Annotated in this window: 107 protein-coding genes, 3 tRNA genes and 2 pseudogenes (1 of these 112 cut by a window edge); 64 read left to right on the top strand and 48 right to left on the bottom strand. The window is 69.9% G+C overall.

Annotated elements, in window-relative coordinates:
* Both AAME72_RS01925 and AAME72_RS01920 read left to right on the top strand, forming a co-directional pair.
* Positions 1 to 352, top strand: the end of a protein-coding gene (locus AAME72_RS01925; RefSeq protein WP_348788570.1) for an ABC-F family ATP-binding cassette domain-containing protein. Its footprint begins 1,256 nt before the window's first position; 352 of the gene's 1,608 nt are visible here — the last part of the coding sequence; the start codon falls outside the window, past its left edge; its stop codon occupies positions 350 to 352.
* 118 nt (positions 353 to 470) lie between these two features.
* A complete protein-coding gene (locus tag AAME72_RS01920) occupies positions 471 to 1,736 on the top strand; it encodes a trypsin-like peptidase domain-containing protein (protein ID WP_348788569.1) in 1,266 nt (421 codons plus the stop codon).
* A gap of 65 nt (positions 1,737 to 1,801) precedes the next feature.
* On the opposite strand, the gene AAME72_RS01915 is transcribed toward AAME72_RS01920, so the two are convergent.
* The 3 genes from AAME72_RS01915 to AAME72_RS01905 all read right to left on the bottom strand — a co-directional run bounded on the left by AAME72_RS01915 (position 1,802) and on the right by AAME72_RS01905 (position 4,009).
* Complete coding sequence (locus AAME72_RS01915) at positions 1,802 to 3,151, bottom strand: hypothetical protein (RefSeq protein WP_348788568.1); 1,350 nt, start codon at positions 3,149 to 3,151, stop codon at positions 1,802 to 1,804.
* 350 nt (positions 3,152 to 3,501) lie between these two features.
* Positions 3,502 to 3,768, bottom strand: a complete 267-nt coding sequence (locus AAME72_RS01910; RefSeq protein ID WP_348788567.1) for a Txe/YoeB family addiction module toxin — start codon at positions 3,766 to 3,768, stop codon at positions 3,502 to 3,504.
* Entirely contained in the window at positions 3,761 to 4,009 is a 249-nt protein-coding gene (locus AAME72_RS01905) for a type II toxin-antitoxin system prevent-host-death family antitoxin (protein ID WP_185276610.1), read from the bottom strand. Before AAME72_RS01905 ends, AAME72_RS01910 begins: the two co-directional genes overlap by 8 nt.
* A gap of 828 nt (positions 4,010 to 4,837) precedes the next feature.
* Between AAME72_RS01905 and AAME72_RS01900 the strand changes: the two are divergent.
* Positions 4,838 to 4,985, top strand: a pseudogene (locus tag AAME72_RS01900) (tyrosine-type recombinase/integrase); the annotation flags it as partial.
* A 16-nt stretch (positions 4,986 to 5,001) separates the two neighbouring features.
* Here AAME72_RS01900 and AAME72_RS01895 read toward each other — a convergent pair.
* A tRNA-Lys gene (locus AAME72_RS01895) sits at positions 5,002 to 5,074 on the bottom strand.
* Between the two features lie 57 nt (positions 5,075 to 5,131).
* On the opposite strand from AAME72_RS01895, the gene AAME72_RS01890 reads away from it, so the two are divergent.
* The 3 genes from AAME72_RS01890 (at position 5,132) to AAME72_RS01880 (ending at position 7,249) form a co-directional block, all read left to right on the top strand.
* The gene (locus AAME72_RS01890; protein ID WP_348788566.1) at positions 5,132 to 5,761 is read left to right on the top strand and encodes a DNA-directed RNA polymerase subunit beta; all 630 of its coding nucleotides are present in this window, start codon (positions 5,132 to 5,134) and stop codon (positions 5,759 to 5,761) included.
* A gap of 190 nt (positions 5,762 to 5,951) precedes the next feature.
* Positions 5,952 to 6,512, top strand: a complete 561-nt coding sequence (gene sigK, locus AAME72_RS01885; protein ID WP_348788565.1) for an ECF RNA polymerase sigma factor SigK — start codon at positions 5,952 to 5,954, stop codon at positions 6,510 to 6,512.
* Positions 6,509 to 7,249 carry an anti-sigma factor gene (locus AAME72_RS01880; RefSeq protein WP_348788564.1) on the top strand — a complete coding sequence of 247 codons (741 nt, stop codon included), beginning with the start codon at positions 6,509 to 6,511 and terminating at the stop codon, positions 7,247 to 7,249. The genes sigK and AAME72_RS01880 overlap by 4 nt, the downstream gene beginning before the upstream one ends.
* Positions 7,250 to 7,327: 78 nt before the next feature.
* On the opposite strand, the gene pstB is transcribed toward AAME72_RS01880, so the two are convergent.
* From pstB to AAME72_RS01840, 8 genes are all read right to left on the bottom strand, one after another.
* Entirely contained in the window at positions 7,328 to 8,107 is a 780-nt protein-coding gene (gene pstB / locus AAME72_RS01875) for a phosphate ABC transporter ATP-binding protein PstB (RefSeq protein WP_348788563.1), read from the bottom strand.
* A 46-nt stretch (positions 8,108 to 8,153) separates the two neighbouring features.
* Positions 8,154 to 9,251 (bottom strand): phosphate ABC transporter permease PstA, encoded by a 1,098-nt coding sequence (pstA, locus tag AAME72_RS01870; protein ID WP_348788562.1) that lies wholly within the window; start codon positions 9,249 to 9,251, stop codon positions 8,154 to 8,156.
* Positions 9,251 to 10,198 carry a phosphate ABC transporter permease subunit PstC gene (gene pstC, locus AAME72_RS01865; RefSeq protein ID WP_348788561.1) on the bottom strand — a complete coding sequence of 316 codons (948 nt, stop codon included), beginning with the start codon at positions 10,196 to 10,198 and terminating at the stop codon, positions 9,251 to 9,253. The genes pstA and pstC overlap by 1 nt, the downstream gene beginning before the upstream one ends.
* Before the next feature lie 93 nt (positions 10,199 to 10,291).
* Positions 10,292 to 11,386, bottom strand: a complete 1,095-nt coding sequence (pstS, locus tag AAME72_RS01860; RefSeq protein ID WP_348788560.1) for a phosphate ABC transporter substrate-binding protein PstS — start codon at positions 11,384 to 11,386, stop codon at positions 10,292 to 10,294.
* A gap of 168 nt (positions 11,387 to 11,554) precedes the next feature.
* Positions 11,555 to 12,493 (bottom strand): NUDIX domain-containing protein, encoded by a 939-nt coding sequence (locus tag AAME72_RS01855; protein WP_348788559.1) that lies wholly within the window; start codon positions 12,491 to 12,493, stop codon positions 11,555 to 11,557.
* The gene (locus AAME72_RS01850; protein ID WP_348788558.1) at positions 12,490 to 14,700 is read right to left on the bottom strand and encodes an RNA degradosome polyphosphate kinase; all 2,211 of its coding nucleotides are present in this window, start codon (positions 14,698 to 14,700) and stop codon (positions 12,490 to 12,492) included. The genes AAME72_RS01855 and AAME72_RS01850 overlap by 4 nt, the downstream gene beginning before the upstream one ends.
* 32 nt (positions 14,701 to 14,732) lie before the next feature.
* Positions 14,733 to 15,632 (bottom strand): mycothiol synthase, encoded by a 900-nt coding sequence (gene mshD / locus AAME72_RS01845; RefSeq protein WP_348788557.1) that lies wholly within the window; start codon positions 15,630 to 15,632, stop codon positions 14,733 to 14,735.
* Positions 15,601 to 16,293 (bottom strand): response regulator transcription factor, encoded by a 693-nt coding sequence (locus AAME72_RS01840; RefSeq protein WP_348788556.1) that lies wholly within the window; start codon positions 16,291 to 16,293, stop codon positions 15,601 to 15,603. The genes mshD and AAME72_RS01840 overlap by 32 nt, the downstream gene beginning before the upstream one ends.
* Positions 16,294 to 16,388: 95 nt before the next feature.
* Here AAME72_RS01840 and AAME72_RS01835 point away from each other — a divergent pair, with 95 nt between their 5' ends.
* The 6 genes from AAME72_RS01835 (at position 16,389) to AAME72_RS01810 (ending at position 22,850) form a co-directional block, all read left to right on the top strand.
* A complete protein-coding gene (locus AAME72_RS01835) occupies positions 16,389 to 16,796 on the top strand; it encodes a hypothetical protein (RefSeq protein WP_348788555.1) in 408 nt (135 codons plus the stop codon).
* Between the two features lie 347 nt (positions 16,797 to 17,143).
* Positions 17,144 to 17,740 carry an FABP family protein gene (locus tag AAME72_RS01830; protein WP_348788554.1) on the top strand — a complete coding sequence of 199 codons (597 nt, stop codon included), beginning with the start codon at positions 17,144 to 17,146 and terminating at the stop codon, positions 17,738 to 17,740.
* Positions 17,740 to 18,852 carry a glycine cleavage T C-terminal barrel domain-containing protein gene (locus tag AAME72_RS01825; RefSeq protein WP_348788553.1) on the top strand — a complete coding sequence of 371 codons (1,113 nt, stop codon included), beginning with the start codon at positions 17,740 to 17,742 and terminating at the stop codon, positions 18,850 to 18,852. Before AAME72_RS01830 ends, AAME72_RS01825 begins: the two co-directional genes overlap by 1 nt.
* A gap of 109 nt (positions 18,853 to 18,961) precedes the next feature.
* Entirely contained in the window at positions 18,962 to 19,816 is an 855-nt protein-coding gene (locus AAME72_RS01820) for an ABC transporter ATP-binding protein (protein ID WP_348788552.1), read from the top strand.
* Positions 19,813 to 20,793: an iron-siderophore ABC transporter substrate-binding protein gene (locus AAME72_RS01815; RefSeq protein ID WP_348788551.1), complete on the top strand. Its 981-nt coding sequence runs from the start codon at positions 19,813 to 19,815 to the stop codon at positions 20,791 to 20,793. Before AAME72_RS01820 ends, AAME72_RS01815 begins: the two co-directional genes overlap by 4 nt.
* On the top strand, positions 20,790 to 22,850 hold the full coding sequence (locus AAME72_RS01810) for an iron ABC transporter permease (protein ID WP_348788550.1): 2,061 nt from the start codon (positions 20,790 to 20,792) through the stop codon (positions 22,848 to 22,850). The genes AAME72_RS01815 and AAME72_RS01810 overlap by 4 nt, the downstream gene beginning before the upstream one ends.
* Positions 22,851 to 22,879: 29 nt before the next feature.
* Here AAME72_RS01810 and AAME72_RS01805 read toward each other — a convergent pair whose 3' ends face one another.
* A complete protein-coding gene (locus tag AAME72_RS01805; protein ID WP_348788549.1) occupies positions 22,880 to 23,728 on the bottom strand; it encodes a class I SAM-dependent methyltransferase in 849 nt (282 codons plus the stop codon).
* Positions 23,729 to 23,745: 17 nt separating this feature from the next.
* Here AAME72_RS01805 and AAME72_RS01800 point away from each other — a divergent pair, with 17 nt between their 5' ends.
* Positions 23,746 to 24,495: a phosphoglyceromutase gene (locus tag AAME72_RS01800; protein WP_348788548.1), complete on the top strand. Its 750-nt coding sequence runs from the start codon at positions 23,746 to 23,748 to the stop codon at positions 24,493 to 24,495.
* 56 nt (positions 24,496 to 24,551) lie between these two features.
* On the top strand, positions 24,552 to 24,956 hold the full coding sequence (locus AAME72_RS01795) for a 2'-5' RNA ligase family protein (RefSeq protein WP_348788547.1): 405 nt from the start codon (positions 24,552 to 24,554) through the stop codon (positions 24,954 to 24,956).
* Between the two features lie 89 nt (positions 24,957 to 25,045).
* On the opposite strand, the gene phoU is transcribed toward AAME72_RS01795, so the two are convergent.
* On the bottom strand, positions 25,046 to 25,705 hold the full coding sequence (phoU, locus tag AAME72_RS01790; protein WP_348788546.1) for a phosphate signaling complex protein PhoU: 660 nt from the start codon (positions 25,703 to 25,705) through the stop codon (positions 25,046 to 25,048).
* Positions 25,706 to 25,902: 197 nt separating this feature from the next.
* Between phoU and AAME72_RS01785 the strand changes: the two genes are divergently transcribed.
* Positions 25,903 to 27,054: an ATP-binding protein gene (locus AAME72_RS01785; protein ID WP_348788545.1), complete on the top strand. Its 1,152-nt coding sequence runs from the start codon at positions 25,903 to 25,905 to the stop codon at positions 27,052 to 27,054.
* Positions 27,051 to 27,734, top strand: a complete 684-nt coding sequence (locus tag AAME72_RS01780) for a response regulator transcription factor (RefSeq protein ID WP_348788544.1) — start codon at positions 27,051 to 27,053, stop codon at positions 27,732 to 27,734. The genes AAME72_RS01785 and AAME72_RS01780 overlap by 4 nt, the downstream gene beginning before the upstream one ends.
* Positions 27,735 to 27,797: 63 nt before the next feature.
* Here AAME72_RS01780 and AAME72_RS01775 read toward each other — a convergent pair whose 3' ends face one another.
* Positions 27,798 to 28,301: a hypothetical protein gene (locus tag AAME72_RS01775; protein ID WP_348788543.1), complete on the bottom strand. Its 504-nt coding sequence runs from the start codon at positions 28,299 to 28,301 to the stop codon at positions 27,798 to 27,800.
* Between the two features lie 177 nt (positions 28,302 to 28,478).
* On the opposite strand from AAME72_RS01775, the gene AAME72_RS01770 reads away from it, so the two are divergent.
* The 5 genes from AAME72_RS01770 (at position 28,479) to rlmB (ending at position 33,118) form a co-directional block, all read left to right on the top strand.
* Positions 28,479 to 28,961 carry a CarD family transcriptional regulator gene (locus AAME72_RS01770; protein WP_021763858.1) on the top strand — a complete coding sequence of 161 codons (483 nt, stop codon included), beginning with the start codon at positions 28,479 to 28,481 and terminating at the stop codon, positions 28,959 to 28,961.
* Between the two features lie 97 nt (positions 28,962 to 29,058).
* A complete protein-coding gene (gene ispD / locus AAME72_RS01765) occupies positions 29,059 to 30,213 on the top strand; it encodes a 2-C-methyl-D-erythritol 4-phosphate cytidylyltransferase (protein WP_348788542.1) in 1,155 nt (384 codons plus the stop codon).
* A gap of 58 nt (positions 30,214 to 30,271) precedes the next feature.
* Entirely contained in the window at positions 30,272 to 30,652 is a 381-nt protein-coding gene (locus AAME72_RS01760) for a nuclear transport factor 2 family protein (RefSeq protein WP_348788541.1), read from the top strand.
* Between the two features lie 25 nt (positions 30,653 to 30,677).
* Positions 30,678 to 32,111: a cysteine--tRNA ligase gene (cysS, locus tag AAME72_RS01755; protein ID WP_348788540.1), complete on the top strand. Its 1,434-nt coding sequence runs from the start codon at positions 30,678 to 30,680 to the stop codon at positions 32,109 to 32,111.
* Complete coding sequence (rlmB, locus tag AAME72_RS01750) at positions 32,108 to 33,118, top strand: 23S rRNA (guanosine(2251)-2'-O)-methyltransferase RlmB (RefSeq protein WP_348788539.1); 1,011 nt, start codon at positions 32,108 to 32,110, stop codon at positions 33,116 to 33,118. The genes cysS and rlmB overlap by 4 nt, the downstream gene beginning before the upstream one ends.
* 23 nt (positions 33,119 to 33,141) lie before the next feature.
* Here the strand turns inward: rlmB and AAME72_RS01745 are convergent, their stop codons facing one another.
* The 3 genes from AAME72_RS01745 to ugpC form a co-directional block, all read right to left on the bottom strand.
* Positions 33,142 to 33,546 (bottom strand): DUF4190 domain-containing protein, encoded by a 405-nt coding sequence (locus tag AAME72_RS01745; protein ID WP_348788538.1) that lies wholly within the window; start codon positions 33,544 to 33,546, stop codon positions 33,142 to 33,144.
* An 81-nt stretch (positions 33,547 to 33,627) separates the two neighbouring features.
* Entirely contained in the window at positions 33,628 to 34,932 is a 1,305-nt protein-coding gene (locus tag AAME72_RS01740) for a DUF4032 domain-containing protein (protein ID WP_348788537.1), read from the bottom strand.
* Between the two features lie 89 nt (positions 34,933 to 35,021).
* Positions 35,022 to 36,116 carry a sn-glycerol-3-phosphate ABC transporter ATP-binding protein UgpC gene (gene ugpC, locus AAME72_RS01735; RefSeq protein WP_348788536.1) on the bottom strand — a complete coding sequence of 365 codons (1,095 nt, stop codon included), beginning with the start codon at positions 36,114 to 36,116 and terminating at the stop codon, positions 35,022 to 35,024.
* Between the two features lie 328 nt (positions 36,117 to 36,444).
* Between ugpC and AAME72_RS01730 the strand changes: the two genes are divergently transcribed.
* The 3 genes from AAME72_RS01730 to AAME72_RS01720 all read left to right on the top strand — a co-directional run bounded on the left by AAME72_RS01730 (position 36,445) and on the right by AAME72_RS01720 (position 39,556).
* The gene (locus AAME72_RS01730) at positions 36,445 to 37,347 is read left to right on the top strand and encodes a thioredoxin domain-containing protein (protein ID WP_348788535.1); all 903 of its coding nucleotides are present in this window, start codon (positions 36,445 to 36,447) and stop codon (positions 37,345 to 37,347) included.
* Positions 37,348 to 37,435: 88 nt separating this feature from the next.
* Positions 37,436 to 37,508: transfer RNA gene (locus AAME72_RS01725), tRNA-Thr, on the top strand.
* A 161-nt stretch (positions 37,509 to 37,669) separates the two neighbouring features.
* The gene (locus tag AAME72_RS01720) at positions 37,670 to 39,556 is read left to right on the top strand and encodes an FAD-binding monooxygenase (protein WP_348788534.1); all 1,887 of its coding nucleotides are present in this window, start codon (positions 37,670 to 37,672) and stop codon (positions 39,554 to 39,556) included.
* Between the two features lies 1 nt (position 39,557).
* On the opposite strand, the gene AAME72_RS01715 is transcribed toward AAME72_RS01720, so the two are convergent.
* Complete coding sequence (locus AAME72_RS01715; protein ID WP_348788533.1) at positions 39,558 to 40,271, bottom strand: IclR family transcriptional regulator; 714 nt, start codon at positions 40,269 to 40,271, stop codon at positions 39,558 to 39,560.
* 35 nt (positions 40,272 to 40,306) lie between these two features.
* Entirely contained in the window at positions 40,307 to 40,981 is a 675-nt protein-coding gene (locus AAME72_RS01710; protein ID WP_348788532.1) for a GntR family transcriptional regulator, read from the bottom strand.
* Positions 40,982 to 41,122: 141 nt separating this feature from the next.
* Here AAME72_RS01710 and AAME72_RS01705 point away from each other — a divergent pair, with 141 nt between their 5' ends.
* Positions 41,123 to 42,520 carry an MFS transporter gene (locus tag AAME72_RS01705; RefSeq protein ID WP_348788531.1) on the top strand — a complete coding sequence of 466 codons (1,398 nt, stop codon included), beginning with the start codon at positions 41,123 to 41,125 and terminating at the stop codon, positions 42,518 to 42,520.
* A 103-nt stretch (positions 42,521 to 42,623) separates the two neighbouring features.
* Here AAME72_RS01705 and AAME72_RS01700 read toward each other — a convergent pair whose 3' ends face one another.
* A complete protein-coding gene (locus tag AAME72_RS01700; protein ID WP_348788530.1) occupies positions 42,624 to 44,276 on the bottom strand; it encodes a thiamine pyrophosphate-binding protein in 1,653 nt (550 codons plus the stop codon).
* Positions 44,277 to 44,478: 202 nt separating this feature from the next.
* Here AAME72_RS01700 and AAME72_RS01695 point away from each other — a divergent pair, with 202 nt between their 5' ends.
* From AAME72_RS01695 to AAME72_RS01685, 3 genes are all read left to right on the top strand, one after another.
* The gene (locus AAME72_RS01695) at positions 44,479 to 44,835 is read left to right on the top strand and encodes a YciI family protein (RefSeq protein WP_348788529.1); all 357 of its coding nucleotides are present in this window, start codon (positions 44,479 to 44,481) and stop codon (positions 44,833 to 44,835) included.
* 44 nt (positions 44,836 to 44,879) lie between these two features.
* Complete coding sequence (locus tag AAME72_RS01690; RefSeq protein WP_348788528.1) at positions 44,880 to 45,257, top strand: VOC family protein; 378 nt, start codon at positions 44,880 to 44,882, stop codon at positions 45,255 to 45,257.
* A gap of 246 nt (positions 45,258 to 45,503) precedes the next feature.
* A complete protein-coding gene (locus AAME72_RS01685; RefSeq protein WP_348788527.1) occupies positions 45,504 to 47,768 on the top strand; it encodes a cell wall-binding repeat-containing protein in 2,265 nt (754 codons plus the stop codon).
* A gap of 112 nt (positions 47,769 to 47,880) precedes the next feature.
* Here AAME72_RS01685 and AAME72_RS01680 read toward each other — a convergent pair whose 3' ends face one another.
* Positions 47,881 to 48,930: a LacI family DNA-binding transcriptional regulator gene (locus AAME72_RS01680; protein WP_348788526.1), complete on the bottom strand. Its 1,050-nt coding sequence runs from the start codon at positions 48,928 to 48,930 to the stop codon at positions 47,881 to 47,883.
* Between the two features lie 159 nt (positions 48,931 to 49,089).
* Between AAME72_RS01680 and AAME72_RS01675 the strand changes: the two genes are divergently transcribed.
* The 4 genes from AAME72_RS01675 (at position 49,090) to AAME72_RS01660 (ending at position 54,192) form a co-directional block, all read left to right on the top strand.
* Positions 49,090 to 50,022, top strand: coding sequence for a sugar ABC transporter permease (locus AAME72_RS01675; RefSeq protein ID WP_348788525.1), 933 nt, complete (start codon positions 49,090 to 49,092; stop codon positions 50,020 to 50,022).
* Positions 50,022 to 50,942 carry a carbohydrate ABC transporter permease gene (locus AAME72_RS01670; protein ID WP_348788524.1) on the top strand — a complete coding sequence of 307 codons (921 nt, stop codon included), beginning with the start codon at positions 50,022 to 50,024 and terminating at the stop codon, positions 50,940 to 50,942. Before AAME72_RS01675 ends, AAME72_RS01670 begins: the two co-directional genes overlap by 1 nt.
* Positions 50,943 to 50,998: 56 nt before the next feature.
* A complete protein-coding gene (locus AAME72_RS01665) occupies positions 50,999 to 52,354 on the top strand; it encodes a sugar ABC transporter substrate-binding protein (RefSeq protein ID WP_348788523.1) in 1,356 nt (451 codons plus the stop codon).
* 74 nt (positions 52,355 to 52,428) lie between these two features.
* Positions 52,429 to 54,192: a beta-galactosidase family protein gene (locus tag AAME72_RS01660; protein ID WP_348788522.1), complete on the top strand. Its 1,764-nt coding sequence runs from the start codon at positions 52,429 to 52,431 to the stop codon at positions 54,190 to 54,192.
* A gap of 135 nt (positions 54,193 to 54,327) precedes the next feature.
* On the opposite strand, the gene AAME72_RS01655 is transcribed toward AAME72_RS01660, so the two are convergent.
* From AAME72_RS01655 to AAME72_RS01640, 4 genes are read right to left on the bottom strand one after another with little or no spacing between them, the layout of a single operon-like run.
* Positions 54,328 to 54,693, bottom strand: coding sequence for a PLD nuclease N-terminal domain-containing protein (locus tag AAME72_RS01655; RefSeq protein WP_348788521.1), 366 nt, complete (start codon positions 54,691 to 54,693; stop codon positions 54,328 to 54,330).
* Between the two features lie 33 nt (positions 54,694 to 54,726).
* On the bottom strand, positions 54,727 to 56,250 hold the full coding sequence (locus AAME72_RS01650; protein ID WP_348788520.1) for a carboxylesterase/lipase family protein: 1,524 nt from the start codon (positions 56,248 to 56,250) through the stop codon (positions 54,727 to 54,729).
* Between the two features lie 54 nt (positions 56,251 to 56,304).
* Entirely contained in the window at positions 56,305 to 56,634 is a 330-nt protein-coding gene (locus AAME72_RS01645) for a YciI family protein (protein WP_348788519.1), read from the bottom strand.
* Between the two features lie 29 nt (positions 56,635 to 56,663).
* Positions 56,664 to 57,134, bottom strand: a complete 471-nt coding sequence (locus AAME72_RS01640) for a hypothetical protein (RefSeq protein WP_348788518.1) — start codon at positions 57,132 to 57,134, stop codon at positions 56,664 to 56,666.
* 102 nt (positions 57,135 to 57,236) lie between these two features.
* Between AAME72_RS01640 and AAME72_RS01635 the strand changes: the two genes are divergently transcribed.
* The gene (locus AAME72_RS01635) at positions 57,237 to 58,172 is read left to right on the top strand and encodes a siderophore-interacting protein (RefSeq protein ID WP_348788517.1); all 936 of its coding nucleotides are present in this window, start codon (positions 57,237 to 57,239) and stop codon (positions 58,170 to 58,172) included.
* A gap of 36 nt (positions 58,173 to 58,208) precedes the next feature.
* Here the strand turns inward: AAME72_RS01635 and lepB are convergent, their stop codons facing one another.
* Entirely contained in the window at positions 58,209 to 58,940 is a 732-nt protein-coding gene (gene lepB / locus AAME72_RS01630) for a signal peptidase I (RefSeq protein ID WP_348788516.1), read from the bottom strand.
* A 157-nt stretch (positions 58,941 to 59,097) separates the two neighbouring features.
* On the opposite strand from lepB, the gene AAME72_RS01625 reads away from it, so the two are divergent.
* The 4 genes from AAME72_RS01625 (at position 59,098) to AAME72_RS01610 (ending at position 63,816) form a co-directional block, all read left to right on the top strand.
* A complete protein-coding gene (locus tag AAME72_RS01625) occupies positions 59,098 to 60,489 on the top strand; it encodes a M23 family metallopeptidase (protein WP_348788515.1) in 1,392 nt (463 codons plus the stop codon).
* Positions 60,490 to 60,507: 18 nt separating this feature from the next.
* Positions 60,508 to 61,845 (top strand): hypothetical protein, encoded by a 1,338-nt coding sequence (locus AAME72_RS01620; RefSeq protein ID WP_348788514.1) that lies wholly within the window; start codon positions 60,508 to 60,510, stop codon positions 61,843 to 61,845.
* Positions 61,846 to 61,993: 148 nt separating this feature from the next.
* Complete coding sequence (locus tag AAME72_RS01615; protein ID WP_348788513.1) at positions 61,994 to 62,614, top strand: GntR family transcriptional regulator; 621 nt, start codon at positions 61,994 to 61,996, stop codon at positions 62,612 to 62,614.
* Positions 62,611 to 63,816 carry an MFS transporter gene (locus tag AAME72_RS01610; RefSeq protein ID WP_348788512.1) on the top strand — a complete coding sequence of 402 codons (1,206 nt, stop codon included), beginning with the start codon at positions 62,611 to 62,613 and terminating at the stop codon, positions 63,814 to 63,816. The genes AAME72_RS01615 and AAME72_RS01610 overlap by 4 nt, the downstream gene beginning before the upstream one ends.
* A 261-nt stretch (positions 63,817 to 64,077) precedes the next feature.
* Here AAME72_RS01610 and AAME72_RS01605 read toward each other — a convergent pair whose 3' ends face one another.
* Positions 64,078 to 65,463: an LLM class flavin-dependent oxidoreductase gene (locus AAME72_RS01605; RefSeq protein ID WP_348788511.1), complete on the bottom strand. Its 1,386-nt coding sequence runs from the start codon at positions 65,461 to 65,463 to the stop codon at positions 64,078 to 64,080.
* 155 nt (positions 65,464 to 65,618) lie between these two features.
* Positions 65,619 to 66,212: a TetR/AcrR family transcriptional regulator gene (locus AAME72_RS01600; RefSeq protein WP_348788510.1), complete on the bottom strand. Its 594-nt coding sequence runs from the start codon at positions 66,210 to 66,212 to the stop codon at positions 65,619 to 65,621.
* 86 nt (positions 66,213 to 66,298) lie between these two features.
* Between AAME72_RS01600 and paaA the strand changes: the two genes are divergently transcribed.
* Genes paaA through AAME72_RS01570 form a run of 6 tightly spaced genes read left to right on the top strand, consistent with a single transcriptional unit; the run spans position 66,299 to position 70,813 of the window.
* Complete coding sequence (gene paaA / locus AAME72_RS01595) at positions 66,299 to 67,336, top strand: 1,2-phenylacetyl-CoA epoxidase subunit PaaA (protein WP_348788509.1); 1,038 nt, start codon at positions 66,299 to 66,301, stop codon at positions 67,334 to 67,336.
* A complete protein-coding gene (gene paaB / locus AAME72_RS01590) occupies positions 67,333 to 67,620 on the top strand; it encodes a 1,2-phenylacetyl-CoA epoxidase subunit PaaB (RefSeq protein ID WP_348788508.1) in 288 nt (95 codons plus the stop codon). Before paaA ends, paaB begins: the two co-directional genes overlap by 4 nt.
* Positions 67,617 to 68,456, top strand: a complete 840-nt coding sequence (gene paaC, locus AAME72_RS01585) for a 1,2-phenylacetyl-CoA epoxidase subunit PaaC (RefSeq protein WP_348788507.1) — start codon at positions 67,617 to 67,619, stop codon at positions 68,454 to 68,456. The genes paaB and paaC overlap by 4 nt, the downstream gene beginning before the upstream one ends.
* Positions 68,450 to 68,935 carry a 1,2-phenylacetyl-CoA epoxidase subunit PaaD gene (gene paaD / locus AAME72_RS01580; RefSeq protein ID WP_348790192.1) on the top strand — a complete coding sequence of 162 codons (486 nt, stop codon included), beginning with the start codon at positions 68,450 to 68,452 and terminating at the stop codon, positions 68,933 to 68,935. Before paaC ends, paaD begins: the two co-directional genes overlap by 7 nt.
* Before the next feature lie 10 nt (positions 68,936 to 68,945).
* Positions 68,946 to 70,034 (top strand): 1,2-phenylacetyl-CoA epoxidase subunit PaaE, encoded by a 1,089-nt coding sequence (gene paaE / locus AAME72_RS01575; RefSeq protein ID WP_348788506.1) that lies wholly within the window; start codon positions 68,946 to 68,948, stop codon positions 70,032 to 70,034.
* An 8-nt stretch (positions 70,035 to 70,042) separates the two neighbouring features.
* A complete protein-coding gene (locus AAME72_RS01570) occupies positions 70,043 to 70,813 on the top strand; it encodes an enoyl-CoA hydratase-related protein (protein WP_348788505.1) in 771 nt (256 codons plus the stop codon).
* 94 nt (positions 70,814 to 70,907) lie between these two features.
* Here the strand turns inward: AAME72_RS01570 and paaZ are convergent, their stop codons facing one another.
* Positions 70,908 to 72,989, bottom strand: a complete 2,082-nt coding sequence (gene paaZ, locus AAME72_RS01565) for a phenylacetic acid degradation bifunctional protein PaaZ (protein ID WP_348788504.1) — start codon at positions 72,987 to 72,989, stop codon at positions 70,908 to 70,910.
* Positions 72,990 to 73,037: 48 nt separating this feature from the next.
* Between paaZ and AAME72_RS01560 the strand changes: the two genes are divergently transcribed.
* Entirely contained in the window at positions 73,038 to 73,433 is a 396-nt protein-coding gene (locus AAME72_RS01560; protein ID WP_348788503.1) for a hotdog fold thioesterase, read from the top strand.
* Here AAME72_RS01560 and AAME72_RS01555 read toward each other — a convergent pair.
* From AAME72_RS01555 to AAME72_RS01540, 4 genes are all read right to left on the bottom strand, one after another.
* Positions 73,417 to 74,268: a 3-hydroxyacyl-CoA dehydrogenase family protein gene (locus AAME72_RS01555; RefSeq protein WP_348788502.1), complete on the bottom strand. Its 852-nt coding sequence runs from the start codon at positions 74,266 to 74,268 to the stop codon at positions 73,417 to 73,419. The two genes, AAME72_RS01560 and AAME72_RS01555, sit on opposite strands and share 17 nt — an antisense overlap.
* A complete protein-coding gene (locus AAME72_RS01550; RefSeq protein ID WP_348788501.1) occupies positions 74,265 to 75,008 on the bottom strand; it encodes an enoyl-CoA hydratase/isomerase family protein in 744 nt (247 codons plus the stop codon). The genes AAME72_RS01555 and AAME72_RS01550 overlap by 4 nt, the downstream gene beginning before the upstream one ends.
* Positions 75,005 to 76,192, bottom strand: a complete 1,188-nt coding sequence (locus tag AAME72_RS01545) for a thiolase family protein (RefSeq protein WP_348788500.1) — start codon at positions 76,190 to 76,192, stop codon at positions 75,005 to 75,007. The genes AAME72_RS01550 and AAME72_RS01545 overlap by 4 nt, the downstream gene beginning before the upstream one ends.
* Positions 76,193 to 76,374: 182 nt before the next feature.
* Positions 76,375 to 76,803, bottom strand: coding sequence for an Lrp/AsnC family transcriptional regulator (locus AAME72_RS01540; protein ID WP_348788499.1), 429 nt, complete (start codon positions 76,801 to 76,803; stop codon positions 76,375 to 76,377).
* 128 nt (positions 76,804 to 76,931) lie between these two features.
* Here AAME72_RS01540 and pdhA point away from each other — a divergent pair, with 128 nt between their 5' ends.
* The 5 genes from pdhA to AAME72_RS01515 are packed head-to-tail and all read left to right on the top strand — an operon-like array spanning position 76,932 to position 81,588.
* Positions 76,932 to 78,011 carry a pyruvate dehydrogenase (acetyl-transferring) E1 component subunit alpha gene (pdhA, locus tag AAME72_RS01535; protein WP_348788498.1) on the top strand — a complete coding sequence of 360 codons (1,080 nt, stop codon included), beginning with the start codon at positions 76,932 to 76,934 and terminating at the stop codon, positions 78,009 to 78,011.
* A complete protein-coding gene (locus AAME72_RS01530; RefSeq protein WP_348788497.1) occupies positions 78,008 to 79,057 on the top strand; it encodes an alpha-ketoacid dehydrogenase subunit beta in 1,050 nt (349 codons plus the stop codon). The genes pdhA and AAME72_RS01530 overlap by 4 nt, the downstream gene beginning before the upstream one ends.
* Entirely contained in the window at positions 79,054 to 80,469 is a 1,416-nt protein-coding gene (locus AAME72_RS01525) for a dihydrolipoamide acetyltransferase family protein (RefSeq protein WP_348788496.1), read from the top strand. The genes AAME72_RS01530 and AAME72_RS01525 overlap by 4 nt, the downstream gene beginning before the upstream one ends.
* A gap of 2 nt (positions 80,470 to 80,471) precedes the next feature.
* A complete protein-coding gene (locus AAME72_RS01520; RefSeq protein ID WP_348788495.1) occupies positions 80,472 to 80,597 on the top strand; it encodes a hypothetical protein in 126 nt (41 codons plus the stop codon).
* Between the two features lie 31 nt (positions 80,598 to 80,628).
* Complete coding sequence (locus AAME72_RS01515; RefSeq protein WP_348788494.1) at positions 80,629 to 81,588, top strand: DMT family transporter; 960 nt, start codon at positions 80,629 to 80,631, stop codon at positions 81,586 to 81,588.
* A 6-nt stretch (positions 81,589 to 81,594) separates the two neighbouring features.
* Here AAME72_RS01515 and AAME72_RS01510 read toward each other — a convergent pair whose 3' ends face one another.
* Together AAME72_RS01510 and msrB are read right to left on the bottom strand one after the other, a co-directional pair.
* Positions 81,595 to 82,149, bottom strand: a complete 555-nt coding sequence (locus tag AAME72_RS01510) for a nitroreductase family protein (protein WP_348788493.1) — start codon at positions 82,147 to 82,149, stop codon at positions 81,595 to 81,597.
* Positions 82,150 to 82,162: 13 nt separating this feature from the next.
* Positions 82,163 to 82,579: a peptide-methionine (R)-S-oxide reductase MsrB gene (gene msrB / locus AAME72_RS01505; RefSeq protein WP_348788492.1), complete on the bottom strand. Its 417-nt coding sequence runs from the start codon at positions 82,577 to 82,579 to the stop codon at positions 82,163 to 82,165.
* Between the two features lie 168 nt (positions 82,580 to 82,747).
* Between msrB and AAME72_RS01500 the strand changes: the two genes are divergently transcribed.
* The 4 genes from AAME72_RS01500 (at position 82,748) to groL (ending at position 86,032) form a co-directional block, all read left to right on the top strand.
* Positions 82,748 to 83,047: a DUF3263 domain-containing protein gene (locus tag AAME72_RS01500; RefSeq protein WP_348788491.1), complete on the top strand. Its 300-nt coding sequence runs from the start codon at positions 82,748 to 82,750 to the stop codon at positions 83,045 to 83,047.
* 22 nt (positions 83,048 to 83,069) lie between these two features.
* Positions 83,070 to 83,630 (top strand): LytR C-terminal domain-containing protein, encoded by a 561-nt coding sequence (locus AAME72_RS01495; protein WP_348788490.1) that lies wholly within the window; start codon positions 83,070 to 83,072, stop codon positions 83,628 to 83,630.
* 157 nt (positions 83,631 to 83,787) lie between these two features.
* The gene (locus tag AAME72_RS01490; protein ID WP_314149525.1) at positions 83,788 to 83,991 is read left to right on the top strand and encodes a cold-shock protein; all 204 of its coding nucleotides are present in this window, start codon (positions 83,788 to 83,790) and stop codon (positions 83,989 to 83,991) included.
* A gap of 421 nt (positions 83,992 to 84,412) precedes the next feature.
* Positions 84,413 to 86,032 carry a chaperonin GroEL gene (gene groL, locus AAME72_RS01485; protein WP_348788489.1) on the top strand — a complete coding sequence of 540 codons (1,620 nt, stop codon included), beginning with the start codon at positions 84,413 to 84,415 and terminating at the stop codon, positions 86,030 to 86,032.
* Positions 86,033 to 86,178: 146 nt separating this feature from the next.
* Here groL and AAME72_RS01480 read toward each other — a convergent pair whose 3' ends face one another.
* Positions 86,179 to 87,885 (bottom strand): HAMP domain-containing sensor histidine kinase, encoded by a 1,707-nt coding sequence (locus tag AAME72_RS01480; protein WP_348788488.1) that lies wholly within the window; start codon positions 87,883 to 87,885, stop codon positions 86,179 to 86,181.
* A 51-nt stretch (positions 87,886 to 87,936) separates the two neighbouring features.
* Entirely contained in the window at positions 87,937 to 88,629 is a 693-nt protein-coding gene (locus AAME72_RS01475) for a response regulator transcription factor (RefSeq protein ID WP_018191755.1), read from the bottom strand.
* A gap of 129 nt (positions 88,630 to 88,758) precedes the next feature.
* Between AAME72_RS01475 and AAME72_RS01470 the strand changes: the two genes are divergently transcribed.
* From AAME72_RS01470 to AAME72_RS01455, 4 genes are read left to right on the top strand one after another with little or no spacing between them, the layout of a single operon-like run.
* Positions 88,759 to 89,979, top strand: a complete 1,221-nt coding sequence (locus tag AAME72_RS01470; RefSeq protein WP_348788487.1) for an FAD-dependent oxidoreductase — start codon at positions 88,759 to 88,761, stop codon at positions 89,977 to 89,979.
* Between the two features lies 1 nt (position 89,980).
* Entirely contained in the window at positions 89,981 to 90,877 is an 897-nt protein-coding gene (gene folP, locus AAME72_RS01465; RefSeq protein ID WP_348790191.1) for a dihydropteroate synthase, read from the top strand.
* Positions 90,870 to 91,622, top strand: a complete 753-nt coding sequence (locus AAME72_RS01460; protein ID WP_348788486.1) for a pyrimidine reductase family protein — start codon at positions 90,870 to 90,872, stop codon at positions 91,620 to 91,622. Before folP ends, AAME72_RS01460 begins: the two co-directional genes overlap by 8 nt.
* Entirely contained in the window at positions 91,609 to 92,505 is an 897-nt protein-coding gene (locus tag AAME72_RS01455) for an aminoglycoside phosphotransferase family protein (protein WP_348788485.1), read from the top strand. The genes AAME72_RS01460 and AAME72_RS01455 overlap by 14 nt, the downstream gene beginning before the upstream one ends.
* A 73-nt stretch (positions 92,506 to 92,578) precedes the next feature.
* Here AAME72_RS01455 and AAME72_RS01450 read toward each other — a convergent pair whose 3' ends face one another.
* Genes AAME72_RS01450 through AAME72_RS01440 form a run of 3 tightly spaced genes read right to left on the bottom strand, consistent with a single transcriptional unit; the run spans position 92,579 to position 96,452 of the window.
* On the bottom strand, positions 92,579 to 94,225 hold the full coding sequence (locus tag AAME72_RS01450; RefSeq protein WP_348788484.1) for a DNA repair helicase XPB: 1,647 nt from the start codon (positions 94,223 to 94,225) through the stop codon (positions 92,579 to 92,581).
* Positions 94,226 to 94,231: 6 nt separating this feature from the next.
* A complete protein-coding gene (locus AAME72_RS01445) occupies positions 94,232 to 96,130 on the bottom strand; it encodes a helicase-associated domain-containing protein (RefSeq protein WP_348788483.1) in 1,899 nt (632 codons plus the stop codon).
* A 22-nt stretch (positions 96,131 to 96,152) separates the two neighbouring features.
* Positions 96,153 to 96,452 carry a hypothetical protein gene (locus AAME72_RS01440; protein ID WP_348788482.1) on the bottom strand — a complete coding sequence of 100 codons (300 nt, stop codon included), beginning with the start codon at positions 96,450 to 96,452 and terminating at the stop codon, positions 96,153 to 96,155.
* Between the two features lie 56 nt (positions 96,453 to 96,508).
* On the opposite strand from AAME72_RS01440, the gene AAME72_RS01435 reads away from it, so the two are divergent.
* Together AAME72_RS01435 and AAME72_RS01430 are read left to right on the top strand one after the other, a co-directional pair.
* On the top strand, positions 96,509 to 96,889 hold the full coding sequence (locus AAME72_RS01435; RefSeq protein WP_314147503.1) for a cold shock domain-containing protein: 381 nt from the start codon (positions 96,509 to 96,511) through the stop codon (positions 96,887 to 96,889).
* Positions 96,882 to 97,697, top strand: coding sequence for a DUF3027 domain-containing protein (locus AAME72_RS01430; protein ID WP_348788481.1), 816 nt, complete (start codon positions 96,882 to 96,884; stop codon positions 97,695 to 97,697). The genes AAME72_RS01435 and AAME72_RS01430 overlap by 8 nt, the downstream gene beginning before the upstream one ends.
* Here the strand turns inward: AAME72_RS01430 and AAME72_RS01425 are convergent.
* Both AAME72_RS01425 and serC read right to left on the bottom strand, forming a co-directional pair.
* Positions 97,617 to 97,781, bottom strand: a pseudogene (locus tag AAME72_RS01425) (DUF2530 domain-containing protein); the annotation flags it as partial. The gene AAME72_RS01430 and the pseudogene AAME72_RS01425 overlap by 81 nt on opposite strands.
* Before the next feature lie 5 nt (positions 97,782 to 97,786).
* On the bottom strand, positions 97,787 to 98,902 hold the full coding sequence (serC, locus tag AAME72_RS01420; RefSeq protein ID WP_348788480.1) for a phosphoserine transaminase: 1,116 nt from the start codon (positions 98,900 to 98,902) through the stop codon (positions 97,787 to 97,789).
* A gap of 131 nt (positions 98,903 to 99,033) precedes the next feature.
* On the opposite strand from serC, the gene AAME72_RS01415 reads away from it, so the two are divergent.
* The 4 genes from AAME72_RS01415 (at position 99,034) to AAME72_RS01400 (ending at position 101,882) form a co-directional block, all read left to right on the top strand.
* Positions 99,034 to 99,723, top strand: coding sequence for a metal-dependent transcriptional regulator (locus tag AAME72_RS01415; RefSeq protein ID WP_348788479.1), 690 nt, complete (start codon positions 99,034 to 99,036; stop codon positions 99,721 to 99,723).
* A 223-nt stretch (positions 99,724 to 99,946) separates the two neighbouring features.
* Complete coding sequence (locus AAME72_RS01410) at positions 99,947 to 100,879, top strand: C40 family peptidase (RefSeq protein ID WP_348788478.1); 933 nt, start codon at positions 99,947 to 99,949, stop codon at positions 100,877 to 100,879.
* A 390-nt stretch (positions 100,880 to 101,269) separates the two neighbouring features.
* The gene (locus tag AAME72_RS01405) at positions 101,270 to 101,761 is read left to right on the top strand and encodes an HNH endonuclease (protein WP_348788477.1); all 492 of its coding nucleotides are present in this window, start codon (positions 101,270 to 101,272) and stop codon (positions 101,759 to 101,761) included.
* A 49-nt stretch (positions 101,762 to 101,810) separates the two neighbouring features.
* A tRNA-Arg gene (locus AAME72_RS01400) sits at positions 101,811 to 101,882 on the top strand.
* Positions 101,883 to 103,823: 1,941 nt separating this feature from the next.
* On the opposite strand, the gene AAME72_RS01395 is transcribed toward AAME72_RS01400, so the two are convergent.
* The 4 genes from AAME72_RS01395 to AAME72_RS01380 all read right to left on the bottom strand — a co-directional run bounded on the left by AAME72_RS01395 (position 103,824) and on the right by AAME72_RS01380 (position 107,384).
* Positions 103,824 to 104,390 carry a hypothetical protein gene (locus tag AAME72_RS01395; RefSeq protein WP_348788476.1) on the bottom strand — a complete coding sequence of 189 codons (567 nt, stop codon included), beginning with the start codon at positions 104,388 to 104,390 and terminating at the stop codon, positions 103,824 to 103,826.
* Between the two features lie 179 nt (positions 104,391 to 104,569).
* Entirely contained in the window at positions 104,570 to 105,616 is a 1,047-nt protein-coding gene (locus AAME72_RS01390; RefSeq protein ID WP_348788475.1) for a tyrosine-type recombinase/integrase, read from the bottom strand.
* 531 nt (positions 105,617 to 106,147) lie between these two features.
* Positions 106,148 to 106,756 carry a hypothetical protein gene (locus AAME72_RS01385; protein WP_348788474.1) on the bottom strand — a complete coding sequence of 203 codons (609 nt, stop codon included), beginning with the start codon at positions 106,754 to 106,756 and terminating at the stop codon, positions 106,148 to 106,150.
* A gap of 46 nt (positions 106,757 to 106,802) precedes the next feature.
* Complete coding sequence (locus AAME72_RS01380; protein WP_348788473.1) at positions 106,803 to 107,384, bottom strand: hypothetical protein; 582 nt, start codon at positions 107,382 to 107,384, stop codon at positions 106,803 to 106,805.
* A 29-nt stretch (positions 107,385 to 107,413) separates the two neighbouring features.
* Between AAME72_RS01380 and AAME72_RS01375 the strand changes: the two genes are divergently transcribed.
* Positions 107,414 to 107,845 carry a hypothetical protein gene (locus AAME72_RS01375; RefSeq protein WP_348788472.1) on the top strand — a complete coding sequence of 144 codons (432 nt, stop codon included), beginning with the start codon at positions 107,414 to 107,416 and terminating at the stop codon, positions 107,843 to 107,845.
* Between the two features lie 118 nt (positions 107,846 to 107,963).
* On the opposite strand, the gene AAME72_RS01370 is transcribed toward AAME72_RS01375, so the two are convergent.
* On the bottom strand, positions 107,964 to 108,821 hold the full coding sequence (locus AAME72_RS01370; RefSeq protein WP_348788471.1) for a prepilin-type N-terminal cleavage/methylation domain-containing protein: 858 nt from the start codon (positions 108,819 to 108,821) through the stop codon (positions 107,964 to 107,966).
* Positions 108,822 to 110,155 lie beyond the last annotated feature (1,334 nt).

Here is a 110,155-nt window from a genome sequence, read left to right as displayed (position 1 = left end):
CGCTCCGACGGCCGCGGCGGGTACCGTCCGCAACCAGCTCGCCCGGCTGCTGCTGCGCGGCGACAGCGTCGACCGTCCCGTACGCACGCTCTCGGGCGGCGAGCGGTTCCGGGTGTCGCTGGCCCGGCTGCTGCTCGCGGAGCCGCCCGCGCAATTGCTGGTGCTCGACGAGCCGACCAACAATCTCGACATCGCCAGCGTCGAGCAGCTCGCCGAGGCGCTGGACGCCTACCGCGGGGCCCTCATCGTCGTCAGCCACGACCACGGCTTCCTGGAGCGCATCGGCGTCGACACCGTGATCGAGCTGGACGAGGAGGGCCGGATGCACCAGCGTCCCGGCCTCGCCGCCTGAGCGTCTCATAGGAACCTCTGGGTTTCTTGCAGCGGTGTCATATGCGTGCCATCAGGCCCTCCCATCCGCGTGCGCTGTGCTGTGTCCGTCGAACGAGAGCGTCGAGAGGACGAAAGCCATGAACACCGTGGATGGAGCACCCGCAGCAGGCACCGGGGAGGGCGCGGACGGCGCCGGGGCCGGCGGCGGCCGGGCGGGACGACGGCGCAGCGTCGCGATCCTGTCGGCCGCCGCGGCGGCGACGGTCGTCGCCGGGGCGACGGTCGGGCTCGGCGTGAACAGCGTCGTCGCCGGCGCCGCCACGGCGGGGCCGGCCTCGAGCTCGTCTGCCGACATCCACACCGCGCTCGGGCGGAGCGGCTATGGCGGTTACGGCGGGTACGGATCGTCGTCGGGTTCGACCGGCTCGACGGACAGCAGCGCGCTGGCGAGCGCGACCTCAGCGCAGGAGGTCGGCGTCGTCGACATCACCTCCGAGCTCGGCTACGACCAGGCGGAGAGCGCCGGCACCGGCCTCGTGCTCACCTCGACAGGCGAGATCCTCACGAACAACCACGTCATCGAGGACGCGACGAGCATTCGCGTGACGGTGGTCGCGACGGGCGCGAGCTACGCGGCCACGGTCGTGGGCACGGACGCCACCGACGACGTCGCTGTCCTGCAGCTGAGCAACGCCTCCGGTCTCGGCACCGCGCACCTCGACACCGCGGGGGATGTGGCGCTGGGCGACGCGGTGACCGGTGTCGGCAATGCCGGCGGCGTCGGCGGCACGCCCTCGGCGTCCCCGGGAACGGTCACCGCGCTCGACGCGACCATCACGACGCAGGCCGAGCAGTCGGCCGCGTCGGAGACCCTGAACGGCCTCATCGAGACCGACGCCGACATCCAGGCCGGCGACTCGGGCGGTCCGCTCTTCAACGCCTCCGACGAGGTGATCGGCATCGACACCGCCGCGTCGCAGGGTGGGGAGACCCAGGGCTACGCCATTCCGATCGAGGACGCCCTGGCGATCGCCGGGCGGATCGAGGCGGGCCAGGCCTCGTCCACCATCACTATCGGCTACCCGGCGTTCCTCGGCGTTGAGGTCGCGCCCTCCGCCGCGTCCGGCGCCTCCGACCCGTACGGTTCGTCCGCCGAATCCTCCGGCACGGTCACCGGCGCAGCCGTCTCCGGCGTCATCGAAGGCGGCCCCGCTTCCGCCGCGGGCCTGGCGGCCGGCGACACGATCACCGCCCTGAACGGCACCCCGATCGCCTCCGCCCAGGCTCTCACCCAGGCGCTCGGCACCCTCGCCCCCGGCCGCCGCGTGAGCCTGACCTGGACCGACACCGCCGGCGCCGCGCACACCGCAGAGGTCACCCTGGCACAGGGCCCGGCCGCGTAGGCGGCGTTGGGGCCGCGGGAGCGAGGGCCACTGTCTCGCTCCCGGTGGCCCGCCGCACGGGGTTCTCAAGCGTCGGGCAGGTCGATGACGCCATCCCGCTCGGGCGGATGCGAGCCGGTGGCGATGTCCTCTTCGAGGTACACCGTAAGGTATCGGCTATCTACCGGCCGGCCGTTCGCATCGAAGACGCGATACCGCCGACGGAACAACGTACGTGAGTGCTCCCGGTTGCGGAACTCGACGGTGACCACGATCTCCGGCCAGTCGCCACTGACGCCGACTTTCAGGTCCAGGTACGGGCTCTCGACTAGGTGCACCTGGTCGTCTCGACGCGTCCAAGTCTTGGTCGGCTCGGTCAGCCGCTCGAGCTGTTCGACCACGCGATCGACGGCGATCTGGATGTCGGCGTTACTGAGCTGAGCGGGCGCCCAGGTGATTCCGCCGACTCCCGTGAGGTCCACCCGATCGCTGGCGACGGTCTGCTCGGGCGCATCGTCGACCCGGATCGGATCCCATTCTTCGGAGAGAAGCGCTGTGGCCGCGAAATCCTCTACGGCCAGCGTCGAAGGGACTCCGGCGGAGAAGTCGACCACGATCTGGTTCCGAGGATAGGAGTATCCGAGCGAGCCCGAGGGCTCGACCCTCCCGACGGGATTGGTTGGGAAGAACGTCATGAGTGTGCGACCGCCCACCTGTTCGATCCGCGCTACGGTTCGGTCGACCGTGATCGTGTCGATATGCCCATCGACGCCGAAGCGGACGAGCTCCACCGCGGAGGACGGGCCCGGTGCGGGCGGCGGCTCGAGAGGCACTCGTTGCTGATCGGGGCTCTCGTTTGGCGCAAATGCGAACCAGCCGTGCGAATCCGCGTCGTCGCCTTCGACACGTTCGCGTGCGTTGACCGTGCGCGGCTTCAGTAACTCGCGTTCTTGTTCGCGCTGCCAGCGCGCTTGATCCTTCTGGAACTCCTCCCATGACTCCAACGGAAGGTCCGGGGAATCGAAGTCCCAAGCCCCTTCGTCACCATCGATGGGGGAGATCAGTTCGCGGGAGAGTCGTTCGGGCCAGGGCCACGGGCGACCGCTAGCCCAAATCCCCGACGAGTCGGCACCGATGACAGTGAGCTGTCCGATCTCGACTGCAGAGGCGCTCCCGTCGGGGTCGATCCGGACAGCCGTCGACCAGACCCTTTCGCCCGGTTCGTTCGAGTCCGCTTCGTACACCACCCACACTGCGTCGGGAGCGGTCACGAGGCGTCCGGTCGCCGGGTGCAGTGGCAGTGGCGCATCCGGCCATGTCACGAATCGCTCCTCGTCAGCGTTCCGAAGGAACGCCACCGGGCGGTTCCTATCGATGAGGAAGCGGACCCCGCCCAGTTCGACGGGAGGAAACGGGTCCAGCTGAGGTGACACCACCCTCACACTCTAGAGCCGCTGAGGGTCATCTCACGGGCCCACGATCGACGGCGCGCGGAGTCACTGCCGCCAGGTTCGTAGGCGCGTTTCCGCACCTGCCAGGGGTAGCAGTGTGGCTGTGCACCACAACCGATCTGGAACGAGACGCTCTTCGATCCGACCCTGAGGTTGTTGAGACCGTCATGGCAGTGATGCGAAACGCGGGATTCTCATCAACTGATATTGCGCCGAGCGCAGTGATCGTGGATTCTCAAGAAACCGTCGATCGTGACGCTCAGGGCAGCTGGTTCTTCGCGATGCGATGATCGGCTTGCCCGACGTGCGGCGCATCGATCAGCACTGCGCTCGGATCAGTAGTGGTAGCGGGCCTGCAGGATGATCACGTAAGCGTCATCGACCAGGTACACGAGCCGATTCGCTTCATCGATGCGACGCGACCACGCCCCGGCAAGAGCGTGCTTCAGCGGCTCCGGCTTGCCGACGCCCTCGAAAGGATCGTCGCGAAGGATGTCGTCGACCAGGAGGTTGATCCGCTTGAGCGTTCGGCGATCCTGGCCCTGCCAGTAGAGGTAGTCCTCCCAGCCGCCGGCGGTCCAGGCGAGCTTTCGGTCACTCACTGGTCAGGTCGTGCTCGGTGATGTCTCCCGCCCGGGCGCTCTCAATGGCGTCGATGAGGCGGCGTGCGTTCTTGGGGGAGCGCAGGAGGTAGGTGGTCTCGAGCAGCGAGTCGTACTCGTCCTTCGACATCAGCACGGCCGAACCGCGCTTGGACGTGATCTCGACCTCGGTCTGGTCGAGGTTGACGCGTTCGATGAGGCCGAACAGGTCGCTGCGAGCTTCGCTTGCTGTGATGGCCATGGCTCCTCCAAGTGGTACAAGATATCGTACCACTTGCTCGACTCTCGCTGAGGGCCGCACCGGGCCACCCGATCGTCATTTGAAAGCGCCCTCCGGGTACGGTCCCGTCCCACTCATGATCACGTATTGCGGGACCGGCGGTCCATACCAACAGAAGAGCGGTTGGCTCTTATCCTGCGCCGTCCGCGCCCAAGCCATCCGGATCAGTCTGTTGGAAGTGCTGACCTGAGCCCGATGCCAGCTACCGGCCTCTAACCACGCGGCGTCGAGCGAGTGATGATGAGCCATGAAGAGCGTGAGGTCATTGTCTCCGTTGGCCTTGTCGAGGCTGCCCAGTCGAATTGCCTCGTCGTTTGCACTTCGCATGAGGGCGACGAACTCCTCGGAGCACCGGTAGAGGGAGCCCGGACCGCTTGTCGAAACTAGCTCCATAGCATCATCGCGCCGCGATGTCGGGCCCCGAGAACAACGAAGAGCGCGCGCATCTGCTCGGGGGTTTCAGGGCCCTGCTGCGAATGAGCTCCACGAAGGGGTCGTTTACGACCTGGAAGCGGCACGCATGGCCCAATCGCAACGTCCATTTCGTTCAGCCGCTTTTCCGGGACTGTGAAGATCACGCACGTGGTTTTCGGGGTGTCGTCGCGAATCCGGATGAGCCCACGCCACCACTCAGAGAACCTTCTAGACGAGGACACGTTGTGATCCTCGCATTGTTTGGACCCTGGAGTTCAATAGGCGCTGCCCGGCGGGTGTCCGTCACACAACTGAAAGCGCAAAGCCTTCGACAAGGCCGCTGACAGCCTGGCCGACAACCATCCCGACCCGCTGCGCTCGACAGTCCACGACCTCCGCCACACGGCCGCGTGCCTGGCCGTCTCGGTGGGTGCCAACGTCAGGGCCGTGCAGCGGATGCTCGGCCACGCCTCGCCGCGATGACGTGGTTGTCTACGCGGACCTCTTCGACGATGACCAGGATCACTTTGATTACGGGGTGGGCCCCGTGGGGCTCGAACCCACGACCCGCGGATTAAAAGTCCGATGCTCTACCGACTGAGCTAGAGGCCCTCGCCCCCTAATCTACCGTGGATCACGTCCGCTTCCGGACAGGGGGAGAATAGGGGAATGCCTGATCGCTTCCACAAGCCGACGCTCTTCCCCGGTGGGATGTTCGAGGCCTTCCTCGGGGGTGACGATCCCGCCCAGATCAGCCGGGTGGCCCACGAGACCGCCCAGGCGCTGCTGGCGCGGGTGCGGGAGGAGGGCGACCCGGCGGTCGTCGACCGCCTGGTCGCCTACACCGACGCGCACGGCATCGACGCGCTGGCCGAGCTGTGGTCGCGCTCGAACGCCAAGACCCTGCCCGGTGCCCTGTGGCGCATCTACCTGCTGCGGCTGCTGATCCGGCAGGACGCGGAGGGCACGGCGCTGCTCTTCCAGCGCGGCATCGAGATCAGCACCGGGATCGACCCGGTCGTCGCCGGCGCGCCGACGCCCGCGGGGCCCGCCGAGGTCACCGAGCTCGCCGACCGCATCCTGCGCGGCGTCTTCGAGGGCGACTTCGCCGTCGCGCTGGAGCGGGCGGCCGCGTTCTGCCGGGTGACCGCGGCGGGATGCGTGTCCGTCGCCGACGACCGCGACGTGGTCGACCCGGAGCGCGCGAGCGAGCTGACCACCCGGGCGCTCCGGTTCACCCGCACCGCCGAGGAGCTCGCCGCGTGCGCGCGACTCTGGCGCACGGATTCCCTGGATTAGTTCTCCCCTCGCGAACGCCACGCCGGTAGACCGCCCCGGGACCTCCTGTAAACTCGATGGAGCCGGGCCGCAGTAACCCCGGGCTCCAAAACTAGCCGCTTCGAGCGGCCTCGCGCCGAGAGGCGTTCTGCGGCCCGGCACTTTTTGTAGGACCGTACGAGGCGGATGCGCCGCTCGGAGCGGAGACGACGTGGACGACGCCCCGGCCGCCGAGCTCGACGCGCTGCTGACCCGCACCGCGACGGGTGACCAGGCCGCGTTCTCCGACTTCTACGACCGCACGGCGTCCCGCGTGCTCGGGCTGATCCGGCGGCTGCTGGTGGATGCGGCGCAGGCCGAGGAGGTCGCCCAGGAGGTGTTCCTGGAGGCGTGGCAATCCGCGGCGCGGTTCGATCCGAATAAAGGACGAGCGCTCACGTGGATCATGACCATGGCCCACCGCAGAGCGGTCGACCGGATCCGGGCGTCGCAGGCGTCCCGCGACCGGGACACCGCGATCGGGATCCGCGACCTGCCGACGGCGTTCGACGACGTCGCGGAGACCGTGGAGGTGCGCGTCGAGCATGAGCGCGTGGAGGAGGCGATGGCCGTGTTGAGCGAGGCACAGCGCCAGGCCATCGCCCTCGCCTACTACGGCGGGCTCAGCCAGAGCGAGATCGCCGCCGAGCTGGGGATCCCGCTTGGCACAGCCAAGACCCGGCTGCGCGATGCGATGATACGGCTGCGAGACGAATTGGGGGTGACGAGATGACCGAGGAACGACGACTGGGAGACCGGCTGGGCGCGCAGTCCGACGAGGAGGCGCGCGAGTTCGAGGACGTCGCGGCCCAGCTCGGGCTCGCGGCCGAACCGGTGGAGCCGCCCGCGCGGCTGAAGGCGGACCTGTTCGCGAAGATCGCCGCCACCCCGCAGCTGCCGGCGAACGAGACGGTGGACGCCGCACCCGCCGAACCCGCGGAACCGGCAGCCCCCGCAGGCCCGACAGAGCCCGCCGGCCCCGCCGAGCGCGCCGCGCAGAGGCGCTGGTTCCAGCGTCCCGCCGCGATCCTCGCCGCGGCAGCGGCCGCCGTCGTCCTCTTCATCGGCGGTGCGTTCCTCGGCGCCTCTCTCGCCGGGAACGACTCCTACCAGCGCCAGCAGGCGACCGCGCTCGCCGCGATCAACGCCGCTCCCGACGTCCAGCGTTCCAGCGCGGAGGTCGCAGGTGGAGGGACGGCGACGCTCGTCTGGTCGCCGGAGCTCGGCCGCTCCGCGCTCATCGCCACCGACCTGCCGGACCTTCCGAGTGGCAAGACCTACGAGCTCTGGTACATCCGCGACGGCACACCCATCGCCGCGGGCACGATGAACGCGACGGGCGGCTCCGCCGCGACCTGGCGCGTCCTGACCGGGCAGATGGCCGCCGGCGACACCGTGGGCGTCACCGTCGAGCCGCGCGGCGGCTCGACGAAGCCGACAACCGACCCGATCGTCGCCATCGCCTCCTGACCGGCACGAGGCCGGTGGATGCGCGAAGGCCCGCGGGAGGGATCCCGCGGGCCTTCGTACAGCCGGAACCGGCGCCGATCACCCGAAGCGGCCGGAGACGTAGTCCTCGGTGGCCTGGACGCTCGGGTTCGAGAAGATCATGTTGGTGTCGTTGTACTCGATCAGCTTGCCCGGCTTGCCGGTGCCCGCGATGTTGAAGAAGGCGGTCCGGTCGGAGACGCGCGAGGCCTGCTGCATGTTGTGGGTCACGATCACGATCGTGTAGTCGTTCTTGAGGTCCTCGATCAGGTCCTCGATCGCGAGCGTCGAGATCGGGTCGAGGGCCGAGCACGGCTCGTCCATCAGCAGGACGTCGGGGGAGACCGCGATCGCGCGGGCGATGCAGAGGCGCTGCTGCTGACCGCCGGACAGGCCGGAGCCCGGGAGGTTCAGGCGGTCCTTGACCTCGTTCCACAGGTTCGCGCCCTGCAGGGACTTCTCCACAAGATCGTCCGAGTCGCTCTTCGACATCCGGCGGTTGTTGAGCTTCACGCCGGCGAGCACGTTGTCGCGGATGCTCATCGTCGGGAACGGGTTCGGGCGCTGGAACACCATGCCCACCTGGCGGCGGACGAGCACCGGGTCGACGCCCTGGCCGTACAGGTTGTTGCCGTCGATCAGCACGTCGCCCTCCACGTACGCGCCCGGGATGACCTCGTGCATGCGGTTCAGCGTGCGGAGGAACGTCGACTTGCCGCATCCGGACGGGCCGATGAACGCGGTGACCGTCCGGGGTTCGATGGTGAGCGACACGCCCTCCACGGCCAGGAACTTGCCGTAGTAGACGTTGAGGTCGTTGACTTCGATGCGCTTGGACACGTTTTTCCTTGTCTGCGATTCGGGAGGAAGCTCAGGGGCGCCGGGATCAGCGGCCGTACTTGGGGGCGAAGGCCTTGGCGATGATGCGGCCGACGAGGTTCAGGAGCATCACGATGATGATGAGCGCGAGCGCGCCGGCCCAGGCACGGTCGATCGAGTCCTGCGCGTGCAGGCCGGCCGCCTGGGTGTACTGGGTGAACACGAACACCGGGAGGCTCATCATCCGGTCGTTGAACGGGTCGTAGTTCATGCTCGTCGTGAACCCGGCGACGATCAGCAGCGGCGCGGTCTCGCCGATGACACGGGCGATGGCGAGCATGACGCCGGTCACGAGACCCGCGAGCGAGGTGGGGAGGACGACCTTCAGCACCGTCAGCCACTTCGGGACGCCGAGCGCCAGAGACGCCTCGCGCAGCTCGTTCGGGACGATCCGCAGGATCTCCTCGCTGGAGCGCACGACGACCGGGATCATCAGCACGGACAGCGCGATGGCGCCCATGAAGCCGTTACGGATCGCCGGGCCGAAGATCAGCGCGAACAGCGCGTACGCGAACAGGCCGGCGACGATCGACGGGATGCCCGTCATCACATCGACGAAGAAGGTGATGCCGCGGGCGAGCATCCCGCGCCCGTACTCGACGAGGTAGATCGAGGTGAGCAGGCCGATCGGCACCGAGATGACGGCGGTCAGGGCGGTGATGATCAGGGTGCCCATGATCGCGTGCAGCGCACCGCCGCCGGCTCCGATGACGTTGCGCATCGACTCGCTGAAGAACTGGACGTCGAACCGGGCGAGGCCCTGGGCGATGACGGTCCAGCCGAGCGAGATGAGCGGAAGCAGCGCGATGATGAACGCGGTGGCGACCAGCGAGGTGACCAGGCGGTCCTTCGCCTTCCTGGCGCCCTCGATCAGCAGGGACGTCGTGTAGATCGCGACGTCGAACAGCACGGTGCCGAAGAAGATCGCGCCGACGATGTTGAAGTCCTTGGTGGCGCCGCTTGCCGCGAGCATCGCGAAGACGGCGCCGAGGACGACCCAGGAGGCGACCAGCATGACCCACGGAGCCCAGCGCGGCAGCTTGCCCGCGGTGTACGAGTTGGCCAGAGCGCGGGGCGCGGCGGTTGCTGTCGTGGTGGCGGCCATCAGTTCGCTCCCGAGAAGGCCTTGCGGCGGCTGACGATGTAGCGGGCGAGCATGTTGATCAGGAGGGTCACCACGAACAGCACGAGGCCGGAGGCGATGAGCGCGTTCACGCCGACGCCGGTGGCCTCGGGGAACTGCAGCGCGATGTTGGCGGCGATCGTGTTCGGGCTCTGCGCCTGCAGCACCGCCCACTTCACGATCAGCGCGGGGGAGAGCACCATGGCGATGGCCAGCGTCTCGCCGAGCGCGCGGCCGAGGCCGAGCATGATCGCCGAGATGATCCCGGAGCGGGCGAACGGCAGCACGGCCATCCGCACCATCTCCCACTTGGTCGCGCCCAGCGCGAGCGCCGCCTCCTCGTGGAGGCGCGGGGTCTGCAGGAAGATCTCGCGGCAGATCGCCGTCATGATCGGGATGACCATCACCGCGAGCACGATCGCGGCGGTCAGGATGGTGCGGCCGGTGCCGGAGACCGGCGGGGCGAAGAACGGGATCCAGCCGAAGTACTGGCCGAGCCAGACGTAGAAGGGCTGGACGAAGGAGGCGAGCGTCGCGATACCCCACAGGCCGAAGACCACCGACGGCACGGCGGCGAGCAGGTCGATGATGTAGCCGAGCGTCTGGGCGACGCGGCGCGGGGCGTAGTGCGAGATGAAGAGGGCGATGCCGATGGAGAGCGGCGTCGCGATGAGCAGGGCGATGAGGGCCGCCCAGATGGTGCCGAAGACGAGCGGCCACACCCACGACCAGAAGTTGGTCGCGTTGTTCGGCAGCTCGCCGGCGCCGGCGAAGACGGCCGGGATGCTCTGGATGACGAGGAAGAGCGCCACGGCGGCGAGGGTGGCCAGGATCAGAGACCCGGCGACGACGGTGCTGGTGGAGAAGACGCGGTCGCCGAGGCGGACTTTCGCCTTCGGCCTGATGGCTCCTGCGGTTCCGGCGGTCATTCCTTGCTTTCTCTCATCGGGTGTCCCTGAGGGTGAGGGAGATGCGCCGCTCGGCCTGGACCGTGGTCACGGCCCAGGCCGAGCGGCCGGGAGTCACTTGATGCTGGCGACGGCCTTGCTGACCTTGTCGGACAGGTCGCTGGAGAGCGGAGCCGAACCGGCCTGCTCCGCGGCGGCCTTCTGGGCGTCAGCGGTGATGACGTAGTCGACGTAGCCCTTCACCAGGTCGGCCTTGGCGGAGTCCTTGTACTCCTGGCAGGCGATGACGTAGGAGACGAGCACCAGCGGCCACGCACCCTTGGTGGTGTCCTTGCGGTCGATCTGGATGGCGAGGTCGTTGGTCTCGCGGCCCGACGCGATCGGGGAGGCGGCGACCACGGCGGCAGCGCCATCGGCGCTGATCTTCTCGTAGTTGTCGCCGACCTTCAGCTGGGCGATGGAGAGACCGGCCGAACCCGACTCGTCGATGTAGGTGATCGAGTTCTTCGCGTTCTTGGTGGCGTCCGCGACACCGGAGGTGCCCTTGGCCGCGTCACCGACCTGGAACGGGAAGGTCTGCGAGGCCGGCTTGGTCCACACGTCGGGAGCGTTCGCCGCGAGGTAGTCGGTGAAGTTCTGCGTGGTGCCCGAGTCGTCGGAGCGGTGCACGACCGTGATCGGGGCCGACGGGAGGGTGACGCCCGAGTTCTGGTCCTTGATCTTCGCGTCGTCCCAGGTGGTGATCTTGCCCGAGAAGATGCCCGCGATGGTGGCGGCGTCGAGCTTGAGGTCCTTCACGCCGTCCACGTTGTACGCGATCGCGATCGGGGAGATGTAGACCGGGAGGTCGATGCCCTTGCTGCCCGCGGCGCAGCCGGCGAAGGTGCCGGAGAGCTCCTCGGTCTTGAGCGCGGCGTCGGAGCCGGCGAAGTCGGCTGCACCCGAGATGAAGCTCTTGCGGCCGGCGCCGGAGCCCTGCGGGTCGTAGTTGATGGTGACCTTGGGGTTGGCCTGCTGGAAGCCCGCGGCCCAGACGGTCTGTGCGGCGCCCTGGGCGGAGGAGCCGATGCCGTTGAGCGTGCCGGAGAGGTTGGACGCCTTCGCCGTGGTGGTCGCGGGGGCGCTGCCCTCGTTCGACGCACAGGCGGTGAGGGAGATGGCGGCCGCGGCCAGCAGAGCCACGGGAACGCCAAGACGCTTCAGATTCACAGTTGTCCCTTCCGGGGATCAGTAACAACAGGACGGGGTCGGTGCGACCCGCGTGTGACGCTATTCCCGGTGTCTGACCAGAGTCCCCCGCAGCGGTAAACGGAAGGTTAACGACGTGTGTTCACTTGATGCGCCTGCATGCTCTGCGCGCCGTCCCGCGAACGTGCCTCAGCCGGCGGCGGGCGCGTAGGTCTCGATGGAGACGATGCCGCTGGAGGGGTTCGTCGCCGAGAGGTGGACGACAGAGAAGCCGCCCGTGTCCAGGTCGGCGGCGTCGTTCAGGTAGGCGCCGGGCATCGTGCCGGTGGCGAGCGCGATCTCGCGCATGATCTCCGGCAGCACCGGTCCGTGGCTGCAGAGCACAGCGCTCTTGCGGGAGCGCACGCGCTTGCCGATGACCGAGCGCACGTCGCCGCGACCCTCCTCGTAGGCGTCCTGGCTGATCCCCGGCTCCCGGCGCGGCTTGATGCCGGTCGCCGCGGCCAGCGGGGCGACGGTCGCGACGCAGCGCACCGCGTCGCTGGTGATGATGCGGCGGGGTCGCCACGCCATCAGCGTCGGGACGTCACCGGCCGCCTGCCGGACGCCGCGCTCGGTGAGCGGGCGGGACGCGTCGGTCCCGTCCCAGTCGCCGCGCGGCTCGGCCTTGCCGTGGCGCAGCGCGATCAGCGCGAACGTGGAGGTGATGCCCTGCCTGACGAGCGCCTCGAACGCGTCAAGGATCTCCACGTCGCGTTCGTAGGTGAGATAGCCGCGCGCCTTCTTCAGGCTCACCCACTCGATCGCCGCGATCTCGGAATTCGGCACGAAGGTCGACTGCTCGATGGCGTGGTCGTCGACCTCGGCGGCCCAGTAGTGCACGATCTTCTCGCGGCCGGAGCTCAGCGGGTAGGAGGAGACGCCGAGCGGGACGCCGAGGGCGATGGCGAGGCCGGTCTCCTCCCGGATCTCGCGGACCGCCGTCGCCGGCAGGGTCTCACCAGGGTCGACCTTCCCCTTGGGGATGGTGACGTCGCCGTACTTGGTGCGGTGCACCACGAGCACGACGATCTTCTCGTCCACGACGCGCCAGCACAGAGCGCCCGCCGCGTAGATGGCGAGGCTCACCGCCTGCTTCCCGTGCGGGCGCTGCGCGGACGGTGGCCGATCTGCTGCATGAGCTTGTTCTGCAGGTCGGTCAGCGGCTTGCCGTTCTCGTCGAGGTGCTCGCGCGTCCACACGCCGTCCTCTGCCAGCGACCACGCGGCGGTGCGCGGGTCGAAGGCGAGGTCGAACAGCGCGTCGAGCTCGGCGAGGTGCTCCGGAGCGGTCAGCCGCACCAGCGCCTCAACGCGGCGGTCGAGGTTGCGGTGCATCATGTCGGCGCTGCCGATGTACACCTGCGGGTCGCCGTCGTTCACGAACGAGAACACGCGGGAGTGCTCCAGGTAGCGGCCGAGCACCGAGCGCACCCGGATGTTCTCGGACAGCCCCTCGCGTCCCGGCACCAGGCCGCAGATGCCGCGTACCCACAGATCGATCGGCACACCGGCCTGGCTTGCCCGGTACAGAGCGTCGATGATCGCCTCGTCGACGATCGAGTTCAGCTTGATGCGGATGCCGGAGGGGCGCCCGGCCGCCGCGTTCGCAGCCTCGGCGTCGATGCGCTTCAGCAGCCCCTTCCGCAGGTGCAGAGGAGCGACGAGAAGCCGCTTGAACTTCTTCTCGATCGCGTAGCCGGAGAGCTCGTTGAAGAGGCGCGTCAGGTCCTTGCCCACCTGGTCGTCGGCGGTCAGCAGCCCGAGGTCCTCGTAGATGCGGGAGGTCTTCGGATTGTAGTTGCCCGTCCCGATGTGGCTGTAGTGCTTGAGGACGCCCTTCTCCTCGCGGATGACGAGCGCGAGCTTGCAGTGCGTCTTCAGCCCGACCAGGCCGTACACGACGTGCACGCCGGCCTTCTCGAGCTTGCGGGCCCAGGAGATGTTGTTCTGCTCGTCGAAGCGGGCCTTGATCTCGACCAGCGCGAGCACCTGCTTGCCCGCCTCCGCGGCGTCGATCAGCGCCTCGACGATCGGGCTGTCCCCGGAGGTGCGGTACAGCGTCTGCTTGATGGCGAGCACGTGCGGGTCGGCTGCCGCCTGCTCGAGGAACGCCTGAACGCTTGTCGCGAACGACTCGTAGGGGTGGTGCAGCAGGATGTCCTGCCGGGAGACCGCGGCGAACACGTCCGGCTTGGCGTTCGGCTCGCTCGGCATCAGCTGGGCCGCGGTGGTCGGGACGTGGTTGGGGTAGTGCAGGTCGGGCCGGTCGATGCGGGCCAGGTCGAAGAGACCGCCCAGGTCTAGCGGCGCGGGCAGGCGGTAGACCTCCTGCTCCGTCACATCCAGCTCGCGGACGAGCAGCCCGAGGGTCACGTCGTCCATGTCCTCCGTGACCTCGAGGCGGATGGGCGGGCCGAACCGGCGGCGCAGGAGCTCGCGCTCGAGCGCCTGGATGAGGTTCTCGGTCTCGTCCTCGTCGATCTCGACGTCCTCGTTGCGGGTGACCCGGAAGACGTGGTGGTCGAGGATCTCCATGCCGGGGAAGAGGTCGCCGAGGTGGTTGGCGATCAGGTCCTCCAGCGTGATGAACCGCACCTGGCCGAGCGTCTCGCGCTGATCGATGCGCACGAATCGGGGGAGCATCTGCGGCACCTTCAGGCGGGCGAACTGTTCCTTGCCCGTCCGTGAGTTGCGCACGCGCACCGAGAGGTTGAGCGAGAGCCCCGAGATGTAGGGGAACGGGTGCGCGGGGTCGACGGCGAGCGGCATCAGCACGGGGAAGATCTGCTGGGAGAACACCTCGCGCATCTGCGCCTTGTCCGCCTCGTCCAGCTCGTCGAAGCTCACCACCGAGATCCCGGCAGCGCTCAGCGCGGGAAGCACCAGCTCCCGGTAGGCGCGGGCGTGCCTCGTCTGCAGCTCGTGCGCCTTCTCCGAGATGTCGGCGAGCACGTCCTGCGGAGCACGGCCGACGTTGGTTGGCACGGCGAGCCCGGTGGCGATGCGGCGCTTGAGACCGGCGACGCGCACCATGAAGAACTCGTCGAGGTTGCTGGCGAAGATCGCCAGGAAGTTGGCGCGTTCCAGCACCGGCAGCAGCGGGTCCTCCGCCAGCTCCAGCACGCGCTGGTTGAACGCCAGCCAGCTCAGCTCGCGGTCGAGATAGCGGTTGTCCGGCAGCGTCGGATCCGGCTCGTAGATGAAGGGAGCGAAGTCGTCGTCGAAGTCGCTGCCCAGGCTGCCGCCCAGCCCGGTGTCCAGAAGGCCGTTCTCGAGTGTGGTCCGCTCGTCCATGCCCCCATCATCGCACCGGGTGGAGGCGTCGGTCACGGTCCGGGGTAAACGGGGGATGAACGGCGGTACTGCACGTCTGTGGAGGAGACTGCGAAGCCGGCCGACCGGTACAGCCAGAGTGCGGCGTCGTTGTCGCCCTCGACGTACAGGGCGGCCTCGCGGCAGCCGCGTTCGCCGAGCCGGGCGAGGCCCGCCATCAGAAGCACCCGGCCGAGGCCGCGTCCCGAGAGGCCGGGATCGACGCCGAGCACGTAGATCTCGCCGGCCTGGTCGTCCCCGCCGACCTTGAGCCAGTCGTAGCCGACCATGCGCCCGTCCGGGTCGCGCAGCACCAGGAAGTCGCCGGCGTCGAACCACGGCTCCGCCATCCTGTCGTGCAGATCCGCCGCGGTCATCCTGCCCTGCTCTGGATGCGAGGCGAAGGTGCGCTGGTTCAGGCCGACCCACTCGGCGTCGTCGCGCCCCGGCCGGAAGCGGTCGAGCGAGAACCCGTGCGGTGGTGCGGCAGGATGCGCCGCGCCGTCGAGCATCAGCCGCATCCCGAGCAGCGAGCGCGCCGCCGTGAAGCCGAAGCGCGCCGCCAGCCGGTGGGCGCCGGGATGGTCGCCGTGCGACCACGCGGTGAGCGCGCCCCGCGGCACCTCCTCCAGCAGGGCGGACAGCGTCTGCCGCCCGACGCCGCGTCCGCGCGCGTCGGGCGCGACGACCAGGTCGAGCGCTCCGCCGCCGAGCACGGCGACGGCGCGCATCGCCCCGGACGCATCCCGTGCGGCCCACGGCGCACGCCGCCCGGCGGCAAGGTCCAGCCGGGTCTGCTCGTCGAACGCGGCGGCGCCGTCCGCGTCCGCCGCGGCGTCCACCACGGCGAAGTAGGCATCCCGATCGGCGGGATTCGCGAGGTCAGGGACCGACAGGCGAAGGGAGGCGGTCATTGTCCTCCTCGTACACGTTGAACCGGTAGCCGACGTTGCGCACCGTGCCGATCAGCGACTCCAGGTCGCCGAGCTTTGCGCGCAGGCGTCGCACGTGCACGTCCACGGTGCGCGTGCCGCCGAAGTAGTCGTAACCCCACACCTCGCTGAGCAGCTGCTCCCTGGTGAACACCCGGGAGGGGTGGGTGGCGAAGAAGCGCAGCAGCTCGAACTCCTTGAAGGTGAGGTCGAGCGCGCGTCCGTGCGCCTTCGCGGAGTAGCTGGCCTCGTCGATCGTGATGCCGGAGGCCTGGATCTTGGTCTGCGAGTGCTCCTGGCTCTGCCGGCCGATGGCCAGGCGGATGCGCGCATCCACCTCGGCGGGGCCCGCGCTCTCCAGCAGCACGTCGCTCGCGCCCCAGTCGGCGCTGACCGCGGTGAGGCCGCCCTCGGTGAGCACGAGCACGAGGGGCACCGTGATGCCCGTGGTCGTCAGGATCTTGCAGAGCGACTTGGCGCTCGCGAGGTCCCGTCGGGCGTCGACGAAGATCAGGTCGCAGCTCGGGGCGTTCACGAGCGAGGCCGGTTCGGCCGGGATCTGACGGGCGCGGTGGCTGAGCAGGGCGAGCGAAGGGAGGACCTCGGTCTCGGGCGCGGAGGTGAGGATCAGAAGCTGCGCCACCCAGTTCCTCCTCTTGTCCCTTGTGTGCCGCAATGCTACCGGAAATGCCTGCGCCGCCTGTCCCCGGGCGGTCGGCGGCGGGGCAGAATGGGGGGATGAGCGAGAAGCCCCCTTCAGGAGGACCGGGCGCACCCGACGATGGTGCAGAGGTCGCGGGCTCCCGTGACGCCACCGCGGCGGACCCGGGCCCGCTCGGTCCTGCCGCCGCCGCGGGCGCACCGGCCGCCCCGCTGTCGCGCGGCGCCGTCTACGGGAGCGTCGGGGCCGTCTGGGTGATCGCGCTCGTGCTGGGGGTGCTCATCGGCACCCTGTCGCATCCCGCGCAGTACGCCTCCTGGCTCTCGCTCGCGCTCGGCGTCTGCGTCATCGCGTCCTTCGGCGCGCAGCTCGCGACGCAGCAGAAGGACGGGTTCGTGAACCGCCTCGCGGCGACGCTCACCGGCACGCTGGTGATCCTCGGCGTCATCGGGGCGATCCTCGGCCTCACCACGCTCGGGCACTGATTCCGGCGCCATCGCGTCCGGAGTTGTTCACGCAACACGCCGATGTGGTGGTGAACAACTCCGGAGGTGATTGCGAGTCCGCCGTCCATCCCGGAGTTTTTCACGCAACACGCCGATGTGACCCGCGAAGATCTCCGGAAGCGATAGAAAACGCATCATCGTCTCCGGAGATCTTCCCGCAGGCCTCACCACGCTCGGGCACTGATTAGACTGGCCGTATGCTCGTCGCTCTCGAACTCTTCTTCATCGGCCTGCTGGGCCTGGCCACCCTCGCGATCCTGGGCGTCTCCGGTGTGGTCGTCTACAACCTCTTCCGCGGGCAGCGCTGATCGCGTAGACCGTAGAGCATGATCGAGATCCCCACCGACCTCCCCGCGGAGCTCGTCCCGCTCTCCTGGCTGATCGGCGTGTGGGAGGGCACAGGTGTGCTCGACTACGCGATCGGCGAGGAGCACACCGAGCGCGAGTTCGGGCAGCGGATCAGCTTCAGCCACGACGGTCAGCCCTACCTGAACTACACCTCCACCTCGTGGATCCTCGATGAGGAGCACACGCCGCTGGCCGCCGAGACCGGCTACTGGCGGCTGAGCCGCAAGCTGATCGAAGGGGATGCAGGGCCGGCGATGCTGCCGGGCGAGGGTCCCCGGCCGTTCGGCACGGCGCAGTCCGTCGAGACGCTCCGCGCGTCGCACGGCGGCTTCGACATCGACGTCTCGATCATCCACCCCGACGGCGTCAGCGAGCTCTATCTCGGTCGCGTGAACGGCCCGCGCATCGACCTGGCCACGGACGCCGTCGTCCGCACGGCCGGGGCGAAGGACTACACGGCGGCGACCCGCCTGTACGGGCTCGTCGAGAACCATCTGCTCTGGGCGTGGGACATCGCCGCACTCGGCCAGGACCTGCGCACGCACGCGTCCGCCCGCCTCGCCAAGGTGGAGTGATGTCCGGCTCACCGTTCCTCGGGCTGCCCGGCGCTGTCGACACGACGGGATCGGGCGTCCCGTCGCACTACGGCAGCCCGCTCGCCGAGCAGCGCGCCCTCGTGGAGGGCGGCGCGATCGTCGACCTCTCCGACCGCTCGGTGCTCACGGTGACCGGCCCCGACCGGCTCAGCTGGCTCAACTCGCTGACCAGCCAGGCGCTCACCGGGCTGAAGCCGGGGGAGTCGTCGGAGACCCTTCTGCTGGATGTGACAGGCCGCGTGGAGCACGCGGCGCGCGTCCTCGACGACGGCGAGACCGTGTGGCTGCTGGTCGACCGACCCGAGGCGGAGGGACTGCGCTCCTGGCTCGACTCCATGCGCTTCATGCTGCGCGTCGAGGTCGCGGACCGCACGGAGGACCTCGCCACCATCGGCACCCTCGGCGACCCGCCGCTCCCGATCGCAGCGCCGGGCGGCGTGCCGCTGATCTGGCGCGACCCGTGGCACGCCGTCACGCCCGGAGGTCACCAGTACGCGCGCGGCGAGCATCCCGGCGCGGACTGGAGCTGGAGCGAGCGGCTGGTGCCGCGGGACGCTCTCGCATCCATCGTCGCGCGCGTCGAGTCCGGAGAGCTCACCGCCGCCGGGACCCTCGCCGCCGACGCGCTGCGGATCGCCGCGTGGCGGCCGCGGTTCTCCACCGAGGTCGACGAGCGCACCATCCCGCACGAGCTCGATTGGCTGCGCACCGCCGTGCACCTGAACAAGGGCTGCTACCGCGGTCAGGAGACGGTCGCGAAGGTGCACAACCTCGGCCACCCGCCGCGCCGGCTCGTGATGCTGCACCTGGACGGCTCGGAGGGCGTGCATCCCGAACGCGGTGCGGTCGTGTCTCTCGACGACCGCGAGGTCGGCACCGTCACCTCCGTCGCCCTGCACTACGAGCTCGGGCCGATCGCGCTCGCCGTGGTGAAGCGCGGCACCGACCCGGCGGCGACGCTGACGGTGGCCGCGGACGGCACCGCCGTCGCGGCCGCTCAGGAGGTCGTCGTGCCGCCGGAGGCCGGAGCGGAGGCCGACGTGCCGCGACTGCCGCGCCTCGGCGCGGTCACCCGCACCCCGCGCGGCTGACGCCTCTCGAGCGCGCCAGAAACCGCTGGGCCAGCGGGTTCGCGGGCCCAGGATGCGATCTCTCGCGCCGGGTGGAGAAGCGTGTTAGGTAATGCTAACCTAACCAACCGTGTCCGCTCCCTTCGCTTCGCCGACCCGCCCGCCGTCCGGCCTCGCCGCCCGTGAGGTGACCGTGGCCTACGACGGCGTCGACGTCGTCCACTCCGCGGCACTCGAGCTGCCCGCGGGCCGGGTGACCTCGCTGATCGGACCGAACGGGAGCGGCAAGTCGACGCTGCTGCGGGCGATCGCCCGGCTGAAGCACCCGCGCACGGCGGACATCGTCGTCGAGCAGGCGGACGGCGGATCCGTGGATGCGCTCGCGCTGTCCCGCCCGGCCTTCGCTCGTATCGTGACCATGCTCGCGCAGAGCAGGCCGACTCCGGCCGGGCTGAGCGTCCGCGAGGTCGTCGGCTTCGGCAGGCACCCGCACCGCCGCCGGTTCAACGGCGCCGACCCGCACGGCTCCGCCGCCGTCGAGAGGGCCATGCGGCTCACCGGCGTCGCCCCGTTCGCCGACCGCGGCGTCGAGGCGCTCTCGGGCGGCCAGCTGCAACGGGTCTGGCTCGCGTGCTGCCTCGCGCAGGACACCGACGTCCTGCTGCTGGACGAGCCGACCACCTACCTCGACCTGCGCTACCAGGTCGAGATCCTGGACCTGGTCCGCGAGCTCGCCGACGACCACGGCGTCACCGTCGGCATGGTGCTCCACGACCTCGACCAGGCGGCTGCCGTGTCCGACCGCGTCGTGCTGCTCTCCGCCGGCCGGGTGGTCGCCGCGGGCGACGCCGCCGACGTCTACGACCCGGAGCTGCTGACCGAGGTCTACGGCATCCGCATCCACGTCGAGCCCGACGCCCTCAGCGGCGTCCCGCGCACCCGCACGGTCGGCCGGCACACCCTCCGAACCGAAAGGACCCCATGATCCTCCGTCGTCTCCTGCCCATCGCCGCCGTCGCGGCCGTGGCCGCTCTCGTTGTGAGCGGGTGCGGCACCACCGAGGCCGCTTCCGGCGAGAGCGCTTCCGGTTCGTCGCTGACCGTCACGGATGCGCGCGGCGAGAAGGTGAAGCTGGACGGCCCGGCCGCCCGGGTCGTCGGCACCGAGTGGAACGTCGTCGAGACGCTCGTCAGCCTCGGCGTGGACCCGGTGGGCGCCGCCGACGTGAAGGGCTACACGGCGTGGGACACCGCCGCGAAGCTGCCCGCAGGCGTCACCGACATCGGCACCCGCGGCGAGCCGAGCGTCGACACCGTCGCGTCGCTGAAGCCGGATCTTGTGGTCGCCACCACCGACCTGTCCGAGTCGGCGATCGGCCAGCTGGAGAAGGTCGCGCCGGTCATCGTGGTGCGCTCGGCCGACGCGAGCCGGCAGATCGACCAGATGATCGACAACGTGAACCTCATCGCCGAGGCGACGGGGACGCAGGACCGCGCGAAGACCGAGATCGCCTCGTTCCGGAAGACGATCGCCGACGCCAAGAAGACGCTCGCCGACGCCGGGCTCGGCGGCCGCCCCGTCGCCTTCGCCGACGGCTGGGTCCAGGGCGGCCAGGTCTCCGTGCGCCCCTACGTGGGAGGCTCCCTGCTCGCCGACGTGAACACCGAGCTCGGCCTCGCCGACCCGTGGAAGCTGAAGGGCGACGAGGCGTACGGACTCGCATCCACCGACGTCGAGGGACTGACGGCGCTCGGGAAGGGCGTCGTGTTCCTTTACATCACCAACAACGCGGACGGCACCGACCCGTTCGCCGGAGCTCTGAAGGACAACGCCGTGTGGACGTCGCTCCCGTTCGTAGCGGCGGGAGACGTCCACCGGCTCCCCGACGGCATCTGGATGTTCGGCGGCACCGCCTCGATGAAGCAGTACGTCGGCGCCGTCGTCTCCGCGCTGACCGCGTGAGCGACGCCCGCCCGGGCGCCGGCCGGCTCGGCGTCGGCCGGCTCGGCCTGCTGGCGGGCGCGGCCGTCGTCGTCCTCGTCGCCCTCGCGATCGCCCACCTCGGGCAGGGCACCGCCGTGCTGGCGCCCGACGCGCTCTGGCGGGCCGTCACCGGCGCGGGCTCGACGCAGGCCGACGCCGTGCTCATCGCCTCCCGCCTCCCCCGGCTGCTCGCCGGTCTCGTCGTCGGTGCCGCGCTCGGCGCCTCGGGCGCCGCCCTGCAGTCGGTGTCGCGGAATCCGCTCGCCTCGCCGGACACGCTCGCGGTGAACGCGGGCGCCTACCTGGCGGTCGTCGCGGTGGCGGCATTCGGTGTCGTCCTGCCCTCGCTGCCGGCCGGCGCGACCGCCTTCGCCGGCGGCCTCGCCGCAGCCGCGGTGGTGCTGGGGCTGTCGCGGGCGGGTGCGGGGCCGGTGCGGCTGGTGCTCGCCGGTTCCGCGCTGACGCTCGCGTTCAGCGGGATCAGCGGGATGCTCCTGCTGCTGCACGCGCAAGAGACGACCGGACTGTTCGCGTGGGGCAACGGCTCGCTCGCGCAGACCGGGCTCGGGCCGGTGCTGCAGCTCGCGCCGGTCGCGGCCGTGGCGTTCGCCGGTCTGCTCGTGCTCGGACGCCGGCTCGACATCCTGGGACTCGGTGACGAGGGCGCCGCCTCCGTCGGCGTCGACCCGCGCTCGACACGGGCGATCGCGGTCGTGCTCGCGGTCGTGCTCGCCGCCGTGGCGGTGACCATCGCCGGTCCCGTCGGGTTCGTCGGCCTCTGCGCCCCGCTGATCGTCCGGCTGCTCGGCCCGCGGGTGCCCGGACTGATGCGGCACCGTGCGTTCCTCCCGGCGTCCGCGGTCGCCGGGGTCATCGTCGTGCTGGGCGCCGACGTACTGCTGCGGGCCCTCTTCGGCGCGCAGGCGGGCGTCTCCGTGCCGACCGGGATCGTGACCACGGTGTTCGGAGCCGGCGTGCTCGTGTACCTGGCCCACCGATCCAGGGACACGAGCAACAGCTCGTCCGGCACCGCCTTCGTCCGGCTGCGCAGCAGGCGGGCGTTCGTCATCGCCCTCGTCGTCTGCGCCGTCGCGCTCGGGGGTGCCATGGTCGCGGCCGTCCTGCTGGGGGACGCGCGGCTGCTCCTCGGCGACGTCGGCAACTGGCTGACCGGTCATGCCGGTCGCGTGGTCACGTTCGTGCTGGACACCCGGCTTCCGCGCGTGGGCGCCGCGCTGCTCGCGGGTGCCGCGCTCGCCATCGCCGGCGCCATCGTCCAGGCCGTGTCCCGGAACCCGCTGGCCGAGCCGGGCATCCTCGGCGTCGTCGGCGGCGCCGGGGTCGGCGCGATCGTCGTCATCACGGCGATCCCGCTCGCGAGCTTCTGGCTGGTGGGCGGCGCAGCGCTGGCCGGCGCAGCGGCGGCCGCGGCCGTCGTGTTCGGTCTGGCGGCGCGCGGCGGGCTGGAGCAGAACCGGCTCCTCCTGATCGGGATCGGCGTCTCCTCCGGTGCGACGGCGCTGACCAGCCTGCTGATCGTGCTGACCGACCCGTTCAACGGTGCGAAGGCGCTGGTGTGGTTGTCCGGATCCACCTACGGCAGGACGTTCGAACAGGTGCTTCCCGTGCTCGTGGTGCTCGTCGCGGCCATCCCGCTGCTCGTGTTCTCGACGCGCGAGCTGGATCTGGTCGGGCTGGACCCGGACACCCCGCGCCTGCTCGGGGTGCGGCTGGGGAGCGCACGGCTGCGGCTGCTCGCGATCGCGGTCGCGCTCACGGCCGCCGCGGTCTCCGCGGTCGGCGTCATCGGCTTCGTCGGGCTCGTCGCCCCGCACGCCGCGCGATCCCTGGTGGGGCAGCGCAGCGCCAGGGTGCTGCCGGTCGCCGCGCTGCTCGGAGCGCTGCTCGTGAGCGTCGCCGACACCATCGGGCGCACACTGATCGCGCCCGCGCAGATCCCGGTCGGGCTGGTCACGGCCGTCATCGGCGCGCCGTACTTCCTCTGGCTGCTGTGGCGCTCCCGCGCGGAGGCCTGACCCGCGCCCCTCGGCGAACGGGAAGCAGCTCAGCGCGGGGCGACGGAGGCCCAGGCAACGGTGAGTTCGCCGAGCCGCCACCGCGTCCTCCCACCGGCCACCGGCCAGCCCGAGTCCCGCATCCCCTGCACCGCCGCGATCCAGCGCTGCCTCGGACCGTATGGCGCCAGCGGCGCGTTCACCCGCCAGGCGCGGTCGAGGTCCCGCAGGAAGTCGTGGACGCGCTCGCCGGGGACGTTGCGGTGGATGAGCGCCTTCGGCAGGCGCTCCGCCACGATCGACGGAGCCTCCAGGCCTGTCAGGCGCAGCGACACCGTGAGCGTTCGCGGCCCCTCCCGGCCGACGGCGACCCAGCTCGCGACGCGGCCGATCTCGTCGCAGGTGCCCTCGACGAGGATGCCGTCCGGCTGCAGGCGCGAGCGCATCCGCTGCCACGCCGCCGCGACCTCGCCCTCGTCGTACTGGCGCAGCACGTTGAACGCCCGGATCACCGCGGCCAGCCGCCCGTCCGGCAGCGGCACCTCGAAGCCGCCGACGTCGAACCGGATGCGCGCGTCCTGGTCGAAACCGGTGCCGCCCTCGCGCACCTCCCGCAGCTGCTCCCGCGCGAACCGCACCCGGCCCGGCTCGATCTCGAGGCCGACGACCTCCACGTCCGGCCGGGCCTTCGCCAGCCGCTGGTGCAGCTCGAACGCCGTCACCCCGCTCGCGCCATAGCCGAGGTCGACGACGAGCGGATCGGCGGTGCGGCGAAGCAGTGGCTGCGCTGCGATCCAGCGGTCGACCCGCCGCAGCCGGTTCGTGTTGGTGGTGCCGCGGGTGACCGCGCCGACCGCGCCGCCGTGCGGCGTCACGGCGCTGATCGCTCTCGAGGGCATGTGACAAGATTATTTCCATGTCCGCCCCCTACACCTTGATCCTCCTCCGCCACGGCAACAGCGAGTGGAACCAGAAGAACCTGTTCACCGGCTGGGTCGATGTCCGGCTCAGCGAGCAGGGCGTCGCCGAGGCGAAGCGCGCCGGCGAGCTGCTGGCCGCCTCCGGCCTGACGCCCGACATCCTTTACACGTCGGTGCTGACCCGCGCCATCCAGACCGCGAACTACGCGCTCGATGTCGCCGACCGGCTGTGGATCCCGGTCGAGCGCACCTGGCGCCTCAACGAGCGTCACTACGGTGCGCTGCAGGGCCTCGACAAGGCGGACACCCTCGAGAAGTACGGCCCCGAGCAGTTCCAGCTCTGGCGTCGCTCCTTCGACGTCCCGCCGCCGCCGCTGCCCGACCACAGCGAGTGGTCGCAGGCGCACGACCCGCGCTACGCCGACCTCGGCGACGACCTGCCCCGCACCGAGTGCCTCAAGGACGTCATCGCCCGGATGCTTCCCTACTGGGAGTCGGACATCACGAAGAGCCTCACCGAGGGCAAGACGGTCCTCGTCACCGCGCACGGCAATTCGCTGCGCGCGCTCGTCAAGCACCTCGACGGCATCTCCGACGAGGACATCGCCGAGCTCAACATCCCCACCGGCATCCCGCTGGTCTACCGGCTCGACGAGTCGTTCCGTCCCATCGAGCCCGCCGCCTACCTGGACCCGGAGGCCGCCGCCGCCGGTGCCGCCGCGGTCGCCGCGCAGGGCAAGAAGTAGCCACGGCCCTCAGCACCTTCGTCGTCGTCGCGTTCCTGAAGGGACGCGGCGACGACGTGTTCTCCAGCGGCGACTGGCCGCTGCACGTGACCATCGTGCCGCCGTTCGAGACCGAGCTCGACGCGCAGGCCGTGGCCGCGCTGCTCCCGCGGTCGCCGGCGGTGCGGGTCGTCGCGGGGGAGCGGGCCGCCTTCGGGCGGCGCCGGGACATCCCGGTGACGCTGCTGCACCCCTCGCCGGCGCTCCTCGCCCTGCACCGGGATGCGGTGCGCGCGCTCGAGGCCGCCGGCGCGCGCATCCACGACCGGCACCACATCCTGGACGGCTACCGCCCGCACGCCACACGGCAACGTCACACCGCGCTGGATCCCGGCGACCACGCCACCGTCACCGAGCTGGCGCTCGTCGAGCGCGCCCCGCACTCCCAGCGCCGCGTCGCCGCCCGCATTCCCCTCGCCTAGCACCGCCGAGTACGCAAAGAATCGACAAAGAACCGCCGAGTACGCGGACTATTCGCGCACTCGGCGGTCGGGGTCGAGAGCGGGGAGGGTCAGGGGGCGGCGAGCTCGGGGGCCCAGTCACCGGTCGCGAGGTACTGGACCTTCTTCGCGATCGACACCGCGTGGTCCGCGAAGCGCTCGTGGTAGCGGGAGGCGAGGGTCGCGTCGACCGTGTCGACGGCCTGGCCCTTCCAGGTCTCGCCGAGCACCTTGTCGAAGACACTGGCGTGCAGCTCGTCGATGTCGTCGTCGTCGTTGCGGATCTCGTCGGCGAGCCGGATGTCCTGCGTGCGCAGCAGCTCCGCGAGCTTCTGCGCGATCGCCACATCCAGGCGGCCCATCTCGGCGAAGGTGGCGCGCAGCGACTTCGGGACGACCTTGTCCGGAAAGCGGTATCGGGCGAGCTGGGCGATGTGCTCCGCCATGTCGCCCATCCGCTCCAGCGAGGCGCTGATGCGCAGCGCGCTGACGACGATGCGCAGGTCGCGGGCGACCGGCTGCTGGCGGGCGAGGATCTGGATGGACAGCTCGTCCAGCAGCACCGTCAGCTCGTCGATCTTGTGGTCGTTGGCGATCACGTCCTCGGCGAGCGAGACGTCCGACTCCGTGAACGCCGCGGTGGCGTTCTCGATCGAGCGGACGACCAGCTCGGCGATCTCGACGAGCCGGTCCTGGACTTCGGCAAGCTCCTGCTGGAAAACTTCGCGCATGGGGTATGAGGTCCTTCCTGGGCGTGCGCGCACGCACGCGGGATACGGGGTCGTCTGACCCCGTGCAGCATGGTCGTCGCGTCAGGTTAACGGTTGGTGCCGTGCGCCTGAACACTGTCTAACGTACCCGCGAAAACACGCGGCGGCAGGCGGGATGCGTCCATCCGGCGCGTGACGCGTCCCCTACGCTTGCAGCTATGGACTCCGCCTGGTTGGTGCTGCTCTCGCTGGGCCTCGGGCTCGTCGTCGGCGCCGGTTTCGTGTGGATCCTGCACATCGCCGCGCGGCGCGGCGATCACGCCGCGCAAGTGGTGAGCCCGAGCGTCCCGGACGGTGTCGACCAGGTGCTCGACGCGATGGAGTCCGCCGGCGTCGTGCTCGACCCGTCGAACAACGTCATCAAGGCGTCCCCGGGGGCGCACGCGATCGGCCTGGTCTGGAACGGCGCCCTCGTGCACCCGTACCTCGTCGACATCGTCGACCGGGTCCGCCGCACCGGCGAGCCCGCCACGGAGGAGTGCGAGCTCGCGCGCGGGCCGTTCGGCGACGCGAACATCCACCTGAGCGTGCGGGTCGCCCGTCTCGGCTCCCGGTACATCCTGCTGCTCGCGGAGGACCGCACAGAGTCGTTCCGCCTGGACTCCGTGCGCCGCGACTTCGTCGCCAACATCAGCCACGAGCTGAAGACGCCGATCGGCGCGGTGTCGCTGCTCGCCGAGGCGCTGGACGACGCGTCCGACGACCCGGAGCAGGTGCGCCGGTTCGCGCTGCGGCTGAGCGAGGAGGCGTCCCGGCTCGCCCGCATCACGCAGGACATCATCGAGCTCAGCCGTCTGCAGGCGGCCGACGCCCTGGGGGACGCCGAGGAGCTCTCCGCGCGGAACGTGGTCAAGTCCGCCATCGACCAGAACCGGGTGGCGGCGGAGTCGCGGAACATCGAGATCGCGATGCGCGGCGAGAAGGATGCGCTGGTGATCGGCAACGAGGCGCTGCTCGTCACGGCGGTGCACAACCTCATCTCCAACGCCATCCAGTACTCGCCGGACGACTCGCGGATCGGGATCGGCGTGCGCTCGGTCGACGGCGTCGTCGAGATCGCGGTCACCGACCAGGGCGAGGGCATCCCGGAGGACGACCTCGACCGCGTGTTCGAGCGCTTCTTCCGCGTCGATCAGGCCCGGTCGCGCAACACCGGCGGCACCGGCCTCGGCCTCTCGATCGTGAAGCACGCCGTGCAGAACCACGGCGGCGAGGTGCGCGTCTGGTCGCAGCCCGGCCGCGGGTCCACCTTCACCATCCGGCTGCCCGAGGCATCCACCATCCGTCCCCCGATAGGAGAGAACCAGTGACAAGCATCCTGCTCGTCGAGGACGAGGCCGCGCTCAGCGAGCCGCTCGCGTACCTGCTGAAGCGTGAGGGCTACGACGTGACCGTGGCCGAGGACGGCCCCACCGCGCTGGCGGAGTTCGACCGCACCGGTGCCGACCTCGTCCTGCTGGACCTGATGCTGCCGGGCATCCCCGGCACCGAGGTGTGCCGCGAGATCCGCACCCGCTCGACGGTGCCGATCATCATGCTCACCGCGAAGGACTCCGAGGTGGACATCGTGGTCGGGCTGGAGCTCGGCGCCGACGACTACGTGACGAAGCCGTACTCCTCCCGCGAGCTGCTCGCCCGCATCCGCGCGGTGCTCCGCCGGCGGGTGGACGAGACGGAGCTGGCGGACGACGGCATCCTCGAGGCGGGCACGGTGCGGATGGACGTCGACCGGCACACGGTCGCCGTGAACGGTTCCGAGATCTCCATGCCGCTGAAGGAATTCGAGCTGCTGGAGCTGCTGCTCCGCAACGCCGGACGCGTGCTGACCCGTGGCCAGCTGATCGACCGGGTGTGGGGGAGCGACTACTTCGGCGACACCAAGACGCTGGACGTGCACATCAAGCGCATCCGCTCCCGCATCGAGGAGAGCCCGTCTGACCCGCAGATGCTCGTCACCGTGCGCGGGCTCGGCTACCGCTTCAACGGCTGAGCCGGCCGGACGGCAGAACGCCCCCACCCTTCCGGGCGGGGGCGTTCTCGTGTCCGAGCCGCGCTACTGCTGCGCGGGGAGGATCGTCGGGGGGACGAGGTCCTTGTACTCCTCGAGGCCGCCGTCGAGGACGGGGACGTCCAGCTTCGCGCCGGTCTCGTCGGCGTACTGGAAGTACACCGGGTAGAGGGCGCCGGGGAGCGCCGTGAACGGCGTGAGGAAGATGTTGCTGGCCGACGCCTCGTCCGGGGTCGTTCCGACCTGCTTCACCTGGCCGGGCTGGACGGTGACGAACGCCTTCGCGCTGCTCTCGCCCGAGGTGACGGCGACACGGTGGCTCTTGGCGTCGTTGTTCACCAGGGTGACGACGAGGTTGCCGACCTTTCCGCCGACGCCGTCGGTGATGATCATCGCGTTGCGCACGTCGATCTGGCCGACGGATCCGCTCACGCCGTCGCTGGCGTCGTAGTGCTTCGTGGTGGCCTGCGGGGCGACAAGACCGCAGCCTGCGGTTCCGAACGCGACCGCCAGGGCGAGGACGACGGACGCCGCGGCACGAGCTTTCACTGAATGACCTCCCGATCGTTCCGCTCGACGGCGCGGTGATGCCTGGGTGCGAAGCGGATTTACGGTCCGAGTTTATCGCATGCGCGAGGGCTCTCCGGCCGGTGCGGAGGTGTGAGGGCGAACCTTAGCATGTGCCCCGTGTGGTATCCTATTCATTGCTGAAGGGACAACATATCTATGCTTTTCGAGGTTGGCGAAACCGTCGTTTACCCCCACCACGGTGCTGCAACGATCACCGAGGTCAAGAAAAGAATCATCAAGGGTGAAGAGAAGCTGTACCTCAAGCTCAACGTGACGCAGGGCGACCTCACCATCGAGGTCCCTGCCGAGAACGTCGACCTCGTCGGAGTGCGTGACGTCATCGGCAAGGAGGGCCTCGACCGCGTTTTCGAGGTGCTGCGCGCTCCGTTCACCGAGGAGCCCACCAACTGGTCCCGCCGTTACAAGGCGAACCTGGAGAAGCTGGCGTCGGGCGACGTCATCAAGGTCTCCGAGGTGGTCCGCGACCTGTGGCGTCGCGACCAGGACCGCGGCCTCTCCGCCGGCGAGAAGCGTATGCTCGCCAAGGCGCGCCAGATCCTCATCTCGGAGCTGGCTCTCGCGGAGAAGACCGACGACGAGAAGGCGTCCAGCCTGCTCGACGAGGTGCTCGCCTCCTAGGCGTCTCCCACCCATCGAGGTTTCGGGCCCCGCGGCATTCGTGCCGCGGGGCCTTCCTCGTTCCCGCGCGGCCCCCGACGGTCGGTACGCTCGGGGGGTGAGCACTCCGGAACCCCGCATCGCGGTCATCGTCGTCGCCGCAGGCAGCGGCACCCGCCTCGGTGCGCAGGCACCGAAGGCGTTCGTCCCGCTCGCCGGCCTCACCCTGCTGGAGCGCTCGATCCGTGCCGCCCGCGGCATGAGCGAGCGCACGCAGCTGATCGTGGTCGCCCCGTCGGACCGGGTGGGGGAGGCCGCCGCCATCGGCGAGACGGCGCTCGGCGCCCCGGTGGCGGTGGTGGCCGGAGGCGAGACCCGGCAGCGCTCCGTGGCCGCCGGCCTGGCGGAGCTCGCCCCGTCGGTGGAGGTCGTGCTGGTGCACGACGCCGCCCGCGCGCTCACACCCTCTGCGCTCTTCGACGCCGTGGTGGACGCGGTGGACGCCACCGGAGGCGGCGTGATCCCCGGCCTGCCGGTCAGCGACACGATCAAGCGCGTCGACGGCACCGGGACGGTCCGGGAGACCGTGGACCGCTCCCAGCTGTCCGCGGTGCAGACGCCGCAGGGCTTCCCCCGGGCGCAGCTCGTCGCCGCGTACCAGGCGGCGACGACCGACGAGACAGACGACGCCGGACTCGTCGCCGCGGCCGGACATCCCGTCACCGTCGTACCCGGCGACGCGCACGCCTTCAAGATCACGACGCCGTGGGACCTGCGGCGCGCGAAGGAACTGCTCTCCGGCACGACGCCGCCGCGCATCGGCTTCGGCACCGACACGCACGCCTTCGATCCGGACGCCGAGCTCTGGCTCGCCGGCCTGCTCTGGCCGGGGGAGCCCGGACTCGCCGGGCACAGCGACGGGGACGCGGTGGCGCACGCGATCGTGGACGCCCTGCTCGCCGCCGCGGGACTCGGCGACATCGGCGGCGTCTTCGGCACAGGCGACCCGCGCTTCTCCGGAGCGCACGGCGAGGTCTTCCTCGCCGAGGCGCGGCGGTTGGTGGAGGCGGAGGGCTACCGCATCGGCAACGTCTCGGTGCAGGTGGTCGGCAACCGTCCGAAGTTCGCGCCGCGGCGGGTGGAGGCGGAGGCCTTGCTCTCGCGCATCCTCGACGCCCCGGTGTCGGTGAGCGCGACGACGACGGACGGCCTCGGCTTCACGGGCCGCGGTGAGGGCATCGCGGCGTTCGCCACGGCCCTCCTCGTGCGCTGAGCCGCCCGCGCCGTATCCTGACCCCGGCGGCGCGGCCGTGCCGCGAGGGGAGGACGTCATGAACGGACCGGAGACCGCGCGACTCGCGCGCCGGTACATCGAAGCCGTCGGCGAGGGAGACCTGGATGCCGTCGACGAGCTGCTGGCGGACGACCTGTCCGCGGTGTTCGCGGGCGGACGCCTGGGCAAGCCGGAGTGGCTCGCGGCGCTGCGGCGGCTGCTTCCCGCGCTCGTGCGCAACGACATCCGCGACGTGTTCGCCGAGGGCGACCGCGGCTGCGTGGTCTACGACTTCGTCACCGACACCCCGGCCGGCGCGGTTCCGTGCGTCGAGCTGATCACCATCCGCGACGACGCGATCGTGTCCATCGAACTCCTTCTCGACCGGGTCGCGTTCGCGCCCGTCAACGAGGCACTCGCCGAGCGCGCAACTGGCTGACGGCTCCCACCCGTAGGCTTAGCGTGTGACTCTGCGACTGTTCGACACGAAGGCCGGCGCCCTGCGCGACTTCGTCCCGTTGCGACCGGGCGAAGTGGGGATGTACGTCTGCGGTCCCACGGTGCAGTCCTCGCCGCATATCGGGCACCTGCGCTCCGCGCTCGTCTACGACCAGCTGCGGCGCTGGCTCGGGTACCGCGGCTTCGACGTCACGCTGGTCCGCAACGTCACCGACATCGACGACAAGATCCTGATGAACGCGGCGGCCGCGCAGTCCGAGGGGTCCGCCGAGCAGTGGTGGGCGCTCGCGTACCGGTTCGAGCTCGAGTTCACCGCCGGCTACACCGCGCTCGGCGTGCTCCCGCCCACCTACGAGCCGCGTGCGACCGCCAGCATCCCGCAGATGCAGGAGATCATCGAGCGGCTCATCCAGCGCGGCCACGCGTACGCCGCCGAGGACGGTTCCGGCGACGTCTACTTCGACGTGAAGAGCTGGCCGGCCTACGGCGAGCTCACCCGGCAGAGCATCGACAACATGGAGGCGGCGGCCGACGCGGACCCGCGCGCCAAGCGCGACCCGCGCGACTTCGCCCTGTGGAAGGGCAGGAAGGACGACGAGCCGGCCTCGGCCTCCTTCGGGTCGCCGTGGGGCGACGGCCGTCCGGGCTGGCACATCGAGTGCTCGGCCATGTCCCGTCGCTACCTCGGCGACCACTTCGACATCCACGGCGGCGGGCTCGACCTGCGCTTCCCGCACCACGAGAACGAGCTTGCGCAGTCCACCGCGGCGGGCGACGCGTTCGCCAACTACTGGGTGCACAACGGGCTCGTCCACGTCAACGGCCAGAAGATGAGCAAGTCGCTCGGCAACTCCGTGTACGCGGCCGACCTGCTCGGTGCCGCGCGTCCCCTGGTCGTCCGCTACTACCTCGGTTCGGCGCACTATCGCTCGACCATCGACTACCACGACGGCTCGCTCGCCGAGGCGGAGGCAGCGCTCGACCGCATCGCCGGCTTCTTCGAGCGGGTGGACCGGCGTCTCGGCGGGACCCGGTTCGCCGGAAGCGGCGTCGAGATCGTCCCCGGCGCGTTCGCCGAGGCGATGGACGACGACCTGGCCGTTCCGCAGGCGCTCGCCGTGCTGCACGAGACCGTGCGTTCAGGAAACGCTGCGCTGGATGCGGAAGACTTGGAGGCCGCCGCGACCGCGCGCGGGCATGTGCTCGCGATGACCGAGGTCCTCGGCATCAATCCGCTGTCGCCGCACTGGCACCAGACGGGCTCGTCATCCGCCGAGCGCGCGCTGGGCACGCTGATCGCCCGGCTGCTGGAGGACAGGCAGGAGGCGCGGCAGGCGCGCGACTTCGCCGCCGCCGACCGCATCCGCGAAGAACTGACCGGAGCCGGCATCACCATCGAAGACACCCCGACGGGGTCGCATTGGAGCATCGAAGCATGAAGAACTCGGGTGGAAAGCCCCGCGGCGGCGCCGTGAGGAAGGGCAAGAAGGGCCCCCAGGTCGGCACGGGCGGCCACGGCCGCAAGGCGCTGGAAGGCCGCGGCCCCACGCCCAAGGCGGAGGACCGCGAGTACCACGTCGCCTACAAGAACAAGCAGCTGCGCGAGCGCGCGGCGGCGAAGGCAGAGCAGCGCGGCGGCCGCGACGGCGCGCCGCGCGGAGCGTCCGGCGCCGCCCGCCGCGCGAAGAGCGGGGACGAGAGCGAGATCGTCACCGGCCGCAACTCGGTGCTGGAGGCGCTCCGCGCGAAGATCCCGGCGTCGACGCTGTACATCGCCGCGCGCGCGGAGATGGACGACCGGATGAAGGAGATCCTCTCCCTCGCCACCGGCCGGGCCATCCCGGTGCTCGAGGTCATGCGTCCGGAGCTCGACCGCCTGGCCGGACGCGACGCCGTGCACCAGGGCGTCGCGCTGAAGGTGCCGCCGTACGAGTACGCGCATCCGGGCGAGCTGCTCGACCTGACGCTGCGCAAGGGTGACGTGCCGCTGTTCGTCGCGCTCGATGGCATCACCGACCCGCGCAACCTCGGCGCGATCATCCGCTCGACGGCCGCGTTCGGCGGTCAGGGTGTCATCATCCCGCAGCGCCGCTCGGTCGGGATGACCGCGTCGGCGTGGAAGACGTCGGCCGGGGCGGCCGCGCGCACGCCCGTCGCGATGGCCGCGAACCTGACCCAGACGCTGAAGGAGTTCAAGAAGGCGGGCGTCTTCGTGCTCGGCCTCGACGGCGACGGCGACACCAGCCTCCCCGGCCTGTCGTTCGCGGACCGGCCGGTGGTCATCGTGGTCGGCAGCGAGGGCAAGGGCCTGTCGCGGCTCGTCACCGAGACCTGCGACGCCGTCGTGTCCATCCCGATCAGCGCGACCACGGAGTCGCTGAACGCGGGCATCGCCGCGAGCGTCACCCTATACGAGATCTCGAAGCTGCGCGCCGAGAAGCGCTGAGCTCGGCGATTGCCGGGTGAGTGTCAGCTGGCGAGGCCGGTGGTGGCGTAGCCGACGTTCAGGAGCGACACGACCGCGGCCAGCCAGATGATGAAGAACAGCACGGTGAAGCCGACGCCCACATAGCCGATGATGAGCCCGGCCAGCGCCAGCCCGCGGCCGGTCTCGCCGGTGCGCTTGATCTGCGAGAGCGCGATGTGCCCGGTGATGACGGCGACGATGCTCACGACGAAGGCGGAGACGAGCGAGACGATCGCCAGGGTGTTCGTGCGCGGCGCCGCGTATCCGTACGGAGCGACGGCGTACGGCTGGCCGTAGGGCTGACCGGGGTAGGGCTGACCGGGGTACGGCTGGCCCGGGTAGGGCTGCTGGCCCTGGTACGGCTGCGGCGGGTAGGGCGGCTGCCCGGACGGGTGGCTGTTCGACATCGGGCTCCTTCGCTGCCACGGACAGTCAGAGCGTAGCCGAACCGCGCCGCGGGCACCGCCTCCCGAGCGGGGGCCGCCGCATCAGACCTTCGAGCGCCAGTCGTCCTCGTCCTCGTCGTCGTCGAGCCCGGCGGCGCTGCGGATCACCGGGATGCTCATCGTCTCGGTCGGCGGCCCGACGACCGTCGCCTCGTCGCGGCGGTGCCGCAGGATGTCGTTGATGTACGAGGTCAGTGCCTCCGCGAGCGGCACGTCCCTGCCCTCGGCCTGCGACATGAACCAGCGGTGCTCGAGCAGCTGGTGGAAGACCTCCGCCGGCTCCAGCTTGCCCTTCAGGTCAGACGGGATGGCGCGGACGACCGGTTCGAAGACGCGCATCAGCCACTCGTGCGCCATCGCCTCCTCGTCGAGGCCCTGCTTGCCGAGGGTCGCGGCGTAGGAGTCGAGGTCGTTGAGCAGCCGGCGGGCCTGGTTCTCGCCGGTGTCGAGGCCGGTGAGACGCAGGAGGCGCCGCGAGTGGTGGCCGGCGTCGACGACCTTCGGCTGGATGCGCACCGTCGTGCCCTCGTCGGAGGTGCGGATCGCCAGCTCCTCGATGTCGAAGCCGAGCTCGTTCAGGCGCTCCACACGCTGGCTGATCCGCCAGCGCTCCGAGGAGGAGAACGACTCGCTGCCGGTCAGCTCCTTCCAGAGCGAGCGGTAGGCGGCGACGATGCCGTTGGAGACCTTGATCGGGTCCAGCTCCTCGTCGACTCGGCCGCCGGCCTCCAGGTCCATCAGCTCACCGGCGATGTTCACGCGCGCGATCTCGAGGTCGTTCTCGCGCTGCCCGTTGGAGAGGCCGCCGTCGTACAGCTGGCCCGTCTCCGCATCCACCAGGTAGGCGGCGAACGCACCGGCGTCGCGGCGGAACAGGGTGTTGGAGAGGGAGACATCGCCCCAGAAGAACCCGACGATGTGCAGCCGGACCAGCAGCACCGCGAGCGCGTCGACGAGGCGCGTCGCGGTGTCCGGCCGCAGCGTCTGCGAGAACAGCGCCCGGTAGGGGAGCGAGAACTTGAGGTGCCGGGTGACGAGCGCGGCGTTCAGCGGGTCGCCGTCGACGTCGGTGCGGTTCTTGATCACGGCGACGGGATCGACGCACGGCACGTCGAGGCGTTGCAGGGTCCGCAGCATGTCGTACTCCCGCTGCGCCATCTCGGCGGTGGTCTCCTTGATGGCGATCACATAGCCGGAGAGGTTCGCGAAGCGCACGAGGTGACGGCTGATGCCCTTGGGCAGCAGCGCGATGTGCTCGTTCGACCACTGGTCGAGCGGCAGGTTCCACGGGAGGTCGAGGAGCGCGGGATCGACGGTCGCTGCGGTGATGTTGACAGAGCCGGCCATGGTGGTGCCTTCCGGGACGAAGGGTGGAAAGCACTCTGCCGCAGCCCGAGTCCGGACTGCGGCAGAGTGAGGATTCGCTCCTATGGACCTTAGTCGACCACGGCGCCGCCGAGGCGCTCGCCGGTCTCCGCGTGGAACGCGTGGACGTGGCCCGGCTTCGGGGTGATGTAGACCGTGTCGCCCGCGTTCGGGTGCACGCGGCCGTCGACGCGACCGACGATGTCGGTGCGCTTGCCGTCGACCTCGGAGTGGCCGTACAGGTAACCGTCGGCGCCGAGTTCCTCGACGAGGTCCACGGCGACCTTCAGGCCGCTGCCCTCGGTGGTCGAGACGACGACGTCCTCCGGGCGGACACCGATGGTGACGGTGGAGCCGGCGCTGGCGAGCACGTCGCGCTCGACCGGGACGACAGCGTTGCCGAACTTAATGCCGCCATCGGTGACGTCGGCCGTGAACAGGTTCATGGCCGGGCTGCCGATGAAGCCGGCGACGAAGACGTTGTTCGGCTGCGCGTACAGGTCGCGCGGGGTGCCGACCTGCTGCAGGACGCCGTCCTTGAGGACCGCGATGCGGTCGCCCATGGTGAGCGCCTCGGTCTGGTCGTGCGTGACGTAGACGGTGGTGACGCCGAGACGACGGGTCAGCGACGCGATCTGCGTACGGGTCTGGACACGGAGCTTGGCGTCGAGGTTCGACAGCGGCTCGTCCATGAGGAAGACCTGGGGGGAGCGGACGATCGCGCGGCCCATGGCGACGCGCTGACGCTGACCACCGGAGAGGGCCTTCGGCTTGCGGCCGAGGTACGGCTCCAGGTCGAGCAGCTTGGCGGCCTCGAGGACGCGCTGTGCACGCTCCTCCTTGCCCACGCCCGCGATCTTGAGCGCGAAGCCCATGTTCTCGGCGACGGTCATGTGCGGGTAGAGCGCGTAGTTCTGGAAGACCATCGCGATGTCGCGGTCCTTCGGCGGGACGTCGGTGACGTTGCGGTCGCCGATGAAGATGTTGCCGTCGTTGACCTCTTCGAGGCCGGCGAGCATCCGGAGGGAGGTGGACTTTCCACAGCCGGAGGGGCCGACGAGGACGAGGAACTCGCCGTCCGCGATGTCCAGGTCGAGGGAGTCGACCGCGGGGCGGTTCGATCCAGGGTAGAGCCGGGTCGCCTTGTCATAGGTGACTGTCGCCATTTTTCTTTTGTCTCCTTCACCGGCAGGTACGTGCCGGACGATCCGTTGTGAATGGATGAACGTGGCGTCGACGTCCAGGGGGCGGCGGTGCCACGGCCCCATACTAAGGCATCTGCGGGGGTGCTCCGACCACACCGGCGCCGCCCTCCCCTCCCCGCCCCGTGTCCCGCACTCGGGGGACTCGATCAGCGTGCATTCGGCCGGCGAGCGGTGTATCTCTGGTCTATTCCCAGACTGCCGGAATACGATCGTCCGGTTGCGTCTGCACCAGCGACCAGCAGCGCGCGTCCCCCCGCGTGCCCGACTTACCCCCGAGAGTGATACCCACATGACCGATCCCGACGACAACCGCAGCGGCGACGTCCGCGCGGCCGCCCGGGAGAAAGCCCGCCAGCTCCGCACATCCCAGCAGCGGAAGGACCGGAGGAACAAGGCCCTCCTGTCCGGCGGCATCGTGCTCGGAGTGCTCGCGATCGCGGCGATCGTCGCCGTCGTCATCGTGAGCGCGATCCGGCCCACGGTTCCCGGCCCGAAGAACATGGCAAGCGACGGCGTCGTCATCGGCGCTGGACTCAAGGTGAAGACGACGCCGGCGCTCGCCGCCGACGCGAAGCCCGTCACCAGCACGCCCGACCCCAGCGCGAGCAGTGCGGTCGACATCCGGATCTACGCCGATTACCTGTGCAAGCTGTGCGGGCAGTTCCAGCGCACGAACCTGGAGCAGCTGGAGCCGCTGGTCAAGGACGGCGCCGTGACGGTGGCGATGCATCCCGTCGCCATCTACACCAGCCACTCGGCAGGGACCCGTTACTCCCTGCGCGCCGCGAATGCCGCCGCCTGCGTCGCCAACTACTCGCCGAACGCGTTCTGGGCCTTCAACCAGTCGCTGTTCGAGAAGCAGCCGGCGGAGGGCGGCCCCGGCCTGACCGACAAGCAGCTGAAGCAGCGGGTCGAGGGCGCGAAGGCCACCAACCTCTCCGACATCGACGCGTGCATCGACGACGGCCGCTTCAAGTCCTGGGTCGGCGCGGCGAGCGATCGCGCGCTGAACGGGCCCATCCCGAACTCGGATGTCCGGCAGATGCGGAACGCGCTCCTCGTCCTGGTGAATGGCAAGCCGTACACCGGCTCGCTCACCAGCGCGGACGACTTCAAGGCGTTCGTGCTCCAGGCACAGGGTGAGGAGTACTCCTCGACCGGCACGCCGACGCCCACCCCGACCGCGGGCTGACGCCCTCGACCGTTGCGACGCCCGTCGCGACCGTCCTCTAGGATGGTTCGCGACGGGCGTCCGCCGTTCCCGGGCCGACGCAGCGCACGCCGACTTAGCTCAGCTGGTAGAGCACTCGCCTTGTAAGCGAGCGGTCGCGGGTTCGAACCCCGCAGTCGGCTCTCTCCTCTCTTTCCTTCTCTCCTTCTCTCCGCACGCCCGCGGCGCCGCCGCGGCGCGGTTGTCGCGGGCCGAATGCTGGTTTATCCTGTGTCTGCGCGATATCCGAATCCGCTGTTCGCATATAGAACAGGCGCGCCCACGATGAAGTGAGGAGCATTCCATGCAGTTCCACCACCACGGCTACGTCTCCGGGGATCCGCGGGTGCTCCCCGCGTCCGGCATCGACCGTCCTGACGAGCTGCCGGACGAGATGGACGTGCTGATCGTCGGCAGCGGGCCGGCCGGGATGGTGACAGCCGCGCAGCTCTCGCAGTTCCCCGGCGTCTCGACGCGCATCGTGGAACGCCGCGGCGGCCGCCTCGCGATCGGGCAGGCGGACGGCATCCAGGCGCGAAGCGTGGAGACCTTCCAGGCGTTCGGGTTCGCCGAGCGGATCATCGCCGAGGCGTACCGGATCACCGAGATGGCCTTCTGGAAGCCGGACCCGGCCGACCCCACCCGCATCGTCCGCGCCGCCCGAGCGGTGGACGACCCCACCGGCATCAGCGAGTTCCCGCACCTGATCGTGAACCAGGCCCGCGTTCTCGACTACTTCGCCGAGTTCGCGGCCAACTCGCCCTCGCGGCTGAAGCCGGACTACGGCTGGGAGTTCCGCGGGCTCGAGATCGGCGACGGCGAGTATCCGGTGAGCGTGACGCTCGTCGGCACATCCGGTCCGCAGGAGGGCGTGCAGCGCACGGTCCGCGCCAAGTACGTGGTCGGCTCGGACGGCGCCCGCAGCAAGGTGCGCGAGTCCATCGGCTGCACGCTGGCGGGTGACCAGGCGAACCACGCGTGGGGCGTCATGGACGTTCTCGCCGTGACCGACTTCCCCGACATCCGCACCAAGTGCTCCATCCAGTCCGAGTACGGCAACATCCTGCTCATCCCGCGCGAGGGCGGCTACCTGTTCCGGATGTATGTGGACCTCGGCGAGGTGCACGACGACAGCGGTGCGGTGCGGGCGACGACCATCGAGCAGATCATCGCGAAGGCGAACGAGATCCTGCACCCGTACACGCTGGACGTGCGCAACGTCGCCTGGCACAGCGTCTACGAGGTGGGGCACCGGCTCACCGACCGGTTCGACGACGTCCTGCTGCCGGAGGCGGGGACACGGACCCCGCGCGTGTTCATCACCGGCGACGCCTGCCACACGCACAGCGCGAAGGCCGGCCAGGGCATGAACGTGTCGATGCAGGACGGCTTCAACCTCGGCTGGAAGCTCGGCCACGTGCTGGAGGGCCGGAGCCCCGAGAGCCTGCTCGCCACGTACTCCGCCGAGCGCCAGGTGGTGGCGCAGAACCTCATCGACTTCGACAAGCAGTGGTCGACGCTGATGGCGACGAAGCCGGAGGACCTGGCGGACCCCACCGAGCTCGAGGACTTCTACGTGCGCACCGCCGAGTTCCCCGCCGGTTTCATGACCGAGTATGCGCCGTCGCTGATCGTCGGGGAGGCGCGGCACCAGGGGCTCGCCACGGGGTACCCGATCGGCAAGCGATTCAAATCCGCTGTCGTCGAGCGGGTGTGCGACACGAACCCCGTGCAGCTCGGCCACCACGCGCGCGCGGACGGGCGCTGGCGCATCTACGTCTTCGCCGACGCGGCGGAGGCGGGCTCGCCGTCGGCCCTCGCCGACCTGGCGGACTGGCTGGAGACCTCGCCCGACTCGCCGCTCGCCGCGACGCCGGAGGGGATGGACGCGGACGCCTGGTTCGACGTGAAGGTGATCTACCAGCAGGATCACACCGGAGTCGACATCGGCCGGGTGCCGACGGTGTTCCTGCCGCGCTCCGGCCCGTTCGGCCTCATCGACTACGAGAAGGTGTACGCCGCCTCCCCGAAGGACGACATCTTCGACACCCGCGGCATCGACCGCGGCGGTGCGGTCGTCGTCGTGCGTCCCGACCAGTACGTCGCCGACGTGCTGCCGCTGACGGCGCGGGACGAGCTCGGGGCGTTCTTCCGGCCCATCCTCGCGGTCGGTCGTCCCGCCGCCGTCTGAGTCAGCCGAGGTCGCGCGCGACGGCGGCGGCCGCCTCGCGGAGGCGGCCGCCGACCGCCTCGGTGTCCCTGTCGCTCGCCACGTAGACGACGGCGATCGACGCGAGCGGCTGGCCGTGCACGACGAGCGGGACGGCGACGGAGGCGATGCCGGGGATGACCTCGTCGTGGCTCGTCGCGTAGCCGCGGCGGCGGGCGATGGCGGCCTCGTCGCGCGGATGCTCGTCCGGCAGCTCGCGCCACTGCTCGTCGGTGAGCGCCGACTGGATGGCGATGCCGGGGGCGCCGGTCGCGAGCGGATGCCGGGTGCCGGGACGCTGGGCGACCGAGGCGTGCGCGTTGGCGGGCTCGATGCTGACCAGGGTGACGACCTCGTGCCTGTCCAGCACGGCGAGGAAGGCGGTCATGGAGAGTTCGTTGGCGACGGCGCTCAGCTGCGGCAGCGCCGCCGACTGGAGGCTCCGCGAGACGGAGCGCGCGAGTGTCGCCATGCGCGGGCCGAGCTGGGCGGCACCCGCGGCGTTCCTCACGACCAGCCCGTGGTCCTCGAGCGTGCGAAGGATGCGGTAGACGATCGAGCGGTGGACTCCCAGGGCCGCCGCGAGCTCCGCGATGCTCAGCGGGCGGTCGGCGTCGGCGAGCACCTCGAGCACGCGGATGCCGCGGGAGAGGGTCTGCGAGTGCGGCGCCGGTGCGTCGTCGCTGGGGGAGGCCATGCGTCCATTCTTCCAGGCGGCCGTTGCTGCGCTGCTCAGGCCAGGCGGCCGACCGCGCGTTCGTGATCCAGGTAGGCGTCGAGGGTCGACGAGCGGTGCCTGCGGGCGGCCGATTCGACCTCCGCAGGCGGCGCGCCGGCCTCGATCAGCCGCAGGATATCCTCGTGCTCTGCCACCGACTCCTGCGCACGACCGGGGACGAAGTCGAACGTCGAGCTGCGCAGGGTGCCGAGCCGGGCCCACTCGGCGTTCACGAGATCCACCAGGCGGCGGTTCGGGCACGGGGCGTAGAGGGCGGAGTGGAAGGCGTGGTTCAGCTCGGTGAACGCCGCCGGGTCGAAGTGGTCGAAGCTCTCGGTCATCCGGCGGTTGATGTCGCGGGCGCGGGCGATGTCGTCGGCGGTCAGTTCGGGTGCGGCGAGCCCGGTCGCCGAGCCCTCGAGGATGGCGAGCGCCTGCATGGAGAACCGGTACTGCGACTCGTCCACCATGGACACCCGGGCACCGATGTTGCGCTCGAACGTGACGAGTCCCTCCGCCTCGAGCTGCCGCAGCGCCTCGCGCACGGGGACGACGCTCATCCCGAGGTCGGAGGCGAGCGACCCGAGCACGAGGCGGTAGCCGGGAGAGTATTCGCGGCGGGCGATCCGGAGTTTGATCCAGTCGTAGGCGGCCTGGGACTTGCTGGGCGTCAAGTGATCGGTGGGCATCGAGGCGATCCTAGCGACACCCGAACGGCTGGGCGCGGGAGGTGGCGCGTTCAATATTCGAAATCGTATCATATACAATCAAAGGGCTCCGGGCCTCAACAGCTCGACCGACGACGATGTCAACGAAGGAGAACCCCCTCAATGAGCACACCAGAATCCTCGCAGCCTGCCACATCGGCGGCCTTCACACCGACCGGGAGCATCGCGGCCCGGACCGACCGGAAGCGGGTCGTCTTCGCCACGGTCGTGGGCACCACGGTCGAGTGGTACGACTTCTTCGTCTACGCGTCCGCCGCGGGGCTCGTATTCGGCCAGCTGTTCTTCGAGCCGGCGGGACCGCAGTTCGGCACCCTCCTCTCGTTCCTCACGGTCGGCATCAGCTTCCTGTTCCGGCCGCTCGGCGCGTTCATCGCCGGTCACCTCGGCGACAAGCACGGCCGTCGGCTCGTGCTCATGCTCACGCTGATCCTGATGGGCGTCGCGACGGCGCTCGTCGGCCTGCTGCCGACCTACGCCGCGATCGGGATCGCCGCGCCGATCCTGCTCATCCTGCTGCGCATCCTTCAGGGCATCTCGGCGGGAGGCGAGTGGGGCGGCGCCGTGCTGATGGCCGTCGAGCACGCACCGACCGCCCGTCGGGGGCTGTTCGGCGTCGCGCCGCAGATCGGCGTTCCGCTCGGCCTGCTGCTCGCCTCCGGCACGATGGCGCTGATGGCGCTGATCGCGCCCGGCGACGCGTTCCTCGCCTGGGGCTGGCGCGTTCCGTTCCTGCTCTCGGTGGTGCTCATCCTGATCGGCTACTACGTGCGCCGCAAGGTGGAGGAGTCGCCGGTGTTCGTCGAGATCGCCGAGCGCAAGGAGCAGACCAGGACCCCGATCGTGCAGCTGTTCCGCAAGCACGCGCTGCTCGTCGTGCTCGCAGCCCTCATCTTCGCCGGCAACAACGCGGTCGGCTACATGACGACCGGCGGCTACATCCAGAACTACGCGACGAACCCGGACGGTCCGCTCGCGCTCGACCGCGGGCCGGTGCTCTGGGCGGTCGCCGGCTCCGCGGTGACCTGGCTGATCGCCACCTGGTTCGCCGGCTGGCTGAGCGACAGGATCGGCCGGCGCAGCACGTACGTCGCGGGCTGGATCCTGCAGCTCGTCGGTGTGTTCCTGCTGTTCCCGCTCGTGAACGCGGGCACGGTGTGGACGGTGTTCTTCGGCGTCGCCGTGCTGACGATCGGCCTCGGTTTCACGTACGGACCGCAGGCGGCGTACTACGCGGAGCTGTTCCCCGCGTCCATCCGCTTCTCCGGCGTTTCGATCTCGTACGCCATCGGCGCGATCCTGGGCGGCGCGTTCGCCCCGACCATCGCGACGGCGCTGGTGCAGGCGACGGGATCGACGTTCTCGGTCACGCTGTACCTGGCCGGGATGACCGTGATCGGCCTGATCGCGACGCTGCTGCTGCGCGACCGCTCGCGCATCCCGCTCGGACCCGACCACGAGGCGCAGCAGGCGGCGTCCCCGATCGTCGGCTCCCGCGCCTGACGCGGTCGCCGCTGCGCCGAGGGGCACGTTGTTGTCGCTTTTCCGTGCGAGAAGTGACAACGACGTGCCCCTCGCGTATCGAGGGCGCGTGCTTCGCAGCGCGTCAGGAGTTCACGCGGATGATCTCCTCCTGGTAAGGCGCGATCACGGCGCCAGAGACGCGCAGGTCGAGCACCAGGAACGGGCGCTCGGACGCGGGACGCGCGGCCCAGACGGCCAGAGCCTCCAGGTCCTCCGGGGTGCGCACGACCACGCCCTCGGCGCCGAACGCGCGGCCGAGACCCGCGAAGTCCGCCTCGGGGATGCGCATCGGGCCCTGCGCAAGACCCTTCAGGCCGTAGAGGTTGACCTCGGCCCCGTATGCGGCGTCGTTCCAGACCACGCAGAGTCCGCGTCCCCCGGCGACGCGCACCGCGGATTCCAGGTCCGCGAGCGCCATCAGGCCGCCGCCGTCGCCGGTGGTCAGCACGATCGTGGCGTCGGGATGCGCGAGCGCGGCACCGGCGACGCTCGGGAAGCCGAGGCCGATGGACTGGTACGCGGTGCCCACCATCAGCATCCTGTCGGGGGAGGCGACCGGCCAGTACATGTTCGCCCAGCCGATGAAGTGTCCGCCGTCGGAGACGACGACGCGGTCATCGGGCAGCAGCTCGGCGATGCGGGCCGCCGCGGTGCGCGGGTCGAGGCGGCCGTCGGGGGCGAGGCCGTCGCCGCGCGGGCGCTCCCGGAGCGCCTCCACATCCAGCGACTCGCGCCAGCCGGACGGCGACGCCTCGAGTGCCGCGAGCTCGGCGACGAGTTCCTCAGCGACCACCCTGGCGTCCCCGCGCACGTAGGCGCCGACGTGCGGGTGCGTCGCGGCGGGGGCCACATCCACCTGGATGACGCGGGTGCCCGGTGAGAACAGCGCCCCGAATCGCATCGTGAACTGGTTGAGGGATGCGCCGAAGACGACGGCGACGTCGGCCGTGCCGATGCGCTCCATCGCGCCCTCGGCTCCGAAGCCGCCGGTGACACCGAGGTCGTACCGGGAGTCGGGGAACACGCCGCGGCCGAGGGCGGTGGACGCGGTGAGTGCGCCGGTCGCCTCGGCGAGGGCGCCGAGCGCGTCGCCCGCCCCGGCCAGCCACGCTCCGCGGCCGGCGAGCAGGAACGGACGCTCGGCGTTCGCGAGGGCGGCCGCGGCGTCGCTCACGCTGCCCCGGGCGAACGGACCCGCGGGCTGCAGTGGTGCCGGGAGCGCGGGCGCGGGCGCCGCTGGCACCGGGCCGGCGTCCCTGGTGGCGACGTCGTAGGGGATCGCGAGCACCGTCGGCACCCGATAGGTGAGCGCGTGCTCGACGGCGATCACGGTCGTCGCCGCGGCGTCCGCGCGCCCGACCGTGTAGGTGCGCGCGCCGACCGCGCTCGCGAGCGCGATCTGGTCGACGTCCCACGGGCGCGGGCCGGAGGTCGGCTCGTCGCCGACGACGAGCACCAGCGGGATGTGCGCTTGCACGGCCTCGGCCAGCGCGGTCAGCGTGTTCGTGAAGCCGGCTCCGTAGGTCGCCGTCGCGGCGGCGAGGCGGCCGGACGCGCGCTGGTAGGCGTCCGCGGCGACGACCGCCCCCGCCTCGTGGCGCATCGCGGTGTACGGGACGGCGCCCTCGCGCTCGAGCGCGTCGAGGAAGTGGGCGTTGCCGTTGCCCATCACCCCGAACACCTGATCGACGTACTGGGCGAGGGTGGCGGCGACGTGGGCGGAGACCGAGGGCATGGCGAAGCCTTTCGAGACGGAACGGACGAGTGATTTTCCGTATGTGTCTCGCGCGCCGCATCCCTGCGGGCGGCTTCGTGCCCATTTTTCGAGCACCGGGTCGGTGGACCGGCCGGACGTCAGAAGTATACCGGCGTCGAAAACGCGTGCTCCCGTTCGACGTGAGGGTGTAGTCAGAGAACCACCACGAAGGAGACGAACCATGACGCAATACCTCATCCTCATCCACGGCGACGAGTCGCGCTGGAACGCGCTCAGCGCGGACGAGCGAGCCGCGGTGGACGACGCCCACCGCGCATTCAACGAGCGCGCAGGAGACGCCGTGCTCGCCGCGGGCGAGCTGGAGTCGTCGACGCGCGCGGCCACGCTGCGAACGGGGGCGGACGGCGCGCCCGTCGCGACGGACGGACCGTTCGCCGAGTCCAAGGAGGTGGTCGGCGGCTTCTACGTGCTGGAGGCGCCCGACCGCGAGCATGCGGTGGCGCTCGCCTCGGGCCTGGCCGAGGCGCGGCAGGGCCACGGTGGCGTCGAGGTGCGGCCGCTGGTCCACCGCGGCTGAGCGGGATCTGGCGCGAGGGCCGGGAAGGCGAGGAGGATGCGCGCATGACGGATGCAGGGATCACCGGGGTGACGACCATCGCCATCCCGGTCGTCGATCAGGATGCCGCGCTCGCGTTCTACCGCGACGCGCTCGGCTTCGAGGTGCGCCTGGACGCGCCGCTGCCGCAGGGCGGACGCTGGATCGTGCTGGCCCCGCCGGGCTCGCCGGTGTCGGTGTCGCTCGCGCCGCCCGGGGAGGGCGAGCGGGCCGGCATCGACACCGGCATCCGGTTTGAGACGGCGGATGCGGCCCGGACGCGCGAGGAGCTGGCGTCGCGCGGCGTGCAGGTGGGGGAGCTGCTGCAGTGGCCGGGGGTGCCGCCGATGTTCCAGGCGACGGACCGGGACGGGAACCGGTTCGCAGTGATCCAGAGCGGCTGAGGCGGCGGCCGGAGCGTCGGCCGGGTGGAGAGCGTTCGGCCGCGGCACGGAGGAGCGTGGGCAGTGCCCTGAAACAGCGGAGCTCCGTTTCACGTCGTGCGGATTCGGTCCGTTGTGCGCACTGAGCTCGGGTCCGAACCCCACGGGTCGCGTGTGCTCGGTCCGTATCGTCACGGTGTCGTCACTCACCAGAATCCCGAGTCGGCGACCATCTTCTGATGTGATTCAGACCCGAGAGAAGTGGCCATGCCTTTCAGCCGTACACGCGCGCGCTCGCGCACATCCGAACGCTCCCGTCTTTGGCCGGCGCGAGCCGGCGTCTCCGCCGGCCTCGCCGTGCTGCTCTCGGCCGGGGCCATCGTCGCGGCGGCGCCGGCCACCGCCGCGACCGCGGACCTCACCGTGCCAGATCCGCAGCTCCGCGCGTGCATCAACGTGACAATGTTGAACGCGGCGGCCGACGCGCCTATTTCTCAGGCCCAGCTTGCCGCGCTCCCGTCTAATAGGACGCTCTCCTGCGGTTCCTACCCGGGCATCGCAAGCTTCGAGGGTCTTCAGTATGCTCCGCTTCGGAGCCTCACGTTCCGTGACGTCACGATCACGGACCTTTCGCCCCTCGGGGCCATGTCCGGCCTGTCGACGCTGAACGTCCAGTCGTACTCGACGCCAGACGGAGCGCTCGACCTCGCTCCGCTCGCCGGGGCGGCCGACACGCTTGCCGCCCTGAACCTCAACGTGAGCACGAACGCAGGCTCGACTCCGACAACAGAACTGACGGGGCTCGGCGCGTTCACCAATCTCACGACCCTCAGCTTGTCCAACAACCAGTTGAGCAGCGTGCCCGGTCTGTCGTCGCTGACCAAGCTGACCGCGTTGTATCTCGCGTACAACAACTTCGGCAACGACATCATCGCTCAGCTTCCGTCGGCCACCTTCTCGATCCTGAACGTCGGTGCGAACCACATCAACGACTTCACCGGGCTGCCCTCGGCGACCACGCTCACTCTCGGCGCTCAGCGTGTGGTGGGCACTGACGTCCTGCTGGCCTCCGCGGACCAGGATTCGTTCTCCGCCAACCCCTCGGATCGTCCGGTGCCGTTCGCTGGCGCCTCGGTTCTCCGGACGGCTGGGGCCGCGGACACCGCTGACATCGAATTCAACACCGCAGACCTGTTTTCCGCGGCGGATGCGGGCAGTGCTTACTGGCCATCAGCTGCGCTTCCCGCCGGGTTCGACACCTTCGCCTACTACGGCTGGCACCTCGACAAGGGGTCGTCCGGCACCGGATCAGCGGGCGAGTCCTACACGCTCTATCCGACTGCAGTGGTGAATCTGGCCGACCGCGGCGTCACGCTGCCGTACGACGCGGCAGCGACGGTCGAACCGTTGGCGATCACCTACTCTGTGAGCGACCCGTCGGTGCCGACCTTCACGCCGACCGGTTTCGCGATCCAGAGCGGCACGCTGCCGGAGGGGATCTCGCTGGACGCGAAGACCGGTGCGCTCGCCGGAACCACGACCGACACGGGCACGTTCTCGGTGAAGGTCGCGGCGACCGACGCGAGCGGGCTGACCGTCGCCGGCACCTTCACGCTCACCGTGGACGCGCCGGCCGTGGACTGGACCCGTCTGGCCGGCGCCGACCGGTACGAGACCGCGGCGGCGATCGCCGAGCACGCGCACCCGCAGGGTGCAAAGACGGTCTACGTGGCGACCGGAATGAACTTCCCCGATGCGCTGTCCGCGGGGCCGGTGGCCGCTCAGGAGGACGCCCCGATCGTGCTGACCAGGACGTCCAGCCTTCCCGCCGCATCGCTGGCGGCGATCCAGAAGCTGAAGCCCTCGACGATCGTCGTCGTCGGCGGGACCGGTGCGGTGGGGAAGGCCGTCGCCGAGCAGCTGGCGGACCTTCCGAGCGTGACAACGGTGAAGCGGGTCGGCGGCATCGACCGGTTCGAGACCTCTCGGCTGCTGGCCCAGCGCGGGTTCGGTGACGGTGTCGACACCGCGTTCGTGGCGACCGGACTGGACTACCCTGACGCGCTGTCCGCCTCCGCTCCCGCGGGAGACCAGAGTGCGCCGATCCTGCTGGTGCGCGGAACGTCGAGCGCCGTCGACGCGGCGACCACGGCGGAGCTGACCAAGCTAGGCGTGAAAACCACCTATGTCGTGGGCGGCACCGGCGTCGTCACCCAGGGCGTTCAGAACGGGCTGCCTGGTGCGTCCCGTCTGGCCGGTGCCGACCGGTACGCGACCAACCTGGCGGTCGCCGAGAAGTTCTACCCGACCGCGAAGAACATCTTCGTCGCGACGGGGCTGGACTTCCCGGACGCGCTGGTCGGCGGCGTGCTGGCGGCAACGGACGGCGGTCCGCTGCTGCTGGCGAAGAAGACCGCGTGGCCGAACGCGACCCTTGCCTACGCGCAGGGTCTGGGCTTCCAGCACGGCTATCTGTTCGGCGGCACCGGCGTCTTGAGCGATGCGCTCACCGCGATGAGCGACACCTTCTGATTCGGGAGGACAAGGAGAACGCACCGGTCGACACGCGGGTGCGGTGAAGCAAACGGAGGGCATCTGTCCCGGAGACGGGCGGATGTCCTCCGTTTCAGTGGGTGGAGGGCGGTCAGCGGACGGGGGCGGGTCCGGTGCTGGAGCGGACCACGAGGCGGGTCGGCTGCACGGAGGAGCGGACCGGCTCCGGGCGGCCCTCGATCTCGGCGATCAGCAGTTGAACCGCTCGTCGGCCGGTGGCCTCGAACTCCTGGTGGATGGTCGTCAGCGGCGGCCAGAACGAGTCCGACTCCGCCATGTCGTCGAAGCCGACCACACTGATGTCGTCGGGGACGCGCCTACCCGCCTCGTGCAGAGCCCGCAGCACGCCGAGGGCCATCTGGTCGTTCGCGGCGAAGACGGCGGTGATCTCCGGCCGGCCCGCGATCCCCCGGCCGTGCCGGTATCCGGCACCGGTCGACCAGTCGCCGCGGAACACCTCGGGGGCGTCCGCTCCCGCGGCGGCCAGCGTCTCCCGCCAGGCCTGCTCGCGGCGGGCGGCCGAGTACGACTCGGCGGGGCCGGAGATGTGCCAGACCGTGCGGTGGCCGAGCGAGAGCAGGTGCTCGGTCGCCTGGCGAGCGCCCTCCGCCTGGTCGGTGTCCACCTGCGGGTAGTCGGGGCGCTCGGTGGAGTCGATGACCACGACGGAGAGGCCGGGTGGCAGCTCCACGTCGGAGCGGTCGACGATGTGCGCCTCGATGACGATGATGATGCCGTCCACGGCCTGCTCGAGCAGGCGCGTGAACGCGACGCTCACGTCCTGCTGGGTCGGCCGCTCGACGGGGACGACGGTGATGGAGTAGCCGGCCGTCGCAGCCGAGACGGCGATCGCGTCCAGCGTGCGCATGTTGCCGTAGGACGAGAGCGTGAACATCACGACGCCGATGTTCCGGAACTGCCCGGAGCGCAGCGCACGGGCGGCGCGGTTGGGCCGGTAGCCGAGCGCCTGCATGGATGCGAGGACCCGGTCGCGGGTCGCCGCCTCCACGTTCGTGAGGCCGTTGGCGACGCGGGAGACGGTCTGCGTCGAGACCCCGGCGTGGGCGGCGACGTCGCCGAGCGACGGCCCGCGCTTGCGGCCGGGCCGCTGGGCGCGGGCGGGGTCGGCGATCTCGGTCATAACTCCCCATTCTGGCGATCGGACGCCGGACTTGCGTCATGTTGACGTCAACATGCTAGTCTGTGGCACCAGATGTTGACGTCAACATCGACGCAACCGCTCCATCCGCTTCACCGCACCGCACGCACCACCCGCACCACCCGAGATCCGAGGAAGGCAATGACGACGACGTCCCTCACGCCGGCAGCCGCGCCGGTCACGAAACCACAGCGGCGCCCCGGCCGGCGCTCGCGCCGCGACTGGCGAGGCTGGGCCTTCGTCGCGCCGTTCATGGTGGTATTCCTTCTGATGATCGTCGCGCCGGTCGTCTACGCGATCTACCTCAGCCTCTTCCGCCAGCAGCTGATCGGCGGCAACGCGTTCGTCGGGCTCGGCAACTACGTCGCCGTGCTCCAGGACGCGAAGTTCTGGGAGTCTCTCGGCCGGGTCGCGCTGTTCCTGCTCGTCCAGGTGCCGATCATGCTGGTGCTCTCGCTCACGGCCGCGCTCGCGCTCGACAGCGCGCGGCTGCACGGCGCCGGCTTCTTCCGCATCGCCCTGTTCCTTCCCTACGCCGTCCCCGGCGTCGTCGCCGCTCTGATCTGGGGCTTCATCTACGGCGACCAGTTCGGGCTGACGGCGAGCGTCAACCAGTTCTTCGGATCCCACCTCGCGCCGCTCAGCGGCCAGTGGATCCTCGCCTCCATCGGCAACATCGTCACCTGGGAGTTCATGGGCTACAACATGCTCATCTTCTACGCGGCGCTGCGCGTCATCCCCGGCGAGCTGTACGAAGCGGCGGAGATCGACGGGGCCGGCGCCTTCCGCACGGTCTTCAGCATCAAGATCCCCGCGGTCCGCGGCGCGATCGTCATCGCCACGATCTTCTCGATCATCGGCAGCTTCCAGCTCTTCAACGAGCCGAACCTCCTCAAGCAGCTGGCGCCGAACGCGATCAGCAGCTACTTCACCCCGAACATGTACGCCTACAACCTCTCCTTCGCCGGTCAGCAGTTCAACTACGCGGCAACGGTCGCGATCGTGATGGGAGTGGTCACCGCGGTGATCGCCTATGTGGTCCAGCTCCGCGGCTCCCGGAAGGAGATGCGCTGATGGCCGCCGTCACCGACGTCCAGACCCGCCGCGCGAGCCGTCGCGCCGCCGCCCGCGCCGAGCTGGCGCCCTCGCGCCGCATCCGCAAGTCGCCCGTCCTCACGATCGTGATGGCGCTCTTCGTGATCTACTCGCTCGTGCCGCTGGTCTGGCTGATCGTGAACGCGACCAAGAGCCAGCCCGACCTCTACAGCTCGTTCGGGCTGTGGTTCGGCAAGGACTTCAACCTCGTCCAGAACGTGATCGACCTGTTCAGCTACCGCGGCGGGATCTTCCTGCAGTGGCTCGGGAACACGCTGCTGTACGTCGTGGTCGGCGCGGGCGGGGCGACGCTGCTGGCGACGGTCGCCGGCTACGGGATGGCGAAGTACAACTTTCCCGGCAAGCGCGCGGTGTTCGCCGTCGTCCTCGGCGCGATCGCGGTTCCTGGCACGGCGCTCGCGGTGCCGACGTTCCTGCTGTTCAGCCAGGCCGGCCTCACGAACACCCCGTGGGCGGTCATCCTGCCGTCGCTGATCAGCCCGTTCGGCTTCTACCTGATCTGGACCTACGCCAGCGAGGCCATCCCGACCGAGCTGCTCGAGGCGGCGCGGATGGACGGGGCCAGCGAGTTCCGCACCTTCTTCACGATCTCGCTGCGGCTGCTCGCGCCCGGGATCGTCACGGTCGCGCTGTTCGCGATCGTCGCCACCTGGAACAACTACTTCCTGCCGCTCATCATGCTGAGCGATCCGACCTGGTACCCCCTGACGGTCGGCCTCAGCCAGTGGAGCGCGCAGGCGACAGGGGTCGGCGCCCAGCCGATCTTCAACCTCGTGATCACCGGCTCGCTCATCACGATCGTCCCGATCGTGGCCGCGTTCCTGGTGCTCCAGCGCTACTGGCAGTCGGGTCTGGCCGCCGGAAGCGTCAAGCAGTAACCCCGCACCATCCGCATCGAGAAACCCTCCCCATTCCACAAGGAAGTGAGATCACCATGAAGCGCATCCTGCGTTCGCGGTCGCTCCGCCGCGTCGCCGTCGCGGTCGCGGCCAGCGCCGTGCTCGGCGCCTCCCTCGCCGCCTGCTCGTCGGGCTCCGGCGGCTCCGGCTCCGGCGGCGGCAGCGCCTCCGACATCGACGCCGCCCTCAAGCAGGGCGGGACCATCACGTACTGGTCGTGGACCCCGTCCGCGGAGGCCCAGGTCGCCGCGTTCGAGAAGGAGTACCCGAAGGTGAAGGTGAAGCTGGTGAACGCCGGCACCAACACCACCGAGTACACCAAGCTGCAGAACGCGATCAAGGCGGGCAACGGCGCGCCGGACGTCGCGCAGGTCGAGTACTACGCCATCCCGCAGTTCGCCCTCTCCGACGCGCTCGTCGACCTCGGCCAGTACGGCTTCGACAAGCTGAAGGACGACTACACTCCCGGCCCGTGGAGCTCCGTCAACGTCGGCGGAAAGCTCGTCGGCCTGCCGCAGGACTCCGGTCCCATGGCGATGTTCTACAACAAGAAGGTCTTCGACAAGTACGGCATCGCCGTGCCGAAGACCTGGGACGAGTACGTCGCCGCGGCGCAGAAGCTGCACGCCGCCGACCCGAACGCGTACATCACCAGCGACTCCGGCGACTCCGGCTTCACCACCTCGATGATCTGGCAGGCCGGCGGCCGTCCGTTCCAGGTCGACGGCACCAAGGTGTCGATCAACCTGCAGGACGACGGCACCAAGAAGTGGACCGCCACCTGGGACAAGCTGGTCGAGGGCAAACTGCTCTCCAGCGTCCCCGGCTGGAGCGACGACTGGTTCAAGGCGCTCGGCAACGGCTCGATCGCGACGCTCGTGACCGGCGCGTGGATGCCCGGCGTGCTCGAGTCCTCGGTGAAGGACGGCGCGGGCGCCTGGCGCGTCGCCCCCATCCCCACCTACGACGGCAAGCCTGTCAACGCCGAGAACGGTGGCGGCGCGCAGGTCGTGCTGAAGCAGTCCAAGAACCAGGCGCTCGCGGCCGGCTTCCTGAAGTGGCTGAACAACGACCCCGCGTCGATCAAGGTGTTCCTGCAGTCCGGCGGCTTCCCGTCCACCACGAAGGACCTGAACTCCTCCGACTTCCTGGCGCAGGCGCCCGAGTACTTCGGCGGCCAGAAGATCAACGAGGTGCTCGTGGACGGCGCGAAGAACGTGTCGACCGGCTGGCAGTACCTGCCGTTCCAGGTCTACGCGAACAGCATCTACGGCGACACCGTCGGCCAGTCCTACACCGCCAACACCTCGCTGAACGCCGGCCTCCAGGCCTGGCAGAAGGCGCTGGTGGAGTACGGCAACCAGCAGGGCTTCACCGTCACCGGCAAGTAATCCAGCGGGTGGCCGGCCGCGCACGCGCGCGGTCGGCCACCCACGCTGCCCACCTTCTTCTCTTTGGAGCACCCATGACCAGCTTCGAGATCGCGGGGGACGCGTTCCTCCTCGACGGCGAGCCGTACCGCATCCTCTCGGGAGCGATCCACTACTTCCGCGTGCACCCGGACGACTGGGCCGACCGGATCCGCAAGGCCAGGCTCATGGGCCTCAACACCGTCGAGACCTACGTTCCCTGGAACGCGCACGAGCCGCGTCGCGGCGAGTGGACGGCGGAGGGCGCACTCGACCTCGCCCGCTTCCTGCGCACCATCCAGGACGAGGGGATGCACGCCATCGTGCGCCCCGGCCCCTACATCTGCGCGGAGTGGGACAACGGCGGCCTTCCCGCCTGGCTGTTCACCGATCCCTCCGTCGGCATCCGTCGCTCGGAGCCGGCGTTCCTGGCGGCCGTCACCGGGTACATGGAGCGCGTGCTGGAGATCGTCCGACCGCTGCAGGTGAGCGAGGGCGGCCCCGTCCTCCTGGTGCAGGTGGAGAACGAGTACGGCGCATACGGCGACGACGCCGACTACCTGCGGCACCTCGTCGAGGTGTTCCGTGGGGCCGGGATCACCGTCCCGCTCACCACCGTCGACCAGCCGGAGCCGGCGATGCTCGAGAACGGGTCGCTGCCCGGGCTGCTGAAGACCGCGTCCTTCGGGTCGCGTTCCCGCGAGCGGTTGGCGACCCTCCGCCAGCACCAGAGAACCGGCCCGCTCATGTGCTCCGAGTTCTGGGACGGCTGGTTCGACCACTGGGGCGCGCACCACCACACGACCTCCGTCGAGCAGTCGGCGGCGGACTTGGACGAGCTGCTCGCGCTCGGTGCCTCCGTCAACATCTACATGTTCCACGGCGGCACCAACTTCGGCTTCACCAACGGCGCGAACGACAAGGGCGTCTACCAGCCGATCGTGACCAGCTACGACTACGACGCCCCGCTTGACGAGGCGGGCGAGCCCACCGAGAAGTTCTGGGCGTTCCGCGAGGTCATCGCCAAGCACGCGCCCGTCCCCGCGGCGGAGCCGATGGTCGCCGCCGCGGCGCCCGCGTTCACCGTGCCGTTCGAGCGGTCCGTTCCGCTGTTCTCGGTCGCGCCGCGGCTGGGGGAGTGGGAGCACACCGATGCGCTGCCGACGTTCGACGAGCTGGGGCACTACTCCGGCCTCGGGCTGTACCGCACGGAGATCGACACCGCCGAGCCCGCCGTGCTCGAGTTCGGGGAGGTGCGCGACCGCGCGTACGTCTTCGTCGGCTCCACGCGGGTCGGGGTGCTCGCCCGAGACCACCACGACAGCGCGATCACGCTCTCGCCGAGCCGCGGCACCCTCACGGTGCTGGTGGAGGACCAGGGCCGCGTCGACTACGGTCCCCGGATCGGCGAGCCGAAGGGGCTCATCGGCCCTGTGCTGCTGAACGGCGAGCCGCTGCAGCGCTGGAGCGTGCTGCCGCTGCGGCTGCCCGCGCTGACGGCGGTGCGCGAGGCCCTCGACCTGGTCGGGGACGCGTCCCCGGAGCGGCTGGCCGGCCCGGTGTTCGCGCGCGCCACGTTCGAGGTGGAGGAGCCGGGCACCCTGTTCCTCGACACGACGGGATGGGGCAAGGGCGTCGCCTGGGTGAACGGCTTCAACCTCGGCCGGTACTGGACCCGCGGCCCGCAGGAGACGTTGCACGTGCCGGGTCCCGTCGTGCGGGCCGGCCGCAACGAGCTCGTCATCCTGGAGCTGGAGTCCGCCGCCGAGGCGACCGCCGCGTTCGTCTCAGAGCCGCGCCTCGGCCACACCGACTTCTGACCGGCTCCGGCGGGTCGCCGAGCGGTCGCGACACGCCGCCTCCGTCCGCGCGAGGCGGCGTGTCACGACCGCTCGGCGACCTGTCGCGGGCTGGGAGACGCGGAGACGCGCGGGACGCCGGCTCAGGTGGCGCCGCTACGCGCCCTCGGCCCCGCCCTTCCGCTGGCGCAGCTCCGCCTCGAGCCGGCGGATGCGGTCGTCGGCGATCTCGCGCTCGAGGGCGGCGAGCTGCTCCTCGGTGGAGGACGGCCGCGGCGCCGCGGCGGCGGGAGGCTGCGGCCGGGCGGCGTGGCGGTACTCGGCGCGGGAGGGACGCGAGCGCATCCCGTAGTACTCGCGGCCGACCGCGAACCAGAGGATGCTGCCGATCAGCGGCAGCAGGATCACGATGAACACCCATGCGAGCTTCGGCAGGTGCCGGATCTGGTCGCCCGTGCGCAGGATGATGTCGATCAGCGCGACGACGAACAGCACGAAGACCAGCAATGGGATAACGGCCATGCGCTCGATTGTAGGGGGACGACGGCGCCCGCGTCACGAGAACGAGAGCACGGAGTCCCCCCAGCCGGCGCGGAGCGCGGCGTCGAGGTCGGGCACGACCCGGTCGGTCGCGTCGATGACGAGCGTGGAGCGTTCCGGCACGCGGTAGGCGGGCCAGTCCCCGCCCGGAGCGCCGCCGTTGGCGAAGGCGGTCCAGCGCTCCAGCATCCGCGCCGAGACGCGTTCGGCCGCGCGACGGCCGCCGAGCCGGTAGATCGCGCGCGGCGCTTCGTCGATCGTGCCCCACACGTACGGGACCTCCGCGGCGTGGGCCGCCCCGATCCCGACGAGCCGCAGCAGCGGCGTGGCGTGGTCGAACCGGTACAGGTAGGTCGGGGCGACCGCGCCGTGGCCGGCGGCGAGCCACACCGTCGGCATCCGGAATGCGATGTCGCGGGCGATGCCCAGACCGACGACACGGCTGCGGACGCCGCGGTACGCGGTGAGCACCTGCGCGCGGTCGGGGGCGATGACGGCGGGACGTTCCTCGCGCATCGACTGGAACATCCGCTCGATGGAGGCCGCGTCGATCGGGAGGAGAGCCGACTTCATGAACCGGAACAGCGTCGCCTCGTCCCGATTCGTTCCGATGATCAGCGGCACCGGATGGCCGCGGCCCTCGCTCAGCACGGTGATGGGATGTTCGGGCAACAGATCCCCGTCGACGACCGGGGCGAAGGCGACCGTGCCCGGATGCGCCCTCGGCACCTCGTCGTAGACGGTCCCGGTCGCCGCGACGACCGTCTCGACGGGCAGGGCCCGCAGCGCGGCGAGATCGCCCGGGGCGACGCCGGCCGCCGCGGCGAAGAGGCCGGCGACCATCGCCGCGCGCCTCCTGCCGTACATCGAGCTGGCCGGGGAGCTCTGGACGATGGCGCGCTGGAAGAGCCCCGCCGCGCTCGGGGTGGCGAGCAGTGCGGTGACGAGGCCGGCGCCGGACGACTCGCCGAACACGGTCACGAGGTCCGGGTGGCCGCCGAATGCGGCAACGTTGTCGCGCACCCAGGCGAGGGCGAGCAGCACGTCCCGGAGCGCGACGTTGGTGTCGGCGTCGCCGTCGTGCTCGGCGCCGAGGTCGAGGAAGCCGAGGGCGCCCAGCCGGTAGTTGACGGTCACGATCACCGCGTCGCCGGTCTCGGCGAGGGCCGTGCCGTCGTAGACGGACTGGCTGGCGGCGCCGAACGTGTACGCACCGCCGTGCAACCAGACCATGACCGGACGAGGTGCTGCGGATTCGCGCGACGCTCGCCAGACGTTGAGGAACAGGCAGTCCTCGTCCGCGGTCACGCCGTCGCCGAGCGCCATGACCACGTTCGCGGGCTGCGGGGCCGCGTGTCCGAAAGCGGTCGCGTCGGCCACTCCGTCCGGCGCGATCGCCGGAACCGGGGCCCGCCAGCGCAGGGCGCCCACCGGCGGCTGAGCGTAGCGGATGCCGCGCCAGAGTGCGATCCGGCCGTCGTCGACGCCGCGGACGACGCCCGAGGTGGTGGCGACGACGGGGGAGAGGATGGCCGGCATGCGGCCATCCTCGATCATCCTGTCCCCCCGCGCCGTCAGCTCACTCCCAGCCGCTCACTCCCACACCATGAACGGGCGCAGCTCCAGCTGGCCGTTGCGTGCCATCGGGTGCTTCGACGCGATCTCGATGGCCTCGTCGAGGCTCTCGCACTCGAGGATGTCGAAGCCGCAGATCCACTCCTTGGTCTCGGCGAACGGGCCGTCGGTGACGTAGCGGCGGCCGTCGCGCACCCGCACCACCTTGGCGGCCGACGGCGGTTCGAGCACCTCGCCGATGACGCGCTTGCCGGTGGAGTCGAGCTCGTCCACCCAGATATCGACGTCGGAGGCGTCCTCCTCGCGGTCCGGCTCGGTGCTGGTGACCACGAACATCATGTACTTCATCTCGTGCGTTCCTTTCGATCGGAGACGATTCACCCGGACGTCGAACGGGGACCGCGCGACTCGACATTACGGTGCGATCGGATCGAACGGGCGGTGACGACCTGCAGGGCGGCGGAGGTGAGCAGAGCCGAGAGCGGGTCGCTGAGACCGCCGAGGGTGGTCGGCGGGGTGGTCAGCCACACCGCCCCGAACCCGGCCGCGGCGACGAGGAACGCGGAGACGAAGCCGCCGGCGTATCGCCACCACAGCCGCTCGGGCCTCCGCGCCCGGAGGAACCAGAGGTACTGCGCCGTCCCGGCGAGCAGGCCGACGAACGCGGCGGCCGGGCCGTAGAAGAACAGCTGCGGGCTCAGCAGCTGCCCACCGGTGTCGCTCTCGAGCTCGAAGTCGATCAGGTGCAGGAAACCGGCGGTGGCGCCGATCAGGGTGCCGCCGACGACGAGCACCACCGCGGCGTCACGGCCGAGCACGGGGTGGATGCGCACCGGCTCGTCGCTCATGGGGCGAGGGTAGCGTCCGGATTCCGCGGCCGTCCAGGTGCCGCTCGGTCGAGTTAGTGTAGCCTTACCTTACCCGCACGCCTCACCCGGAAGGGATCGTTCGTGACCGTCATCGCCCCGCCCACCACGGAGCGCCCGGCCTACCGTCCGTACCGCGCCGCCGTGTCCGCCATCCGACGGCTCAGCCCGCACTTCACCCGCGTGAGTCTGCGCTGCGACGACTTCGAGACCTTCGGCACCGAGCGGCTGGACCAGCGGATCAAGGTCGTCTTCCCGCTCGCCGACGGCAGCTTCTGCCCCCTCGACACCGGTGACTGGTACGACGCCTGGCGGGCGCTGCCCGAGGAGCGCCGCAACCCGTTCCGCACATACACCGTGCGCGACATCGACCCCGCCGACCGCCGCCTCGACATCGACTTCGTCGTGCACGGCCACGACAGGGCGAACGCGGGACCCGCATCCAGCTGGCTCGCGGACGCGGTGCCGGGCGACGAGCTGGTGGTCGTGGGGCCTGACGCCCTCAGCGCCACGAGCGGTGTCGGCATCGACTGGCGTCCCGGCGACGCCACCGAGCTGCTGCTGGCGGGAGACGAGACCGCGGCTCCGGCGATCGCGTCGATCGTCGAGGCGCTGCCGGCGAGTCGCCGCGCGCACGTGTTCATCGAGGTGCCGACCGCTCAGGACGCTCTGCCGCTCGCCGCGCACCCTGGCGTCTCCGTCACCTGGGTGGCCCGCGACGGCGGCGACCACGGCTGCGAGCTCGTCCCGGCGGTGACGTCGTGGCTCGAGCGCCACCCCGAGATCGTCGCGGCGGCGGCCGCCGGCACCCGGCAGCGCCTGGAGAAGGTGGACGTGGACCGCGAGATCCTCTGGGAGCGCCCGGAGGAGGTCGCTGGCGGCTTCTACGCGTGGATCGCGGGCGAGTCGGCGGCAGTGAAGACGCTGCGCCGGCTGCTCGTGCGCGGCCACGGCATCGATCGCGGCCGCGTCGCCTTCATGGGCTACTGGCGGCGCGGGTTGGCCGAGCGCGTCGCCTGAGCGGCGCCCGACGGCATCGTCCGCGCGGCAGCGGGGCTACTGGTCCTCGCGCTCGGTGCCCTGGAACGTCTCCGGGTAGTTGCTCAGCCACGACCAGTGGCTGAGCGGCCAGCTGACCACGAACGCCCGGCCGACCACGTCGTCCAACGGGACGAAGCCCTTGCCGGGGTCGTCCATGTGGTAGCGGGAGTCTGCCGAGTTGTAGCGGTTGTCGCCCATCACCCAGACCTTCCCGGCGGGGACGGTGACGTCGAACGGCTTGCCGGACACGTTCTCCTGGCCGGCGGGCAGCAGGACGTACGGCTCCTTCAGCGGGACGCCGTTGACGCTCATCTGTCCGAGCGTGTTGCAGCAGGTGATGTGGTCGCCGGGCAGCCCGATGAGGCGCTTGACGAGGTGCTGGTCGCTGTCCGAGGCGCCGAGGCCGACGAAGTCGAGCACCGCGCCGACGCCCTTCTGCAGAGCGTTGCCCTGCTCCGGTGCCGAGGGCGGCAGCCAGCCGCCCGGGTCTTTGAACACCACGACATCGCCGCGCTGCAGCCCGAACAGCTTCGGCTGCAGCTCGTTGACGATGATGCGGTCGTTGATCTGCAGCGTGTTCTCCATCGAGCCCGACGGGATGTAGAAGGAGCGGGCGACGAATGTCTTGATCAGGAACGAGACCAGCACGGCGACCACGAAGATGATCACCACATCCCTCAGCAGCGTCTTCCACCCGGAGCGGCGGGCGGCACGGCGCGGACGAAGGGTCTCGGTGCTGTCGGTCACAATGGTTCACCGTACCGTGACCCGGCTGTGAGCCGCATGCGACCATGCCGACCGCTCTTGTCGTGCGGGGCCCTGGGTGAGAGCATCGGATACGGGCAGCACCGGCGCCCGCCGGGGGACCCGCGTGAGCATGCGGATGGCGTTTCAGCGCGACAGGATGACCTCACGACGCGTCACGACGCGCCGCGCGATCCTCGCAGCCCTCACCCCCGCATTCGCCGCGGCGATCCTCGTCGCGGGCGGGATCGTCGGGGTGCCGCAGGCCGCATTCGCGGACGACTGCGCGGTCGGATCCTGCGCGACACCGACGCCGACGCCGGACGAGCCCGACGGGCCAGACGGGCCGCCGTCGCCGAGCGGGACGCCGACACCGGAACCGACACCGACTCCCGACCCGACACCCACCCCGGACCCGACTCCAACGCCCAATCCGACGCCGACCCCCACTCCCACGCCAACCCCTAAGCCGACGCCGAAGCCCAAGCCGACGCCGAAGGCCACCCCCACTCCGGCCCCGAAGCCCACCGACGAGATCACGCTCACGGTGCCGGACCTCGGCGCCGCCCCGCAGGTCGACCTGGCGCAGGTCCAGCGGGCGGCGCAGCTCGCGAGCGAACTCGCGACCGCGCAGCAGGCTCTGGCGTCGGCGACCGAGCAGTCGCAGAGCGTTCAGCGCGAGCAGGAGCGCGCCGCCGCCGAGGCCGCGGCGCTGTCCGACAAGGCGAAGCGCGCGCACGAGCAGGCGCAGGCCTCCGCCGCGTTCGCCTCGGCGCTCGTCCGTGCCACCGCCTCCCACGCGCTCCGCCCCGATCCGCTCGTCGCCGCGCTGTCGTCACCCGGCGACCTGCTGAGCAAACTGGGGGCGGTCGACCGGCTGCAGACGCTGTCCGCCGACAGTGAGCGAGCGCTCCGCGAGGCGGCGGCGGACGCGAAGGCGGCGATCCGGCTGGGGTCCCAGGCCGACGCCGCGACCACCGCGGCGGCGGCCGTCGACGTCTCGGGCAGCGAGCGGGCGGTCACCGACGCGCGGGCCCGCGTGGACACGGCGGCGACGGCGCTCGCCAAACTGCCGACCCTGCTGACGGCGGGCGAGGGCTGGACGTCCCTCACCGTCGCCCCGACCGTCGGCACGTCCGGCTGGGTGCTGCCGGTGCACGGCCCCCTGACCGACGGGTTCGGTCCGCGGCCGTCCCGCCCGCTCGGCACGGCGCTGTTCCACCCCGGCGACGACATCGGCGCATCCTGCGGGAGCACGATCGTGGCCGCCGCGGCCGGCACCGTCGTCGCCGCGGGCCCGAACGGCGGCTACGGCAACTTCGTCCTGATCGACCACGGCGGCGGAGTGCAGACGGCGTACGGCCACATCCGCGACGGCGGCATCGCCGTGACGGCCGGCGAGCACGTCGCGGCCGGTCAGCCGATCGCGCAGGTGGGCTCGACCGGGCTCTCCACCGGATGCCACCTGCACCTGGAGGTCCGCGTCAACGGGGTGCAGATCGACCCGATGCCGTTCCTCGCCGCACGCGGAGTGGTCGTCGGATCCGGCTGAGCGGCGTACGGTTCAGGCATGACGGAACTCACGGAGCTTGTCGGATCGTGGATGCGCCGCCAGCGCTGGTACTCGACGAAGAGCGTCGAGCCTCGGCTCCGCCTCCTCGCCTCGTTCGAGTTCGAGCCGGCCGACCCGGAGCACCGGATCGTCACCCACTTCTTCTGCGATGACGCGCCGCGCACGCCGCGGGTCTACCAGGTCCCGCTCGTGGCGCGGACGGTGCGGGACGGCGATCCCACGGCCTTCGTCGGCGAGGCGGGCGGCCGCTACCTGTACGACGGGCCGGCGGAGGAGGCGTACGTCTCCGCGCTCGCCGCGATCACGAGCGGTGCGCTCCGGGCGGAAGGTGCGGAGGCGCACGCACAGGGCCACACGCTCGGCAGAACCGTCGAAGTCGTCTCGTCCCGCCGGCTCTCCGGCGAGCAGTCGAACACCTCCATCGTCGCGGAACTCGGCGACGGCTCCCTCGCCCTGATCAAGGTCTTCCGGGTGGTGCAGGACGGCGAGAACCCGGACATCTCGACCCTCGCCGCGCTGACCGCGGGCGGGTCGCGTCGCAGCCCCGCGCTCCTCGGCTGGCTGGGCGGCTCCTGGCCGGCGCCCGCGGGCGGCACCGCTGCGGGCGAGCTCGCGCTGGTCCAGGACTTCGTGCTGGGCGCCGAGGACGGCTGGGAGCTGGCCGTCAGCGCGGCCGAGCGCGGCGAGGACTTCGCCGACCGCGCCTTCGCGCTCGGCGCGGGCACGGCCGAGCTGCACCGGCTGCTGGCGGAGGTGCTGCCGACCCGGGCCGCGTCGCGGGAGGATGTGGCCGAAGCCCTGGACGGGATGTTCCGGCGGCTGACGGTGACGACCACCGAGGTGCCGGAGGTCGATGAGCTGCGCGCGGGCATCGCCTCCGTCTACGAGGCGGCGGCGTCGGCTCCGCTGCCGGTGCTGCAGCGCATCCACGGCGACCTGCACCTCGGACAGGTGTTGTACGCGCAGGACCGCGGCTGGCAGTTCATCGACTTCGAGGGCGAGCCGCTGCGCCCGCTCGCCGAGCGCGCAAGGCCGGACGCGACGATGCGGGACGTGGCGGGGATGCTGCGCTCGTTCGACTACGTGGCGGGCTCGCTCGCGCGCCGGGAGCCCGCGATCGACGCCACCGCATGGGCCGCCCGCGCCCGGGAGGCGTACCTGGAGGGGTACGCATCCGTCGCCGCCGGCGAGCTGGAGGAGCACCACCTGCTCCTCGACGCGTTCGAGCTCGACAAGGCGGTCTACGAGGTCACCTACGAGGCGCGACACCGGCCCAGCTGGATTCCGATTCCGCTCGGTGCCGTGCGGCGCCTCCTCGCCGCCGAGGTCAGCTGACCCGGGCGCTCGCCGGTCCCGCGCCAGCCCGGGGCCGCCGAGCACAGGAAAAGTGTCGCGATCCGGCGGGTTTCGCGACACTTTTCCTGTGCTCGACGGCTCCTGATGCCTTGCACGCAAGCTTGCATGCAAGGCGTAGGATGGGGGCATGATCCCCGCCGCCGAGCACGCATACGCCCACACCAAGCGCCTGATCCTGTCCGGGGAGGCACCGGGCGGGACGCTGCTCAGCGAGGCGCAACTCGGGGCGGAGATCGGCGTGAGCCGCACCCCCGTGCACGAGGCGTTCCTGCGGCTAGCTGCCGAGGGGCTGCTCGCCCTCGAGCCGCGGCGCGGTGCTGTCGTGGTGCCGATGTCGCCGCGCGAGGCGCAGAACGTGCTCGACCTCCGCGAGGCGATCGAAGCGACCGCGGCGGCGCGCATCCACGAGGCCGGCGGCACCGACGATGCGCTGGTGAGCGCGCTGGAGGAGGCGCTCGCCGAGCAGCGCGCCGCGATCGGCGCGGGCGACGTCGAGCGGTTCGTCGAGGCCGACCAGTGGTTCCACGCGGCGGTCGTCGACGCGTCGGGGAACGAGCTCGCCGCCCGGTTCTACGGGATGCTGCGCGACCGCCAGCAGCGCATCCGGCACCAGCTGTTCCGGGTGCGACCGGACACGCTCGCCGACTCGCTCGCCGACCACCAGGCGCTCCTCGACGCGTTGCGCGCGGGCGCGGACTACGCGGCCCTGCTGCGCACCCACATCGCACGAAACCAGGGCGCGCTGTGAGCCGGCGCGCGCCGTGGCGGCCGGTGTTCGCCGTCATGTTCTTCTGCAGCTGGTGCGGGAACCAGTTCAGCCCGCTGCTGCTGATGTACAAGGACGTCCAGCACTACAGCGAGCTCACCGTCAACATGTTCCTCGGCGTCTACGTGCTCGGGCTCGCGCCAGCGCTGCTGGTCGCCGGGGCGCTGTCCGACCGGCACGGACGCCGGCCGGTGCTGACCGCGGGCGTCGTCACCGCGCTGCTCGCGAGCGCCAGCCTGGCGCTGGGGGCACTCGGCCCGGTTCCGATCTACGCCGGCCGGCTGCTCTCCGGCATCACCGTCGGCATCGCGATGGCGGTCGGGACGAGCTGGATGAAGGAGGTGTCGTCTCCGCGCTACGAGCCGGGCGTCGACCGGGCCGCGGGCGCGCGCCGCGCCTCCCTGGCGTTCACGCTCGGCTCGGCGGCCGGAGCGCTGGTGGCGGGCGGGATCGCGCAGTTCACGGTGTTCGGCGAGGAGCTGCCGTTCGTCGTCCACATCCTGCTGACGCTGCCGTGCCTCTGGGCGGTGCTGCGCGTGCCGGAGACGGTCGTGACCGGCGGCGAGCGCGGCCCGCTCCGGGAGCAGCTGCGCATCCCCGCCGCCGCCCACAAGCGGTTCCGCCGTGTGGTGATGGTCGCGGCCCCGTGGATCTTCGCTGCGGCGGCCCTCGCCTACGGGTACCTCCCGGTGCTGCTCGGCGACGAGACGGGGGAGTGGGGGCTCGGCTACGCGACCGTCCTCACCGTCGTCGCGCTCGGCGTCGCCTCGCTGGTCCAGCCGATCGCGAAGCGGCTGCACTCGCTCGCGAGCGCGCGGGGACTCGTCGCTGCGCTCGGCACGATCGCCGCCGGACTGGTCGTGCTGACCGGGGCGGTCGCCTTCCGGTCGCTGCTGCTCGGCCTGGTCGCGGCGGTGGTGCTCGGCGCGGGGATGGGCATCGCGCTCGTCTCCGGGCTGCTCGAGGTGCAGAGCATCGCCTCCCCGCGCGACCTGGCGGGGTTGACGGGGATGTTCTACGCCGTCGCGTACGCCGGCTTCCTGGTGCCGACCCTGCTCGCGGCGGTCACCCCGCCGCTGTCGACGATCGGTCTGTTCGTCGCGCTCGTCGCGCTGGCCGGTCTGTCGGCGCTGATGCTGCTGCTCTCCTCGACCAAGCACCTCCCGCGCCCGGCCGAGGCCTAGCGCCCGGCCTCACGGGCCGCCCGAGGCCGCCGAGCACAGGAGAAGTGTCGCGATCCGGCGCGATTCGCGACATTTTCCCTGTGCTCGGCGGCTCGCCCGCGGCCGGGCCGCACGTGGAGGGGGCCGCGACGCCCGGGTGTTACCCTCACCGCGGGCGCCGCGTGAGCGGGCACATTTCGAAGCCCATGCCCGCCTGCGCCGCATTTTCCTGCGGGCCGTGCGCCGCGGGCAGGCAGAACGGCGGGTCTACCTGCGCCGCGCTCAGCCCCGTGCGACCGCCGAGCCGATGCGGTAGCGCGCACCGCGGTGCGTCTCCGGGAGGCGGTCGCCGTCGCCGTGCAGCTTGTTGCGCAGCGTGCCGTCCACGTAGTCGGTGGGGTAGGCGCCGCGGCGCTGCAGCTCGGGGACGATGAACTCGACGATGTCCTCGAAGGTTCCGGGCGTGATCGCGTAGGCGAGGTTGAAGCCGTCGACGTCGGTGTCCTCCACCCACTCCTGCAGGGTGTCCGCGACCTCCGATGCTGAGCCGACGATGTAGGGGCCGAGGCCGCCGATCGCGCCGTTGCGGCCGATGTCGCGCACCGTCCATTCGCCGCCGTCCTCGTTCGGACGCTGGAAGTTCGCGACCGCGGACTGGATGGCGTTGCTCTTCACGTTGCCGATCGGCTCGTCGAGGTCGTACTCGGAGAGGTCGACGCCCATCCACCCGGACATGAACACGAGCGCGCCCTCGTCGGAGGTGTACTGCAGGAAGTCCTCGAACTTCGCCTGCGCCTTCTCGCTCGTCTCGTCGGTGATGATCGTGAGCAGCGTGTAGATGCGCGCGGAGTAGCGGTCGCGTCCCGCCGCCTCCAGCGCATCCCGGAGCTTGCCGACCGTCTCCTTCAGTCCCGCCTTGGTGGAGGCAGCGACGAAGATCGCCTCGGCGTTCTCGGCCGCGAACGAGATGCCGCGCTTGGAGGCCCCGGCCTGGTAGATCACCGGGGTGCGCTGCGGGCTCGGCTCGGAGAGGTGGATGCCGGGCACGGTGAAGTGCTTGCCCTGGTGGCCGATCTCGTGCACCTTCGACGGGTCGGTGAACACGCCGGACTCGCGGTCGCGTACCACCGCGTCGTCCTCCCAGGACCCCTCCCACAGCTTGTAGAGCACCTCCAGGTACTCGTCCGCGTGGTCGTAGCGGTCGTCGTGCTGGAGCTGGTCGTCGTGGCCCATGTTGCGTGCGGCGGACGGCAGGTAGCCGGTGACGACGTTCCAGCCGACGCGTCCCTTGGTCAGGTGGTCGAGCGTCGACATCCTGCGGGCGAACGGGTACGGGTGCTCGTAGGCGGTGCCGGCGGTGATGCCGAAGCCGAGGTTCTCGGTGACCAGCGCCATCGCCGAGACCAGCAGGATGGGGTCGTTCACGGGCACCTGCGCGCCGTGCCGGATGGCCGCCTCGTTGCTGCCGCCGTAGACGTCGTAGGTGCCGAGCACGTCGGCGATGAAGATGCCGTCGAACTTCCCGCGCTCCAGCAGCTTCGCGAGCTCGGTCCAGTAGGTGAGGTCCTTGTAGCGCCAGGCCTGGTCATCGGGGTGCCGCCACATGCCGGACGACTGGTGGGCGACGCAGTTCATGTCGAACGCGTTGAATCGGATCTGCCTCGTCATGCGCTCCAGGATGCAACGGCGCCGCGCCCGCCGCACGCCGCGCGTCACGCGGCGTAACGGGCCTGGCCCACGATTTGCGCCAAATGTCGGGAACGAGCGGTGCCGTGACCACGATTTGCGCCAAATGTCGGTTGGGCGACGGCGTCGCGGCCCGCTCAGCGCAGCGTGAACGCCAGGATGGTGTCGGCCAGCTCGTCGGGGGTGAGCGGCCCGGCGGGGTCGTACCACTCGGTGAGCGAGTTGATCATCCCGAACAGCAGACGGGCGATCACGGCCGGGTCGGCGTCGGCGCGCAGCGAGCCCTCCGCGCGCGCCTCGGCGACGAGGTCGGCGACCGCGTGGTCGAACGCGCGACGGCGGGCCAGCGCTGCCCGCTCCACGTCGGTGTTGCCGCGGACCCGCAGCAGCAGCGTGACGTACGGCAGCTTGTCGGCGAGCACCCGCACCGCGCCGCGCAGCACGACCGCGAGCCGTTCCGCCGCCGTGCCCGTTCCGGCCTCCGGGGAGCGCAGCACCCCCTCCAAGCCGTCGAGCGCCTCATCGAGCGCCAGGGCGAGCAGCTCGTCCTTCGAGGACACGTGGTGGTAGATCGCCGACTTCGACAGGCCGAGGCGCTCGGCGAGCATCCCGATGGAGGTGGCGTCGTAGCCGTGCTCGTTGAACGCGGCGACGGCGACCTCGAGGATGCCGCGCTGGTCGTAGCCGGGACGGCCGCGGCGCAGGCCCTCGCTGGGCAGCGTGTCGGTCATCCGCCCAGTGTGGCACGAAGACCGGGACGGGCGATATACTGAACGAACGATCAGTCAGTAAAGATCGTCAGCACGGAGGAGGGCCAATGGCGGCCACGGCACCGCAGGCGCAGCAGCACGTCCACGAGACAGACGAGAGGGCGGAGGACGCGGCCGGCCGCGCACGCTTCGACGAGCTCATCGCCGCCGACTCCCGCGTGGAGCCCCGCGACTGGATGCCCGACGACTACCGGCGCACGCTCATCCGGCAGATGTCGCAGCACGCCCACTCCGAGATCATCGGGATGCAGCCGGAGGCGAACTGGATCACCCGCGCGCCCAGCCTGAAGCGCAAGGCGATCCTGATGGCGAAGGTGCAGGACGAGGCGGGCCACGGCCTCTACCTCTACTCCGCGACGCAGACGCTCGGGATCACCCGGGACGAGATGACCGAGCAGCTGATCTCCGGACGCGCGAAATACTCCTCGATCTTCAACTACCCCACGCTCAGCTGGGCCGACATCGGCGCGATCGGCTGGCTGGTCGACGGCGCGGCCATCTGCAACCAGGTGCCGCTCTGCCGCTGCTCCTACGCTCCCTACGGCCGCGCGATGGTGCGCATCTGCAAGGAGGAGTCGTTCCACCAGCGCCAGGGCTTCGAGATCCTGCTCGCCCTCATGCGCGGGACGCCGGAGCAGCGAAGGATGGCGCAGGACGCGGTCGACCGCTGGTACTGGCCGTCGCTGATGATGTTCGGACCTCCCGACGGCGACTCGCCCAACTCGGCGCGGTCGATGGCGTGGAAGATCAAGCGCTTCTCGAACGACGAGCTCCGCCAGCGCTTCGTCGGGATGCTGGTGCCTCAGGCCGAGGCGCTCGGTGTGACCCTGCCCGACCCCGAGCTGCGCTGGAACGAGAACACGCAGGCGTACGACATCGGGCCGATCGACTGGAGCGAGCTGCAGGAGGTGATCGCCGGCCGTGGGCCGTGCAACGCGCAGCGGATGCAGCGTCGCCGGGAGGCGCACGAGGACGGCGCCTGGGTGCGGGAGGCCGCGGCGGCATACGCAGCGAAGCGCGCCACCGCAGCAGCGACCGCCGCAGCGGCGACCGCCGCGCCCGTCGGGGCGGGGGCGGTCGCGTGACGCCCGAGGTCTGGCCGCTCTGGGAGGTGTTCGTGCGCGCCTCCCGCGGGCTCAGCCACGTGCACGTCGGGTCGCTGCACGCCCCGGATGAGGAGATGGCGGTGCGCAACGCCCGCGACCTCTACACCCGGCGCGGCGAGGGCGTCTCGATCTGGGTGGTCCGCTCCGACGCGATCACGGCGAGCGACCCGGACGCGAAGGACGCGTTCTTCGAGTCCGCCGAGGGCAAGAACTTCCGGCACGCCACGTACTACACCGAGGCCGAGGGGGTGAAGCACCTGTGAGCGAGGACGAGACGATCACGGATCCGCACGGTCACGTGGAGCTGAGCGCGGTGACCCTCTCCGCCGAGTTCGTCGCGGCGGACTCCGATGCCGCCGCGAGCCCGGACGTCGCCGAGTATGCGCTCTGGCTCGGCGACGACTCCCTCGTGCTCTCCCAGCGGCTCGGCTGGTGGATCTCGCGGGCGCCGGAGCTGGAAGAGGACGTCGCGCTCGCCAACATCGCGCTCGACCTGCTCGGCCACGCGCGCTCGCTGCTCCGCTACGCGGGCACCGCCGACGGCCGTACCGAGGACGACCTGGCCTATTGGCGCGACGAGCACGCGTTCCGCTCCGCCCACCTGTTCGAGCAGCCGAACGGGGACTTCGCGCACACGATCGTCCGCCAGTTCGCCGCATCCCACTACCTCTACGAGCTCTACGAGCGGTTGCGCGCCTCCGCCGACCCGGTGCTCGCCGGCGTCGCCGCGAAGGCAGTCAAGGAGGTCGACTACCACCGCGACCACGCCGACCGCTGGATGCTGCGCCTCGCGCTCGGCACGGACGAGTCGAGGGGGCGCACCCTCGTGGCGCTCGACGACCTCTGGCCGTGGACGGCGGACCTGTTCCACGACGAGCCGCTGATCGACCGGCTGGAGGGGGTCGCGGTGCGGCCATCCACCCTCCACGAGCCGTTCGAGTCGGGCATCGCCCCCGTGATCGCGGAGGCGGAGCTGGAGCCGCCGGCCACATTCGCCTCCTCGGGCGGAGGGCGACGTGGACGGCACTCAGAGCACCTCGGGCCGCTCCTGGCGGAGCTGCAGGTGCTCGCTCGCCGGCACCCCGGAGCGAGCTGGTGACCGGGCACGCCGCCGAGGCGGGACGCGCCTGGGCCACCGCGGCCGCGGTCCTCGACCCCGAGGTGCCGGTGCTCACGATCGACGACCTGGGCATCCTCCGCGAGGTGACGGTGACCGACACCGGCGTCGAGGTCGTGATGACCCCGACCTACTCCGGCTGCCCGGCGATGGACGCCATCCGGGAGGACGTGGTCCGCGCCCTCGACGCCGCGGGATTCGGGGACGTCCGGGTGCGGCTCGTGCTCTCGCCGGCCTGGACGACCGACTGGATCAGCGACGCGGGCAAGGCGGCGCTGCGCGCGTACGGCATCGCGCCGCCGAGCGGCGCCGGTCCTGTGCGGCTCACCCTCGCCGTCAAGTGCCCGCAGTGCGGGTCGCTGAAGACGAGGGAGGTGTCGCACTTCGGCTCCACGGCGTGCAAGGCCCTGTACGTGTGCGAGGGCTGCGGCGAGCCGTTCGACCACTTCAAGGCGCTGTGAGGTCGCGCTGATGGCCCGCGCGCGCTTCCACACGCTCGCCGTCGCCGAGGTCAGGCCGCTGACCGCGGCGAGCGTCGAGGTGACCTTCGCCGTGCCGGACGAGCTCCGGGGCGAGTACGACTACCTCCCCGGTCAGCACGTCGCGCTGCGGGCCACGGTCGACGGCCACGAGCTGCGGCGCAGCTACTCGATCTGCCGGCCGCCGTCGCCCGGGCGGATCAGCGTCGCGATCAAGCGCGACCTCGGCGGCGCGTTCTCGACCTGGGCCACCAGCGCGCTGCGCCCGGGCGACCGGATCGACGTGATGAGTCCGCAGGGCACCTTCACCACAGACCTCGGCGCGCTGGACCACGTGCATGTCGCCGGCATCGCCGCCGGCTCGGGCATCACCCCGCTGATGGCGCTCGCCTCGAGCATCCTCGCCGCGTCCGCCACCAGCCGGTTCACGCTCGTCTATACCAACCGCACAGCGATCGACGTGATGTTCCTGGAGGAGCTCGCCGACCTGAAGGACCGCTACCCGTCCCGGCTCGCCCTGCACCACGTGCTCTCCCGCGAGCAGCGCTCAGCGCCGCTGCTCTCCGGCCGCATCGACGAGGACCGGCTGCAGCGGATGCTCGACGGCCTGCTGCCCCCGGAGACAGTCGACGAGTGGTTCCTGTGCGGGCCGTTCGAGCTGGTGCAGCTGTGCCGGGACGTGCTGGAGGCGCGCGGCGTGCCGCGGGAGCGCATCCACTTCGAGCTGTTCACGACCGGGGAGCCGGGGGAGGTGCGCGGCGACGCCGGGCGCCCGGTGGTCGTGCACGACGGCGAGAAGACGGTGGAGATCGAGTTCACGCTGGACGGCCAGACCTCGACTGTGACCACTCCGGTGGACGCGAACGAGTCCGTGCTCAACGCCGCGCTGCGCGTCCGTCCGGACGTCCCGTTCGCGTGCGCGGGCGGCGTCTGCGGCACGTGCAGGGCGCGGCTGCTCACCGGCGACGTGCGGATGACCGAGAACTATGCGCTGGAGCCGGAGGAGCTGGAGCGCGGCTACGTGCTGACCTGCCAGTCCCATCCCCTGACCGAGAAAGTCGTCGTGGACTACGACGTGTAGGGAGCGCCATGATCGAGCTGACCATCGACGACGGGATCGCCCGGGTGACGCTGAACGCGCCGGAGCGCCTGAACGCCCTCGGGCCGGACGATCTGCGGCGCCTGGATGCGGCGTACGCCGAGGCGGAGGGCGCGGGCGTCCGCGCGCTCGTGCTGCGCGGCGAGGGGCGATCGTTCTGCGCGGGACGCGACATCGCCGGCGTCGACCCCGCGACCGACGACGTTCCCGCGTACCTCGACGGGCTGGTCACGCCGCTGCTGCACCGGATGAGCGCGTTCCCGGCGCCGACGTTCGCGGCCGCCCAGGGCGCATCCCTCGGGGTGGGACTCGGCCTGCTGCTGGCGACGGATGTCGTGTTCGTGGCCGAGGATGCCAAGGTCGGCTCGCCGTTCGCCGCGCTCGGCGCGGCCCTCGACTCCGGCGGCCACTGGCTGCTGGTCTCGCGGCTCGGCCCGCACCGCGCGCTCGACCTGATCTACTCGGGCCGGCTGCTCTCGGGAGCGGAGGCGGTGGCGGGCGGTCTGTTCAGCCGTGCGCTGCCGGCCGACGGGCTGACGGACGAGGTGGATGCCGCGGCCGCCGCCGCCGCGCGCGGTGCGACTCAGGCCTTCCTGGCGAGCAAGCGGATCGTCGCGGGGCTGCGTGATGGCTCCCTCGACCTGTGGTCCTCCATGGACGCGGAGAACGCCGCGCAGGCCGCCCTCCGCGACACCGCCGACTACCGCGAGGGCTTCGCCGCCTTCCAGCAGAAGCGCCCCCCGCACTTCACCGGCCGCTGACCCGCCCGCCCACGCCGCCGAGCACAGGAAAAGGGTCGAGAAATCGCCGATTTCGCGACCTTTTTCCTGTGCTCGGCGGCCTGGAGCTGGTCCGCTACTCCTTCGCGACGAGGGTCAGCACGTCGTAGGAGGCGACGAGTTCGTCTCGCTGGTTCAGGATGCGGGCGTCCCAGCGCACCTCGCCGTAGTCGTCGGTCTCGCGCGGCGTGATCTGCTTCGCGGTGAGCGCGACGCGGATGCTGTCGCCCGGGACCACCGGCGTCAGGAAGCGCAGGTTCTCCAGCCCGTAGTTGGCGAGCACCGGTCCGGGAGCCGGGTCGACGAACAGGCCGGCCGCCCAGGAGACCAGCAGGTAGCCGTGCGCGACGCGCCCGGGGAAGAACGGGTTCGCGGCCGCCGCCTCCTCGTCCATGTGGGCGTAGAACGTGTCGCCGGTGAACGTCGCGAAGGACTCGATGTCGTCGAGGGTCACCCGGCGGGAGTCGCTCGCGACCCGATCCCCGATCCGCAGCGTCGCCAGCGACTTGCGGAAGGGGTGCACGCCGTCGTCCCCGGTCGCAGCCCCCTCGTGCCACACCCCGGTGACGGCCGTGAGCATGTCGGGCGAGCCCTGGATGGCGGTCCGCTGCATGTGGTGCAGCACCGCCCGGATCCCGCCCAGCTCCTCGCCGCCGCCCGCGCGGCCGGGGCCGCCGTGGACCAGGTGCGGCACCGGCGAGCCGTGGCCGGTGGAGGTGCGCGCGTCGTCCCGGTCGAGCAGCAGGATGCGGCCGTTGTACGCCGCGGAGGCGAGCACCAGCTCGCGCGCGAAGTCGGCGTCGTGCGTCGCCGCGCTGGTGACGAGCGAGCCGCCGCCGAGCGCGACCAGCTCCGCCGCCTCGCCCGCCGTGCGGTAGGACAGCACGGCCGCGACCGGACCGAACGCCTCCACCGTGTGCGCCTCCGGCGTCCTGGCGTCGGCGAACCGCAGCACGATCGGGGCGACGAAGGCGCCCTCGGTCGCGACGCCGAGGCTCCCATCGGCGTGCACGACCGTCGGCTGGTCGAGCCCGCCGAGCACCAGCTCGCCGCCCGCCTCCACCAGCCGCGCCACCTGACGCAGCACCTCGGCGCGCTGCGCGCGCGACGCGAGCGGACCCATGGTCACGCCCTCCGCGCGCGGATCGCCCACGACTACGCGGGAGGCGATGCGCTCGCGGACCGCCGCGAGCACGTCGTCCACCAGCGGCTCCGGCACGATCGCACGGCGGATGGCCGTGCACTTCTGGCCCGACTTGGCCGTCAGCTCGACCACGAGCTGCTTCACGTACGCGTCGAACTCGGGGGTCCCTGTGACCGCGTCCGGCCCGAGCACGGAGGCGTTGATGGAGTCGGTCTCGCTGGTGAAGCGCACGCCGCCCGTCTGCACCGAGTCGTGCTGCCGCAGCTTCTCGGCGGTGGACGCCGACCCGGTGAAGGCGACGAGGTCGCCCAGCCGCAGCGCATCCAGGAGGCCGGGCACCGCGCCGCAGACCAGCTGCAGGGATCCGTCGGGCAGCAGCCCGGACTCCACCATGATCCGCACGGCGGCCTCCGCGACGTACGCGGTCGGCGTGGCCGGCTTGACCAGCGTCGGCATGCCGGCGAGGAACGCCGGCGCGAACTTCTCGAGCATCCCCCAGACCGGGAAGTTGAAGGCGTTGATCTGCACCGCGACCCCCGGCAGCCGGGTGAAGATGTGCTGGCCCAGGAACGAGCCGTCCTTCGACAGCGGCTCGGGAGCGCCGTCGACGTAGACCCGGGCGTTGGGCAGCTCGCGCCGCCCCTTGGACGCGTAGGTGAACAGGGCGCCGATGCCGCCGTCCACGTCGATCCACGAGTCCTGGAGGGTCGCACCGGCGCGCGCGGAGAGGTCGTACAGCTCCTGCTTGCGGGCGGTCAGCGCCTGCGCCAGCTGCTTCAGCAGCAGCGCCCGCTGGTGGAAAGTGAGCTCGCCGAGGGAAGCCTGGCCGACGGTGCGGGCGTAGTCGACCGCGCCGACGAGGTCGAGACCGGTCGCGCCGACCCGGGCGACGAGCTCGCCGGTGGAGGCGTCGAGCACGTCGGTCGCGCCGTCGTCGGTCGCGCCGTCGCCGGCTGCGCCGTCGCCGACTCCCGGCGTCCACCACTCTCCGCGGATGTAGCTGGGCAGCGTCATGGGTTCCCTCCCGGGGTCGAGGCGGCCGGTGGGACGTAGGCTGGTCCCGTGGCCGATGGAGACTGGACGATCGAGCTCGGCGAGCTCGATGAGAAGATGGGCGTTCGCATCCTGGAGCAGTCAGCGGAACGCGTGGTGGCGACGATGCCCGTCGAGGGCAACCGCCAGTCGTTCGGGCTGCTGCACGGAGGGGCGTCGATCGCGTTCGCGGAGGCGCTCGGCTCGTGGGCGGCGGTCATCCACGCCGGCCCAGGACGCAGCGCCGTGGGCCTCGACATCAACGCGACGCACCACCGCTCGGCGCGGTCCGGGCTGGTCACCGGCGTCGCGACGGCGATCCGGCTGGGCCGCACGGTCACCTCGCACGAGGTCGTCGTGACCGACGAGGACGGCAACCGGCTCTGCACCGCGCGCATCACCAACCTCATCATCGAGGCTCGCTAGGCCAGAGGTAGAAGCCCCGCCCGGCCTTGCGGCCGAGCATCCCCTCGGCGACCATGCTGCGCAGCAGGGCGGGCGGCTCGAAGCGCGGGCCGAGCTCCCGCGCCAGGTACTCGGCGATGTCGAGGCGGACGTCGAGGCCGACGATGTCGGTCAGCCGGAGCGGCCCGACCGGATGCTTGTAGCCGAGGGTCATCGCGGCGTCGATGTCCTCGGGTGTCGCGACGCCCTCCTCGACCATCCGGATGGCCTCCAGGCCGAGCAGCACGCCGAGCCGCGAGGAGGCGAACCCGGGGGAGTCGCGCACAACGACCGCGGTCTTGCCGAGTGCCCGCACCCAGCCGGTCACCGCCTGCAGCGCGTTCGGCGAGGTGGCGGTGCCGTCCACCACCTCGACGAGCGCGGACGCCGGGACCGGGTTGAAGAAGTGCATCCCGAGGAACGCACCCGGACGCTCCAGCGCCTCGGCGAGCGCGTCGACGGAGAGCGAGGAGGTGTTGGTCGCGAGCACCGCGTCCGGCTCCAGCAGGTCCTCCGCGCGGCGCAGCGCCTCCCGCTTCAGGTCGGCCAGCTCCGGCACCGCCTCGACGACCAGGCCGGCGCCGCTGAGCGCCTCCCAGGTCACGGTCACCAGCAGCCGCTCGGGGTCGGGCGCGACCGCGCCGCGTTCGACGCTGCCGGCGACGGCGTCCAGGATGCGGTCGCGCGCCTGCGCGGCGGCCGTCGCGTTCTGCTCGACCACCGCAACCGTCGCGCCCGCCATCAGGAAGGCGTGCGCGATCCCTGCGCCCATCCGGCCGCCCCCGATGACGCCGATCCGCTGCGGCAGCGCGGTCATCGCCGCCTCCTCTCCAGGAACGCGGTCATCCGCCGGTGCTTCTCCGGCGACTCGAACAGCACCGCCTGGGCCTCGCGCTCCGCGCGCGGGTGCCGTGCGGGCGGAGCGGCCAGCACCGCCTTCGTGAAGCGGGTGGCGAGCGGGTCGTTCGCGGCGATCCTGTCGGCGAGGGCGTGCGCGCCGGCGAGCAGTTCCGACGGCTCGAACAGGTCCCCGACCAGCCGCGCCGCGAGCGCCTCCTCGCCGGTCAGGATGCGCCCGGCCAGCACCATCTCCTTCGCCAGCGGCTCGCCGACCAGCTGCGGAAGCCGCCACAGCGCTCCGGCCGCGGCGATGATCCCGAGCCCGGTCTCCGGGTTCCCGATCCGCAGCCGCGGCGTGCCGACGCGGAAGTCGGCGGCATACGCCAGCTCGGCGCCGCCCCCGAGCGCGTACCCGTCGACGGCGGCGATCACCGGCATCGGCAGCGCCGCGATCCGCGAGAAGATCGTCGCGTTGATGCTGCGCCGGGCGTCGATCGCCGTGCGGTCGCGCAGCTCGGCGATGTCGGCTCCGGACGCGAACACGCCATCCGACCCGGTGAGGATGAGGATGCGCGGGTCGCGCTCGAGCCGCTCGCACACCGCGTGCAGCTCGTCGACCATCCGCTGGTCGATCGCGTTGCGCTTGTCCGGCCGGTTCAGGGTGACGACGAGCCGGTCGGTGGCCTCGTCCACGATCAGCGTCTCCACGGCGCTCACGGCATGGCCTCGACGATCATCGCCGCGCCCTGGCCGACCCCGACGCACATCGTGGCGAGCCCGTAGCGCGCGCCCTCGCGCTGCATCCGTCCGAGCAGGGTGACCAGGATGCGCGACCCGCTCGAGCCGAGCGCGTGGCCGAGCGCGATGGCGCCGCCGTCGGCGTTCACCGTATTCGGGTCCAGCCCGAGGCGGCGGATGGACGCGAGCGCCTGGCTCGCGAACGCCTCGTTGAGCTCGACGCAGCCGAGGTCGCCGACGTCCAGCCCGGCGCGCTCCAGCGCCTTCATCGTGGCGGGGACCGGGCCGAGCCCCATCACCTCCGGCGCGACGCCCGCGCTCGCCGCGGAGACGATCCGCGCCCGCGGGCGCAGGCCGTAGCGGTCGACCGCCTCGGCGCTCGCGACCACGATCGCCGACGCGCCGTCGTTCAGCGGGGAGGAGTTGCCCGCCGTCACCACCGTGCCGCCCGCGACCACCGGCTTCAGCGCCGCGAGCGCCTCCGCGCTGGTGTCGCGGCGGATGCTCTCGTCCGCGTCCACGGCGCCCGCGCGCGTCGGCACCGGCACGATCTCGGAGGCGAAGCGGCCCGCGTCGGTCGCGGCGGCGGCGCGGCGGTGGCTTGCGAGGGCGAACGCGTCCGCGTCCTCGCGGGTGATGCCGTCGATGCGGGCGACCTCCTCCGCGGTCTCCGGCATGCTGTACATCGCCTTGTCCCTCTCGGCCAGGCGCGGGTTCGTGAACCGCCAGCCGATCGAGGTGTCGAACTGCGGGCCCGGTTTCGCCCAGGGGCGCTCCGGCTTCGCCTGCACCCAGGGCGCCCGCGTCATCGATTCGACGCCGCCGGCGACGACGAGCTCCGCGTCTCCCGCACGGATGGCCTGGCCTGCCATCGTGACCGCGCTGAGGCCGGAGGCGCACAGCCTGTTCACCGTGACTGCGGGGACGGAGTCCGGCAGCCCCGCCAGCAGCACGGCCATCCTGGCGACGTTGCGGTTGTCCTCCCCGGCCTGGTTCGCGGCTCCAAGCACCACCTCGTCGATGGCTGCAGGGTCGACGCCAGCGCGCCGCACGGCCTCGGCCACCACCAGCGCGGCGAGGTCGTCGGGGCGCACGCCGGCGAGGGCGCCGCCGTAGCGGCCGACCGGGGTGCGGACGCCGCCGACGAGGTAGGCCTCGGTCATCGCTGTCCTCCTCGAGAGCGAATTACCGAACGAACGTTCAGCAAGTAAATAGTCGCAGACCCGCCCGCACCCGGCAAGCGACGGCGCTGACTCCCGCGCTGCCCCTAGCGAGATTTGTGCCAAATCGTGGGTATGGCCGCCTCAGAACCACGATTTGGCGCAAACCGCGGTAGGCTCCGGGCTCAGCGCAGGTCGTGGTCCTCGAACACGAGCGAGGTCTTGGTGTCGCGCACCGATGGGATGCTCGTCAGCTCCTCCAGCACCACCCGCCGAAGGTCCTCGTTGTCGCGCGCCCGCACCAGCAGGATCACGTCGAAGTCGCCGCCCACCAACGCGAAGTGCTCCACCTCGGGGATCTGCCGCAGCCGATCGCGGAGCGCGTGCCAGTCCGCCTGCTCCACCCGCATCGTCACGTACGCGGAAGAGGCGCGGCCTGAGCGGCGCGGGTCCAGCTTCGCCGTGAACCCGGTGATGACGCCGTCGTCCAGCAGCCGGGAGAGCCGTGCGTAGGCGTTCGCGCGCGAGACGTGCGCCGCCTCGGCGACCGCCGTGATCGAGGCGCGGCCGTCCGCGCGGAGTGCCGCGACGATGCGGCCGTCGATGTCGTCCATGGTGGCAGACAGTTTGCCACCGAACCCCGCAGAATGCCATGCATTCGTCTCGGTTCTCGCGGACCCGTAGCGCCGCCGGTCCAGCGAAGTCATCCTGAGAAGCAGCGACGTCTTTCGAAGGAGAACAGATGCACGCCGACGATCTGCTGCCGGGCGACACCCCGCTCCGGCTCATCGACGAGGAGGGCTCGGGCCATCAGCACGAGCACTACCCGTTCCCGTCCGCCGACCTGCTGCGCACCGGCTACGGCCACCTGGTGCTCGGCCGACGCCTCAACGACCAGGCCGACGCCCTCGTCCGGCAGGGACGGCTCGCCGTCTACCCGTCCTCGCACGGCCAGGAGGCCTGCGAGGTGGCGGCGGCCATGGTCCTCGCCGACGGCGACTGGCTGTTCCCGACCTACCGCGACTCGGTCGCCGTCGTCACGCGCGGCGTGGATCCGTTCGACGCCTTCCTGCTGCTCCGCGGCGACTGGCACTCCGGCTACGACCCGAACCGGGTGCGCGTCGCGCCGCAGGCGACACCGCTCGCCACGCAGCTGCTGCACGCCGTCGGCTTCGCGCACGCCGCCAGGATGCGCGGCGAGGACACCGTGGTCGTCGCGATGTGCGGCGACGGCGCCACCAGCGAGGGCGACTTCCACGAGGCGCTGAACTTCGCCGCCGTCTTCCACCTGCCCGTGGTCTTCCTGGTGCAGAACAACGGCTACGCCATCTCGGTGCCGCTGCGCAGACAGACCGCGGCGCCGAGTCTCGCGCACAAGGGCATCGGCTACGGGATGCGCGGCCGCCTCGTCGACGGAAACGACCTCGCAGCCCTGCTCGCCGTGCTCGGGGAGGCGGTCGACGAGGCGCGCGAGGGCGGCGGCCCGACGCTGGTCGAGGCGATCACGTACCGGATGAAGTCGCACACGAATGCGGACGACGCCACGCGCTACCGCTCCCAGGACGAGGTGGACCCCTGGGTGGCCCGCGACCCGCTGCTGCGGCTGCGCACCTGGCTGCGCGCGAACGCCGGGCTCACCGACGGCGACGACGCCGAACTGCACGCGCACGCCGAGCGGGTCGCCGCCGGCCTCCGCGCCGCGATCACCGAGGAGGCGGCGCCGCACCCAGAGGACCTCTTCTCCTTCGTCTACGCCACCCCCACCCCGCAGCTGCGCGAGCAGGCCGCGCAGCTCGCCGCCGAACAGGAGGCCGCCCGATGACGCTCATGCACGACGCCCCCGCCGACCGCTCCGCCGACGACGCCGCGCACAGCGCCGCGCCCGCCGTCGCGACCATGACCATGGCCCAGGCGCTCAACCGCGCGCTGGCCGACGCCCTCGAGGCCGACCCCGCCGTGCTCGTCTTCGGCGAGGACGTCGGGACGCTCGGCGGCGTCTTCCGCATCACCGACGGCCTGACCGCCCGCTTCGGCGAGAACCGCTGCTTCGACACCCCGCTCGCCGAGTCCGGCATCGTCGGCACCGCGGTCGGCATGGCGATGAACGGGATGCGTCCCGTCGTCGAGATGCAGTTCGACGCGTTCGCCTACCCCGCGTTCGAGCAGATCGTCGACCACGTCGCCAAGATGGGGAACCGCACGCGCGGGGCGGTGCGGCTGCCGATGGTGATCCGCATCCCGTTCGCCGGCGGGATCGGGGGAGTGGAGCACCACTCCGACTCGTCCGAGGCGTACTACGCGCACACCCCGGGGCTGACGGTCGTCTCCCCGGCCACCCCGCAGGACGCTTACGGCTTGCTGCGCGCGGCGATCGCGCATCCCGACCCCGTGGTCTTCCTGGAGCCGAAGAAGCTGTACTGGTCGACCGGCGAGGTGGACACCGCGGCGCCGCTGCCGGAGATCGGCCGCGCCCGCGTCGCCAGGGAGGGCACCGACGCGACGCTCATCGCGTACGGCCCGACCGTCCCTGTCGCGCTCGCCGCTGCCGAGGCCGCCGCCGAGGACGGCCGCAGCCTCGCCGTCGTCGACCTGCGCAGCATCGTCCCGTTCGACGACGAGACCGTGTGCGCGGCCGTCCGCGCCACCGGCAGGGCCGTCGTCGTGGCCGAGGCGCCCGGCTTCGCGAGCGTCGCGGCCGAGATCGCCGCCCGGGTGTCGGAGCGCTGCTTCCACTATCTGGAGGCGCCGGTGCGCCGGGTGACCGGGTTCGACACCCCGTTCGCCCCGCCCAAGCTGGAGAGGTTCTACCTGCCCAACGTGGACCGCGTGCTCGATGCGGTCGACTCGCTGCAGTGGGAGGACGCGTGAGCCCCCGGGTGTTCGCGCTCCCCGACCTCGGCGAGGGGCTGACGGACGCCGGACTGGTCCGCTGGCTGGTCGCCGTCGGCGACGTGGTGACGGTGGATCAGCCGATCGCAGAGGTGGAGACCGCCAAGTCGGTCGTGGAGGTGCCGACGCCGTTCGCCGGCGTGGTGGCGGCGCTGCACGGCGAGGAGGGCGAGACGGTGCTCGTCGGCGCCCCGCTGATCGAGGTGGGCGATGACGCGCCGGCGGTAGCGCCCGAGGGTCCGCCCGCACCGATGGATGCGCCCGCGCCCGCACCGGACGGCGGCTCCGGCCAGGTGCTCGTCGGCTACGGCACCACCGATCACGCCACGGTGCGGCGTCGCTCCCGCACCACCGCCTCCTCGACCATCACGGCGCCCGCCCCCGGCCGGGTGGTGCCGGTCGTGTCGCCCGTGGTGCGCGCGCTCGCGCACCGGAACGGCGTCGACATCGCCGCGCTGCGCCCGAGCGGCGAGGGCGGCGTCGTGACCAGGCGCGACGTGGAGGCGGCGATCTTCCCCGCGGCGCCGGCGCCCACCGAGCCCGCGACAGCACCCGCCCCCACCGCGGCGACCTCCGGGCCCACGGCCGAACCAGCGGTCGCGCCCGAGCCCGCCGTCCGCCCCGAGCCCGCGCCCACGCCCGCGGCGACCCCCGCCGTCGACCCGCGCACCGGCCTCGCGCTCGCCGCGACCACCCCGTTCTCGCGGTTCCGCCGCACCGTCGCCGACGCGATGGTGCGCAGCCGCAGCGAGATCCCCGAGGCGACCGTCTGGGTGGACGCCGACGCGACGGAGCTGTGGGATGCGCGGCGCCGGCTCGCCTCCGCAGCCTCCGGTGGCCGCGCTCCCTCCCTGCTCGCCTTCATCGGCCGCTTCGCGCTCGCGTCGCTCGTCCGGCATCCCGAGCTCGGCGGCCGGGTGAGCGCGGACGGCACGGCGCTGGAGACCTTCAATGGCGTCAATCTCGGCGTCGCGGCGGACACCCCGCGCGGCCTCGTCGTCCCGGTCGTGCGCCGCGCCGACCGGATGAGCGTCCTCGACCTCGACGCCGCCATCGGCGCGCTGGCGGCCGCCGCGCGCGAGGGCACGCTGCCTCCTGCCGACCTCACCGGCTCCACCTTCACCGTCAACAACTACGGCAGCCTCGGCGTCGACGGCAGCGCCGCGATCATCAACCATCCCGAGGTCGCGATCCTCGGTGTCGGCAGGATGATCGAGCGGCCGTGGGTGGTCGACGGCGCCGTCGTCCCGCGCCGGATCGTGCAGCTCTCGCTGGTCTTCGACCACCGCGTCACCGACGGCGGGGTCGCAGCCGGGTTCCTGCGCGAGGTCGCGGACGCGGTCGAGTCGCCGTTCGCCTTCCTGGCCGCCGAGGCCCCGGGTACGGTGTGAGCATGACGGACAAGAAGAAGGACGACGACGACTACGACCTCGAGACGGAGAAGGAGGTGGCGCCCGAGGAGAACAGCCCCTGGCTGCCGCATCCCGAGCCCAGCGACGGCGAGGCCCCCGCGCCCTGACCGGCGCCCCTGACCCCGTAGGGTTGGGGGAGTGACCGCGCGTAGCTTCCCCCTCTGGCTGGCGCTCGTCCTCGCCATCGTGTGCGGGGCGGGCGTCGCCCTGCAGTCCCGCATCAACGGTGAGCTCGGCCACCGACTCGGCGACGGCTTCACGGCCGCCGCGATCTCGTTCGGCTCCGGCCTCATCATCCTGATCGTCGCGCTCGCGATCGCGCCAGCCGGGCGCCGCGGCCTCCGTCGCGTCGGCGGTGCGCTGCGCGGCGGCGAGCTGCGCTGGTGGTACGTGATGGGAGGCGCCGCCGGCTCGTTCCTGGTGCTCTCCCAGGGGATCGCCGCCGCGGCTCTGGGCGTCGCACTGTTCACCGTCTCCGTCGTCGCCGGTCAGACGGTCAGCGGCCTGGTGCTCGACCGCATCGGCCTCGGCCCCGGCGGCCGCCGGCCGCTCACCCCGGCACGGTTGGCCGGCGCGATCGTCGCGCTGATCGCGGTGGCCTGGGCGGTCTCGGCCGAGTTCGGCGGCAGCGTCCCCGTGTGGATGATGCTGCTCCCACTCATCGCGGGTCTCGGCATGGGCTGGCAGCAGGCCGTCAACGGGCAGGTGCGCGTCCTCGCGGAGAGCGCCCTGACCGCCACGTTCATCAACTTCCTCGTCGGCACCGTCGTGCTGCTCGTCCTGATGTTCGTCGACTGGGCATTCGCCGGCCTGCCGAACCCGCTCCCGACCGAGCCGTGGCTCTACATCGGCGGCGCCATCGGCTGCGTCTTCATCGGCGCCTCTGCCCTGCTGGTGCGGATCACCGGCGTCCTGCTGCTGGGCCTTGCCACCATCGCGGGCCAGCTGGTCACCGCACTGCTGCTGGATGTGTTCGCGCCGACCACGGGCGGCCCCATCCCGTTCTCGACGATCGGTGGAACCGCCCTCGCGCTCGTCGCGGTCGCCGTCGCCAGCATCCGCTGGGGCTCCCGCCGCGCCGACCGCGTCGACGCCTGAGCGGCGCTACTCCAGCACGCTGAGGAAGCGGGAGGGGTCGATCGTCTTGCGGTGACCCTCCTTGCTGTCCTCGGGGATGCCGCCCACGTACAACCAGCCGAGCAGCCGCTCGTTGCTCGCCAGGCCGTGCATCTTATGGACCGCCTTGGATCGGGTGTGGTGGCCGGTACGCCAGATCACGCCCCAGCCCGCGTCGTGCAGCAGCAGGCTCAGGATGTGCGCGACGCCCGACGCGACCGCGTCCTGCTCCCAGCCCGGCACCTTCTCGCTCTTCGTCCGCACCGAGACGACCGCGAGGAGGAGGGAGGAGCGCAGCGGCTTGGCGGCGAGCTTCTCCGCGGCCTCGCCGCTCAGCTTCGCGTCCTTCGCGAACGCGCGGCCGAGCCGCACCCGGGCGTCGCCGCGCAGTTCGATGAGCCGCCACGGGTGCAGCGCGGAGTGGTCGGCCACCCGGCCGGCCGCGGCGACCAGGGGCAGCAGCTCCTCGTGCGTCGGGGCGTCCGGGGTCACCCGCGAGTACGAGCGGCGGGCCGCGACGCGGGAGACCAGATCGCCGGCCACCCCTCGCTCCCGATCAGGCATCCGGCGTGAAATTCAGCGAGATCGAGTTCATGCAGTAGCGGTCGCCGGTCGGCGTCCCGAAGCCGTCGGGGAAGACGTGGCCGAGGTGCGAGCCGCAGCTTGCGCAGCGGACCTCGGTGCGCACCATGCCGAGGCTGGTGTCCTCGAGCAGCTCCACCGCCTCCGGGCGGACGGACTCGTAGAAGCTCGGCCAGCCGCAGCCGCTGTCGAACTTGGTGCCCGACTTGAACAGCTCCGCGCCGCAGGCGGCACAGGTATAGAGGCCGGCGCGGCCCTCGTCGAGCAGCTCACCGGTCCAGGGACGCTCGGTCGCGGCCTCGCGCAGCACCGCGTACTGCTCGGGGCTCAGCTCCCGGCGCCACTCGTCGTCCGACTTGGTGACGTCGTAGTTCTCCTGGGCAGCGTCCATCACGCGTTTCCTTTCGTCGTTTCCCCAGCCTAAACGGGTGGGGCGCGCCGTCTGTTCCCTGTTTCCTCGCGCGACGTGCCGCGCCCAAACGGGCAACACACAGGAGGCCGCCTCTAGGATGATGCGCGAGCGCAGGGCAGGTCGGCTCGAGGACGGCGAGGGAAGGCGGTGCGCGTGGCGGACGCTGCGAACCACCACCGATCCGAGCCGGAGCCGGACGGCCTGAGTGGTCGTGACGCCGCGATCCTCGCGTTCGAGCGCCAGTGGTGGCGGCACGCCGGCGCCAAGGAGCAGGCCATCCGCGAGGAGTTCGGTCTCTCGGCGGCCCGGTACTATCAGCTCCTCGGTGCGCTGATCGACCGCCCGGAGGCGCTCCAGCACGACCCCATGCTCGTCAAGCGCCTGCTCCGGCTGCGTGAGAGCCGGCTCGCCGCTCGGCAGGCCAGGATGCTCCCGCCCGCCGACTGACCCGCGAGGAAACCCCCACCAGATGGCACAGAGATACCCCAGAGACCGGTTCGACGAGATCCCCGACGACCTGCACCGCGTCGGCGCGCACCGGGCTCCGCGGCCGAAGGGGCGGGGCTGGATCGCGGTCGGCTGGGCGGCTCTCGCCACGGTGGTGCTCATCGGCGCCGGCGTCTTCGGCCTCTCGCTGGTGAGCGGCTCGATCAGCTTCCACGCGTCGCCCAACTCGAAGGGCGGCCCGAGCTCCGCCACCGCGACCGCCACCTCGACGCCGACCCCGACGGTCACGCCGACGGTCGACCCGTCGCTGTCGGTCAACATCCTGAACGGCACGGCGACCGAGGGACTCGGCGCGAAGGCTTCGGATGTGCTGACGAAGGCGGGCTGGAAGATCGGCGCGATCGCCAACGCCGACAACACCAACGTCGCGAAGACCGTCGTCTACTACGCGGACCCGGCCAAACAGGCGGCCGCGCTCGGCGTCGCGGCGTCCCTGCCCGGCGCCACCGTCCAGCAGACGCAGGACTTCGCCGACACGGGCGCCGACCTCACCGTCGTGCTCGGGAGCAACTACACCGGCTGAGCCCCGCCGCCCGCGATTGTTTCGCGTGTGTTTAACTTCCGCCGTTTTGGTAACGGATTGGCGAAAAGACTGGCGAATACCTGCATACCAAGCATTAGGATCGGGATTCAACGCGCGGCGCTGGACCGTGCGAGCGACACAGCAATGGGAGTAATGCATGGCGAACGGGACCGTGAAGTGGTTCAACGCTGAGAAGGGCTACGGATTCATCACCGTCGAAGGTGGGGGACAGGACGTTTTCGTTCATTACTCCGCAATTGACATGAACGGCTACAAGGTTCTCGAAGAGGGCCAGCAGGTGCAGTTCGAGGTCGGCTCGGGCAACAAGGGCCCGCAGGCCGAGTCTGTGCGTCCGGTGTAGTACGCAAGCGTCAGAACGACCACGAGAGCGCCGCCCGATCGGGCGGCGCTCTCTCGTGTTCCCGGTCCTCTTTTTCTGGTGACCCCGGCGCCGAGTGGTGACATGATGTCGCCACTCGGCCAGGAATTCCACCGCTTCTCACCATTCGCGGCCCGGAGCTCTGCGGAGCCGGTTCCCGTCGTCGAACCGGGCTGATGGACGGGCTGCAGGACTTCGACCTGGTCGACTCCGAGCGCTCCGGGGGCCGCCTCCTCCTCCACTATCGACGACGCCGCTGACCTCGCCCCCTCCCGGGCGTCCGCCACGCGCGGACCCGTCTTGCACTCCACCGCCGCGAGTGCCAGAATCGCTTTAGCACTCCATCTGATCGAGTGCTAATCAACGGAATCTTTCGCAGACGTCCGGGAGGGACGAGTAACACATGGCAAAGATCATTGCTTTCGACGAGGACGCGCGCCGCGGCCTCGAGCGCGGCCTGAACATCCTGGCCGACACGGTCAAGGTGACGCTGGGCCCGCGTGGCCGCAACGTCGTCCTGGAGAAGAAGTGGGGCGCCCCGACCATCACCAACGATGGCGTCTCCATCGCGAAGGAGATCGAGCTCGACGACCCGTACGAGAAGATCGGTGCGGAGCTCGTCAAGGAGGTCGCGAAGAAGACCGACGACGTCGCCGGTGACGGCACCACCACGGCCACCGTTCTGGCCCAGGCGCTCGTCAAGGAGGGCCTCCGCAACGTGGCCGCCGGCGCCGACCCCATCACGCTGAAGCGCGGCATCGAGAAGGCCGTCGCGGCCGTGACCGACGAGCTCGTCTCCAGCGCCAAGGAGGTCGAGACCAAGGCCGAGATCGCGGCGACCGCGTCCATCTCCGCCGGTGACACCACCATCGGCGAGATCATCGCCGAGGCGATCGACAAGGTCGGCAAGGAGGGCGTCGTCACCGTCGAGGAGTCGAACACCTTCGGCACCGAGCTCGAGCTGACCGAAGGCATGCGCTTCGACAAGGGCTTCCTGTCGCAGTACTTCGTCACCGACCAGGACCGCCAGGAGGCGGTGTTCGAGGACCCGTACATCCTCATCGCCAACCAGAAGATCTCCTCGATCAAGGACCTGCTCCCGATCGTCGACAAGGTCATCCAGGCCAACAAGCAGCTCCTCATCATCGCTGAGGACGTCGACGGCGAGGCCCTGGCGACCCTGATCGTCAACAAGATCCGCGGCATCTTCAAGTCCGTCGCCGTCAAGGCTCCGGGCTTCGGTGACCGCCGCAAGGCCATGCTGCAGGACATCGCGATCCTCACCGGCGGCCAGGTCATCTCCGAGGAGGTCGGCCTCAAGCTCGAGAACGTGACCCTCGACCTGCTCGGCCAGGCCCGCAAGGTCGTCATCACCAAGGACGAGACCACCATCGTCGAGGGCGCGGGCGACCCCGAGGCCATCGCCGGTCGCGTGGCCCAGATCCGTGGCGAGATCGAGAACACCGACTCGGACTACGACCGCGAGAAGCTGCAGGAGCGCCTCGCCAAGCTCGCCGGCGGCGTCGCCGTCATCAAGGCGGGCGCGGCCACCGAGGTCGAGCTCAAGGAGCGCAAGCACCGCATCGAGGACGCCGTCCGCAACGCGAAGGCCGCCGTCGAGGAGGGCATCGTCGCCGGTGGTGGCGTTGCGCTCATCCAGGCCGGCAAGACCGCGTTCGAGAAGCTCGCCCTCGAGGGCGACGAGGCGACCGGCGCGAACATCGTCAAGGTCGCCATCGAGGCTCCGCTCAAGCAGATCGCGATCAACGCGGGCCTCGAGGCCGGCGTCGTCGTGGCCAAGGTCCGCGAGCTCCCGGTGGGTCACGGCCTGAACGCCGCCTCCGGCGAGTACGTCGACATGCTGGCCGCCGGCATCAACGACCCGGTGAAGGTCACCCGCTCGGCGCTGCAGAACGCGGCGTCCATCGCGGGCCTGTTCCTCACCACCGAGGCCGTCGTCGCCGACAAGCCGGAGAAGTCCGCTCCGGTCCCGGCCGACCCGACCGGTGGCATGGACTTCTGAGTCCGTCCGCTTCACGCTGACAGAGGGCGTCTCCTTCGGGAGGCGCCCTCTTTCGCGTCACACGCACCGTCGAGGGGCACGTCGTTGTCACTTTCGAGCGCCGAAAGCGACAACAATGTGCCCCTCGGCGGTCGAAGGGGCCGCGACTACGGCGCGAGCGGCTTGGGCGCGGCGACGGAGGCGGCCAGCGGCAGGGAGACGCGGAACGTCGCTCCGCCGCCCTCGGTGTCCACGACGTCCACCGTGCCGTTGTGCGCCGCGACGATCGACGACACGATCGCGAGGCCCAGCCCGCTGCCGCCGGTCTCCCGCGCGCGCGAGGTGTCGGCGCGCCAGAACCGCTGGAAGATCTTCTCCCGGATCTGCGGCGGGATGCCCTCGCCGTGGTCGCGCACCTCGAGGATCGCGCGCTCGGTGCGGTGGTCCACCTGCACGGCGATCTCGATCGGGCTGTCCTCCGGCGTGTAGCGCTGCGCGTTCCCCATCAGGTTGGTGACCACCTGGCGGAGCTTGTTCTCCTCGGCGAGCACGATCGCGGGCTCCGCGGGCGGTGCCTCGGCCAGGCCGACGCGCTCGGTCGTCGTGATCGGCACCGGGCCCGTCGTGCCGCGACGGCCGCGGCCGCGCCGGAGCCGCGCCAGCGTTGCCCCGGCGAACGCGATCGGACCCGTCGCGTTGGAGACCTTGGCGTTGTCGGGGAGCGGCATCGGCACCGTGTCCAGCGTCGGCTCCTCGGGGTCGGCTTCGGGATCCGGTGCGATCGACTGCGGGGTGAGCACCGTGACCGTGCGGTTCGGGGAGCCCGCCATCGCGTCCATCGCGGCGTCGCGCGCGATCGTCACCAGGTCGACCGGGCGCAGGTCCAGCGGCTTCGTCTCGTCGAGGCGGGCGAGCTCCAGGAGGTCCTCGACCAGGATGCCCATCCTGATCGCCTCCTTCTCGATGCGGTCCATCGCCTGGGCGACGTCCTCCGGCGTCTGCAGCGCGCCCATCCGGTACAGCTCGGCGTAGCCGCGCACGGAGACCAGCGGCGTGCGCAGCTCGTGGGAGGCGTCGCCGACGAAGCGGCGCATCTGGTCGATGGTGCGCGCCCTGTCCTTGAACGCGCGGTCGATCCTGTTCAGCATCGTGTTCAGCGACCGGTTCAGCCGGCCGACCTCGGTGTTCGGCGTCGCTCCGCCGAGCCGCTGGCTGAAGTCGCCGTCCGCGATCTCGGCCGCGGTCTGCTCCACCTCACGCAGCGGGGCGAACGTGGTCGTCACCAGCATCCTGGTGAGACCCGCGCCCACGATGATGACGATCACGCCGAAGCCGAGGAAGATCGCGAGGAAGCTCGCCATCACCGTGTCGATCTGGCTGGTCGTCGTGGCGACGATCGCGGTGCCGAGCGCGCCCTCGGGGTTCGTCAGCGTGACCGTCTGGGCTATCGCGCGGTAGGTGGTGTGACCGTCGTTGCTCGGCAGGAAGTATCCGCCGGTCGGCAGCGCCTTGCCCTGCGCGACCGTCAGGCTGCCCGGGATCGCCGGACGGTGCGAGTATGGGATGTTCGACCAGTTCGTGCGAACCAGGTTGCCCTCGGAGTCGTACAGCGCCGCGAAGTAGTCCGACGGACTCGCGTCCGTGGCGATCTGCTCCTTGTCCGACGACGTGCCGAACAGGTAGGTGTTCAGATACGACGCGCCGGAGGCTGCCGACAGCTGCGCATCCAGCTGGGTCAGCAGGATCGGCTTCAGCATCGACATCGTGCCGATGCCGGTCACGAGCAGCCCGAGCGTCAGCATGAGCACGGTCACCCCGGTGATCTTCGTCCGGAGGGAGATCGCGTTCCAGCGGTCGAGCAGGCGTGAGTGCATCAGGCCGTCAGTCTACGTAAGGCTTGCTGTGCCACGCATGTGCGCGGCGGCTCACGCCTTCGCGGCTTTGAGCATGTACCCGAAGCCGCGCTTGGTCTGGATGAGCGGCTCGCTGGAGTGCGCATCCACCTTGCGCCGCAGGTACGAGATGTACGACTCCACGATGCCCGCGTCGCCGTTGAAGTCGTACTCCCAGACGTGGTCGAGGATCTGCGCCTTCGAGAGCACGCGGTTCGGGTTCAGCATCAGGTAGCGCAGCAGCTTGAACTCGGTGGGGGAGAGCTCGATCGGGGTGTCGCCGACGAAGACCTCGTGCGTGTCCTGGTCCATCGTCAGCTCGCCGGCGCGGATGACCGCGTCCTCGTCCGCCTGCATCGTGCGGCGCAGGATGGCCTTGATGCGGGCGACTATCTCGTCGAGGCTGAACGGCTTGGTGACGTAGTCGTCGCCGCCGACCGTGAGGCCGGTGATCTTGTCCTCGGTGTCGTCCTTGGCGGTGAGGAACAGGATCGGCGCGGTGTACCCCGCGCCGCGGAGTCGCTTGGTGACGCCGAACCCGTTCATGTCGGGGAGCATCACGTCCAGGATGATGAGGTCTGGCTCCTCTTCGAGGACCGCGGAGATCGCCTGTGCGCCGTTGCCGACCGCGCGCACGGCGAACCCGGCGAAGCGGAGGCTGGTGGTGAGGAGATCGCGGATGTTCGGCTCGTCGTCGACGATGAGAATGCGGGGTCCGGCGTTCATGGCAAACAGTATCTGCGCGTCCGCTGAATTCTACCTGTGAGCGCTCGGTGCGCCGTGCGTGTGAGGGGCTGGCGCGCGCAGTGTGAACAGTGGATGCTGAGCACGACAGCACGATCGAGGAGCCCACGCATGTCGAAACCCACCGTCGTGATCGCCGGCGCCGGCCTGGCCGGGGCCACCACCGCCGAGGAGCTGCGCGAGCGCGGCTTCGACGGACGCATCCTGCTGCTCGGCGCCGAGGAGGAGCGTCCGTACATCCGGCCGCCGCTCTCGAAGGAGTACCTGAAGGGCGACGCCCCCATCGAGGACGCGTTCGTGCATCCCGAGGAGTGGTACGCCGACAACGCCGTGGAGTTCGTCGGCGGCACCGAGGCCGGTTCGTTCGACCCCGCTGCGCACGAGCTCTTCGTCGCCGGCGGCGGCCGCATCACCTACGACAGCCTGGTGATCGCGACCGGCGCGCACGCGAACCCGCTCGGCGTCCCCGGCAGCGGTCACGGCGCCGTGTTCCAGCTGCGCACGATGGCGGACAGCCGGTGGCTGCGCAGCGCGCTGGAGGTGGGCGGCCGCCGGATCGTGGTCGTCGGCTCCGGCTGGATCGGGATGGAGGTCGCCGCGGCCGCGCGCGGCTACGGCAACGACGTGACCGTGCTCGGCCGCGCGGAGGTGCCGCTCAGCGCGGCGATCGGCCGGCGCATGGGCGAGGTGTTCGCTCGGGCGCACCGGGACAACGGCGTCGACCTCCGCGGCGGCGCGCACGTCGTCGGGGTGGAGGGCGGCGAGGAGCAGGCCGTCGTGCTGGCGTCGGGCGAGCGCATCCCCGCTGACGTCGTGATCGCGGGCGTCGGCGCGACCCCGAACATCCTGGTCGGGGAGCGCTCGGGCCTGCGGATCGCGAACGGCATCCTCACCGACAAGGCGATGCGCACCGGCGTCGAGGACGTCTACGCCGTCGGGGACGTCGCCAACCCGTTCCTCCCGGCGATCGGGATGCACCTGCGCAACGAGCACTGGGCGAACGCGATCGCGGGCGGGAAGGTCGCGGCGCACGCCATCGTGGGCGACCGCGCGAGCTACGACGACGTCCCGTACTTCTACTCCGACCAATACGATCTGGGCATGGAGTATTCGGGATACGGCCCGCTCGCCGCGGGCGCCGAGGTAGTCGTGCGCGGCGACGAGGAGGGCCGCGAGTTCATCGCGTTCTGGCTGCGCGGCGACCGGGTCGTCGCCGGGATGAACGTGAACGTCTGGGATGTGCAGGAGCACATCCAGCGGCTGATCCGCCGCGGCGACCGGATCGACCCCGCCCGCCTCACCGACGAGAGCGTGGACCTTGCCACGCTCTGAGATGTACCTGCCGCCCCTCCGCATCCCCGTCCGCACCATCGGCGCCCGCACCTTCGACTTCTCCCGCCGCGTCGCCGTGATGGCCGTTGTCAACCGCACCCCCGACTCCTTCTTCGACCAGGGCCGCACCTTCGCCTTCGACCGCGCCGTCGACGCGTGCTTCGAGGCGGTCGCGCTCGGCGCCGACTGGGTGGACATCGGCGGCGCGCCGTTCGCGCCGGGCGAGCCGATCCCCGTCGAGGACGAGGTGGAGCGGGTGGTGCCGGTGGTCGCCGCGCTGCGGGCCGGATCCGACGTGGTGATCTCGGTGGACACGTTCCACTCCGAGGTCGCCCGTCGCGCGATCGAGGCGGGGGCGACCGTCATCAACGACACCACCGGGCTCAGCGACCCCGACCTCGCCCCCGTCGTCGCAGGCAGCGAGGCGACGCTGGTGCTGACGCACAGCCTCGCCGCCCCGCGCACGGCCTACCCGCGGCCGCACTACGACGACATCGCGGCCGAGGTGGCCGCCTTCCTGCTCGACCGCGTCGACCGCGCCGTCGCGGCGGGCGTGCCGGAGGAGCGCATCATCCTCGACCCCGGCCACGACCTGAACAAGAACACGCTGCAGTCGCTGGAGCTCACGCGGCGGCTCCGCGAGATCGCCGACCTCGGCTTCCCGACGCTCGCCGCGGTCTCGAACAAGGACTTCATCGGCGAGACGCTCGACGCCCCGCGCGAGGCCCGCGGCACCGGGTCGATCGCGGCGGCCGTCGTCTCGATCGTCAACGGCGCGCGCATCATCCGGATGCACGACGTGCGCGCTTCCGTCGACGCGGCCCGGATGACGGAGGCGATCGTGGGGCTGCGCGAGCCCGCCTACCTGAAGCACAACATGGGGGATGTCAATGACTGAGCCGTCGATCGCCCGGCTGTTCCCGCTGCCCTCCGAGGAGGGCCTCGGCGACGGGCAGCTGCTCGCCCTCTACGGCGACGTGCCGCGGACCCCGTGGCTGCGCGTCAACTTCGTGAGCAGCCTCGACGGCGCCGCCACCCAGCAGGGGCTCTCCGGCGGCCTGTCCGACGCCGCAGACCGACGGGTGTTCGACCTGCTGCGCCGGCTCTGCGACGTTGTCGTCGTCGGTGCGGGAACCGTGCGGGCCGAGGGCTACGGCGCGATGCGCGTGGACGAGGCGTCGCAGCGGGCGCGCAGCGGGGCCGGCCTGACCGCGCATCCCGTGTTCGCCATCGTCTCGGCGAGCCTGGACCTCGACCCGGCGAGCCCGCTGTTCCGCGAGGCGCCGGAGCGGCCGATCGTGGTCACCACCGAGATCGCGCGTGCGGACACGAAGGAGGCACTGGCCGAGGTTGCCGACGTGGTGATCTGCGGCCGGGACCGCGTGGAGCCGGAGCGCCTGGTGCGGCTGCTCGCCGACCGCGGGCTCACGCGCATCCACTGCGAGGGCGGCCCGCACCTGTTCGGAGACCTGATCGCGGCGGGGGCCGTGGACGAGCTGTGCCTGACCCTCAGCGCGCGGCTGGAGGCGGGGTCGTCGGTGCGCATCGCCGCCGGAGCGTCGCCGATCGTGCCGCCCGAGCTCGCGCTCGCCCACGTGCTGCGGTCGGACGACACGCTGCTGCTGCGGTATGTCCGGCGCTGAACCCGGCGCCGAGCGCAGTGCCGAGCCCGAGGTCCGTCCGGCCATCGACACCGGGCTCGTGCGGCGGCTGGTGGACGCGCAGTTCCCGCGCTGGCGCGACCTGCCCATCCGTCCCGTCGAACACGACGGCTGGGACAACCGCACCTTCCGGCTGGGCGACGAGCTGAGCGTGCGGCTGCCGAGCGCCGCCGGCTACCGCGAGCAGGTCGCGAAGGAGCAGCGCTGGCTGCCGCGCCTGGCCCCGCTGCTGCCGCTGCCCATCCCGGAGCCGGTGGCCGAGGGGGCGCCGGCCGAGGGGTATCCGTGGCCGTGGTCGGTCTACCGCTGGCTGCCCGGAAGGCCGGTGGTGCTGCTCGGCGACGTGTCGCGGGATGCGGCGCTCGCGGAGGCGATCGGCGCGTTCCTCGTCGCGCTGCGGGCGGCTCCCGCGGCCGGGGGCCCTGCTCCCGGGACGCACAACTTCTTCCGCGGCGCCCCGCCCGCCGTCTACGGGGAGGAGGCGCTCGCCGCGTTCCCGGTGCTCGGCGCTGACGCCGGCCGCGCCGCCGCGCTCTGGGCCGATGCGACGTCCTCCCGCTGGCGGGGCGACCCGGTCTGGTTCCACGGCGACGTCGCGCCGGGCAACCTGCTGACGACCGACGGACGGCTCTCGGCCGTGATCGACTTCGGGACGTCCGGCGTCGGCGACCCCGCGTGCGACCTCGTCCCGGCGTGGACGATGTTCGACGGCGCGGCCCGCGACGCGTTCCGCGCGATCGTGGGCCTCGACGAGGACACCTGGGCGCGGGCGCGCGGCTGGGCGCTCTGGAAGGCGGCGATCACGATGCGCGACCGCCCCGACGACGCCGAGGCCCGCGCCACGCTGGAGCGCATCCTGCGCTGATCCCTGCGAACATTTGCGCCAAATCACGGCTTCGAGGCGCTCGGAGCCACTATTCGGCGCAAATCGTGCCGAGCTACGCGGCGGCCTCCAGCGCGTGCGCGTCCAGGATCGTGTACGAGTAGCCCTGCTCGGCGAGGAAGCGCTGCCGGTTCTGCGCGAAGTCCTGGTCCACCGTGTCGCGGGAGACCAGCGTGTAGAAGTTCGCGGACAGCCCGGACTCCTTCGGGCGCAGCAGCCGGCCGAGGCGCTGCGCCTCCTCCTGCCGCGACCCGTACGAGCCGGAGACCTGGATGGCCACCGTCGCCTCGGGCAGGTCGACCGAGAAGTTGGCGACCTTGCTCACCACCAGCACCGGCGTCACGCCGTCGCGGAACTCCTGGTACAGCCGCTCGCGCTCGTCCACGGGCGTGGCGCCCGTCAGTTGCGGCGCCCCCAGGGCCTGCGCCAGCTCGTCGATCTGGTCGAGGTACTGGCCGATCACCAGGATGCGCTCGCCCGCGTGCCGCTGCACCAGCTGGCGCACCACATCCAGCTTCGCCGGCGCCGTGGCGGCCAGCCGGTAGCGCTCGTCGTCGGGCGCGGCCGCGTAGCTCAGCCGGTCGGAGGCGGGCAGGTCGATGCGCACCTCGTAACAGGCGGCTGGGGAGATGAAGCCCTGCGACTCGATCTCCTTCCACGGCGCGTCGAAGCGCTTCGGCCCGATCAGACTGAACACGTCACCCTCGCGGCCGTCCTCGCGCACCAGCGTGGCGGTGAGGCCGAGCCGGCGGCGGGCCTGCAGCTCGGCGGTCAGCTTGAACACCGGCGCGGGAAGCAGGTGCACCTCGTCGTAGACCACGAGCCCCCAGTCCAGCGCATCCAGCAGAGCCAGGTGCGCGTACTCGCCCTTCCTCTTGGCGGTGAGGATCTGGTACGTCGCGATCGTGACCGGCTTGACCTCCTTCACCTGCCCGGAGTACTCGCCGATCTCCTCCGCGGTCAGCGTCGTGCGCTTCAGTAGCTCGTCCCGCCACTGCCGCGCTGACACCGTGTTGGTCACCAGGATGAGCGTCGTCGTCTTCGCGGTCGCCATCGCGCCGGCGCCGACGAGCGTCTTGCCCGCACCGCACGGCAGCACCACAACGCCCGAGCCGCCGTCGAAGAAGTTCGTGACGGCCTTGCGCTGGTAGTCGCGCAGCGCCCAGCCGTCCTCCTGCAACCCGATCTCGTGCGGGGTGCCCGGCGTGTAGCCGGCAAGGTCCTCGGCCGGCCAGCCGAGCTTCACCAGCTCCTGCTTCAGCTGCCCGCGCGCCCACGCCTGCACGGCGAAGGTCTCGTCGTCGCGGCGCTCCAGCAGCAGCGGGGCGATGCGCTTGGCGCTCGCGACCTCCGTGAGCACCGGCATGTCGGAGGAGCGCAGCACCAGCTCGCCCTCCTCGTCGCGCTCGATGACCAGGCGGCCGTAGCGGGCGACCGTCTCGGACACATCCACCGACACCGTCTGCGGGATGGGGAACTTGGAGTAGCGCTCCAGCGTCCCCAGCATGTCCTCGGCCGTGTGCCCGGCGGCGCGGGCGTTCCACAGCCCGAGGCGGGTGATGCGGTACGTGTGGATGTGCTCGGGCGCGCGCTCCAGCTCGGCGAAGACCGCTAGGTCGTGGCGGGCGTCCTCGGCGGCGGGATGCGCCACCTCGAGGAGCACGGTGCGGTCGCTCTGGACGATCAGGGGGCCATCGGACATGACCGCTCAGTCTACGCTGCGCAGCCCCTTGACGCTGGAGAGCGGCAGGGTGCGCTCGATGTCGGCCGCCCGATCACGGCCGCGCAGGCGCCCGCCGCCGACGCCGGTGGGCTCGAGGACGTAGTCCACCAGCCGGCCGTCGGGCATCTGCACCTCCACGATCACCGGCTGCCGTGCGCGCACCGCCGCATCCAGCTGGCGCGCCAGCCACTGCTCGGCGTCGTGCTCGCCCGCGTCGTCGCCCGCACCGCCGTCGGTCTCGCGCAGCCGGGCGACCAGCTCCGCGTCCTGGTCGCGTCCGGTCGGGGCGGAGGGCCGCGCCGTGCGCAGGCGGCGGAGCGCCACCGGCTCGCCCTCTGCGTCTTCGGCCACCACCGGGTAGCGCGCGTCGCTCAGCGCCCAGAACACCACGTCCCGCGGGAACCGGCTGGCGAGCGCGTCGTCGGCGACGCGGGTGAGGCGCAGCGAGGCGAGGGACTGGTCGACCTGGATGGTGCGCAGCAGCGTCGCGTCGGTGGAGTGCACGACGGAGCGCACACCGCCGGCTCCCTCGCCCGTCCCGTCGCCCTCGCCCTCGGCGTCGCGCACGCGCACCCGGCCGTGGCGCTCGGTGGCGTCCGCGATCAGGTAGTCGAGCGGCTGCGGGATCCCCGTCAGCGACACCTCCGTGAGGAACGACCGGATGCTCTCCGCCGTCTCGCCCGCGGTGATCGCCCGGTCGAGGGAGGCGCCGGAGAACCGGAACGTGGAGGCGAGCGCGCGGCTCTCGAGGTCCGCCATCCCGCGCAGCCGCGACTCGACCTCCGGCGCCAGCGGGCCCGGCGAGACGACGGACAGGTCGTGCTGCAGGTAGACCCGCTCGACCTCCGCCGGGAATTGGCCGGCGACGATCTCCGCGGCGGCCTCCGCGTCGTGCTCGACCAGGGCCGTTCCCGCGCCGCTGGGCGCCTGCCGGGCGGTGATGCCGAGCCACTCGGCGTCCCTGGTGTGCGCATCCACGCGCTCCTCGGCGGTCTCCACCGCCGCCGGATACAGCCAGGCGACGTGCTGGCGGAGGCTCTCGCCCCAGGCGGCACGGCTGCGGCCGGCCAGCAGCGCGCGCAGGTCGTCGGGCAGCGCCGCCTTCCACGCCGCGGCGAGGGCTCGCCAGCGGTCGGAGGTGGGGGAGTGCTGCCAGGCCCAGGCCGACTCCGTCGGCAGCCACATCCCGTCGGCGACGGCGACCAGCCCTGCCCGCGCCGCGACGGACAGCACCGTTGGCACCGTCGCCGGGTCGATCGCGAGCGTCGCGGCAAGCCGCTTGGTCGCGGGCAGCGCGAGGCCGCCCTTCTGCAGCTCGCGCGCACCCTCGCGGCTCAGCTCCGCCAGCAGCTCCGACACCGCGGCAACGGCCTCGAACGCGCGCTCGGCGGCGAGGCGGTCGGTGAACCGTCGCTCGGTGTCCGGCACGGGCGCGAGCGCGGGTGGTGCCGGCGTGGCGAGCAGTTCGGCCGGGGACGGCAGACCGGACTCGTCCCACGCCTCGAGCCGCGCGGTCACGGCGTCGTAGACCGTGTACCCGCCCTCGGCGGGATGCGCGAGCAGCGCGGCGGCGACGGCCTGGAGCGCGGCGTCGGCGTCCGCCTCGCTCGCCTCCGCCGTCGCGGGCTCCGCGGCGAGCTCGCGGGCCAGCTGCGCCGCATCCCGCGGTCCGCCCGGGCGACTGAGCACGATCAGCGACGCCAGGCGCACCCGGTCGAGCGCGGCGAGGGCGCGCTGCAGCGAGTCGGGGTCGAGCAGCGCCTCGGCGAGGTCGAAGAAGTCGGAGACGCCCTGCCTGCGATAGCCGCGACCGTGCAGGGCGGCGATCAGCTCAGCGTCCGGCAGCGCCCGCAGCCGTGCGGCCAGTGCGAGCGTCGTCGTCATCGGTGCGGATCCGCCGCCGTCCTCAGCGTCGTCCCTTGGCCCCGGCGGCCGCCTGGGCCTGCTTCGCCGCCCGGCTGCGCTGGCGGCCGGTCACGACGATCAGCGTGACGAGCAGGATGAACGCGATCGGCAGCGCGATCAGTGGGAACAGGAACACCACGGGCCAGATGCCCTGGCCGGAACCCTGCTGCGGCATCCCGCCCACCGCGGAGCCGATCAGGATGGCCGCGATGCACACCAGCGACACCACGACGAGCGCGGCGACGATGTAGGAGAGGACACGCTGGAACCGCGAAGCCGGCGGCGGGGTCTGCTGGGTCACGAAATCAAGGATAATTGAGGTTGGTCATTCGATCCCCCATGTGAAGTGAGGTTCCCATGCCAACCGGCAAGGTCAAGTTCTACGACGACGAGAAAGGCTTCGGCTTCATCAGCTCCGATGACGGCCAGGAGGTCTTCTTGCACGCGTCGGCGCTGCCCGCGGGCGCGGTGGTGAAGGCTGGGACCCGTCTCGAGTTCGGCATCGCCGACGGCAAGCGCGGTGCGCAGGCGCTGTCGGTGCGCGTGCTCGAGGCGCCTCCGAGCCTGGTGAAGATGAAGCGCAAGTCGGCCGACGACATGGCGATCATCGTGGAGGATCTGGTCAAGCTCCTCGACGGCATCGGCGCCAACCTGCGCCGCGGCAAGTACCCGGACAAGGCGCACGGTGCGAAGATCGCCGCCGTGCTGCGACGCGTTGCGGACGACCTGGATGCCTGACGACGACATCCAGGACCTCATCGGCGCCGTCTCGCTCGCCCGCGAGGCGCTCGCGGAGATCACGCCGGTCTCCACCATCGGCGAGCCGGTCGGCCACGTGGTCGAGGGCGACGGGGTCGTGTCCCTGCTGTTCGAGTCCCGCCTGGCCGGCTACCCCGGCTGGCGGTGGACCGTGACGGTCGGCCGCGCGGACGACGACGCGGCCCCCACCGTGCTCGAGGCCGAGCTGATGCCCGGTGACGACGCGCTGCTCGCGCCCGACTGGGTGCCGTGGTCGGAGCGCCTGGCCGAGTACCAGGCTGCCCAGGAGGCGCTCGCCGCCGAGGCCGCAGCCCGGGCGGAGGCAGAGGGCGCAGGCGACGAGCCGGATGAGTCCGACGACGACTCCGATGAGGACGCGGACTACGACGGGGATGCCTCGGACGACGACGACGAGGACGACGACGACGACCTCGACGTCGATGACGACGAGGACGACCACGACATCCACGACCTGCACGGCGACGACGACGTCGACGGCGTCGACATCGACAGTGTGGACGTCGCCTATGACGAGGACACTGACGTCGACGGCGAGCTCGACCTCGCGGCCGAGGAGGCGGCGGCGCTGGCCGACGCGGACGACGCCGAGGCGGACGCCGATGACGCCTCAGTGCCTGCGGAGGCGCTTGAGGCTGAGGTAGCCGAGCCCGAGGACGCCGAGCACGATGCCGACGACGACCGTCCAGAGCCACCAGCTGCCGCCGGCGGCGTCGATGGGGCCGAGGAAGACGAGCGTCGGGATCAGGGCGAGCACCCAGAGGACTAGGCCGACGAGCACGGCCCGCCGGTCGTCCGTCTTCACGGGGACCGGGTCGGGCCGGCGCTCGTCGTCGCGCAGCCAGAGCCGCATGATGGTCAGCCCAGCCGCTCGACCACGTACTCGACGCAGCCGATCAGCGCGCGGACGTCCGCCGGCTCGATGGCCGTGAACGTCGCGATGCGCAGCTGGTTGCGGCCGAGCTTGCGGTAGGGCTCGGTGTCGACGATGCCGTTGGCGCGCAGCGTCTTGGCGATCGCGGACGCGTCGATGCTGTCGTCGAAGTCGATCGTGACGACGACCTGCGAGCGGTGGTCCGGGTCGGCGACGAACGGCGTCGCGTAGTCGACGCCTTCTGCCCACGCGTACAGCGCGTCCGAGGACTCGCGGGTGCGGGCGTCGGCCCAGGCGAGACCGCCGTTGCCGTTCATCCACTCGATCTGGTTCTCGAGCAGCACCAGCGTCGCCACCGCGGGGGTGTTCAGCGTCTGGTTGAGGCGCGAGTTGTCGATCGCGTTCTTGATGCTGAGGAATTCGGGGATGTAGCGGTCGCTCGCCGCGATCCGCTCCACGCGCTCGATGGCGGCGGGGGAGAAGAGGGCGAGCCACAGGCCGCCGTCGGAGGCGAAGTTCTTCTGCGGAGCGAAGTAGTAGACGTCGGTCTCGCTGACATCGAACGCGGCGCCGCCTGCGGCGCTGGTGGCGTCGATCACTGTGAGCGCTCCGTCGTCGCCGTGGACGCGGCGGACCGGGGCCATGACGCCGGTGGACGTCTCGTTGTGCGGCCAGGCGTACACATCCACACCGGCGACGACCTCGGCCTCGGCGCGGGAGCCGGCCGGTGCTTCGATCACGTGCGGGGCCTGAAGCCACGGAGTCTTCGCCGCCTTGGCGAACTTGCCGCCGAACTCGCCGAAGACGAGGTTCTGGCTGCGGTTCTCGATGAGGGAGAACGCCGCGGCGTCCCAGAAGGCGGTCGAGCCGCCGTTGCCGATGACCACCTCGTAGCCCTCCGGCAGCTGGAACAGCTCGCCGAGGCCCTCGCGGACGCGGCCGACCAGGTTCTTCACCGGCGCCTGCCGGTGGGAGGTGCCGAGCAGCTCGGCGCCGGGGCCGGAGAGGTAGGCCACCTGCTCGGCGCGGACCTTGGACGGTCCGCAACCGAAACGTCCGTCGGCGGGCAGGAGGTCAGTGGGAATGGTCACATCCGGCATAACTGAAGTGTATTGGCTGTTGCATTCCCTGGCCGACCGGGGAGCCATCACCTCTCTGTCATCGGCAACAAGTAGGCTTCCGGAAGTAATAGCTGTGGGCGAATTCCGCGTGCCCTTAAGTGGAGGGGTCCATGACCGATCTGATCGACACGACCGAGATGTACCTTCGCACCATCCTGGAGCTGGAGGAGGACAACATCGTCCCCCTGCGTGCGCGCATCTCCGAGCGGCTCGGCCACTCCGGCCCGACCGTCTCCCAGACCGTCGGCCGCATGGAGCGCGACGGTCTCGTCGTCGTGTCCGGCGACCGCCACCTCGAGCTGACCGAGGACGGCCGCCGCAAGGCCGTGCACGTGATGCGCAAGCACCGCCTCGCCGAGCGCCTGCTCAGCGATGTGATCGAGCTGGAGTGGGAGTACGTCCACGAGGAGGCGTGCCGCTGGGAGCACGTGATGAGCGAGCAGGTGGAGCGCAAGCTCCTCACCATGCTCGGCCACCCCACCGAGTCGCCGTACGGCAACCCGATCCCCGGCCTCGTCGAGCTCGGCGCCGACGACACCGCATCCACCGAGAACCTCGTGAACCTGGTCGACGTCGTGCGCGGCGGTGACTCTGAGGTCATTGCCAGGATCCGGCGCCTCGGCGAGCCCGCCCAGGTGGATCCCGAGCTGCTGCTGCAGCTGAAGCAGGCGGGCGTTTTTCCCGGCTCGACCGGCTCTTTCACCGCGGCCGGGTCGTACGTCGCCGTGCAGATCCAGGGCTTCGAGTCGGGCCTCGAACTCCCGAACGAACTCGCAGCGCACATCTTCGTCGAGGCCTGATCGCCGTTACCGATTCGTTAAAAAGTGCGCAGAACGTGTGACAAATACGCTGTGCTCCCGTAGTCTCTTACGAGTCCGAACGGGCCAGAAGCCGGCCCACCAGGACCCCGATCGGGACGCTCCAACCCCCCTGAGACCCGTCTTCCGATCGGTGAAGCCGAAGCCAATCGCATCGGACGGGGGCAGCTCACCCTAGTGCTGCCGGAGCGCAGGAGGATGCACTTTGGCACACTCTGGTACGCCCGATCCCGCCGAGGACCGGACCCCTCAGGACCCGAGCTCCACTCTTTCGTCTCCCGCTTCCGATGTCGCGTCGCGCCGTTCGCTGCGCATCGGTCGCGCCTCCGCGCGGGTCGCGCGCCCGGCAGCGAAGCCGTCGACCGCCGTCGCCACCACCGCGTCCGGCTCCTCGTCGTCGAAGGCCGGTGCCGGTAAGAACGCCCGCAAGAAGGGCGGCTGGGTGCTGAACACCGTGGTCATCACCGTCGCCACCGGCATCGTGGCCACCATGTCCCTGCCGGCGTTCGCGATGAACCCGAGCGCCGAGTCCGGCGCGTTCGGCCCGAGCGCGGCGGACACCATGAAGAAGGCGCAGGCGCAGACCGTCGAGGTCGGCGCCGTCGCCTCCAGCTCCGTCACCCGGGACGCTGCGACCGCCACCAGCGAGCAGCAGCTCGAGGCGGAGAAGGCCGCGGCCGCCGCAGCGAAGGCGGCCGAGGAGGCGCGCCAGCAGGCCGCCGTGAGCCTCGCCAACTACGCGAGCAGCTACTCCGGCCCGTCGGTCTCCGACTTCCTGGCCAACCCGCCGTACCCCAGCTTCAGCCTGGCGCAGGTGTTCTCGGTCGCGCAGCAGTACATCGGCACCCCGTACGTGTACGGAGGCTCCACTCCGGCCGGCTTCGACTGCTCCGGCTACGTGATGTACGTCTACGCCCAGTTCGGCATCTCCCTCCCGCACTCCGTGTCGGGTCAGGCGGCCATGGGCAAGCGCATCTCGATCGCGGACGCGCAGCCGGGCGACATCGTGATCATGGACGGCCACGACGGCTTCTACGCCGGCAACGGCAACATCATGGACGCGCCGGACACCGGCCGCTCGATCTCGATCCGCCCGATCTGGACGAGCGACTACTACATCGTCCGCCTCGGCATCTGAGCGGAGTTTTCCGACCGTCGAACGCGCGGTGAACTCTGCGCATCCACGTTCAGGAGCGGCGTGCCACGAATAGGTGGCGCGCCGTTTCTGCGTTACTCTGATGCCCTGGCGCTGTGCTAGGAACCGCAGATCGGAGCCACCGATGCTTCACGCGACCCCCATCCGGTCACTCCCCGTGACCGTGAGGGTCGAGCGCGGCCTCCACGCGGGCACCGGCCCCGCGTCGAGGGGCCACGACTTCCTCGCCTGCCGCCACCACGTCGAGGCCTGCCACCGCCACCATGTGGTGTGCCACCACCATGCCGCTTCCTTCCAGGGCGCTGTCCGCACGGACAGTGCCCTTTTTGTTTGCCCATCGCTTGTTCGCCCATCGCTCCCGAAAGGTCGCAGATGAAGACTCTGGTGCTCAACGCCGGCTACGAGCCGCTCGCGGTCGTCTCGTTCAAACGGGCGATCGTGCTCGTCATGAATCAGAAGGCGACCGTGCTCGAGAGCGACCGCGACCACCCGGTGTGGAGCATCTCCGGCAGCTACGACCGCCCCTCGGTGATCCTGCTGACCCGCTACGTTCGCATCCCGCACGGCCGGGCCGTCCCGGTCAGCCGCAGGGGGGTCCTCCGCCGCGACCTGCACCGCTGCGCCTACTGCGGCAAGTCGGCCACGACGATCGACCACGTCCTGCCCCGCTCTCGCGGCGGCCGCGACAGCTGGGAGAACCTCGTCGCTTGCTGCCTGCGCTGCAACAACATGAAGGGTGACCGCACCCCGGCCGAGATGGGCTGGTCGCTGGCCTTCACCCCACGGGCGCCGCACGATACCTCGTGGGTCGTGCGTGGGACCGAGGGTGCGCTGGCGGAGTGGCGGGGGTACCTGGCGGCGTGAGGCTGCCTGCCTTCGTCCTCGTTTCGTCTCCGGTAGACTCGTCACGCTGGCCTCTGTAGCTCAATGGAAGAGCTGCTCCGTCCTAAGGAGAAGGTTGGGGGTTCGAGTCCCTCCAGGGGCACTGTCTTTAGCACCCACAGTGGCTTCCCCTGTCTTGTCATCCACTTCAGGGGGAGCTACTGAGGCTTCTGCCAGTACTGGGGCGAGATTTACGCGGATTCCGCCCTCTTCGGGCAAATAGTCAATCTGGACGCCCAGAGCGTCGTAAAGGCGGTTCAGACGCTGGTTTGACGCCCTGTCGAGTACTTCCTTGCGGGTCTCGGTTGCGAGCTGCCGCATGAGCTTCGTTACGCCATCCACATCCAGGTTCTGTGCGTTCAGCTTGGCAATCTCGTCATCGAATACCTTCGCTTCGGCAATGCGTAGGCGGTAACGCTCGATTGCTGTCTGGTCGCCCGATTCAACGAGGCTGAGGAGGTTGTACGCTGCCGTTCTCTTCTTCGTCCGCTCGACTTCTAGTTTCGCAATCTGGGTCTGCACCTTTGGTGCAGTCGCTTTGAGCTGCTTGATGAGCAATGGGAGGTTGCGGCGGGAGAGGCTCTCACTAAGCCACTGGTGTAGAGCTTCACTCACCTGCCAGTCATAGACAGCGACCCGTTCCACACCATCCCTGGCATTGGTGCGGTAGCGAACCTTCCCGTGGCGAGTCTTGTCCAGCGTCATCTTCTTGCCTTTGTAGAAGATGCGTCCACGCAAGGGCTCGGATTCACCCGTTCTTTGGACTGCCTTCTTACGGGGAGCGGTTAGAGTCCGCTTCGCCGTTCGGAGGTTGAAGACTTCCTTGAACTCTTCGTCACTGATGATCGAGGGATAGACCTTGGTGTGCGAGTAAACCATCGGCTCACCTAGACGGGTCTTCTTGGTCTCGGTTCCCAGTCGAGGATTTGACTCATCGAACGGCACGAGCTTCTTTCGCTGTTTGCCGTATACGCGATAGCCCGTGTAGGTGGCGTTATCGAGAATCGTGGACAGCGTTGCAATGTGCCATTCCGCCCTACCTGCAGGCGACGGGATGAGGTCTCGTGCTAGCCCTGCCGCAATCTCGCGAAGACTGCGACCGTTCAGGTACTCCTCAAAGATGCGTCGTGCCACAGGAGCGGTTTGCGGGTCAATCTGGAGCGTTTGAAGCGGAACCTTGACTCCACGCTTCTCCGCCTCGCGAAACGGGACGAGACGGTAACCGTACGGCGGGTTGCCGCCCAACCATCTCGGATCATCGCTGAGAGCGATTGCCGTCATGCTGTCACGAACTCGCCCGCTAACAGTTTCGCTCTCGACCTTGCCGATGATGCCTTCTAAGGCGAGGTGGAGCTTGTGGGAGAGGTTGGAGTCGTCATAGCGACCACCTACTTCAGGAATCCAAAGTTCGATTCCGCCTCTCTGGAGGAGGTAGAAAACGTCTTCTAGCTGACTGCCTGAGAACACACGCTTCGCTTCTCCTATGACGAGGGCGTTCCATTCGGGCTTGCCGTTCATAACGAGGTCGAGCAGCTCCGCACCCTTTGGGCGTCGAATGAGCGGAATTGTCCTGCTGTAGCCCTCATCGAAGTACTCAGCGACGATTTCGCCGTGACCCGCGATGATTTCGTTGGCACGTCGGAGCTGCCACGCACGCGAGTTCTCGCGGTCTTGAAGTCCTCGCTCGTCTTCGGTGGAGACCCTCCCATAGAAGGCGAACTGGAGGGTTTTAGGGCGGGTTACGACTGGTCGCTTGTCTACGATTGTCGAGCTGAGCGGATGAGGCTTAGGTGCGTCACTCATCGTCCGTATCCTCCGCGTTCTCGCGTTGAGCGTCATCCAGAATGTCCCAGAGGGCGGCTACGACGCCTGGACGGGTGATGACCTCGAAAGGCGTTGGGGCGTCTCCGACAATCTTGAGAGGCTCGACTCCACGAGCAATAGCTGATCGCTGCTCTTCGGGCTGGTTCTCGGACATAAAGGCTCCCCTCCAGGATCACATTAGCGGGGAGGCTGGAGGGGAGCAGCGGGAGGGAAGGGCGGGTTAGACGCTTGCGAGCCAGTGCGAGAGGTCGTCTCGTATCTCGGGAGCGGTGTTGGGGTGTTGGACGATAAGAGCGGCGAGCTGCTTCTCCGCGTACAGAGACTCCTCATCTCTGAGAGTGGCGATGAGCTGAATGACTAGGGTCGGCAGGTTCTCTCGGGTTAGAAGGGCACGGAGAATCCGAACGTCGTCAGGGTCGCCTACGTCGGCGTAGTCCAGGAACTGACCTACCATCCCTTCGTCTGTGGGATAGCCGTCGTCAGAGAGAGCGATTGGCAGGTTTTCGTTGCGAAAGGCGTTCGCTCGCACGTTCACTTCAGCATCTACGGCGAGGAGGTTGAGTATCCCCTCGCTCGATGAAGGGTTCGCTGCGAGTGTTGCACGCACAATTGGCTCTGGGCTGTTCGCCAATCGGTACTCTTCGTCGTCCTTCAGGTGCGGGGATTGTGCAAGCTCTAGGTCGCGGGCAAGGTCGTACGTGAACTGTTCGGGCACGTATGGCGTGCTAATTGACGCGGCTTCGGTGTAAGCCGGCTTGGCGGCGAAGAGGTTCTTGAATAGTGACATGGGGGTCTCCAATGTGTGGTTGAGAGACCGAGGTGCCCCTCAGCTTCCATATCGGAAGAAACGAGAAAGTCGGGGCGAGTGGACTTTCTTCCCGCACACAAAGACAGATCGCTTACAACTGCCAGATCAAAGAGAAAGCCACCACTTAGGACGCGGTGGCTTTCTGAACTCAGGAAGGTCTACTGGAGGTAAGCGACGGTCGCGTGCCGCTCAACACTGCTCCTGTCGTACTTCCGCAACGTAGCCATCGAGCTGTGGAGCGAGACTGCCGCTATGTCGGCTTCCGAGACGCCAGCTTGTGACGCGAGGGTGATGAACGTTGCCCTTAGGGAGTGGCTGGAATATGCGAAAGCCTGTGCGGGCGTAGCGATGGCAGCTTCAACGAGGCGGTTACGCAGAGTCTCGGTGATAGCAATGTTCGGGTTCAGCATCTTTGTCGCCTGGACAGCCTTCCTACCGCGAATTGCGGGGAACAGAGGGAAGTCAGGCGTGTTGTCCTTCGAGAACCCGAAAAGCCCCAGCACAGACAGCCACTCGTTGAGTGCACCTATCGGGTCAACACTGCGGCGAGGTGACTTGGCTACAGGAATGTAGTTGCCCTTGCCGAGCTGGTCGGTCTTACTGAAGCGGACTCTCACCACAACCCCGTCAATCGACACTGCTGGACTTACGTCACTAAGAGTCAGCTCGCCCAGGTTCTGCGAACGAAGAGCAGTCGCGATGCCGAGCGACAGCATCGCCCGATCCCGAATGTCCCGAGGCGTCCTGCCCTTACGCAGATAGGCATGGAGGGCTTCTACCTGGCTCAGTGTGAGGCTCTGTGCCTGCTTGGGCGTGTGGCTCTTGGTCTGGCGGGCGAGACCCTCCATGAACGCCCTAGTGGGCTTTGAAACGAGCACGGCGTATGCCCTGGCGTTCTCGTAGCCCGCGAAGTACTTGATTGCGGAGAGCGTCTTGTTCACCGTCGAGTACGTGCGTCCGCTTGAGACAAGGTTCTGGAGGTAGGAGAGAACCTGCTCCAGAAAACGTGCATCAACGAACTCGCCAGCGTCGTCCAGGGGGTACAGGTTCCAGCCCTGCGTCTCGTAGTAGCGGCGTAGAAGCTTCATCGCTTGCAGGTACGCCTTGCGGGTAGCAGGGGCAACCTCATCCGCAATCGTCGCCAAAACCTGCTCGCGGTTGGTGATAGTGAAGGCGGGAGATGCGACCGCAAGAACTTCGTTCATAGTTCGATGATGCCGTGCACTACCGACATTCTGACTAAGAGAACCAAGCCGAGAGAATGGCAGTTCTATGAGGTTGCCATACGGAAGTCAGGAGTGAGAGTGACAATGCTGATGTGGCTGAAGTAACGCTTCTGCATCCCCGCAAACGTTCCGACCCGCCTGAGTGGTCGGTAAGCATCGGGGGCACTGTTGTGGGCTTCATCAAACAGAGACGACTGGTTGCAGCATCCCGACCCTTTTACGAGGCGTATGTGATCCATCCCAATGGGCAGACATACTCCATTGAGCTTTCGACTGAGTTTGACGAACGAGTAGAGGCAATAGAGCTATTTGTTTCAAGCCCAGGGTCGTTCAACCAGCACTTCCCACCCCACGCTCGCTTCTAACGGAAGCATCCGCAAGGCAGAACGTCCTTATCCCGCGGGATGAAAGTCGTACATCGACGTAGGAAGACCCCGAGCACCTCCCAGGGTCGGGGTCTTCCTACGCTCTCCGATATGGCATCCCTATCCGACGAGACTCCATTGCCGGTTACAACTGCCAGTCTGCCTGTGCCCACCTGACCGACTTGATTTGAGCGATAGTCACAGTCGTTCCGCCTTGCTCTGGCTGATTTGACAATTCGTATCCGCCGCTCTTGGAGACTAGATAAAGCGGCACGGTGGGTGTCTGCGTAAGGGGAACCCCGAGCGGAGCTTGGGACAAGGCGGTGTAGAGGGCTTGAGGGGTTCCACCGTAGGTAGGGGAGGGGTCGAGCTTCAGCAGGTATGCTTCGGGCTTCGGGTCGTCCAACCACAAGTTGTCAACCGCCAGTTTTGTTGTCGGTTGTAGGGTTACTTCCCAGCCTGTGTCGCTGGTAGCTCTCACCTTCAAAAACGCCCAATAAGCATTTACCGCAACCTGTTCGGAAGGCGGAGCGTCCTTTCCATAGACGGTCTTGTATAGCGTCCACGTGTTCTCAACGTTCTTGTCGTACTCGCTCTGAGGTTGGGGCGACTGGGAAACGCTTGGGGTAGCCCGATTGCTTTGCTGGTTCGCGGCTTCGGCTTTTGCGTGCGGTTCGATGCTGGCAGTACATCCGCTCAGCGTGAGTGCGGCTATCAACGCAAGGGTCAGTAGCTTTGTCTTGGTGGTTCTCATGGTGTGTTCCTCTCTAGTCGAATGAGAATGCTCGGGTGTGAGCGGATTAGTTGAAAATCGGGTGACGCTTCATTGCTGGACTTTGCTCGTTGGCATGTGAGTCCTCTTTGGCGAGGGAAGTGCTGATGACAGCTCCGCGTAGGAACTCGATGTAGAACGTTCCCTTCTCGAACACGAACTCGCCAAGCTTGTATTCGAACCGTTTGTTCGCCTCCTCGTCGTCAATTACCAAGATGTTGTCTTTGAGGCTGGTTTGGGTTTTGAGCTTTTCAAAGACACGTTGCCAAGTCTCGTGCGTTAGCAGACGCTTGTGCTTGTCACTGACAGGTAGGAGTTTGCCTTCGGGGCTGGCATCTTCCTCGTAGCCGATGTAGCAGTTCGCAGTCGAGAAAGATGCATAGTCGGACTTGAACCGAGGCAGAAGTATGTTCTGTTGGTCAATCTCTTCGTTGCCTGTCTTTCGCCCTTTGTGGCGGAGCACACCAATTGGCTCATATAGGCAGTACTTGGTGCTTAGCCCAGCCAATTGGGTTCCGTGCAAGTCCTTCACTGCTTTGGTGAGCAGCTTTCGGAATGCGGCTGCTTGTGCCTTCTGTTCGTCTGATGCTTGACGTTCAACTTTGCCCATTGGTTTCTCCTTGTGTTTGTGGGGTCAGTATGAATATCGGCAGATTCGGCAGAAGTGGAGAAATTGGTTTTAGAGAAACAACCGATATATCCATCAAAGGCACCGAGCCTGACGAATGGAGAAACATGACTACAACGATGAGAGCGGTACACGAACGACTCGACAGCATCGCCCAAGAGGAAGGCGTGGACTTAGACGCTTGCTACGTCTTTCTGGACACCCCAGGAGAGATTGAGCTATTCATTCCTGAATGGGTCAGCGGTGCGGAAACCCCAGAAGAGACTGTTGCCCCAATAAAGTGGCTGCCTCGGAAGTTCGTTGAGCGAGTACGAAGTGACAGTTTGATAACTTCACTGGCACGCAGGGGTAGTACTGAGGAGTGCTTTGCTGAAGATGATTCACAGCTTTGCGGCATTGTCATTCCATACGATGCTGACTTGCTGGAGCTACCACAGGAGTGACTCGGAAGGCGATTCTGCCGACGCAGACATGACATGGTTACGACGGAAGCCCTCACATTTCTGAATGTGGGGGCTTCTGTCGTACGGCGATGCCGCAGGTCTCGTTGCTACTTCAGCGTCATCCGTTGTAGCCGTCTTGCACTGCTGCCTTGCAAAAAGCGGTTGCTTCGGTCTGGTTCGCGAAAGCGTAGGGAATGGTGTTTGCCCATCTGTTGCCGCAATAAGAGTCGGTGAAGTCAGTTAGGGACTGAGTTTCCTTGCCAGCCTGTTGGTCTGCTCGGAAACCCTCACCCACGTAGGAGTCTGCTAGCCACATTTCGCCACCCTTTGCTTTGCTCGCTTGGACAGCGTCTTGTACGGATTTCTTCCACTGGTTCAGGAACAGCTCGGAACAGGAGAAGGGTGCGTCCATAGATGGAGCAGGAGCGTTACCAACCCAAATCCCCTTGCCTGCGGCTGTTCCTTTGGTCGTCGCATCACCTAGAACGTCTGCTTCGGAAATGCCGTAGGACTGCCAGTCTTCTGGTGTGCAGGATTGCAACTGGTTCTTCACGATTTCGTTTAGAGCTGCATCGGAGCTGGAAGAAGTGGGGTCGCCGTTCGATTCGCATTCGCTGCTTTTCCCTGTGAGGGAGTCAAACATCCAACACCTGGGGTCGGCGTTGTCGTTCTTCGCTGTGATGGTATAGGCATCCCACGCTCCGCTAACGATGACCAGGTTGCCGTCGCTTTGAGTGACCTTTACGACCGCTGCCATGTCAGAGGGTCGGCTCTGCGTCTTCATCGAAGCGTCAAGTTGTGTACTTGCAACGTCGCTCTTGAGAGACGCTCCGACTGCCGCTCGCTGCTGTTGAGCAAAGATAGGTATGGCAATTGCTGCAAGGATGCCAATGATGACTACGACAATCATCAGCTCAATAAGCGTGAAGCCTTCTTCGTCGTGTCGGTCGATTCTCCTCAGTGTGTGGTGAAGCATGTTGTTTCCTTCTGTAGTACCTCCTCTCTGGAGGGCTACTAGGAATATCGGTAAATGTTGGAGAAACGAGCGAAGGTGTTCGTTTCTAACCCGACGCTGCTCTTACGACAGTGATGAGAGGGCTAGATGCTCCTTGAGGGCAGTTCGCTGAACCCTGAACCCACTCGTAATGCACTCCGCCTCCTATCGTGTCCTGCACGGGAAGCCACCAGTCCGCCGTGAACCCATAGGTTTGTGACCACGAGAAGGGCTGAGACGCTGAGTCCGACGCCCAGTAGAAGGCGATAGTGCCGTTCGGCTTGTATGCGATGGGGGCGTTCCAAGCCCATGAAGACTTGAAGAGCTGTGCTGGGTCATTCGGGTTTGTGCCATAGAACGGTGTGGAGCCGCTCTTGACGACGTTCTTCATAGTCCAATTGCGAGCGTTCGCTACCGTGGATGGAGCGGCGTCGAGACCTGGGGTCGGGTTGGTGACTTTGAGGGGGTCACCGTTTCGCATCACGGCGAATGGTTTGTCCAATCCGTTCACGGTTAGGTTTCCCTGAAGCTGGCATGTCCAAGATGGGTTACAACTGCTCGGGACGAACTTTGCTCCTGAAATGATGCCTGCCTGTAGCGGGGGATTGAGGTTACATGCGTAGGTATACGGACTAGCGGTTCGTTCGGTTCCTGCCTTACTGCAGTCGTAGCGGGCGGGGATTCCGAGCCACGCTGGGTATGCCCATTTCTCACATTGGCGGTAATCCAGAGTCCACTTGAGGCGGTAGTAGCTGTACATGGGCTGCCCGTTTCGTTTCGCGGTGGACGCCGTGAAGCTTGGCTGCCATGCCCCGACATACGCCTCGGGGCTGGCTAGGTTGACCCCACGGCTCACATAGCCGCTGCTCGAAGCAAGCAGACCGTCGCTGCTGTATTGGGAAGCTCCACCTGCGGTCGAGACGCTGTAGAAGTCGCCTTGCCCGCCCGTGTAGACCTTGCCGCTTCCAAGTAGGCGTTCGATTGGTGCGTACTCATCAGTCGGGTACAGGCAAACGTAGAAGGCGTAGGTCTCCTCATGCGACTTCGGGTCTCGGTAGAAGACGGTTAGTCGCCCGTTCGCGGCTCTGTCTGGACGCGGGTTACAGATGAAATAGACAATCCCCTTGTCGCCGTGGATTGCCCCTCCGTCCGCGAAGTTGCAGGAGTAGGAGCCGCTGTTCTTAGCGGGATATGAACTAGTCGAGGTGCCGCCACCTACAGGCAACCAGCCTGCGGTGCAGCCTTGGTAGTAAGTGACAAGGTTTGAGCTTCCGCTACCCCCTCCGCCGCTTGAGGAACCACCTGAACCCCCTGCG

Origin of the sequence: Leifsonia sp. NPDC080035 (genome assembly GCF_040050925.1) — a bacterium.
Lineage (GTDB): Bacteria > Actinomycetota > Actinomycetes > Actinomycetales > Microbacteriaceae > Leifsonia.
This window is presented reverse-complemented; position numbering and strand designations above follow the sequence as displayed.

What these genes read in the sequence shown, in the direction of transcription:
- AAME72_RS01920 (WP_348788569.1), top strand. Translation starts at nt 471, where the DNA reads ATGAACACCGTGGATGGAGCACCCGCAGCAGGCACCGGGGAGGGCGCG.
- AAME72_RS01905 (WP_185276610.1), bottom strand. Translation starts at nt 4,009, where the DNA reads ATGGCCATCACAGCAAGCGAAGCTCGCAGCGACCTGTTCGGCCTCATC.
- AAME72_RS01890 (WP_348788566.1), top strand. Translation starts at nt 5,132, where the DNA reads ATGCCTGATCGCTTCCACAAGCCGACGCTCTTCCCCGGTGGGATGTTC.
- AAME72_RS01880 (WP_348788564.1), top strand. Translation starts at nt 6,509, where the DNA reads ATGACCGAGGAACGACGACTGGGAGACCGGCTGGGCGCGCAGTCCGAC.
- pstA (WP_348788562.1), bottom strand. Translation starts at nt 9,251, where the DNA reads ATGGCCGCCACCACGACAGCAACCGCCGCGCCCCGCGCTCTGGCCAAC.
- pstC (WP_348788561.1), bottom strand. Translation starts at nt 10,198, where the DNA reads ATGACCGCCGGAACCGCAGGAGCCATCAGGCCGAAGGCGAAAGTCCGC.
- AAME72_RS01850 (WP_348788558.1), bottom strand. Translation starts at nt 14,700, where the DNA reads ATGGACGAGCGGACCACACTCGAGAACGGCCTTCTGGACACCGGGCTG.
- mshD (WP_348788557.1), bottom strand. Translation starts at nt 15,632, where the DNA reads ATGACCGCCTCCCTTCGCCTGTCGGTCCCTGACCTCGCGAATCCCGCC.
- AAME72_RS01835 (WP_348788555.1), top strand. Translation starts at nt 16,389, where the DNA reads ATGAGCGAGAAGCCCCCTTCAGGAGGACCGGGCGCACCCGACGATGGT.
- AAME72_RS01830 (WP_348788554.1), top strand. Translation starts at nt 17,144, where the DNA reads ATGATCGAGATCCCCACCGACCTCCCCGCGGAGCTCGTCCCGCTCTCC.
- AAME72_RS01825 (WP_348788553.1), top strand. Translation starts at nt 17,740, where the DNA reads ATGTCCGGCTCACCGTTCCTCGGGCTGCCCGGCGCTGTCGACACGACG.
- AAME72_RS01815 (WP_348788551.1), top strand. Translation starts at nt 19,813, where the DNA reads ATGATCCTCCGTCGTCTCCTGCCCATCGCCGCCGTCGCGGCCGTGGCC.
- AAME72_RS01805 (WP_348788549.1), bottom strand. Translation starts at nt 23,728, where the DNA reads ATGCCCTCGAGAGCGATCAGCGCCGTGACGCCGCACGGCGGCGCGGTC.
- AAME72_RS01800 (WP_348788548.1), top strand. Translation starts at nt 23,746, where the DNA reads ATGTCCGCCCCCTACACCTTGATCCTCCTCCGCCACGGCAACAGCGAG.
- phoU (WP_348788546.1), bottom strand. Translation starts at nt 25,705, where the DNA reads ATGCGCGAAGTTTTCCAGCAGGAGCTTGCCGAAGTCCAGGACCGGCTC.
- AAME72_RS01785 (WP_348788545.1), top strand. Translation starts at nt 25,903, where the DNA reads ATGGACTCCGCCTGGTTGGTGCTGCTCTCGCTGGGCCTCGGGCTCGTC.
- AAME72_RS01770 (WP_021763858.1), top strand. Translation starts at nt 28,479, where the DNA reads ATGCTTTTCGAGGTTGGCGAAACCGTCGTTTACCCCCACCACGGTGCT.
- AAME72_RS01760 (WP_348788541.1), top strand. Translation starts at nt 30,272, where the DNA reads ATGAACGGACCGGAGACCGCGCGACTCGCGCGCCGGTACATCGAAGCC.
- rlmB (WP_348788539.1), top strand. Translation starts at nt 32,108, where the DNA reads ATGAAGAACTCGGGTGGAAAGCCCCGCGGCGGCGCCGTGAGGAAGGGC.
- AAME72_RS01745 (WP_348788538.1), bottom strand. Translation starts at nt 33,546, where the DNA reads ATGTCGAACAGCCACCCGTCCGGGCAGCCGCCCTACCCGCCGCAGCCG.
- AAME72_RS01740 (WP_348788537.1), bottom strand. Translation starts at nt 34,932, where the DNA reads ATGGCCGGCTCTGTCAACATCACCGCAGCGACCGTCGATCCCGCGCTC.
- ugpC (WP_348788536.1), bottom strand. Translation starts at nt 36,116, where the DNA reads ATGGCGACAGTCACCTATGACAAGGCGACCCGGCTCTACCCTGGATCG.
- AAME72_RS01730 (WP_348788535.1), top strand. Translation starts at nt 36,445, where the DNA reads ATGACCGATCCCGACGACAACCGCAGCGGCGACGTCCGCGCGGCCGCC.
- AAME72_RS01720 (WP_348788534.1), top strand. Translation starts at nt 37,670, where the DNA reads ATGCAGTTCCACCACCACGGCTACGTCTCCGGGGATCCGCGGGTGCTC.
- AAME72_RS01715 (WP_348788533.1), bottom strand. Translation starts at nt 40,271, where the DNA reads ATGGCCTCCCCCAGCGACGACGCACCGGCGCCGCACTCGCAGACCCTC.
- AAME72_RS01710 (WP_348788532.1), bottom strand. Translation starts at nt 40,981, where the DNA reads ATGCCCACCGATCACTTGACGCCCAGCAAGTCCCAGGCCGCCTACGAC.
- AAME72_RS01705 (WP_348788531.1), top strand. Translation starts at nt 41,123, where the DNA reads ATGAGCACACCAGAATCCTCGCAGCCTGCCACATCGGCGGCCTTCACA.
- AAME72_RS01700 (WP_348788530.1), bottom strand. Translation starts at nt 44,276, where the DNA reads ATGCCCTCGGTCTCCGCCCACGTCGCCGCCACCCTCGCCCAGTACGTC.
- AAME72_RS01695 (WP_348788529.1), top strand. Translation starts at nt 44,479, where the DNA reads ATGACGCAATACCTCATCCTCATCCACGGCGACGAGTCGCGCTGGAAC.
- AAME72_RS01690 (WP_348788528.1), top strand. Translation starts at nt 44,880, where the DNA reads ATGACGGATGCAGGGATCACCGGGGTGACGACCATCGCCATCCCGGTC.
- AAME72_RS01685 (WP_348788527.1), top strand. Translation starts at nt 45,504, where the DNA reads ATGCCTTTCAGCCGTACACGCGCGCGCTCGCGCACATCCGAACGCTCC.
- AAME72_RS01680 (WP_348788526.1), bottom strand. Translation starts at nt 48,930, where the DNA reads ATGACCGAGATCGCCGACCCCGCCCGCGCCCAGCGGCCCGGCCGCAAG.
- AAME72_RS01675 (WP_348788525.1), top strand. Translation starts at nt 49,090, where the DNA reads ATGACGACGACGTCCCTCACGCCGGCAGCCGCGCCGGTCACGAAACCA.
- AAME72_RS01670 (WP_348788524.1), top strand. Translation starts at nt 50,022, where the DNA reads ATGGCCGCCGTCACCGACGTCCAGACCCGCCGCGCGAGCCGTCGCGCC.
- AAME72_RS01665 (WP_348788523.1), top strand. Translation starts at nt 50,999, where the DNA reads ATGAAGCGCATCCTGCGTTCGCGGTCGCTCCGCCGCGTCGCCGTCGCG.
- AAME72_RS01660 (WP_348788522.1), top strand. Translation starts at nt 52,429, where the DNA reads ATGACCAGCTTCGAGATCGCGGGGGACGCGTTCCTCCTCGACGGCGAG.
- AAME72_RS01655 (WP_348788521.1), bottom strand. Translation starts at nt 54,693, where the DNA reads ATGGCCGTTATCCCATTGCTGGTCTTCGTGCTGTTCGTCGTCGCGCTG.
- AAME72_RS01650 (WP_348788520.1), bottom strand. Translation starts at nt 56,250, where the DNA reads ATGCCGGCCATCCTCTCCCCCGTCGTCGCCACCACCTCGGGCGTCGTC.
- AAME72_RS01645 (WP_348788519.1), bottom strand. Translation starts at nt 56,634, where the DNA reads ATGAAGTACATGATGTTCGTGGTCACCAGCACCGAGCCGGACCGCGAG.
- AAME72_RS01640 (WP_348788518.1), bottom strand. Translation starts at nt 57,134, where the DNA reads ATGAGCGACGAGCCGGTGCGCATCCACCCCGTGCTCGGCCGTGACGCC.
- AAME72_RS01625 (WP_348788515.1), top strand. Translation starts at nt 59,098, where the DNA reads ATGACCTCACGACGCGTCACGACGCGCCGCGCGATCCTCGCAGCCCTC.
- AAME72_RS01620 (WP_348788514.1), top strand. Translation starts at nt 60,508, where the DNA reads ATGACGGAACTCACGGAGCTTGTCGGATCGTGGATGCGCCGCCAGCGC.
- AAME72_RS01615 (WP_348788513.1), top strand. Translation starts at nt 61,994, where the DNA reads ATGATCCCCGCCGCCGAGCACGCATACGCCCACACCAAGCGCCTGATC.
- AAME72_RS01605 (WP_348788511.1), bottom strand. Translation starts at nt 65,463, where the DNA reads ATGACGAGGCAGATCCGATTCAACGCGTTCGACATGAACTGCGTCGCC.
- AAME72_RS01600 (WP_348788510.1), bottom strand. Translation starts at nt 66,212, where the DNA reads ATGACCGACACGCTGCCCAGCGAGGGCCTGCGCCGCGGCCGTCCCGGC.
- paaA (WP_348788509.1), top strand. Translation starts at nt 66,299, where the DNA reads ATGGCGGCCACGGCACCGCAGGCGCAGCAGCACGTCCACGAGACAGAC.
- paaE (WP_348788506.1), top strand. Translation starts at nt 68,946, where the DNA reads ATGGCCCGCGCGCGCTTCCACACGCTCGCCGTCGCCGAGGTCAGGCCG.
- AAME72_RS01570 (WP_348788505.1), top strand. Translation starts at nt 70,043, where the DNA reads ATGATCGAGCTGACCATCGACGACGGGATCGCCCGGGTGACGCTGAAC.
- paaZ (WP_348788504.1), bottom strand. Translation starts at nt 72,989, where the DNA reads ATGACGCTGCCCAGCTACATCCGCGGAGAGTGGTGGACGCCGGGAGTC.
- AAME72_RS01555 (WP_348788502.1), bottom strand. Translation starts at nt 74,268, where the DNA reads ATGACCGCGCTGCCGCAGCGGATCGGCGTCATCGGGGGCGGCCGGATG.
- AAME72_RS01545 (WP_348788500.1), bottom strand. Translation starts at nt 76,192, where the DNA reads ATGACCGAGGCCTACCTCGTCGGCGGCGTCCGCACCCCGGTCGGCCGC.
- AAME72_RS01540 (WP_348788499.1), bottom strand. Translation starts at nt 76,803, where the DNA reads ATGGACGACATCGACGGCCGCATCGTCGCGGCACTCCGCGCGGACGGC.
- pdhA (WP_348788498.1), top strand. Translation starts at nt 76,932, where the DNA reads ATGCACGCCGACGATCTGCTGCCGGGCGACACCCCGCTCCGGCTCATC.
- AAME72_RS01530 (WP_348788497.1), top strand. Translation starts at nt 78,008, where the DNA reads ATGACGCTCATGCACGACGCCCCCGCCGACCGCTCCGCCGACGACGCC.
- AAME72_RS01520 (WP_348788495.1), top strand. Translation starts at nt 80,472, where the DNA reads ATGACGGACAAGAAGAAGGACGACGACGACTACGACCTCGAGACGGAG.
- msrB (WP_348788492.1), bottom strand. Translation starts at nt 82,579, where the DNA reads ATGGACGCTGCCCAGGAGAACTACGACGTCACCAAGTCGGACGACGAG.
- AAME72_RS01495 (WP_348788490.1), top strand. Translation starts at nt 83,070, where the DNA reads ATGGCACAGAGATACCCCAGAGACCGGTTCGACGAGATCCCCGACGAC.
- AAME72_RS01490 (WP_314149525.1), top strand. Translation starts at nt 83,788, where the DNA reads ATGGCGAACGGGACCGTGAAGTGGTTCAACGCTGAGAAGGGCTACGGA.
- groL (WP_348788489.1), top strand. Translation starts at nt 84,413, where the DNA reads ATGGCAAAGATCATTGCTTTCGACGAGGACGCGCGCCGCGGCCTCGAG.
- AAME72_RS01480 (WP_348788488.1), bottom strand. Translation starts at nt 87,885, where the DNA reads ATGCACTCACGCCTGCTCGACCGCTGGAACGCGATCTCCCTCCGGACG.
- AAME72_RS01475 (WP_018191755.1), bottom strand. Translation starts at nt 88,629, where the DNA reads ATGAACGCCGGACCCCGCATTCTCATCGTCGACGACGAGCCGAACATC.
- AAME72_RS01470 (WP_348788487.1), top strand. Translation starts at nt 88,759, where the DNA reads ATGTCGAAACCCACCGTCGTGATCGCCGGCGCCGGCCTGGCCGGGGCC.
- folP (WP_348790191.1), top strand. Translation starts at nt 89,981, where the DNA reads ATGTACCTGCCGCCCCTCCGCATCCCCGTCCGCACCATCGGCGCCCGC.
- AAME72_RS01460 (WP_348788486.1), top strand. Translation starts at nt 90,870, where the DNA reads ATGACTGAGCCGTCGATCGCCCGGCTGTTCCCGCTGCCCTCCGAGGAG.
- AAME72_RS01455 (WP_348788485.1), top strand. Translation starts at nt 91,609, where the DNA reads ATGTCCGGCGCTGAACCCGGCGCCGAGCGCAGTGCCGAGCCCGAGGTC.
- AAME72_RS01450 (WP_348788484.1), bottom strand. Translation starts at nt 94,225, where the DNA reads ATGTCCGATGGCCCCCTGATCGTCCAGAGCGACCGCACCGTGCTCCTC.
- AAME72_RS01445 (WP_348788483.1), bottom strand. Translation starts at nt 96,130, where the DNA reads ATGACGACGACGCTCGCACTGGCCGCACGGCTGCGGGCGCTGCCGGAC.
- AAME72_RS01435 (WP_314147503.1), top strand. Translation starts at nt 96,509, where the DNA reads ATGCCAACCGGCAAGGTCAAGTTCTACGACGACGAGAAAGGCTTCGGC.
- AAME72_RS01430 (WP_348788481.1), top strand. Translation starts at nt 96,882, where the DNA reads ATGCCTGACGACGACATCCAGGACCTCATCGGCGCCGTCTCGCTCGCC.
- serC (WP_348788480.1), bottom strand. Translation starts at nt 98,902, where the DNA reads ATGCCGGATGTGACCATTCCCACTGACCTCCTGCCCGCCGACGGACGT.
- AAME72_RS01415 (WP_348788479.1), top strand. Translation starts at nt 99,034, where the DNA reads ATGACCGATCTGATCGACACGACCGAGATGTACCTTCGCACCATCCTG.
- AAME72_RS01405 (WP_348788477.1), top strand. Translation starts at nt 101,270, where the DNA reads ATGAAGACTCTGGTGCTCAACGCCGGCTACGAGCCGCTCGCGGTCGTC.
- AAME72_RS01395 (WP_348788476.1), bottom strand. Translation starts at nt 104,390, where the DNA reads ATGTCACTATTCAAGAACCTCTTCGCCGCCAAGCCGGCTTACACCGAA.
- AAME72_RS01390 (WP_348788475.1), bottom strand. Translation starts at nt 105,616, where the DNA reads ATGAACGAAGTTCTTGCGGTCGCATCTCCCGCCTTCACTATCACCAAC.
- AAME72_RS01385 (WP_348788474.1), bottom strand. Translation starts at nt 106,756, where the DNA reads ATGAGAACCACCAAGACAAAGCTACTGACCCTTGCGTTGATAGCCGCA.
- AAME72_RS01380 (WP_348788473.1), bottom strand. Translation starts at nt 107,384, where the DNA reads ATGGGCAAAGTTGAACGTCAAGCATCAGACGAACAGAAGGCACAAGCA.
- AAME72_RS01375 (WP_348788472.1), top strand. Translation starts at nt 107,414, where the DNA reads ATGAATATCGGCAGATTCGGCAGAAGTGGAGAAATTGGTTTTAGAGAA.
- AAME72_RS01370 (WP_348788471.1), bottom strand. Translation starts at nt 108,821, where the DNA reads ATGCTTCACCACACACTGAGGAGAATCGACCGACACGACGAAGAAGGC.